The 113,333-nt window shown below is 68.2% G+C and carries 107 protein-coding genes (2 of these 107 running past the window's edge); 56 read left to right on the plus strand and 51 right to left on the minus strand.

Features of this window, described 5'->3' with window-relative positions:
- The 3 genes in view from EV649_RS13475 to EV649_RS13485 are tightly spaced (each overlapping or abutting the next) and all read left to right on the plus strand, a layout consistent with a single transcriptional unit that may run on beyond the window.
- Positions 1-745 carry the 3' portion of an L-fuconate dehydratase gene (locus EV649_RS13475; protein WP_130383786.1) on the plus strand. Its footprint begins 572 nt before the window's first position, so the window shows 745 of its 1,317 coding nt (coding positions 573-1,317); its start codon lies beyond the left edge, outside the window; it ends in the stop codon at positions 743-745.
- A complete protein-coding gene (locus EV649_RS13480; RefSeq protein WP_130383787.1) occupies positions 742-1,491 on the plus strand; it encodes an SDR family oxidoreductase in 750 nt (249 codons plus the stop codon). The genes EV649_RS13475 and EV649_RS13480 overlap by 4 nt, the downstream gene beginning before the upstream one ends.
- Entirely contained in the window at positions 1,491-2,453 is a 963-nt protein-coding gene (locus EV649_RS13485) for an aldo/keto reductase (RefSeq protein WP_130383788.1), read from the plus strand. Before EV649_RS13480 ends, EV649_RS13485 begins: the two co-directional genes overlap by 1 nt.
- Positions 2,454-2,475: 22 nt before the next feature.
- Here the strand turns inward: EV649_RS13485 and EV649_RS13490 are convergent, their stop codons facing one another.
- From EV649_RS13490 to EV649_RS13515, 6 genes are all read right to left on the minus strand, one after another.
- Positions 2,476-4,014 (minus strand): PucR family transcriptional regulator, encoded by a 1,539-nt coding sequence (locus EV649_RS13490; protein WP_130383789.1) that lies wholly within the window; start codon positions 4,012-4,014, stop codon positions 2,476-2,478.
- Positions 4,011-5,081 carry a DUF917 domain-containing protein gene (locus EV649_RS13495; RefSeq protein ID WP_130383790.1) on the minus strand — a complete coding sequence of 357 codons (1,071 nt, stop codon included), beginning with the start codon at positions 5,079-5,081 and terminating at the stop codon, positions 4,011-4,013. The genes EV649_RS13490 and EV649_RS13495 overlap by 4 nt, the downstream gene beginning before the upstream one ends.
- Positions 5,082-5,227: 146 nt before the next feature.
- Positions 5,228-6,337, minus strand: coding sequence for a DUF917 domain-containing protein (locus EV649_RS13500; protein ID WP_130383791.1), 1,110 nt, complete (start codon positions 6,335-6,337; stop codon positions 5,228-5,230).
- Positions 6,334-7,401, minus strand: a complete 1,068-nt coding sequence (locus EV649_RS13505) for a DUF917 domain-containing protein (RefSeq protein ID WP_130383792.1) — start codon at positions 7,399-7,401, stop codon at positions 6,334-6,336. Before EV649_RS13505 ends, EV649_RS13500 begins: the two co-directional genes overlap by 4 nt.
- A 109-nt stretch (positions 7,402-7,510) precedes the next feature.
- The gene (locus EV649_RS13510) at positions 7,511-9,070 is read right to left on the minus strand and encodes a hydantoinase/oxoprolinase family protein (protein WP_130383793.1); all 1,560 of its coding nucleotides are present in this window, start codon (positions 9,068-9,070) and stop codon (positions 7,511-7,513) included.
- Between the two features lie 31 nt (positions 9,071-9,101).
- A complete protein-coding gene (locus tag EV649_RS13515) occupies positions 9,102-10,448 on the minus strand; it encodes a cytosine permease (protein ID WP_130383794.1) in 1,347 nt (448 codons plus the stop codon).
- 122 nt (positions 10,449-10,570) lie between these two features.
- Here EV649_RS13515 and EV649_RS13520 point away from each other — a divergent pair, with 122 nt between their 5' ends.
- Positions 10,571-10,921: a DUF6153 family protein gene (locus EV649_RS13520; protein ID WP_130383795.1), complete on the plus strand. Its 351-nt coding sequence runs from the start codon at positions 10,571-10,573 to the stop codon at positions 10,919-10,921.
- Between the two features lie 53 nt (positions 10,922-10,974).
- Complete coding sequence (locus tag EV649_RS13525) at positions 10,975-11,586, plus strand: DUF305 domain-containing protein (protein WP_130383796.1); 612 nt, start codon at positions 10,975-10,977, stop codon at positions 11,584-11,586.
- 60 nt (positions 11,587-11,646) lie between these two features.
- On the opposite strand, the gene EV649_RS13530 is transcribed toward EV649_RS13525, so the two are convergent.
- Positions 11,647-11,943: a DUF2218 domain-containing protein gene (locus EV649_RS13530; RefSeq protein WP_130383797.1), complete on the minus strand. Its 297-nt coding sequence runs from the start codon at positions 11,941-11,943 to the stop codon at positions 11,647-11,649.
- A 65-nt stretch (positions 11,944-12,008) separates the two neighbouring features.
- Between EV649_RS13530 and EV649_RS13535 the strand changes: the two genes are divergently transcribed.
- Positions 12,009-12,554, plus strand: coding sequence for a TetR/AcrR family transcriptional regulator (locus EV649_RS13535; RefSeq protein ID WP_130383798.1), 546 nt, complete (start codon positions 12,009-12,011; stop codon positions 12,552-12,554).
- Here EV649_RS13535 and EV649_RS13540 read toward each other — a convergent pair.
- From EV649_RS13540 to EV649_RS13560, 5 genes are all read right to left on the minus strand, one after another.
- On the minus strand, positions 12,531-14,561 hold the full coding sequence (locus EV649_RS13540) for a copper-translocating P-type ATPase (RefSeq protein WP_347233137.1): 2,031 nt from the start codon (positions 14,559-14,561) through the stop codon (positions 12,531-12,533). The genes EV649_RS13535 and EV649_RS13540 overlap by 24 nt on opposite strands.
- A 134-nt stretch (positions 14,562-14,695) precedes the next feature.
- Positions 14,696-16,276: an ATP-binding cassette domain-containing protein gene (locus EV649_RS13545; protein WP_130383800.1), complete on the minus strand. Its 1,581-nt coding sequence runs from the start codon at positions 16,274-16,276 to the stop codon at positions 14,696-14,698.
- A 149-nt stretch (positions 16,277-16,425) separates the two neighbouring features.
- The gene (locus EV649_RS13550) at positions 16,426-16,635 is read right to left on the minus strand and encodes a DUF6343 family protein (RefSeq protein WP_130383801.1); all 210 of its coding nucleotides are present in this window, start codon (positions 16,633-16,635) and stop codon (positions 16,426-16,428) included.
- Between the two features lie 134 nt (positions 16,636-16,769).
- A complete protein-coding gene (locus EV649_RS13555) occupies positions 16,770-17,441 on the minus strand; it encodes a FadR/GntR family transcriptional regulator (RefSeq protein WP_130383802.1) in 672 nt (223 codons plus the stop codon).
- Between the two features lie 123 nt (positions 17,442-17,564).
- Positions 17,565-18,533 carry a helix-turn-helix transcriptional regulator gene (locus tag EV649_RS13560; RefSeq protein WP_198682494.1) on the minus strand — a complete coding sequence of 323 codons (969 nt, stop codon included), beginning with the start codon at positions 18,531-18,533 and terminating at the stop codon, positions 17,565-17,567.
- 71 nt (positions 18,534-18,604) lie between these two features.
- Here EV649_RS13560 and EV649_RS13565 point away from each other — a divergent pair, with 71 nt between their 5' ends.
- From EV649_RS13565 to EV649_RS13580, 5 genes are all read left to right on the plus strand, one after another.
- Positions 18,605-18,892 (plus strand): hypothetical protein, encoded by a 288-nt coding sequence (locus tag EV649_RS13565; RefSeq protein ID WP_130383803.1) that lies wholly within the window; start codon positions 18,605-18,607, stop codon positions 18,890-18,892.
- 9 nt (positions 18,893-18,901) lie between these two features.
- Positions 18,902-19,309 carry a DUF3052 domain-containing protein gene (locus EV649_RS13570; protein ID WP_130383804.1) on the plus strand — a complete coding sequence of 136 codons (408 nt, stop codon included), beginning with the start codon at positions 18,902-18,904 and terminating at the stop codon, positions 19,307-19,309.
- Positions 19,310-19,738: 429 nt separating this feature from the next.
- Positions 19,739-23,566 (plus strand): multifunctional oxoglutarate decarboxylase/oxoglutarate dehydrogenase thiamine pyrophosphate-binding subunit/dihydrolipoyllysine-residue succinyltransferase subunit, encoded by a 3,828-nt coding sequence (locus tag EV649_RS13575; RefSeq protein ID WP_130383805.1) that lies wholly within the window; start codon positions 19,739-19,741, stop codon positions 23,564-23,566.
- A gap of 1 nt (position 23,567) precedes the next feature.
- Positions 23,568-23,744 carry a DUF6104 family protein gene (locus EV649_RS41125; RefSeq protein WP_165546322.1) on the plus strand — a complete coding sequence of 59 codons (177 nt, stop codon included), beginning with the start codon at positions 23,568-23,570 and terminating at the stop codon, positions 23,742-23,744.
- 17 nt (positions 23,745-23,761) lie between these two features.
- Positions 23,762-24,481, plus strand: coding sequence for an AAA family ATPase (locus EV649_RS13580; RefSeq protein WP_130383806.1), 720 nt, complete (start codon positions 23,762-23,764; stop codon positions 24,479-24,481).
- On the opposite strand, the gene EV649_RS13585 is transcribed toward EV649_RS13580, so the two are convergent.
- Complete coding sequence (locus EV649_RS13585; RefSeq protein WP_130383807.1) at positions 24,478-24,828, minus strand: metalloregulator ArsR/SmtB family transcription factor; 351 nt, start codon at positions 24,826-24,828, stop codon at positions 24,478-24,480. The two genes, EV649_RS13580 and EV649_RS13585, sit on opposite strands and share 4 nt — an antisense overlap.
- A gap of 115 nt (positions 24,829-24,943) precedes the next feature.
- Here EV649_RS13585 and EV649_RS13590 point away from each other — a divergent pair, with 115 nt between their 5' ends.
- A complete protein-coding gene (locus EV649_RS13590) occupies positions 24,944-26,182 on the plus strand; it encodes a sodium:proton exchanger (protein ID WP_130383808.1) in 1,239 nt (412 codons plus the stop codon).
- On the opposite strand, the gene EV649_RS13595 is transcribed toward EV649_RS13590, so the two are convergent.
- The 4 genes from EV649_RS13595 to EV649_RS13610 form a co-directional block, all read right to left on the minus strand.
- Positions 26,179-26,475, minus strand: coding sequence for a WhiB family transcriptional regulator (locus EV649_RS13595; RefSeq protein ID WP_130383809.1), 297 nt, complete (start codon positions 26,473-26,475; stop codon positions 26,179-26,181). The genes EV649_RS13590 and EV649_RS13595 overlap by 4 nt on opposite strands.
- A gap of 132 nt (positions 26,476-26,607) precedes the next feature.
- Complete coding sequence (locus EV649_RS13600; RefSeq protein WP_130383810.1) at positions 26,608-27,111, minus strand: GNAT family N-acetyltransferase; 504 nt, start codon at positions 27,109-27,111, stop codon at positions 26,608-26,610.
- Positions 27,112-28,080 carry a zinc-binding dehydrogenase gene (locus EV649_RS13605; RefSeq protein ID WP_130383811.1) on the minus strand — a complete coding sequence of 323 codons (969 nt, stop codon included), beginning with the start codon at positions 28,078-28,080 and terminating at the stop codon, positions 27,112-27,114.
- 219 nt (positions 28,081-28,299) lie between these two features.
- The gene (locus EV649_RS13610; RefSeq protein ID WP_130383812.1) at positions 28,300-29,499 is read right to left on the minus strand and encodes an NADP-dependent malic enzyme; all 1,200 of its coding nucleotides are present in this window, start codon (positions 29,497-29,499) and stop codon (positions 28,300-28,302) included.
- A gap of 284 nt (positions 29,500-29,783) precedes the next feature.
- On the opposite strand from EV649_RS13610, the gene EV649_RS13615 reads away from it, so the two are divergent.
- The 8 genes from EV649_RS13615 to EV649_RS13650 all read left to right on the plus strand — a co-directional run bounded on the left by EV649_RS13615 (position 29,784) and on the right by EV649_RS13650 (position 36,437).
- The gene (locus EV649_RS13615) at positions 29,784-30,632 is read left to right on the plus strand and encodes an ABC transporter substrate-binding protein (protein WP_130383813.1); all 849 of its coding nucleotides are present in this window, start codon (positions 29,784-29,786) and stop codon (positions 30,630-30,632) included.
- Positions 30,629-31,453, plus strand: a complete 825-nt coding sequence (locus EV649_RS13620) for an amino acid ABC transporter permease (protein WP_130383814.1) — start codon at positions 30,629-30,631, stop codon at positions 31,451-31,453. Before EV649_RS13615 ends, EV649_RS13620 begins: the two co-directional genes overlap by 4 nt.
- Entirely contained in the window at positions 31,453-32,208 is a 756-nt protein-coding gene (locus EV649_RS13625; RefSeq protein WP_130383815.1) for an amino acid ABC transporter ATP-binding protein, read from the plus strand. Before EV649_RS13620 ends, EV649_RS13625 begins: the two co-directional genes overlap by 1 nt.
- A 258-nt stretch (positions 32,209-32,466) precedes the next feature.
- Positions 32,467-33,369, plus strand: coding sequence for an ABC transporter substrate-binding protein (locus tag EV649_RS13630; RefSeq protein WP_130383816.1), 903 nt, complete (start codon positions 32,467-32,469; stop codon positions 33,367-33,369).
- Positions 33,370-33,375: 6 nt separating this feature from the next.
- On the plus strand, positions 33,376-34,344 hold the full coding sequence (locus tag EV649_RS13635; protein ID WP_130383817.1) for an amino acid ABC transporter permease: 969 nt from the start codon (positions 33,376-33,378) through the stop codon (positions 34,342-34,344).
- On the plus strand, positions 34,344-35,162 hold the full coding sequence (locus EV649_RS13640) for an amino acid ABC transporter ATP-binding protein (RefSeq protein WP_198682495.1): 819 nt from the start codon (positions 34,344-34,346) through the stop codon (positions 35,160-35,162). The genes EV649_RS13635 and EV649_RS13640 overlap by 1 nt, the downstream gene beginning before the upstream one ends.
- A gap of 97 nt (positions 35,163-35,259) precedes the next feature.
- Positions 35,260-35,652, plus strand: a complete 393-nt coding sequence (locus tag EV649_RS13645) for an anti-sigma regulatory factor (protein WP_130383819.1) — start codon at positions 35,260-35,262, stop codon at positions 35,650-35,652.
- Positions 35,649-36,437 (plus strand): RNA polymerase sigma factor SigF, encoded by a 789-nt coding sequence (locus tag EV649_RS13650; protein WP_130383820.1) that lies wholly within the window; start codon positions 35,649-35,651, stop codon positions 36,435-36,437. The genes EV649_RS13645 and EV649_RS13650 overlap by 4 nt, the downstream gene beginning before the upstream one ends.
- Before the next feature lie 5 nt (positions 36,438-36,442).
- Here EV649_RS13650 and EV649_RS13655 read toward each other — a convergent pair whose 3' ends face one another.
- A complete protein-coding gene (locus EV649_RS13655; protein ID WP_130383821.1) occupies positions 36,443-36,778 on the minus strand; it encodes a hypothetical protein in 336 nt (111 codons plus the stop codon).
- A gap of 475 nt (positions 36,779-37,253) precedes the next feature.
- Here EV649_RS13655 and EV649_RS13660 point away from each other — a divergent pair, with 475 nt between their 5' ends.
- Positions 37,254-37,505: a WhiB family transcriptional regulator gene (locus EV649_RS13660; RefSeq protein ID WP_130383822.1), complete on the plus strand. Its 252-nt coding sequence runs from the start codon at positions 37,254-37,256 to the stop codon at positions 37,503-37,505.
- A gap of 144 nt (positions 37,506-37,649) precedes the next feature.
- Here the strand turns inward: EV649_RS13660 and EV649_RS13665 are convergent, their stop codons facing one another.
- Positions 37,650-38,477, minus strand: coding sequence for an SAM-dependent methyltransferase (locus EV649_RS13665; protein ID WP_130383823.1), 828 nt, complete (start codon positions 38,475-38,477; stop codon positions 37,650-37,652).
- A 131-nt stretch (positions 38,478-38,608) separates the two neighbouring features.
- Positions 38,609-40,087 carry a PAS domain-containing sensor histidine kinase gene (locus EV649_RS13670; RefSeq protein ID WP_130383824.1) on the minus strand — a complete coding sequence of 493 codons (1,479 nt, stop codon included), beginning with the start codon at positions 40,085-40,087 and terminating at the stop codon, positions 38,609-38,611.
- A 104-nt stretch (positions 40,088-40,191) separates the two neighbouring features.
- Here EV649_RS13670 and EV649_RS13675 point away from each other — a divergent pair, with 104 nt between their 5' ends.
- Positions 40,192-41,097, plus strand: coding sequence for a DUF2785 domain-containing protein (locus EV649_RS13675; RefSeq protein WP_130383825.1), 906 nt, complete (start codon positions 40,192-40,194; stop codon positions 41,095-41,097).
- Here EV649_RS13675 and EV649_RS13680 read toward each other — a convergent pair.
- Positions 41,094-42,062, minus strand: coding sequence for an endonuclease/exonuclease/phosphatase family protein (locus tag EV649_RS13680; protein WP_130383826.1), 969 nt, complete (start codon positions 42,060-42,062; stop codon positions 41,094-41,096). The genes EV649_RS13675 and EV649_RS13680 overlap by 4 nt on opposite strands.
- A gap of 80 nt (positions 42,063-42,142) precedes the next feature.
- On the opposite strand from EV649_RS13680, the gene EV649_RS13685 reads away from it, so the two are divergent.
- The 3 genes from EV649_RS13685 (at position 42,143) to EV649_RS13695 (ending at position 44,871) form a co-directional block, all read left to right on the plus strand.
- The gene (locus EV649_RS13685; protein ID WP_130383827.1) at positions 42,143-42,436 is read left to right on the plus strand and encodes a DUF3311 domain-containing protein; all 294 of its coding nucleotides are present in this window, start codon (positions 42,143-42,145) and stop codon (positions 42,434-42,436) included.
- A gap of 62 nt (positions 42,437-42,498) precedes the next feature.
- Complete coding sequence (locus EV649_RS13690; RefSeq protein ID WP_130385009.1) at positions 42,499-44,088, plus strand: sodium:solute symporter; 1,590 nt, start codon at positions 42,499-42,501, stop codon at positions 44,086-44,088.
- Positions 44,089-44,205: 117 nt separating this feature from the next.
- Positions 44,206-44,871 (plus strand): DUF5317 domain-containing protein, encoded by a 666-nt coding sequence (locus EV649_RS13695; protein WP_241998174.1) that lies wholly within the window; start codon positions 44,206-44,208, stop codon positions 44,869-44,871.
- On the opposite strand, the gene EV649_RS13700 is transcribed toward EV649_RS13695, so the two are convergent.
- Positions 44,833-46,116 carry an HD domain-containing phosphohydrolase gene (locus EV649_RS13700; protein ID WP_130383828.1) on the minus strand — a complete coding sequence of 428 codons (1,284 nt, stop codon included), beginning with the start codon at positions 46,114-46,116 and terminating at the stop codon, positions 44,833-44,835. The genes EV649_RS13695 and EV649_RS13700 overlap by 39 nt on opposite strands.
- Entirely contained in the window at positions 46,113-47,507 is a 1,395-nt protein-coding gene (locus EV649_RS13705; protein ID WP_130383829.1) for an HD-GYP domain-containing protein, read from the minus strand. Before EV649_RS13705 ends, EV649_RS13700 begins: the two co-directional genes overlap by 4 nt.
- Before the next feature lie 572 nt (positions 47,508-48,079).
- On the opposite strand from EV649_RS13705, the gene EV649_RS13710 reads away from it, so the two are divergent.
- A complete protein-coding gene (locus EV649_RS13710) occupies positions 48,080-50,560 on the plus strand; it encodes an XRE family transcriptional regulator (protein WP_206751582.1) in 2,481 nt (826 codons plus the stop codon).
- 14 nt (positions 50,561-50,574) lie between these two features.
- On the opposite strand, the gene rsrA is transcribed toward EV649_RS13710, so the two are convergent.
- The 5 genes from rsrA to EV649_RS13735 all read right to left on the minus strand — a co-directional run bounded on the left by rsrA (position 50,575) and on the right by EV649_RS13735 (position 54,023).
- A complete protein-coding gene (gene rsrA / locus EV649_RS13715; RefSeq protein ID WP_130383831.1) occupies positions 50,575-50,853 on the minus strand; it encodes a mycothiol system anti-sigma-R factor in 279 nt (92 codons plus the stop codon).
- A complete protein-coding gene (locus EV649_RS13720) occupies positions 50,850-51,497 on the minus strand; it encodes a sigma-70 family RNA polymerase sigma factor (RefSeq protein WP_130383832.1) in 648 nt (215 codons plus the stop codon). The genes rsrA and EV649_RS13720 overlap by 4 nt, the downstream gene beginning before the upstream one ends.
- A 112-nt stretch (positions 51,498-51,609) precedes the next feature.
- Entirely contained in the window at positions 51,610-52,251 is a 642-nt protein-coding gene (locus EV649_RS13725; RefSeq protein WP_130383833.1) for an alpha/beta family hydrolase, read from the minus strand.
- Positions 52,252-52,287: 36 nt separating this feature from the next.
- Positions 52,288-53,073: an SOS response-associated peptidase gene (locus tag EV649_RS13730; RefSeq protein WP_130383834.1), complete on the minus strand. Its 786-nt coding sequence runs from the start codon at positions 53,071-53,073 to the stop codon at positions 52,288-52,290.
- 122 nt (positions 53,074-53,195) lie between these two features.
- Positions 53,196-54,023: a hypothetical protein gene (locus EV649_RS13735; RefSeq protein ID WP_130383835.1), complete on the minus strand. Its 828-nt coding sequence runs from the start codon at positions 54,021-54,023 to the stop codon at positions 53,196-53,198.
- A 272-nt stretch (positions 54,024-54,295) separates the two neighbouring features.
- On the opposite strand from EV649_RS13735, the gene EV649_RS13740 reads away from it, so the two are divergent.
- The 6 genes from EV649_RS13740 to EV649_RS13765 all read left to right on the plus strand — a co-directional run bounded on the left by EV649_RS13740 (position 54,296) and on the right by EV649_RS13765 (position 63,671).
- Positions 54,296-56,617, plus strand: a complete 2,322-nt coding sequence (locus tag EV649_RS13740) for a sigma-70 family RNA polymerase sigma factor (protein ID WP_130383836.1) — start codon at positions 54,296-54,298, stop codon at positions 56,615-56,617.
- Between the two features lie 248 nt (positions 56,618-56,865).
- The gene (gene aspS / locus EV649_RS13745; RefSeq protein ID WP_130383837.1) at positions 56,866-58,155 is read left to right on the plus strand and encodes an aspartate--tRNA(Asn) ligase; all 1,290 of its coding nucleotides are present in this window, start codon (positions 56,866-56,868) and stop codon (positions 58,153-58,155) included.
- Entirely contained in the window at positions 58,155-59,015 is an 861-nt protein-coding gene (locus tag EV649_RS13750) for an aminoglycoside phosphotransferase family protein (protein WP_130383838.1), read from the plus strand. Before aspS ends, EV649_RS13750 begins: the two co-directional genes overlap by 1 nt.
- A 7-nt stretch (positions 59,016-59,022) precedes the next feature.
- Positions 59,023-60,246 (plus strand): ArgE/DapE family deacylase, encoded by a 1,224-nt coding sequence (locus EV649_RS13755; protein ID WP_130383839.1) that lies wholly within the window; start codon positions 59,023-59,025, stop codon positions 60,244-60,246.
- Positions 60,247-60,258: 12 nt separating this feature from the next.
- A complete protein-coding gene (locus EV649_RS13760) occupies positions 60,259-62,826 on the plus strand; it encodes a BREX system ATP-binding domain-containing protein (protein WP_130383840.1) in 2,568 nt (855 codons plus the stop codon).
- Positions 62,827-62,951: 125 nt separating this feature from the next.
- On the plus strand, positions 62,952-63,671 hold the full coding sequence (locus tag EV649_RS13765) for an alpha/beta hydrolase (RefSeq protein ID WP_130383841.1): 720 nt from the start codon (positions 62,952-62,954) through the stop codon (positions 63,669-63,671).
- Positions 63,672-63,723: 52 nt separating this feature from the next.
- On the opposite strand, the gene EV649_RS13770 is transcribed toward EV649_RS13765, so the two are convergent.
- The 3 genes from EV649_RS13770 to EV649_RS13780 all read right to left on the minus strand — a co-directional run bounded on the left by EV649_RS13770 (position 63,724) and on the right by EV649_RS13780 (position 66,604).
- Positions 63,724-64,956 carry a serine hydrolase domain-containing protein gene (locus EV649_RS13770; protein ID WP_130383842.1) on the minus strand — a complete coding sequence of 411 codons (1,233 nt, stop codon included), beginning with the start codon at positions 64,954-64,956 and terminating at the stop codon, positions 63,724-63,726.
- A 32-nt stretch (positions 64,957-64,988) separates the two neighbouring features.
- On the minus strand, positions 64,989-65,657 hold the full coding sequence (locus EV649_RS13775) for a DUF4097 family beta strand repeat-containing protein (protein ID WP_130383843.1): 669 nt from the start codon (positions 65,655-65,657) through the stop codon (positions 64,989-64,991).
- Between the two features lie 110 nt (positions 65,658-65,767).
- Complete coding sequence (locus tag EV649_RS13780; RefSeq protein ID WP_130383844.1) at positions 65,768-66,604, minus strand: aminoglycoside phosphotransferase family protein; 837 nt, start codon at positions 66,602-66,604, stop codon at positions 65,768-65,770.
- A gap of 70 nt (positions 66,605-66,674) precedes the next feature.
- Here EV649_RS13780 and EV649_RS13785 point away from each other — a divergent pair, with 70 nt between their 5' ends.
- From EV649_RS13785 to rsgA, 4 genes are read left to right on the plus strand one after another with little or no spacing between them, the layout of a single operon-like run.
- A complete protein-coding gene (locus EV649_RS13785; RefSeq protein ID WP_130383845.1) occupies positions 66,675-67,406 on the plus strand; it encodes a DsbA family oxidoreductase in 732 nt (243 codons plus the stop codon).
- A gap of 58 nt (positions 67,407-67,464) precedes the next feature.
- Positions 67,465-68,037, plus strand: a complete 573-nt coding sequence (locus EV649_RS13790; protein ID WP_130383846.1) for a DoxX family membrane protein — start codon at positions 67,465-67,467, stop codon at positions 68,035-68,037.
- Positions 68,038-68,086: 49 nt separating this feature from the next.
- Positions 68,087-69,370 carry a 3-phosphoshikimate 1-carboxyvinyltransferase gene (gene aroA, locus EV649_RS13795; RefSeq protein WP_130383847.1) on the plus strand — a complete coding sequence of 428 codons (1,284 nt, stop codon included), beginning with the start codon at positions 68,087-68,089 and terminating at the stop codon, positions 69,368-69,370.
- Complete coding sequence (gene rsgA, locus EV649_RS13800) at positions 69,370-70,356, plus strand: ribosome small subunit-dependent GTPase A (RefSeq protein WP_130383848.1); 987 nt, start codon at positions 69,370-69,372, stop codon at positions 70,354-70,356. Before aroA ends, rsgA begins: the two co-directional genes overlap by 1 nt.
- Here the strand turns inward: rsgA and EV649_RS13805 are convergent, their stop codons facing one another.
- The gene (locus EV649_RS13805) at positions 70,357-70,830 is read right to left on the minus strand and encodes a DUF2231 domain-containing protein (protein ID WP_130383849.1); all 474 of its coding nucleotides are present in this window, start codon (positions 70,828-70,830) and stop codon (positions 70,357-70,359) included. It abuts the gene before it with no gap.
- 145 nt (positions 70,831-70,975) lie between these two features.
- Between EV649_RS13805 and hisN the strand changes: the two genes are divergently transcribed.
- Positions 70,976-71,755, plus strand: coding sequence for a histidinol-phosphatase (gene hisN / locus EV649_RS13810; protein ID WP_130383850.1), 780 nt, complete (start codon positions 70,976-70,978; stop codon positions 71,753-71,755).
- Between the two features lie 146 nt (positions 71,756-71,901).
- Here the strand turns inward: hisN and EV649_RS13815 are convergent, their stop codons facing one another.
- Positions 71,902-73,047 carry a sigma-70 family RNA polymerase sigma factor gene (locus EV649_RS13815; RefSeq protein ID WP_198682496.1) on the minus strand — a complete coding sequence of 382 codons (1,146 nt, stop codon included), beginning with the start codon at positions 73,045-73,047 and terminating at the stop codon, positions 71,902-71,904.
- Positions 73,040-73,387 (minus strand): YciI family protein, encoded by a 348-nt coding sequence (locus EV649_RS13820; RefSeq protein WP_241998175.1) that lies wholly within the window; start codon positions 73,385-73,387, stop codon positions 73,040-73,042. Before EV649_RS13820 ends, EV649_RS13815 begins: the two co-directional genes overlap by 8 nt.
- A gap of 116 nt (positions 73,388-73,503) precedes the next feature.
- Between EV649_RS13820 and EV649_RS13825 the strand changes: the two genes are divergently transcribed.
- Both EV649_RS13825 and EV649_RS13830 read left to right on the plus strand, forming a co-directional pair.
- Positions 73,504-74,787, plus strand: coding sequence for a pitrilysin family protein (locus EV649_RS13825; protein WP_130383851.1), 1,284 nt, complete (start codon positions 73,504-73,506; stop codon positions 74,785-74,787).
- Complete coding sequence (locus EV649_RS13830) at positions 74,784-76,133, plus strand: pitrilysin family protein (RefSeq protein ID WP_130383852.1); 1,350 nt, start codon at positions 74,784-74,786, stop codon at positions 76,131-76,133. The genes EV649_RS13825 and EV649_RS13830 overlap by 4 nt, the downstream gene beginning before the upstream one ends.
- 60 nt (positions 76,134-76,193) lie before the next feature.
- On the opposite strand, the gene EV649_RS13835 is transcribed toward EV649_RS13830, so the two are convergent.
- From EV649_RS13835 to EV649_RS13845, 3 genes are all read right to left on the minus strand, one after another.
- A complete protein-coding gene (locus EV649_RS13835) occupies positions 76,194-76,619 on the minus strand; it encodes a CBS domain-containing protein (RefSeq protein ID WP_130383853.1) in 426 nt (141 codons plus the stop codon).
- A gap of 282 nt (positions 76,620-76,901) precedes the next feature.
- The gene (locus EV649_RS13840) at positions 76,902-77,549 is read right to left on the minus strand and encodes a response regulator transcription factor (RefSeq protein WP_130383854.1); all 648 of its coding nucleotides are present in this window, start codon (positions 77,547-77,549) and stop codon (positions 76,902-76,904) included.
- Positions 77,543-78,856 carry a sensor histidine kinase gene (locus tag EV649_RS13845; protein WP_130383855.1) on the minus strand — a complete coding sequence of 438 codons (1,314 nt, stop codon included), beginning with the start codon at positions 78,854-78,856 and terminating at the stop codon, positions 77,543-77,545. The genes EV649_RS13840 and EV649_RS13845 overlap by 7 nt, the downstream gene beginning before the upstream one ends.
- 182 nt (positions 78,857-79,038) lie before the next feature.
- On the opposite strand from EV649_RS13845, the gene EV649_RS13850 reads away from it, so the two are divergent.
- Both EV649_RS13850 and EV649_RS13855 read left to right on the plus strand, forming a co-directional pair.
- Entirely contained in the window at positions 79,039-80,250 is a 1,212-nt protein-coding gene (locus EV649_RS13850) for an MFS transporter (RefSeq protein ID WP_130383856.1), read from the plus strand.
- Between the two features lie 102 nt (positions 80,251-80,352).
- A complete protein-coding gene (locus tag EV649_RS13855; RefSeq protein WP_130383857.1) occupies positions 80,353-81,024 on the plus strand; it encodes a hypothetical protein in 672 nt (223 codons plus the stop codon).
- On the opposite strand, the gene EV649_RS13860 is transcribed toward EV649_RS13855, so the two are convergent.
- The 4 genes from EV649_RS13860 to EV649_RS13875 all read right to left on the minus strand — a co-directional run bounded on the left by EV649_RS13860 (position 81,014) and on the right by EV649_RS13875 (position 85,505).
- Positions 81,014-81,841, minus strand: coding sequence for a carbohydrate ABC transporter permease (locus EV649_RS13860; protein ID WP_130383858.1), 828 nt, complete (start codon positions 81,839-81,841; stop codon positions 81,014-81,016). The two genes, EV649_RS13855 and EV649_RS13860, sit on opposite strands and share 11 nt — an antisense overlap.
- Before the next feature lie 115 nt (positions 81,842-81,956).
- The gene (locus EV649_RS13865; RefSeq protein WP_198682497.1) at positions 81,957-82,898 is read right to left on the minus strand and encodes a sugar ABC transporter permease; all 942 of its coding nucleotides are present in this window, start codon (positions 82,896-82,898) and stop codon (positions 81,957-81,959) included.
- 25 nt (positions 82,899-82,923) lie between these two features.
- Positions 82,924-84,309 (minus strand): extracellular solute-binding protein, encoded by a 1,386-nt coding sequence (locus EV649_RS13870; RefSeq protein ID WP_130383859.1) that lies wholly within the window; start codon positions 84,307-84,309, stop codon positions 82,924-82,926.
- A 194-nt stretch (positions 84,310-84,503) separates the two neighbouring features.
- The gene (locus EV649_RS13875; RefSeq protein ID WP_130383860.1) at positions 84,504-85,505 is read right to left on the minus strand and encodes an ABC transporter permease; all 1,002 of its coding nucleotides are present in this window, start codon (positions 85,503-85,505) and stop codon (positions 84,504-84,506) included.
- Between the two features lie 109 nt (positions 85,506-85,614).
- Here EV649_RS13875 and EV649_RS13880 point away from each other — a divergent pair, with 109 nt between their 5' ends.
- The 4 genes from EV649_RS13880 to EV649_RS13895 all read left to right on the plus strand — a co-directional run bounded on the left by EV649_RS13880 (position 85,615) and on the right by EV649_RS13895 (position 90,478).
- Positions 85,615-86,211: a TetR/AcrR family transcriptional regulator gene (locus tag EV649_RS13880; RefSeq protein ID WP_130383861.1), complete on the plus strand. Its 597-nt coding sequence runs from the start codon at positions 85,615-85,617 to the stop codon at positions 86,209-86,211.
- A gap of 74 nt (positions 86,212-86,285) precedes the next feature.
- Positions 86,286-87,071 carry an ABC transporter ATP-binding protein gene (locus tag EV649_RS13885; protein ID WP_130383862.1) on the plus strand — a complete coding sequence of 262 codons (786 nt, stop codon included), beginning with the start codon at positions 86,286-86,288 and terminating at the stop codon, positions 87,069-87,071.
- Positions 87,068-89,533, plus strand: coding sequence for an ABC transporter permease (locus EV649_RS13890; protein WP_241998176.1), 2,466 nt, complete (start codon positions 87,068-87,070; stop codon positions 89,531-89,533). Before EV649_RS13885 ends, EV649_RS13890 begins: the two co-directional genes overlap by 4 nt.
- Before the next feature lie 21 nt (positions 89,534-89,554).
- A complete protein-coding gene (locus tag EV649_RS13895; RefSeq protein WP_130383863.1) occupies positions 89,555-90,478 on the plus strand; it encodes an aminoglycoside phosphotransferase family protein in 924 nt (307 codons plus the stop codon).
- Positions 90,479-90,492: 14 nt separating this feature from the next.
- Here the strand turns inward: EV649_RS13895 and EV649_RS13900 are convergent, their stop codons facing one another.
- Both EV649_RS13900 and EV649_RS13905 read right to left on the minus strand, forming a co-directional pair.
- The gene (locus tag EV649_RS13900) at positions 90,493-91,119 is read right to left on the minus strand and encodes an NAD(P)H-dependent oxidoreductase (RefSeq protein WP_130383864.1); all 627 of its coding nucleotides are present in this window, start codon (positions 91,117-91,119) and stop codon (positions 90,493-90,495) included.
- A 61-nt stretch (positions 91,120-91,180) separates the two neighbouring features.
- Positions 91,181-91,843, minus strand: a complete 663-nt coding sequence (locus tag EV649_RS13905) for a DedA family protein (protein ID WP_130383865.1) — start codon at positions 91,841-91,843, stop codon at positions 91,181-91,183.
- Between the two features lie 145 nt (positions 91,844-91,988).
- On the opposite strand from EV649_RS13905, the gene EV649_RS13910 reads away from it, so the two are divergent.
- Positions 91,989-92,717, plus strand: a complete 729-nt coding sequence (locus tag EV649_RS13910) for a 6-phosphogluconolactonase (RefSeq protein ID WP_130383866.1) — start codon at positions 91,989-91,991, stop codon at positions 92,715-92,717.
- Here EV649_RS13910 and EV649_RS13915 read toward each other — a convergent pair.
- Entirely contained in the window at positions 92,714-93,457 is a 744-nt protein-coding gene (locus EV649_RS13915; protein WP_130383867.1) for an SDR family oxidoreductase, read from the minus strand. The genes EV649_RS13910 and EV649_RS13915 overlap by 4 nt on opposite strands.
- Before the next feature lie 33 nt (positions 93,458-93,490).
- Here EV649_RS13915 and EV649_RS13920 point away from each other — a divergent pair, with 33 nt between their 5' ends.
- Positions 93,491-94,051 (plus strand): TetR/AcrR family transcriptional regulator, encoded by a 561-nt coding sequence (locus EV649_RS13920; protein WP_130383868.1) that lies wholly within the window; start codon positions 93,491-93,493, stop codon positions 94,049-94,051.
- Between the two features lie 9 nt (positions 94,052-94,060).
- On the opposite strand, the gene EV649_RS13925 is transcribed toward EV649_RS13920, so the two are convergent.
- The 5 genes from EV649_RS13925 to EV649_RS13945 form a co-directional block, all read right to left on the minus strand.
- On the minus strand, positions 94,061-94,681 hold the full coding sequence (locus tag EV649_RS13925) for a hypothetical protein (protein WP_130383869.1): 621 nt from the start codon (positions 94,679-94,681) through the stop codon (positions 94,061-94,063).
- 93 nt (positions 94,682-94,774) lie between these two features.
- Complete coding sequence (locus tag EV649_RS13930) at positions 94,775-95,125, minus strand: VOC family protein (protein ID WP_130383870.1); 351 nt, start codon at positions 95,123-95,125, stop codon at positions 94,775-94,777.
- 3 nt (positions 95,126-95,128) lie between these two features.
- Positions 95,129-95,944 carry a MerR family transcriptional regulator gene (locus tag EV649_RS13935; RefSeq protein ID WP_130383871.1) on the minus strand — a complete coding sequence of 272 codons (816 nt, stop codon included), beginning with the start codon at positions 95,942-95,944 and terminating at the stop codon, positions 95,129-95,131.
- A 124-nt stretch (positions 95,945-96,068) separates the two neighbouring features.
- Positions 96,069-97,439 (minus strand): chitinase, encoded by a 1,371-nt coding sequence (locus tag EV649_RS41615; protein WP_130383872.1) that lies wholly within the window; start codon positions 97,437-97,439, stop codon positions 96,069-96,071.
- The gene (locus tag EV649_RS13945; RefSeq protein ID WP_130383873.1) at positions 97,436-99,307 is read right to left on the minus strand and encodes a ricin-type beta-trefoil lectin domain protein; all 1,872 of its coding nucleotides are present in this window, start codon (positions 99,305-99,307) and stop codon (positions 97,436-97,438) included. Before EV649_RS13945 ends, EV649_RS41615 begins: the two co-directional genes overlap by 4 nt.
- Positions 99,308-99,542: 235 nt before the next feature.
- On the opposite strand from EV649_RS13945, the gene EV649_RS13950 reads away from it, so the two are divergent.
- Entirely contained in the window at positions 99,543-100,769 is a 1,227-nt protein-coding gene (locus tag EV649_RS13950) for a glycoside hydrolase family 16 protein (protein ID WP_130383874.1), read from the plus strand.
- Between the two features lie 351 nt (positions 100,770-101,120).
- Here EV649_RS13950 and EV649_RS13955 read toward each other — a convergent pair whose 3' ends face one another.
- Positions 101,121-102,305: an ROK family transcriptional regulator gene (locus EV649_RS13955; RefSeq protein WP_130383875.1), complete on the minus strand. Its 1,185-nt coding sequence runs from the start codon at positions 102,303-102,305 to the stop codon at positions 101,121-101,123.
- Positions 102,306-102,550: 245 nt separating this feature from the next.
- On the opposite strand from EV649_RS13955, the gene EV649_RS13960 reads away from it, so the two are divergent.
- The 7 genes from EV649_RS13960 (at position 102,551) to EV649_RS13990 (ending at position 110,907) form a co-directional block, all read left to right on the plus strand.
- Positions 102,551-103,567, plus strand: coding sequence for a LacI family DNA-binding transcriptional regulator (locus EV649_RS13960; RefSeq protein WP_130383876.1), 1,017 nt, complete (start codon positions 102,551-102,553; stop codon positions 103,565-103,567).
- A 162-nt stretch (positions 103,568-103,729) separates the two neighbouring features.
- Positions 103,730-105,421, plus strand: a complete 1,692-nt coding sequence (locus EV649_RS13965) for an ABC transporter substrate-binding protein (RefSeq protein ID WP_130383877.1) — start codon at positions 103,730-103,732, stop codon at positions 105,419-105,421.
- Positions 105,422-105,480: 59 nt separating this feature from the next.
- Entirely contained in the window at positions 105,481-106,494 is a 1,014-nt protein-coding gene (locus EV649_RS13970; protein ID WP_130383878.1) for an ABC transporter ATP-binding protein, read from the plus strand.
- Entirely contained in the window at positions 106,491-107,471 is a 981-nt protein-coding gene (locus tag EV649_RS13975) for an ABC transporter permease (protein ID WP_130383879.1), read from the plus strand. Before EV649_RS13970 ends, EV649_RS13975 begins: the two co-directional genes overlap by 4 nt.
- A gap of 1 nt (position 107,472) precedes the next feature.
- Complete coding sequence (locus EV649_RS13980; RefSeq protein ID WP_130383880.1) at positions 107,473-108,504, plus strand: ABC transporter permease; 1,032 nt, start codon at positions 107,473-107,475, stop codon at positions 108,502-108,504.
- On the plus strand, positions 108,501-109,499 hold the full coding sequence (locus tag EV649_RS13985) for an ABC transporter ATP-binding protein (RefSeq protein ID WP_130383881.1): 999 nt from the start codon (positions 108,501-108,503) through the stop codon (positions 109,497-109,499). The genes EV649_RS13980 and EV649_RS13985 overlap by 4 nt, the downstream gene beginning before the upstream one ends.
- 10 nt (positions 109,500-109,509) lie before the next feature.
- Complete coding sequence (locus tag EV649_RS13990; RefSeq protein WP_130383882.1) at positions 109,510-110,907, plus strand: GH1 family beta-glucosidase; 1,398 nt, start codon at positions 109,510-109,512, stop codon at positions 110,905-110,907.
- Here the strand turns inward: EV649_RS13990 and EV649_RS13995 are convergent.
- A complete protein-coding gene (locus EV649_RS13995) occupies positions 110,873-111,832 on the minus strand; it encodes a DUF1353 domain-containing protein (protein ID WP_157996237.1) in 960 nt (319 codons plus the stop codon). The genes EV649_RS13990 and EV649_RS13995 overlap by 35 nt on opposite strands.
- Positions 111,833-111,986: 154 nt before the next feature.
- On the opposite strand from EV649_RS13995, the gene EV649_RS14000 reads away from it, so the two are divergent.
- Positions 111,987-113,333 carry the 5' portion of a cellulase family glycosylhydrolase gene (locus tag EV649_RS14000; RefSeq protein ID WP_198682499.1) on the plus strand. It continues 531 nt past the right edge of the window, so the window shows 1,347 of its 1,878 coding nt (coding positions 1-1,347); the start codon lies at positions 111,987-111,989; its stop codon lies off the right edge, out of view.

Raw genomic sequence — 113,333 nt, forward strand, 5'->3', positions numbered from 1 at the left:
CCCCGGCTGGCTCGGGTACGACGACGCGAAGCTGGTCCGGCTCTGCCACGAGGCGATCGCCGAGGGGTTCACGCAGATCAAGCTCAAGGTCGGCGCGAACCTGGACGACGACATCCGCCGGATGCAACTGGCCCGCGAGGCCGTCGGCCCGGACATCCGGATCGCGGTCGACGCGAACCAGCGCTGGGACGTCGGCGAGGCGATCACCTGGATCGAGGCCCTGAAGCCGTACGACGTCTGGTGGGTGGAGGAACCGACCAGCCCGGACGACATCCTCGGGCACGCGGCGATCGCGCGGGCGATCGCGCCGATCAAGGTCGCGACCGGTGAGCACGTGCAGAACCGGATCGTGTTCAAGCAGATGCTCCAGGCCGAAGCTCTGTCGGTCCTGCAGCTCGACTCGGCCCGGGTCGCGGGCGTCAACGAGAACATCGCGAACCTGCTGCTGGCGGCGAAGTTCGGCGTACCGGTGTGCCCGCACGCTGGTGGGGTAGGACTGTGTGAGCTGGTCCAGCACCTGTCGATGTTCGACTACGTCGCGGTGAGCGGTTCGCTGGACGACCGGGTGATCGAGTTCGTGGATCACCTGCACGAGCACTTCCTGGATCCGGTGGTGATCCGGGACGGGCACTACGTGGCACCGGTGCGGCCCGGGTTCGGCGCCGAGATGGACGCGGAGACGCTGACCGACTTCCGGTTCCCGGGTGGCAAGATCTGGACCGACCTGAACAAGGAGAAGAAGTGACTGATTTCGCCGGCCTCCGCGCGGTTGTCACCGGAGGCGCCTCGGGGATCGGGCTCGCCGCTGCCTCGTTGCTCGCCTCCCGGGGCGCCCAGGTGGTCGTGTTCGACCTGAAGCCGGACGTCCCCGAGCCACTGTCCGGGATCGCGGCCGATGTCAGCGACGACAACTCGGTGCGGGACGCGGTCGCCGCGGCCGCGCTGCAGCTCGGCGGGATCGACATCGTGGTGAACAACGCCGGCATCGGCGCACAGGGCAACGTGACTGCGAATGACGACGACGAATGGCACCGCGTGCTGGACGTCAACGTGGTCGGGATCGCGCGCGTGACCCGGGCCGCGCTGCCGCACCTGCGGAAGTCGGACGCGGCCGCGATCGTCAACACCTGCTCGATCGCCGCCACCGCGGGCCTGCCGAACCGGGCGCTGTACTCGGCCAGCAAGGGCGCCGTCCTGGCGCTGACGATGGCGATGGCCGCGGACCACGTGCGGGAAGGGATCCGGGTGAACTGCGTGAACCCGGGTACGGCGGACACACCGTGGGTCGGACGTCTGCTCGACGTCGCGGCGGACCCGGCCGCGGAGCGTGCGGCCCTCGAGGCGCGCCAGCCGATGGGCCGCCTGGTGTCGGCCGACGAGGTCGCCCAGGCGATCGCGTACCTGGCCAGCCCGCTCTCCGGATCCACCACGGGTACGGCGGTGGCGGTCGACGGCGGGATGCAGAACCTGCGGATTCCGGCGGCCCGCTGATGAGGCTCTTTCCGGAAGGTCAGCGCGTCGGCCTCGGCGGTGCCCCGTTGGGCAGTCTGCTCGGTGAGGTGACCGACGCCGAGGCGATCGCGACCGTGAACGCGGCCTGGGACGAGGGCTGGCGATACTTCGACACCGCGCCGCACTACGGGCTCGGGCTGGCCGAGGAACGGCTGGGTCTGGGGCTGGCCGGGAAGCCGCGCTCTGAGTACGTCCTGTCGTCCAAGGTCGGGCGGATCATCTACGAGGCGGACGCCGACGCACCCGACGACGAGGGGTTCGCGGTCAACACGCGGCGCCGACGGCGGTGGGACTTCTCGCGGGACGGCGTACTGCGAAGCATCGAGGACTCGTTGCGGCGGATCGGGACCGATCGGCTGGACGTGGTGTTCGTGCACGACCCGGACGATCACTTCGAGGAGGCGGTCGCGACCGCGTTCCCGACGCTGATCGAGCTGCGGGAGCAGGGTGTGATCGGCGCGATCGGGTCCGGGATGAACCAGTCGGCGATGCTGACCCGGTTCGTGCGGGAGGTCGACATCGACGTGATCATGCTGGCCGGCCGGTACACGTTGATCGATCCGGACGGTCTGGACGACGTACTGCCGGCCTGCCTGGAGAACGACGTCCAGGTCGTTGCTGTGGGCATCTTCAACTCGGGGCTGATGTCGCAGCCGCGGCCCGCGGCCGGGACCACGTTCAACTACGAGCCGGCGGCGCAAGCGCTGATCGACAAGGCCAACAAGCTCGCGGATGTGTGCGAGTCTCACGGCACCACGCTGCCGGCCGCGGCGATCGCGTTTCCGTTGGCACACCCGGCGGTCGCGGGCATCGCCGTCGGCTGCCGTACCGCGGAAGAGGTCCAAACCAACGCGACCCTCGCTCGCACCGAGGTCCCCACGGCCCTCTGGTCGGACCTGAAGTCAGCCGGCCTACTACGCGAGGACGCACCTACTCCGTAGGCCCATCGCCTAGCGCAGTCCTCTATTCCGTAGGTGATGTGCGCGAGGCGAGGTGGAGGGCGAGGCGTTCGTCCGGGTTCGTGAGGTCGACGCCCAACAGGTGCTGGATCTTGGTGATGCGGGCGGCGGCCGTATTGCGGTGGATGCCTAGTACTGCGGCTGTTTCGGCCAGGGACGACTCGGTATCCAGGTAGACGGCCAGCGTGGTGACCAGGTCACCAGGCTGGTCCTTGATCGGAGCCAGCAGCGCCTGCGCAGCGGGCTGGAACGTATCGGTCCGGGTCCAGGCCAGCAGAAGCTGCGCCAGGCCCAGACGGTCCACATGGAGGAAGCGACCCGTTTCAGCTCGCCCACGAGCCAGACCGGCCGCGTCGCCCGCCTCAGCGAGTGTCGTGGCGATTCCACTCGGACCCGGCTGCACTCGCCCGACGCCGACGTACGCGTCCACTGTCTGCACCAGTCGGCGTTGAACGCGGCGGATCACGGCGGCCTGCTGCTGCACCTCGGTCGAGGTCGGTTCGCGTACGGCGGTGATCCACGCGGACCAGCCGTCGCCCTGCTCCACCACCACCGCCCGCAGCCCCTCGGCGTCGAACGCCTCCACCACATCGGTGCGTCGACCAGCAACATCCACTTGCCCCTCGGCGCCGATCCGGATGCCCGTGTGCCAGCCGTCGAGTTGCCATCCGAGATCCACCGCGCGCCGCCGCGTCGCCTCAGACGGTTCGCCGTGCAGGAGTTCACCAAGCAACGACGTACGTTGACGGGCGTCCCGCTCCAACTCCAGCCGCCGCAACGCCAGCCGCTCCCCCACCGCCGGTGCCACGACGCTGAGCACATCAGGTACGGCGGCAACCTCAGCCGGCACCACACCGGGCAGCCGTGCGACCAACCAGCACACCGGACCGACACCGACCACAGCAACCGCGATCAGCACCGCACCACTCGGCAGATCAACCCGGTACGGCGCTGCCCACGCCACTGGTACACGCGGCAACGCAGCCACCAACGCCGTACGCTCACCAGCCTCCAACGGCCCACCGGCCAGCGTGCCGCCGTCAGCTCCGGCCAACGTGACGGGGCGTTCCAGTACGTCGGACGTTGTCCGCAGTACCGAGGTGAGGTCGCCGCCCGCGCGCCGCAACGCTGCGACCGCCCGCAGTACCAGGTCCGACCGCACTACCTCTGGCTCGGCGGTCACGCGTCGCAGATACTCATGTGCTGCGAGCGGGTCCGAGCAACCCAGCACCGGCAGTTGCACCCGCTCCGCCAGCAACTGAGCGCCGCGCCCCAACGGCTCCACACCAGCGAGCAGCAATGCACCTGCTCCAGCAGCGGACGCCCTACTGATCAGAGCGTCGATCCGCCAGTCGGTGTGGTCATCTGCCAGCAGTACGACGAGCAACTGCCCGTCAAGCGACTCCGGATGCGCAGACACCTCCAGCAACACGTGCGAGCCCGTCAGCCGGGGACCATCGTCGGCCGCGGCGCTGAGCACCACCACGTTCGTCCAGCCGGGTGAGCTGAGCATGGCCGCCAACGATGGCGCCAGGTCCCTCATGACGCTTCCATCAGTTGCGGAGCGCAGGCCAGACCGAACGCTTGTGGGCCGACGTGGGTGATTCGGTCGGGGCGACGCCACCAGGTGGGACCAGGGAGGGCCAAGACGAGGACCTCGTCACCGCTGCGGATGGCGTCCACGGCAATGGGCTGGAGCGTACGGCGGTCCAGGACACAGAGCAGGTCCGGTGTGGTGACCACGGGAGTGCCGTCGACCAGTGCGAGCAGGTACTCGTTCTCGGTCTCGATCCGGATGACTGCGCGACTGCCGGTGTCGACGACGCAGACACTGCCGCGTCCGAACGCTGCGCCTCCGTCGCCGATGAGGTGGCGGGCGACCTCCTCGACGCGACCGGTGCCCAGCAACCGCCCGCCCAGGCCCTCAGCAACATCAGCCGGGGTGGCGCCAGGCTCGAGGGCGGCGTGGGCTCGGCCGAGTGCCAGCGCCCGGGTCAGGCTGCCCTGCACCGCGTCCGCCGCCGCAGCCTCGACTGGCGTAGGAGCCAGTGCGAGCACCGCCCACCCGCCGGTGTGCGCGACGAAGCTGCGCACCGCTCGTTCGAGACCCGCGGCGTCGACGTTGTCCACGACGATCACCTGACCGCTCGGCTCACTCAGCGCACAAGGTGTCAGCGAGCGGCCGGCCACCGCCCATGAGAACTGGTCGAGCCGCGGCAAGGCCCGCCCCATCAGGTCCGCGTCGACTACCGGGAGGCCCAGATCCAGCGCGGCGATCAACGGTGTCAGCCCGTTGAGTCCACCAGCCTCCAGCGACATCAGCCCGGTGACCTCGGTACCCGTCCAGCGGCTGACCGCCTGCACCGCCGCGTCGAACTCACCACCACCCGGAAGCTTCTCCATCAGCACACTGGTCGCTCCGACCACGCCGATCGGACTCACCGACACACCAGTCACGTCGGCAGCGTCCCGCAGTACCAACTCGCCCGCACCGAGCCGACGGCGCAGCATCCGGCCGAACGCACCCGTGTCCCCGCCACCACCGGAGCCGAGCAGCGTAACCCCGACAACCAGCGCCCCCAGGTCCTGCTCCCGGATGACCGTGCCCATGAGGGGATCCTGCCATTGGCGGACCTGTGGCACTCAGTAAACGCGCCAAATGAGCCGGGCTGAGCGTGGCGGTCCCACGATCAGGGCGGTTGGTGAGTGGTGGAACCTCGGCCCGCCGTGGAGGGGTCAGCGCGGCGGGCCGAGGGCTATGGGACGAGCACCTCAGTACGGCGCTCGACGGGGTCGAACTCGACGTCCAGCCCGAAGCAGGACGGGCCGAACACCGCCAACGCCTCAGGTGTTCGCATCAGGTCCGGCGTCGAGATGCCCACCACGGTCACGCGCTGGCCGTAGCGCAGGCCCTCGGTGGTGATCGGCTCCGCGGTGTCCGCCTCCAGTACGCAGATCAGGTCCGGCACGGTGCACACCACCTCACCGTCGACCTCCGCGACCAGGTTCTCGTTCTGGAACCGCAGCTCCAGCTGCGACGTACCGTCGAACCCGGTGAAGCGGGCCCGCCCGCGCGCGAAGCCCTCAAGGGTACGGCGTTCCACGTCGACGACCTTCCCACGGAACAGCACCCGCAGGTGGTTGTAGAGCGTCGGAGCCAGCGCCGCCCGCACAGCCTCGATCGGATCCTCGTGCGCCGCCCGCGCCTCCCGGACCGCGCGCCCGATCGACAACCCGATCGACAGCGTCCGCGGTACGGCGGTCCGCTTCACCTCGGCGCCCGTCATCGAGTACTCCGCGATGTGCGCGACCCCGCCGAGCCGGATCGTGATCCCGCGCGCCAGCCACTCCATCTGCTTGTTGTCCGCGCCGGTGTCGATCACCACGGTCTCGTCGTGTTCTCCGGCGATCGCCATCGGCGACCCCGGTACGCCGTACACCGAGAACGTCTCCATCTGCAGTTCGGGGAACGCCCGCCCCATCCCGTCCGCGTCGACGACCGGCAGCCCGGTGCGCGCGGCGACGAGCAGGGGGATCATCGAGTTGATGCCGCCGCACTCGATCGGCATCGTCGCGTCGGCGCGCCGGCCGAGGTGCTTCTCGAGCGCGCGCAGGGCGCCGACCGGTTCGCTGCCGCGCGGGATCTTCTCCACGATCACGGTCGGCGCGCCCATCTGCGCGGTCGGGATGACGAACGCGTCGTCGTCCAGCTCGTCCGGATCGAGCACCGTGATCGGGCCGTGCTCACGGATCGCCTGCTCGACGAGCAGCCGCCCGATCAGCGGGTCACCGCCGCCACCTGTCCCGAGGATCGCCGCCCCGCGGGCGAGATCCTTCAAGTGCTCAAGTCCGAGCTGCCAGCTCATGACAGTGCCCGGATCGGGTCGAGGTCGTAGCCGAAGTACCGCGGGCCGACCAGCTCGATACCTTCCGGGGAGTGCCAGCGTTCGTCGGCCGGTGCGGCCAACACGCTCACCCGGTGGCCGTAGCGCAGGGCCTCGGTGGTGATCGGCTCGCCGGACTCGGTGTCGAGCACGATGATCAGATCCGGCGTGGTCGCCACCGCCGTACCGTCGAGCTCCGCGACCAGGTGCTCGTTCTGGAACCGCAGCACCAGCAGCCGGCCGTGTGAGGCATCCAGTCCGTCGACCGCCGCGTCACCGCGCGCGAAGCCGGTCGTCGTACGGCGTTGCACGTCGACGACCTTGCCGACGTGCAGCAGTCGACCGCCCAACTCGTGCACGACTGCCGCGACCGGATCGGTGTGCGAACGCTGCGCCTGCTCGATGGCGCGGCCGATCGTGACGCACTTGCTGAGGGTGCCGGCGACGAACGAGCCACGGGCCTCCGCGCCGGTCATCGCGTACAGCGAGACGATCGCCGAGCACCCCATGTCGATGGTCGCCGAGCGCGCCAGCCGTTCGGCCCATTCGTTGGTGATCGTGTCGAAGACGCCGCGGTTGCCCTTCTCGTCGACGATCGACATCGGCGTCGCCTCGATGCCCGCGAGCGTCGGCAGCACCATCTGGAGTTCGGGGAACGCGCGTCCCATGCCGTCGCCGTCCACCAGCGGCAGCCCGAGTTGTGCGGCGGCGATCACCGGGACGGTCGAGTTGACCCCGCCGGCCTCGATACAGGCCAGGTGGGTCGGCGTCTTCCCGACGTACTTGGCCAGCGTCTCGACCGCGACCGAGATCTGGTCGGCCGACGGCAGCTTCTCCACCATCACGGTCGGCGCGCCCATCATCGCCACCGGGAGTACGCACGCGTCGTCCGGAAGGTCGCCGACGGCAACGATCTCGACCGGCCCGTGCTCGCGCAACGCCTGCTCGGCCAGCAGTCGCCCGATGTGTGGGTCCCCGCCACCCCCGGTGCCCAGCACGGCGGCACCGCGGGCGAGGGGCCCCAGATCTTCGGCACGCAGCTTCATCGCAACCACTCCACCCCGGACGTCAGGCCCATCACAATTGCGGTCTTGGCCGCCCGTCCCGCGTGGCCGGCCGCTCGCGGCGCATTTGTGATGGCCTGGAGGTCCGCGCTCATCGGGTCTCCCCCAGCCGCAGGTCGCCGACCGCCTTGCAGCGGATGCGGGTTGCGTTGCCGGGGAGGTACGGGATCGGGACCTCGTCGAAGTCCACGATCCGCACGGCTGCGGGGTCGGCGCCGGCCGCGATCGCGCGGTCGACGGCCTCCTGCCGAGCCTCGTCGACCACCGCGTCCCGGCGGCCCGGATCAATCGCGTACACCCGGTCGACCTCGCCGCCGACCTGCGCGATCGCGGCACCGATCGCGTTCGCGACCGCGAAGTGATCCGGCCGATGTACGGCGAGACTCCCGGGAAGATCGTCCGGCAGCAGGATCGACCCACCTCCGACCGCCACCACCGGCAGCGGATCCGGTGACGTACGCATCCGTTCCACCGCATCCGCGATGTCCGCAGCCACTCGCGCGAGAGCCGACTTCACCAGCGTCGGATCCAGATCGGCAACCGCAGCGGAATCACCGACGTCAGCCCGGCCGGCCGCCACCGCGATGTCCGTCGCGGTCAGCGTCTTGCCGCCGAAGACGAGCGCTTCCTCGGTCAACCGATAGCCGACGGACCGCGGCCCGACAGTCACCTGGTCGTTGCCTTCGGCCACCAGACTGCCACCGCCGATTCCGATGCTCAGTACGTCGGGCATCCGGAAGTTGGTCCGCACACCTGCGACGTCGACCTCGGTCGTGGCCTCCCGCGGGAAGCCGTGCGTGAGTACGCCGACATCGCTCGTCGTACCGCCGACGTCGACGACCGCGCACGTGTCGAGGCCGGACAGCAGCGCCGCGCCACGCATCGAGTTGGTCGGGCCGGACGCGAACGTGGCGACCGGGTACCGGCGGGCGAAGTCGACGTCCATCAGCGTGCCGTCGTTCTGGCTCAGGTACAGCGGTGCGGAGATGCCGTGACCGGCGACCGCACCGGACAGTCCGTCGACGATGCTGGCCGCCAGCTCACGGAGCGCGGCGTTGATGATGGTCGCGTTCTCCCGCTCCAGCAGGCCGATCCGGCCGATCTCGTGCGACATCGAGATCGCCACGTCGTCGCCGAGCTCGGACCGCAGGATCTCGGCCGCACGCAGCTCGAACTCGTTGCTCACGGGCGAGAACACCGACGAGATCGCCACCGACCGAACGCCGTGCGCGACCATGTCCGCCGCGTGCCGGCGCAGCTCCTCCGGGTCCAGTTCGGCGATGTGCCGGCCGTCGAACTCGTGACCGCCGTGCGCCAGGTAGCTGCGGCCGCTGATCGCCTCGACCAGCCGCTCGGGCCAGTCGACCAGCGGCGGCAGCGACGCGGTCGCGGGCAGTCCGAGCCGCAGCGCCGCGGTCGGTGCCAGCCGCCGCGCCTCGACGAGCGCGTTGATGAAGTGTGTGGTGCCGATCATCACGGCCTGCACCTGCGCCGGGTCGAAGGATCGCTCCGCCTGCAGCCGGTCCAGGGTGTCGATGATGCCGGCCGTCACGTCCGCGCTGGTCGCCGACTTGTTCGCCGCCAGCACGGTCGTGCCGTCCAGCAGCACGGCGTCGGTGTTCGTGCCACCGACATCGATGCCGATACGCATTGCAGATCCTCCCGTTGGGTGACTCAGTTGCTCAGCTGGTGGCGGGTACGGCGTTCGGCGCGGCCGTCTCGCTGTCCATCGTGCGGCTCGTCCCGAGGCCGCGGATCAGTCCGAGCTTGCCCGCCACGACGTACGCCAGGAAGCCGACGAGGAGCGAGTTGATGCTCGGCAGGCCCCACGCGACGTACTTGCCGATCAGCGCGGCGCCGATCCAGATCACGATCGTGGCCGGCACCCAGGTCGGGGCGGTCGCGGGCAGTGTGCCGGTCGCGCGGGAGGCCTCGAGGTCGGGGCGCCAGCGCTTCACGACGAAGTACTCCGCGACCATGATCCCGGCGATCGGCGGGAACGCGACGCCGAGCACGATCAGGAAGTCGGTGAACTTATCCAGGATCCCGCCCGCCGCGAGCACGCTGCCGAGGACACCGACCACGAGCGTGACGGCCGCCCGGTTGACGTGCCGGCCGAAGACGGTGCCGATGAAGTTCACCACGCCGAGGCCGGAGCTGTAGAGGTTCCAGTCGTTGATCTTGATCGTGCCGAGGATGATCACCAGCGTGCCGACCCAGCCGACCGACGAGGTGACGATGGTGACCACGTTCGCCGAGCCGATCGCGTGCGCCAGCAGTACGCCGACCAGACCGATCACGTACTCGCCGAGGGTGATGCCGAGCACGGTCTGCTTGACCACGTCGCCGACCGTCCGGTTGTAGCGGGTCATGTCCGGCGTGATCACCGCGCCGACGATGAATCCGCCGGCGACCAGCGTCGTACCCTCCAGCAGACTCAGGTGCGGACCGGCCGGTGCGGCGTTGACCAGCGAGCCGAAGCTGTGGTCGGACAGTTCGCTGATGATCGACCAGCCGACCAGGAGCAGGAAGGCCGGGACGGTCACGTACGCGACCCAGGCCATCGAGTGGAAGCCGCGCAGGACGACGAGCGTGACGGCGAGGCCGAAGACGAGCGACCAGCCCCAGGTCGGCAGGACGCCGATCAGCTGGCTCAGGCCGGCCGCGGACACCGCCGACTGGATCCCGAACCAGCCGATCAGGCTGATCCCGATCGCCAGACCGATCAGCGACGAGCCGGCCTGGCCGAACCCGGTCCAGCGAGCGATCACCGAGGTCTGCAGGCCCTCGCGGGTGCCGATGACACCGATCAGGATCGCCACCAGTTCGAGGATCACCGCGCCGAGCGTGAGCGCCCAGAACGCGGTCCAGAAACTCATGCCGAACCCGAGCGTCGCGCCGAGCAGGAACTGACTGAGCGCCGAGATCTGCCCGAAGCGCTGGGTCGCGACCGACCACCACGAGTACCGCGCGTGGTCAGGGACCCTGGCGAGCGCGTAGTCGTCCGCACCAACAGATGTACCGGCCATGGAAACCTCCAGCCCTGGGATTTCATCGAACGTACGACGGTTGTCCTGGGGCCTCACCGTGGAATCTGCACAGCCGGTGGGTGCTGACTGTGCAACCGGCCCAGCTCGCTACTCTTGTCGCGATGGCCGGTCGCATGCTGCGGTTGCTCGGCGTACTCACAGTAGTCGCCGGTGTATTCGCCATGCACGGACTCACGTCTCACCACGACGCCGCGATGGCCGCGCCAGGCATGGTGATGACGCATACCGAGCCGGTCGGGGTGCATGTCGATCCGTTGGACGACATGCACGACATGGGTGGGGCATGCATGGCGGTGCTGACCGGGCTCGTGCTGCTGCTCGCGTTGGCGCTGGGATTGCGGAGTCAGCTGGTCTGGCGGGCGGTGTCGTTGCCCGCCACGAGTGCACGGTTCGTGCTGGGGGAACGGTCGCCGCCTCGATTGGTGTCGTCGTTGGGTGTACTGCGGATATAGGCCGACGTGCGCCTGTTCCGCCGTACCCGATTTCGACGACCCCTAGGAATGTGATGACGCACGTCTACCGTACGACCGCGGCTTCGGCCGCCCTTCTCGCCGCCGTGTTCGGCGCCGCCGGCTGCGGCGACTCGGACGCCGGCTCGATGCCGGGGATGAGCCACGGCAGCCCGAGTACGCCGGCGTCGGCCGCGGCTGCCTTCAACGACGCGGATGTGGCGTTCGCGACGCAGATGATCCCGCACCACCAGCAGGCCGTGACGATGGCGGACCTGGCGTTGCGGAAGGCAACCACCGCCGAGGTGAAGAGCCTCGCGACCGCGATCAAGGCCGCGCAGGCACCGGAGATCGAGCAACTCTCCGGGTGGCTGACCGGCTGGGGCAAGCCGGTGCCGACGCCCAACGAACACAGCGGTCACACCATGGCCGGGATGATGAGCCCGCAGGAGATGGACGACCTGAACCGGGCGACCGGGAGCATGTTCGACCGGATGTGGGTCGAGATGATGATCAAGCACCACCAGGGCGCGGTTGCCATGGCCAAGACCGAACAGACCACCGGCAAGGACGCCGCCTCGGTCGCCCTGGCGAAGAAGATCCAGACCGCTCAAACCACCGAGATCGCCACCATGCAAAGGCTCCTCGGCAGGCTGCCCACCGCCTGACCGGCCCTGTTCTCCGGAAAGAAATCGTCGCCCAGCGGCAACTTCTTTCCGGAGAACGGGCTAGGCGGACTTCCAGGTGACCTGCAACCCGTCGCGTCGCGCAATCTGCTCGACCCGGTGCGCAACTCGGGCGCTCTGCTGCTCGAGCTCGGCCACGTCGTCCGACTCGATCCGCAGCACCAACTCCTCGGGCGCAGCACGCACCGACCAGGTCGCCGTACCGAGGTCGACGACCAGCTCCTCGGCGGACGTGGACAGCACCGTCAACCCACCCGGGCCGTGCGAGAGATGACTCGTCAGCTGGGCGAGATACCGATCCGCACGCGCCGTACCGAGCCGCGCTTCGAGAGCAGCCACGGCGTCCTCCTTTTTCGAGACACTGTGTCTCGATCATAGGCAGACTGTCCCGCTAGAATCCAGCCATGCCGAAGTTGTGGAACGAGAGCATCGCCACCCACCGCCAGGCGGTCCGGGAAGCGATCCTCGACGCCACCGCGGCCCTCGTCGCCGAACGCGGCCTGACCGGCATCACCATGGCCGAGGTCGCGCACCGCGCCGGTGTCGGGCGGGCGACGCTCTACAAGTACTTCGCCGACGTCGACTCGACCCTCGCTGCCTGGCACCAGCGTCAGGTCGCCGGGCACCTGCAACAGCTCTCCGAGATCTGGGAGCGGACCCACCGCATCGACGACGTGCTGGAGACGTACGCGTTCATCTGCCACGAGCACCCGCCGACCGAGGCCGCCCATTCGCTGCATCGGTCGGAGCAGGTCGGTCACGCCCGCGAGCATCTGGTGGAGTTCATCGCGGAGCGGTTGGGTGACGTGCGCGTCGACGTACCGCCGAAGGAGTTGGCGACGTACTGCGTGCACGCTCTCCAAGCAGCAGGCGCCGTACCGTCGAAAGCGGCGGTACGGCGCCTGGTGCAGGTCACGTTGGACGGGCTACGCGGCCAGCCGGGTGGGTGAGAGGTTGAGGCGGCGGAGCAGCTGGGCGTTGAGGGCCACGACGATCGTGGAGATCGACATCAGGAGGGCGCCGACGGCGGGTGAGACGACCACTCCGGCGAACGCGAGCACTCCGGCGGCGAGCGGGACCGTGATCACGTTGTAGCCGGTGGCCCAGACGAGGTTTTGCCACATCTTGCGGTAGCTCGCCTTGGACAGGTCGATGACCGAGAGGACGGCGCGCGGATCGTCGGCGGCGAGAACGACGCCGGCGGACTCGATCGCGACGTCGGTGCCGGCGCCGATCGCGATCCCGACCTCGGCCCGGGCCAGCGCCGGGGCGTCGTTCACCCCGTCACCGACCATCGCGACCTTCAGCCCACGGGACTGCAGCTCCGCGACCTTGGCGTCCTTGTCCTGCGGCAGCACCTCGGCGAATACCTCATCGATGCCCAGTTCCTTCGCCACCGCCTCGGCGACCTGGTGCGCGTCGCCGGTGATCATTGCGACCTTCACCCCACGCTTGTGCAGCGCGGCGACCGCCTGCCGGGACTCTTCGCGGACCGCGTCCTCGAGCGCGATCGCACCCAGCACCTGTCCATCCCGAACCACATGCAGCACCGCAGCCCCGCGAGCCTTCCAGTCCGCGACCTCCGCGTCGAGCGCGTCCGGCTCGGTCAGGCCGTTCTCCCGCAGGTACGCCGGTCCGCCGACCGCAACCTCCGCACCGCCGACGGTCGCCTGCACACCCCGGCCGGTGAGCGACCGGAAGTCCGTCGCCACCACACGCCCAGCGCCCACTGGCACCCGGTCGGAATGTGCGCGAACGATCGCCTTCGCCAACGGGTGTTCACTGTCGGACTCGACCGCCGCCGCCAGCTCCAGCAACTCGTCGTGCGACACCGCCTCGACAGTCGCGACCCCGGTGACGGCCGGCTCGCCCTTTGTCAACGTGCCGGTCTTGTCGAACAGGACCGCGTCGATCGTCCGCATCCGCTCCAGCGCCAACCGGTTCTTCACGAGTACGCCGGCCTTGGCCGCACGCTCCGTGGAGATCGCGATCACCAGCGGGATGGCCAGCCCGAGGGCATGCGGGCAGGCGATCACCAGGACGGTCACGGTTCGCGTCACGGCCTCGTCGAACTTGCCGAGCAGCGCCCAGACCACGAACGTGATCAGGCCGGCGATGGACGCGAAGTAGAAGAGGAACGCGGCGGCGCGATCCGCGAGTGCCTGCGCACGGGACGACGAGGCCTGCGCCTCGGCCACCAACCGCTGGATGCCGGCCAGAGCCGTGTCGTCGCCGACCGCGGTGATCTCGACGCGCAGAGCGTTGTCAGTGGCAACAGTTCCGGCGACCACGGCGTCACCGACGGCCCGCGACACCGGCCGCGATTCGCCGGTGATCATCGACTCGTCGACCTCGGCCTGCCCCTCGACCACGGCGCCGTCCGCCGGCACACGTCCGCCGGAACGCACCAGTACGACGTCGCCGGCCTGCAACTCGTGCAGCGACACCTGGACGACCCCGTCGTCGGTGACCTTCTCGGCCGAGTCCGGAAGCAGCGCGGCCAGGGCGTCGAGCGCACCGGATGCGGCACCGAGCGCCCGCATCTCCAGCCAGTGCCCGAGCAGCATGATCACGATCAGCAGCGCGAGCTCCCACCAGAAGTCCAGGTCGAACCCGCCGAGCTGCAACGTGGTCACCCACGAGGCGACGAACGCGACGGTGATCGCCATCGAGATCAGCAGCATCATCCCGGGGCGCCGCGACTTCAGTTCGCTCCATCCCCCGGTCAGGAACGGCTGCCCGCCGTACACGAAGATCACCGTGCCGAGCACCGGCGCGATCAGCCCCGACCCGGGGAACTCCGGCCGCTTGTACCCCAGCAGGTCCGCGAACATCTCACTGAAGAACACCACCGGCACTGCCAGCCCCAGGCTGATCCAGAACCGGTCCTTGAACTGCGCCGCATGATCCCCGTGCCCACCGTGACCACCGTGCGCATCATGCCCGCCGTGGTTCATGTGGTCCTCGTGACCACCGTGTTCGTGCTGCTCATGCTCGTTCATGCCTCAGAAGATACCCCTAGGGGGTATCAGAAATCAAGGCATGGAAAAGCCCCGCCACCCGAAGGTGACGGGGCTTACTCCCGAGCCGGCTAGAGCGGATCGATGTCGGTCAGTGTCTCCGGTGTCAGTTCCACCCACCGCGTGATGCCGATGTCGCGCAGGAACGGCACGTCGTGACTGGCGATCACGAGCGCTCCGTTGTACGACGCCAACGCGTCCTTCAGCTGCGCCACGCTGGCGAGGTCGAGGTTGTTCGTCGGCTCGTCCAGCATCAGCAACTGCGGCGGCGGTTCCGCGAGCAGCAGTGCCGCCAACGTCGCCCGGAAGCGTTCGCCGCCGGACAGCGTGCTGACCAACTGATCCGCCGCCCGCCCACGGAACAGGAACCGCGCCAGCCGCGCCCGCCGCTCCTGGTTCTCCGTACTCGGAGCCAGCAACGCCAGGTTGTCCACAATCGACAGGTCGTCCCGCAGTAGGTCGAGCCGCTGCGGCAGGTAGCGGAAGGGCACGGCCGGCAACTCCCCCGCCACGATCGACTGCAGCAGCGTGGTCTTCCCGGCACCGTTCGATCCGGTCAGCGCGATCCGCTCCGGACCACGGATCTCCAGGTCGACGTGCGCCCCGGTCCGCAGTACGTGATCTTCCAGCCGCAGCACGACGCGCCCGGCGGGTACGGCGGTCTTCGGCAGGTCGACCCGGATCGCGTCGTCGTCGTGGACCTTCTCCTCCGCGTCCGCGAGCGCCTCCTGCGCCGAGTCGAGCCGCTCGGACTGCATCCCGAGATGCTTGCCCGCCGACACCTGCGCACCGCGTTTCAGGTTGCCGGCCATGATCTTCGGGATCCCGCCCTGCTCGAAGGCACGCTGCCCGCGGGCCCGGCGTTGATCCATCTTCATCCGCGCCTCGACCAGATCCTTCTTCTGCTTCCGTACGTCGGCCTCGGCCGCCCGCAGCATCCGCTCCGCGGCCTCCTGCTCGACGGCGACCGCCTCCTCGTAGGCCGTCAGGTTCCCGCCGTACCAGGTGACCTCGCCCTTGCGCAGGTCCCCGATCTGGTCGACGCGATCCAGCAGCTCCCGGTCGTGGCTGACGATCACCAAAGCACCACGGAACTGGTCCACAGCGTCGTACAGATGTCGCCGCGCCCGCAGGTCGAGGTTGTTGGTCGGCTCGTCGAGCAGCAGTACGTCGGGACGCCGTAGCAACTCGGCCGCGAGCCCGAGCAGGATCGTCTCGCCGCCGGACAGCTCGCCGACGCTGCGGTCGAGGCCGATCGAGCCCAGCCCGAGCTTGCCGAGCAGCGCCTCGGCACGTTCGTCGACGTCCCACTCGTCGCCGACGATCGCGAAGTTCTCCTCCGAGGCGTCACCCGACTCGATCGCGGTGATCGCCCGCCGGACGGCCTCGATGCCGAGCGCCTGGTCGACCCGCAACGAGGTGTCGAGGGTCAGGTCCTGCGGCAGGTACCCGAGCTCGCCGCTGACCCGGATCGCCCCGCGCTGCGGGGTGAGCCGGCCGGCGATCAGCCGGAGCAGCGTCGACTTGCCGGCGCCGTTGCGGCCGACCAGGCCGGAACGAACCGGGCCGGCGACGAACGTCAGGCCGTCGAACAGCACCTCGCCGTCGGGCCAGGCGAAGAAGAGGTCGGTACAGGACAGAGAAATGCTCATGAGAGTTGACTCCAGCTGAGGTCTCGAACGAGACCGCACACCAGAACGGTGGCGATCAATCGGTTGCGGAGAAAGACCTCAGTTCGACAACTCGAACCCCTGCCCTCGGGAATGTGACACCCCAAGCTTACGGATCCTGGTTGGGTTGATCAACCATTTTCCGAACGCTTGCGCCGGGCAACGATCACCAGGTCGACCAGCGCGACCACGGCGAACACCCCGAAGACAATCACCCATCCAGTCGGAAGGTCATAGACGACGGCCAACACCGCGGCCGCCACGAACAGCGCCACGCCGAACGCCGCCAGCACAATCCGCAGCGTCAACGCACTACGAGGTGGAGGTGGTTCGCCGGTCATGGGGCCTCCCGGCCTGGACTGAGGAGCGGAGGGAGCGAAGCGACCGGAGCGACGAGGGAAGGCCGGGAGTTACAGCCCCATGACCCGCCGCGACGGAGTCGCGGCATTCAGAACCGCATACCTCCGATGTACTCCTAGGAGGCCTTGCGGAGCCAGGTTTCGACGCCGGCGATGTGGGCGGTCATCCAGGCGCGGGCCGCTTCCGCGTCGCGGATCTCGATGGCGTCCAGGATCGCGGCGTGCTCGGCGAGCGTGCGTTCGACCGCGCCAGCCTGGGTGACACCGCGCCAGATCCGGGCCCGCTGGGTCGCGCCGGAGATCCCGTCGAGCAGCGAGCAGACCACCTGGTTCCCGGTCGCCTCGGCGATCCCGCGATGGAAGCGCAGGTCGTTCGCGACCAGCTCCTCGACCGAGGCATCCGGCGCCAGATCGCTCGTCAACAGTCGCAGTTCGGTCACCTGTTCCGGGCTGATCCGCGTCGCGGCCAGCGCCGCCACACCGGGCTCGAGCAAGCGCCGTACCTCGAAGAACTGCAGCACCGAGTCGTCGCGGTGCAGGTCGACCATGAAGTTCAGCGCGTCCAGCAGATGCGCCGAGTCGAGGCTGGTCACGTACGTCCCGTCGCCGTGCCGCACGTCCAGCACGTTGACGAGCGTGAGCGCCTTGACCGCCTCCCGCAGCGAGTTCCGCGACAACCCCAGCCGGGCGGCGAGATCCGCCTCCTTCGGCAACCGGTCCCCGGGCCCGAGCTCCCCCGAGGTGATCATCCCCTTGATCTTGACGATCGCCTCATCCGTCAACGCCATCCCGTAAGTATGCCGCCAGCCGAGCCTAAGAACAGGTAGTAGTGCTCGGCCGGCGAACCCCTCCCGCCTGCAGCAGCCCACCGCCGGGCCGATTTCACCCACCACCTCCTGTTCTTAGGTACATCAACCCGTGCCGGCAACCCGGGCGAGAAGGGTCGGGCGGGTGGAGGCGCCGGTCTTGGCGAGGATCGCCTTGACGTGGTCGTTGACTGTGTGTTCGGACAGGACAAAGCGCTCGGCGAGGTGGCGTGAGTCGGCCCCCGTGGTCAGTTCGGCGAGGATCTCGCGTTCGCGGGGTGTCAGAGCGTGCGCGAGGGCGAAGACTTCCAGGCGTTCAGCGGGCGTCGACTCCTCGATGGTGACCGCGATGTCGGAGTCGGGCGCCGTGCGGGCGGCCCGGAGAGTGACCCAACGGCCGGCACCGAGGTGGACGCGTGACCAGGGCGGCCCGATCGGTACGCCGTTCTCAGCAGCAACGAGAGCTGCCGCCAGGTTGTACGCGGCCGCCGGGATCGCCTGCTCGACCACGGCGGGATCGTCCGGCGGGTTCAACCGCTGCAGGGCTTCGCGAGCCGCGGGCGTGCCGACCTGGACCTGCAGATCGGCGCTGAGGACAAGAACGGCCGGCCCGCCAGACGGAGGCGGGAGCGGGGTCGTGAAGGTCCTTGCCTGGGCGCTTCGGAGAGCAGTGGTCAGGAACGGTATGACGGACGCGACCAGATCGCGTTCGTTCGACGTGAAGGGCGAGGTGCTTGTGCGCCAGAGGTCCAGCCACGCCCAACAGCCGAAGCGGTCTGCGAAGACCGCGGTCAACACGTCGACGTCATCCGTACGACGCCATACGACTGGGCCGGCACCCACCAGGAGGTTGGTCCAGCGCATGTACCGCGCCAGGATGAGGGCGGGAAGATCCGGCCAGGACAGGCCTGGGATGTCGGCCAGAGGCGAGGTGCCGATCCGAGTGACCGGGTCGGTGAGGGTCCAGACGTGGGCGTCGAACGGCACCGCACGCCGCAGCTCGGCCAGCGCCCGCTCGCGCAGCACCTTGGCGTCGAGCGTGCCGGAACACAGTCGCTCCACCCGATCCCGCACAGTGTGAGCGTACGAAAGATCCCCAGGATCGGGGATGGGCCGGCACCACCCGGCAGGCTCACGCTGATCGCATGATCACACTCCACATCGAGAACACCATCGCCGACTACGACGCGTGGAAGGCGGCCTTCGACCGCTACGACCGCGCCCGCCGCGACCACCACGTGCTCGCGTACCGCATCAGCCGCCCCGTCGATGACCCCGCCACGGTCCACATCGACCTCGACTTCGACACCCGCGAGGACGCCACAACCTTCGCCCAGGTCCTCGAGAAGATCTGGCAGACCCCGCTCTCCGCCGCCGTCTCCAGCACCCACGCCGCCCCCGAACTGCGAACCCTCGAGGAGGCGACCGCCTAGCATCCGTTCATGGGCACTCCGGGGTACTCGGGCAAGCCGCTCGCCGCCAAGCTCGGAATCAAGGCAGACCACCACGTCCTGCTCGACAACGCCCCGGCCGGTTTCGTGATCGAAGGACTCCCGCCCGGTACGCCGGTAGCGCGCCGAGCCGGACGTACGCCGTACGACGTCGTGCTGATGTTCTGCCCCGACCGGGCCCGGCTGACGAAGCGGCTGCCGACCCTGCTCGCCAGGACCACCACCGCCGGCATGATCTGGACCGCCTGGCCGAAGCGATCCTCCGGGGTACCGACCGATCTCGACGAGAACTGGATCCGCGAACTGGCCTTGCCGCTCGGTGTCGTCGACGTCAAGGTGTGCGCGATCGACGCGACCTGGTCGGGTCTGAAGCTGGTCCGGAGACTGTCGAGCCGATGAAGGCCAATCATGCCCAGGTGGACTGATTTAGAGCGTGACGTTGACCACACTTTTGCGCAGTGCTGATCGTCACGGGTGGCGAGTGGACAACTGCATACAGTGGGCAGCCACGCTCAGGACGCCGTACTCACCGGCCGTGACGGACCGCCGGAAAGCCAGTTCTGCAAGGCGTCCCGGAGCTATGACCGTTGCTCTCCGCACCGGCGGGCGGTGAGAGGACGGCATGTGGCCTGAAACACCTTTGTGGGCAGTGTTTCAGGTGCCGATGGATCCGGTCGCCAGAGCCCGACCACTCGACACACTGGTCCGGTGGTCCCGAGCTGTGGAAGTGGTCCCCCTGCTATTAGCCTTTGCTTGGGACACCACCCATAACATCAGCATTAACGAACCGCGGTACCGGACCCGAAATCGGAAGAGGCGAACTGCCAAGTGGCCACCGAGCCATCAGACACCAATCCCCTAGCAGCCTTCGGTGCGAACGAATGGCTGGTCGACGAGCTGTACGAGAAGTACCAGCAGGACCCGAACTCGGTGGATCCGGCGTGGTTGGACTTCTTCAAGACGTACAAGCCAGGTGAAGCGACGCCGGTGAAGACCGCCCCGGCCGACGCTCCCCGACCGGACGCGGTGTCCGACAACAAGACCCCCGAGGCGCCGAGCCGCGGTACGGCGACGTCCGCGCCCGCCCAGAGCGCCCCCGCTGCCGCAGCCGCGGCGGCGACCCCGGCGACGGCGGCGACCCCGGCCGCCCAGGCCCCCACCAGCACCCCGGCCCCTGCGCACGCCGCTCCCGAAGCACAGCGTCCTCCTGCCAAGACGGCGGGCCCGACCGGAGGCACGGTGAACCAGCCGCCCAGCGCTCAGACCAAGCCCGCCCCCGCGACCAGCGCGGACTCCGAGCGGCTGATCCTGCGCGGCGCCCCGGCGCGGACTGCGCAGAACATGGAGACCAGCCTCACGGTCCCCACCGCGACCAGCGTTCGCCAGGTGCCGGTCAAGCTGCTGATCGACAACCGGATCGTCATCAACAACCACCTCAAGCGCGCCCGCGGCGGCAAGGTGTCCTTCACCCACCTGATCGGCTGGGCGCTGGTCAAGGCGCTGAAGACGCTGCCGGACATGAACGCGTCGTACGACGAGACCGACGGCAAGCCGACCCTGGTCCACCCGGCGCACATCAACCTCGGCCTGGCCATCGACATGCAGAAGCCGGACGGCACCCGGCAGCTGCTGGTGCCGTCGATCAAGGCGACCGAGACGATGACGTTCGCCGACTTCTGGATGGCCTACGAGGACATCGTCCGCCGGGCCCGCGACAACAAGCTGGCGCTGCCGGACTTCCAGGGCACCACGATCAGCCTGACCAACCCCGGCACGATCGGCACGCAGCACTCGGTGCCGCGGCTGATGACCGGCCAGGGCTGCATCATCGGCGTCGGCGCGATGGAGTACCCGTCGGAGTACCAGGGCGCGGCTGAGGAGACGATGGCCAAGCTCGCGGTCAGCAAGGTGATGACGCTGACCTCGACGTACGACCACCGGATCATCCAGGGCGCCCAGTCGGGTGAGTTCCTGCGCCGGATCCACCAGCTGCTGCTCGGCGGCGAAGGCTTCTACGACGAGATCTTCCAGTCGCTGCGGATCCCCTACGAGCCGATCCGCTGGGCCGCCGACCTCCCGCACAGCCACGAGGAGGACATCAGCAAGCAGGCCCGGATCCTGGAGCTGATCCACGCGTTCCGGGTGCGCGGCCACATCATGGCCGACACCGACCCGCTGGAGTACAAGCAGCGCAGCCACCCGGACCTCGACGTCGCCACCCACGGCCTGACGCTGTGGGACCTGGACCGCGAGTTCGCCACCGGCTCGTTCGGCGGCAACGACCGGCGGTTCATGAAGCTCCGCGAGATCCTCGGCATCCTGCGCGACTCGTACTGCCGGACCACCGGTATCGAGTACATGCACATCCAGGACCCCGAGCAGCGCAAGTGGATCCAGGAGCGGGTCGAGCGGCCGCACACCAAGCCGCCGCGCGAGGAGCAGCTGCGGATCCTGGCCAAGCTGAACGAGGCCGAGGCGTTCGAGACCTTCCTGCAGACCAAGTACGTCGGTCAGCGCCGCTTCTCGCTCGAGGGCGCGGAGACCACCATCCCGCTGCTCGACGAGATCTGCGAGGAGGCGGCCGGCGCCGGGCTGGACGAGGTCGCGATCGGCATGGCGCACCGCGGCCGGCTGAACGTGCTGGCGAACATCGTCGGCAAGTCGTACGGCCAGATCTTCCGGGAGTTCGAGGGCAACATCGACCCCCGGACCGTGCAGGGCTCCGGTGACGTCAAGTACCACCTGGGCGCCGAGGGCGAGTTCGTCTCCGAGTTCGGCGACAAGATCAAGGTCTCGGTGGCGGCGAACCCGTCGCACCTGGAGACCGTCGACCCGGTGCTCGAGGGCATCGTCCGGGCCAAGCAGGACCTCCTGGACCGCGGCGCCGCGTTCCCGGTGCTGCCGCTGCTGGTGCACGGTGACGCGGCCTTCGCTGGCCAGGGCGTCGTGGCGGAGACGCTGAACCTGTCCCAGCTGCGCGGCTACCGGACCGGCGGCACGATCCACGTGATCGTGAACAACCAGGTCGGCTTCACCACCTCGCCGGCGTCGTCCCGCTCGTCGATGTACTCCACCGACGTGGCCCGGATGGTGCAGGCGCCGATCTTCCACGTGAACGGCGACGACCCCGAGGCCTGCATCCGGGTCGCGGACCTCGCCTTCGAGTACCGGCAGGCGTTCAACAAGGACGTCGTCATCGACCTGGTCTGCTACCGCCGCCGCGGTCACAACGAGGGCGACGACCCGAGCTTCACCCAGCCGCTGATGTACGACCTGATCGAGCAGAAGCGCTCGGTCCGCAAGCTGTACACCGAGGCCCTGATCGGTCGTGGCGACATCACGATCGAAGAGGCCGAGCAGGCGATGCAGGACTTCCAGCAGCGGCTGGAGCGGGTGTTCGCCGAGGTCCGCGACGCGAAGAACGAGCCGGACACCCCGCCGCCGTACGTGACCGCTCCGGAGTACCCGGACAAGCCGGACGGCCCCGACGCGACCGCGATCAGCCGTGAGGTGCTGAAGAAGATCGCCGACGCGTACACCACGCTGCCCGACGGCTTCACCGTGCACCCGAAGGTGCAGCCGCAGCTGCAGCGCCGGGCGCATGCGATCACCGAGGGCCCGCTCGACTGGGCCAGCGCGGAGATGACCGCCTTCGGCTCGCTGCTGCTCGACGGCCGCCCGGTCCGGCTCGCCGGTCAGGACAGCCGCCGCGGCACATTCGTGCAGCGGTTCGCCGCCGTCATCGACCGGGTCAACGGGCAGGACCACGTCCCGCTGCAGCACCTGGACGAGGGCGGCCAGGGGAACTTCTACGTCTACGACTCGCTGCTCAGCGAGTACGCCGCACTCGGCTTCGAGTACGGGTACTCCGTGGCGCGGCCGGAGGCGCTGGTGCTGTGGGAGGCGCAGTTCGGCGACTTCGTGAACGGCGCCCAGTCGGTCATCGACGAGTACATCTCGTCCGGTGAGGCGAAGTGGGGCCAGAAGTCCGGCGTCGTACTGCTGCTGCCTCACGGCTACGAGGGCCAGGGCCCGGACCACACCTCGGCCCGGATCGAGCGGTTCCTGCAGCTGTGCGCCGAGGACGCGATGACCGTGGCGCAGCCGTCGACCCCGGCGTCGTACTTCCACCTGCTCCGCCGGCACACGCTCGGCGAGGAGCACGTCCCGATGATCGTCTTCACGCCGAAGCAGCTGCTGCGGCGCAAGGAGGCGGTGTCGCAGCCGGAGGAGCTGACCCATGGCACCTTCAAGCCGGTGCTCGGCGACGCCGAGGCCGAGGCGAGCGCGGCAGGAGTCGAGCGGGTGATCCTGGCCTCCGGCCGGATCGTGTACGACCTGCTCGCGGAGCGGAAGAAGGTCGAGGCGGACAAGATCAGCACCGCGATCCTCCGGGTCGAGCAGCTCTACCCGCTGCCCGCCGACGAGATCGTCGCCGAGCTGGCGAAGTACCCGAATGCGACCGAGATCCGCTGGGTGCAGGACGAGCCGGCGAACCAGGGCCCGTGGCCGTTCATGGCGCTGAACCTGACCGAGCACCTGGGCGGCAAGCCGTTCTACCGGGTGTCCCGGCCGGCCATGTCCGCCCCGGCGGTCGGCTCGCACGGTGTGCACGGCACCGAGCAGGCGACGCTCCTGAAGCAGGCGTTCAGCTGACGTGTACTTCACCGACCGCGGGATCGAGGAGCTCGAGAAGCGGCGTGGCGAGGAAGATGTCACGCTCGCTTTCGTGGCCGAGCGGCTGCGCGAGTTCGTCGACCTGAACCCGGAGTTCGAGACGCCGATCGAGCGGTTCGCCACCTGGCTCGCCCGCTTGGACGACGAGGACGACTGATCCTCTAGCCTGAGTGAATGCCCTTCGCCTCCCAGCCCGTACGACGGGTTGCCGCGGCGGAGGGCATTCGCGCGTCCGGACACTGGCCGCACACGATCCCCGCCGTCCGCCAACTGCTGACGGACGGCCTGGACCTCGACCCCGGCGTCACGTTCCTGGTCGGCGAGAACGGCGCCGGCAAGTCCACCCTGGTCGAGGCGATCGCCATCGCGTTCGGGATGTCCCCGGAGGGCGGTTCCACCGGAGCCCGCCTCACCACCCGCGAGTCCGAGTCGCCACTGTCCCGCGACCTCACCCTCACGCGAGGTGCCGGGTCAGCCCGCTGGGGTTTCTTCCTGCGGGCCGAGACGATGCACGGCTACTACACCTACTTGGAGCAGAACCCGGGCATGCGTCCCGATCCACAGTTCCATGAGCTGAGCCACGGCGAAGGCTTCCTCGAACTCCTGCGCAGCCGCTTCGACAGCCCCGGGCTGTACTGCCTGGATGAGCCCGAATCCGCGCTGTCGTTCAGCTCCAGCTTGGCATTGGTGGGAGTGCTGAACGAGCTGACGGCAGGTGGGGCGCAGGTGCTGTGCGCGACCCACTCACCAGTCGTCTGCTCGTTGCCCGGCGCGGCGATCCTCGAGGTCGGCGAGTGGGGCATCCGGCGTACGACCTGGGAAGACCTAGAACTCGTCCAGAACTGGAAGGCCTACCTCCAGACACCCGAGCGCTACCTGCGCCACGTGCTCTAGTTCGTGTGTGGCGGTCTCGTACGGCGGGGTGGGTCGGGGGCCAGGGTGCCGTCGGGGGCGATGTGTTCGAAGATCTGGTCGACGAGGTTCAGGACGTGGGGGTCGTCGACGGTGTAGATGTGGCGGCGGCCCTCGCGGCGTGCGGTGATGATCCCGGCCAGCCGGAGCTTGCCGAGGTGCTGGCTGGCGGTGGCGATACTGACGCCGACCCGCTCCGCCAGGGTGCCGACGTCGTACTCCCCCTGAGCGGCCAGCGACACCAGGTGCAGCCGGACCGGAGCGGAGAGCATGGCGAAGGTGCCCGCGGCGGAATCGAGCTGCGCCTTCGTCGGTTCAGGGTTGATCATCGCGCAGTCATTGTGACCGCTCAGGCGGTCTCCGGGCAGCCCGGCGTGCCGTGGTGAGGACGGTCTCACACTTTCGCAATTGCGAAAGTATCGAAACGGTGGCAGGCTGGAAGGCGTGTTCCGAGCTCTCCGCCCTGTTCTGTTGCTGCTCCTGGTGGCGATCCCCGCGGTCGTCCTCCGGGTCACCGGCACCCATCCCCCGGCGCTCGCCTCGATCCTGATCTTCGGTCTCGCCGTGGTCGCCGCATCGTTCGTGCTGGCCTGGGCGGCGGAAGCGGCGGAGATGGACATCTCGGGCGGTCTGGCGATCGCGCTACTCGCGGTCATCGCCGTACTGCCGGAGTACGCCGTAGACCTGTACTTCGCGCACACCGCCGGCTCGAACCCGGAGTACGTGCAGTACGCCGCCGCCAACATGACCGGATCGAACCGGTTGCTGCTCGGCCTCGGCTGGTCCAGCGTCGTGCTGATCAGCCTGTACGTCGCTTCGCGGCGCAGCGGGCGCTCGGTCAAGGCGCTCGTACTGGAGACCGGGTACCGGCGTGAGCTGGGCTTCCTCGCTGTCGCCGGTGTGGTCGCGTTCGTGATCCCGGTGACCGGCGAGATCCACCTGTTCCTGGGAATCCTGCTGCTCGCGTTCTTCGCGTTCTACCTGTACCGGGCGGCGACGTCGGAGCACGACGACGAGCCGGACCTGATCGGACCGGCGGCGACGATCGGTGCGCTGCCTAAGCTTCACCGGCGGATCACCGTGACCGCGATGTTCCTGGTCTCGGCCGGGGTCATTCTGGCGGCGGCCGAGCCGTTCGCGGACTCGCTCGTCGCGGGCGGTCGCACGCTGGGGATCGACCAGTTCCTGCTGGTCCAGTGGCTGGCTCCGCTGGCGTCCGAGGCACCGGAGTTCATCGTGGCGCTGCTGTTCGCGTGGCGGGGCAAGGGCGCCGCGGCGCTGGGTCTGCTGATCTCGGCCAAGGTGAACCAGTGGACGCTGCTGATCGGGAGCCTGCCGATCGCCTACGGGGTCGGTGGCGGGGGTGCCGCGCTGCACCTGGACGGCCGGCAGGTCGAGGAGTTCCTGCTGACCGCCACGCAGACGCTGCTCGGCCTCGCGATCCTGCTGAACCTGCGCTTCCCGCGGTGGGCGGCGTGGACGTTGCTGGGTCTCTTCGCGATCCAGTTCGCCGTACCGGGTCAGACCGGGCGCTACGTGATCAGCGTGATCTACCTGGCGCTCGCGGTCGGCGCGGCGATCCACAACCGCAAGCAGCTGGTGCCGACGATCCTGGCCCCGTTCCGGCGTACCTCTGCAGAGCCCGTCGACGCGGAACGCGCCGACGAGCTCGTCAACGTCTAGCTGGCCTGCTGCTCTTCGATGATCGGGCGGGTACGGCGTTCCTGCGGGCCGGGGCGACCGCGGCGGCGGCCGGCGAGGAACTTCTCGCCCGCGGCGGTGCCGGTGAACTTGGTCCGGCGGGCCCACTCCCGGCATTCCTCGATCACCGGGCACGACGTCAGGCAGATGGCCTGGGCCTTGCGCTGCTCCCACGTGCTGGCCGTCTCGTCGTACGACGGCGCCTGACCGACACACGCGGCCTTCACCATCCAGTTGTCGGCCGGGTCGACAATCACCGTCAAAGTGGGCCTCATGGGCTTCATCGCTCCTCATCGATCAGGCGGATCGTAGGAACAGAGTGACCCCGTCGCGTTGCCCCGGTGCGACGCGAATGTTTCAGCCGTGAAACGTCACACCGGTTCGGTGTCACAGATGTGCCGCTGGCACTATCTCCGGACCAGCCGGATCTCCCACAGGTCGAAGTACGGGTCGTGCTTGCCGACGCCGTCCGGCTCGAATCCGTGCCGGCGGTAGAACCGCTGCGCCCGCTCGTTCCCCTCGAAGACCCAGAGGAACGCCGGCTCCTTGCCGACGGCAACGTCGAACAGCCGGGCGCCCAGGCCGGTCTTCCAGAACGCCTGGCGGATGTAGATCGCCTCCAGCTCGAACGGCACCGGCGCGTCCTCGTCACGGCCGGGCCCGGTGCCGACGAAGCCGACCACCCGGTCCTGGATCGGCGCGGCAGGATCCGGGTTCAGGGCGATCCAGCGCGTGTCCCCCTCGCCCAGCCGGGTCGCCCAGCGCTCGGTACGGCGGTCGATGTCGGACGTCCGCTCGAGCAGGACGTCGGCCGCCACCAGATCGGCGTACGCCTCCCGCCAGCACAACAGATGACACCACGCGCCGGCCTCGGCGTCCTCGACCGTGGCCGGCCTGATCTCGGGTTGCATTCAGACAGTAAAAACGATCTTGCCGAAGACGTCGCCCGCATTCATCTTCTCGAAGCCGGTGCGGGCCTCGGCGAGCGGCAGGACCGTGTCGATGTGTGGCGAGATCCCGGCGTTCGCCATGAACTGCACCAACTCGGCGAGCTCGGTCCGGGTGCCCATCGTCGAGCCCTGCACCCGGAGCTGCAGGAAGAAGATCCGGTTCAGCTCGGCCGACTTCGGCGCCTGGCCGCTGGTCGCGCCGGAGATCACCAGGGTGCCGCCCTGCTTCAGCGACTTGAGCGAGTGCGACCACGTCGCCTGCCCGACCGTCTCCATCACCGCGTCGACCCGCTCCGGAAGCCGCGCGCCGGACTCGAACGCGTCGTGCGCCCCGATCTCGACCGCCTTGGCCCGCTTGCCCTCGTCCCGGCTGGTCGCCCACACCCGGATCCCGGCGGCCCGCGCCAGCGTGATCAGCGCCGTCGCGACACCACCACCCGCGCCCTGCACGAGGACCGTGTCACCCGGCTTCAGCCCCGACTGCGTGAACAGCATCCGGTACGCCGTCAGCCACGCCGTCGGCAGGCACGCAGCCTGCTCGAAACTCATCCCGGCCGGCTTCGGTACGACGTTCCGCGCCGGTACGGCGACCTTCTGTGCCAGCGTGCCCTGGTACCGCTCGCTCAGCAGCGACCGCTTCGGGTCGAGCGTCTCGTCGCCCTTCCACGCCGGGTCCGAGACCACCGCGTGCACGACGACCTCGTTCCCGTCCGGGTCCACACCCGCCGCGTCACACCCGAGGATCATCGGCAGACTCTGCTCGGCCAGCCCGACCCCCTTCAACGACCACAGATCGTGATGGTTGAGCGCAGTCGCCCGTACGTCGATCGTCACCCACCCCTCAGGCACCGTCGGATCGGGCCGCTCCCCCACCTCCAACGCGGCGATCGGGTTCTCGGCATCGAACTTGGCGGCATAAGCAGCAAGCATGCGAACCACCCTAGGCGGTGGTCCTTCTCCCATCAGTAACCGACCTCACCCCCACCTCACCCCCACCTCGCACCGCCGTGGGGGGCGCTGACGCCCCAAACCAGTTCGGGGAGGCTGCCTGCCCGGATCGGGCGGGCGATTCCCCCCAAACCAGTTCGGGGAGGCTGCCTGCCCGGATCGGGCGGGCGATGCTCCCCGAACTGGTTTGGGGCGGGTCAGTCAGTCGCGGGCTACGCCGTCGGCTTGGGCGGCGCTGGCTACCGCGGCGGAGACCGCTGGGGCGACGCGCTCGTCGAAGGGGGACGGGATGATGTAGTCGGGGCGGAGGTCCAACTCCGAGATCAGGCTTGCCAGGGCGTCGGCGGCGGCGAGTTTCATGCCTTCGGTGATGCGGGAGGCGTTCGCGTCGAAGGCGCCGCGGAAGATGCCGGGGAAGGCCAGGACGTTGTTGATCTGGTTCGGGAAGTCGGAGCGGCCGGTGGCGACCACGGCAGCGTGCCGGTGGGCGATGTCCGGGTGAACCTCGGGGTTCGGGTTGGCCAGCGCGAAGATCATCGCGTTGTCGGCCATCTGCGCGACGGCCTCCTCCGGGACGGTCCCGCCGGAGACGCCGAGGAACAGGTCCGCGCCCGCGAGCGCGTCGACCAGCCGGCCGGAGATCCCGCCGGTGTTGGTGTCCCGGGCGAGCGACAGCTTCACCGGGTTCAGGTCGGCACGGTCCTCGTGCAGCACACCCTTGCTGTCGACGACCGCGAGGTCGCCGACCCCTGCCTGCAGAAGGATCCGGGCACACGCGACCCCGGCCGCACCCGCACCGGAGATCACCACGCGGATGTCCTCGATCGACTTGCCCGTGACTCGCAACGCGTTGCGGAGCGCGGCGAGTACGACGACCGCCGTACCGTGCTGGTCGTCGTGGAAGACCGGGATGTCCAGCCGCTCCTTCAGCCGGCGCTCGATCTCGAAGCAGCGCGGCGCGGAGATGTCCTCCAGGTTGATCCCGCCGAACGACGGCGCCATCCGCGCGACCGTGTCGACGAACTCGTCCACGTCGGTGCAGTCCAGCGCGATCGGCACCGAGTCGACGCCGCCGAACTCCTTGAACAGCAGCGCCTTGCCCTCCATCACCGGCAGCGACGCGGCCGGGCCGATGTCGCCGAGGCCGAGGACCGCGGTGCCGTCGGTGACGACCGCGACCACGTTCGACTTCCAGGTGTAGCGCCGGACCAGCGACGGGTCTTCGGCGATCGCGGTGCAGACCCGGGCGACGCCGGGGGTGTACGCCTTCGACAGGTCGTCGGCATCCTTGACGTGGATCGAGGACGTGACCTCGATCTTGCCGCCGCGATGCAGTTCGAAAACGGCGTCACCGGCGTACTGATCGGAGGGAATAGTGGGCTCAACAGCCTGGGCGACCATGCGGGGACCCTTCGGGGTAAATCGAGCGGAACGTGAGGTAGTGGGCGTCCGATGAGGGTGCGTCGAACGTCGCCGTTGCCAGGGGGTCACCCGTCTGTCGAGTAAACCACAGGCCCACTGGTCTGCTCTGTGAGGGCCACCACAGGAGCCCGCGACGGTGACGATCGAGTCTCGTCGGGAGTCGACAGCCGACACGCGGTTGTTTGCTGTGTCAGGATGCGGGAATCCAGCCTTGGGTACCGTCCGGGCGGGCGTTCCACAACCAGTGTCGAGGAGTACCAGCGATGAACATCGTCTCCACCCTCCGCAAGAGTCGCCTGACTGTCGCCGCTGCATCGGTGGCGGTGTTCGCGCTCGCGCTATCGGCCTGCGGCAACGACTCGGACAGCGGCGGAGGAGGCGAGGACAAAGTGAAAGCCGCCGGCATCACCTTGGTGAAGCCCGGCAAGCTCACGGTCTGCACGCACCTGTCGTACAAGCCCTTCGAGTACAAGGAGGGCACCAAGGTGGTCGGCTTCGACGTCGACCTGCTCGACCTGCTCGCCAAGGACCTCGGCATCGAGCAGGAAGTGATCAGCATCGAGTGGGCCCAGGTCACATCCGGTGCCGCCTACCAGGCCAAGAAGTGCGACATGGGCATGGGCGCGATGACGATCAACGCGTCGCGCAAGGCCGCGATCGGGATCAGCGACCCGTACATGGACGCGACCCAGGTGCTGCTGGTGAAGAAGGGTGCGCCGTACAAGTCGCTCGAGGACCTGAAGGGCAAGAAGGTCGGCGTCCAGGCCGACACCACGGGCAAGGACTACGCCGACGCGGCGTCGAAGAAGATCGGCTTCGAGGTCGTGGTGTTCAACGATCTCGCCCTGCAGACCAACAACGTCAAGTCGGGCCGCGTCGACGCCGCCATCAACGACAACGGCGCGCTGTACAACTTCGTCCAGGGGAACCCGGACACCGAGGTGACGGCCGAGTTCAACACCGGCGAGCAGTACGGCTTCGCGGCCAAGAAGGACGACCCCAGCGGCACCAAGCTGCTGACCAAGTTCAACGAACTGCTGGCCAAGGCCAAGGCCGACGGCACCTACAACCAGATCTTCAAGAAGTGGTTCGGGGTGGAGCCGAAGAAGTGACGGTCTCCGACGCGGTAGTCGAGAAGCGCCGCGGGCTCAGCCCGCGGCAACGGGCCCAGCGCTCTCGCGGCATCCAGTACGCCGTCCTGGTCGTCATCGTCGTGGTGGCGGCCTTCACGGCCAACTGGAGCCAGATCGCGAACGTCTTCTTCAAACCGGAGTTCGTGAAGTCCGCGTTCACCAGCGGACTGCCCGGAGCGTTCCTGAAGACCATCGAGTACACGGCCGGGGCCTTCGTCATCGGCTTGGTCGGCGGCACCCTGCTGGCGTTGATGCGGCTCAGCCCGGTCGCGCCGTACCGCTGGATCGCGACGGCTTATATCGAGTTCTTCCGGGGGCTGCCGGCGATCGTCGTGTTCGTGGCGTTCAGCCTGCTGCCGCTGGCGTTCGCCGACCTGGTCATCCCGCTCGACCCCTACGGCACCGTCTGGCTGGCGCTCGGCATCGTCGCCGCCGCCTACATGGCCGAGGTGATCCGGGCCGGCATCCAGGCGGTTCCGAAGGGGCAGATCGAGGCCGCCCGGTCGCTCGGCATGCCGGTCGGTGTCGCGACCCGCAAGATCGTGCTGCCACAGGCGTTCCGGATCGTGCTGCCGCCCCTGGCCAACGACCTGATCCTGCTGGTGAAGGACTCGTCGCTGGTCTTCATCATCGGCACCTCCGCGGCGGCGTACGAGCTGACCGGTTTCGGCCGCGACCTGGCCAACACCGAGTCGAACCTGACCCCGCTCGTCACCGCCGGCTTCTGCTATCTGGTCATCACCCTGCCGCTCGGCCTGCTGGTCCGCTGGCTGGAGGCCAAGGCTGCGAGGGCACACTGATGGCACTGGTGGAGATCCAGAACCTGCACAAGTCGTTCGGCAGCAACCACGTCCTGCGCGGTATCGACTTCACCGTCGAGCAGGGCGAGGTGGTCTGCGTGATCGGGCCGTCCGGCTCGGGCAAGTCGACCCTGCTGCGTTGCGTCAACCTGCTCGAGGTACCGCAGGAGGGCCAGGTCTTCGTCCGTGGTGAGGACATCACCGACCGGGACTGCCACCTGGACTCCGCCCGGCAGCAGATCGGGATGGTGTTCCAGCAGTTCAACCTGTTCCCGCATCTGTCGGTGCTGGACAACTGCACGGTGGCGCAGACGACCGTACTGAAGCGCAGCAAGGCCGAGGCGGAGCAGATCGCCCGGGACACCCTGGATCGAGTCGGCCTGAGCGACAAGGTGACCGCCTATCCCATGCAGCTGTCCGGCGGCCAGCAGCAGCGGGTGGCGATCGCCCGCGCGCTGTCGATGGACCCGGCGCTGATGCTGTTCGACGAGCCGACGTCCGCGCTCGACCCGGAACTCGTCGGCGACGTGCTGACGGTGATGCGCAAGCTCGCGCTCGACGGTATGACGATGCTCGTCGTCACCCACGAGATGGCGTTCGCGCGCGAGGTCGCGGACCGGGTGGTGTTCATGGACGGCGGCGTCATCGTCGAGCAGGGCCCGCCCGCCGAGGTCATCGGCAACCCCAAGGAGGACCGCACCCGCACCTTCCTCCGCCGAGTCCTCGACCCCACCCACGTCGAACCCACCCCCTAACCCTCCCCGCCCCTCCCGAGGGCAACTTTGAGAAGCCACCGACCATTTTCGCGGCGCGATTTTGGTTGGTGGCTTCTCAAAGTTGGGGTGAGGGGGTCACGCTGCGTGTGCGGGTGATCGCCGGACACGCAGCGTCACGCCGGGGAAGCTACGAATCGGTCTCTGTTCGGGGATGGTCCGTGCGCTGTCCGTAGGTCGCTGTGTCAAGATGCGGACACATGGCACCGGGCCGACCGGTGCCCGGTTTTGGAGGACTAGATGTCTGTCCTGCGGAGGACCCTGGCGCTGTCCGGTGTCCTGGTTCTGGCGGCCGCCGGTTGCGGCTCGAACTCTCTCGAAGGTGGCTCGTCCACCTCACCGTCGAGCGCCCCCTCCAGCGCACCGTCGAGCAGTGGGCCGGACCTGAGCGGATCCCTTCCGGCGAAGATCAAGTCGGCCGGGAAGATCGTCGTCGGCGTGGACGCCAGCTACCCGCCGAACGAGTTCCTGCAGGGCGGCAAGACCGTCGTCGGCATGGACGTCGACCTGTTCAACGCGGTCGCGCAGAAGTTCGGCGTCACGGTCGACTGGCAGCCGGCCGGCTTCGACACCATCATCACCGGTGTCCAGGGCGGCAAGTACGACATGGGCATCTCGTCGTTCACGATCAACGACAAGCGCAAGGCGCAGGTCAACATGGTCAGCTACTTCAACGCCGGCACGCTGTGGGCGACCGCCAAGGGCAACCCGAAGGGCGTGAACCCCGAGGACGCGTGCGGCAAGACCATCGCGGTGCAGAAGGGTACGACGCAACTCGAGGACGACATGCCGAAGCGGCAGGCCAAGTGCAAGGCCGCCGGCAAGCCCGAGATCAAGCTGGTGGTCCGGGAGAAGCAGGACCAGGCCACCTCGGACCTGGTCGGTGGCAAGGCCGACGCGATGCTGGCCGACTCTCCTGTGGTGCTGTACGCGATCAAGCAGACCAACGGCCAACTCGAGCAGCTCGGTGAGATCTACGACGCCGCGCCGTACGGCTATGTCGTCCCGAAGGCGGAGACCGCGTTCGCGCAGGCGATCACCGAGGCGCTGAAGTCGCTGAACACCGAAGGCACGTACAAGTCCACGCTGGCCAAGTGGAACAACGAGTCGGGTGCGATCACCGACTTCGCCGTCAACCCGTGATCTGACATGAGCAGCGACAACGAAACCCGCCCGGCCGCATCGGCTGACGATCGGCCGGGCGCGATCAAGGCCGTGCCGGTCCGGCATCCCGGCCGGTGGGTCGCGATCGCGATCATCGCCGTGCTGGTCGCCATGCTGGTGCACCTGCTGCTGACCAACAAGGCGTTCGACTGGGACTTCGTCTTCCAGGCGATGAACCAGCAGCCGGTGATCAACGGCTTCCTGAAGGGCACCCTGCTGGTCACCGTGCTGTCGATGGTGGTCGGCGTGGTCGGCGGCGTGATCCTCGCCGTGATGCGGCTGTCCGACAATCCGATCCTGTCCGGCGTGGCCTGGGTCTTCACCTGGTTCTTCCGCGCCATCCCGCGCTACATCCTGTTGTTCACCATGGGCACGCTCGGGATCCTGTTCAAGGACATCGGCGGGCTGAACATCGGTGTCCCGTTCGACTGGAAGATCATCGAATGGCTCGGGCTGTCCGGCGACTGGCGGTTCCTCAATCTGGACCCGAACCAGATCTTCACCGGCATGATCGCGGGTGTGATCGGGCTCGGGCTGTCGGAGGCGGCGTACATGGCCGAGATCGCCCGGGCCGGCATTCTCAGCGTCGACAAGGGCCAGGCCGAGGCCGCCCAGGCGCTCGGGATGAGCAGCGGCAAGGTGATGCGCCGCGTCGTCCTGCCGCAGGCGATGCGGGTCATCGTCCCGCCGACCGGAAACGAGACCATCGCGATGCTGAAGGACACCTCGCTGCTGCTGGCGGTCCCGGTCCTGGGCGAGCTGTTCTACCAGCTGCAGTCGATCGGGAGCACGTACTACAAGACGTTCCCGATCGCGGTCGCGGCGACGCTGTACTACCTGGCCGCGACGAGTGTGCTGATGGTCGGGCAGTACTTCCTCGAACGGCACTTCGGGCGGGGCTTCGGAACACAGGCGCCGCGGGCCGCTCGCCCGGCCGGCGCGGGAGGTGCATGATGACTGCCGCAGCAGCCGCTGAGCCGGCCGAGCCGTTGGCGCAACCGTTGGTGCACGCCGTGAACGTGACCAAGTCCTTCCACCACAACGAGGTGCTCAAGGGCATCGACCTGGACGTGGACCGCGGTCAGGTGGTCTGTCTGCTCGGCCCGTCGGGATCGGGCAAAACCACGTTCCTGCGGTGCATCAACCAGCTCGAGACGATCGACGGCGGCCGGATCTGGGTGGATGGCGACCTGATGGGGTACGTCGACCGCGACGGGAAGCTGTACCGCCTGAAGAACAAGGAGATCGCGGCGCAGCGGCGCGAGATCGGGATGGTCTTCCAGCGGTTCAACCTGTTCCCGCACAAGACCGCCATCGAGAACGTCGCCGAGGCGCCGATCCAGGTCCGGGGTGAGTCGAGGAAGCCCGCTCGGGCCCGGGCCCAGGAGCTGCTCGACCGGGTCGGGCTGGGCGACCGCTGTACGTCGTACCCGGCGCAGCTGTCCGGTGGTCAGCAGCAGCGGGTCGCGATCGCCCGTGCGCTGGCGATGCAGCCGAAGCTGATGCTGTTCGACGAGCCGACGTCGGCCCTCGACCCCGAACTGGTCGGCGAGGTGCTCGCCGTCATGCGCGAGCTGGCCGAGGACGGGATGACGATGATCGTGGTGACGCACGAGATGGAGTTCGCCCGGGAAGTCGCCGACACGGTCGTCTTCATGGACGGCGGTGTGGTGGTCGAGTCCGGGCCGCCGCGCGACGTGCTCGGCAACCCGCAGCACCAGCGCACGAAAACCTTCCTGACACGGCTCCGTTCGGCCCACGAACACCCCTGATTCCAGGGATTTCCGCGGGTCGGGGCCGTTGGCCGTGCATCAAGCTCGTTGAGGTTGGATGATGTACGGCGTGGTGGGTCGATACGAGGGAGACGATGTGAGCAGCACGGGACGAGCCGCCGAGGTCCGCCTGAGTATCCCGGCGGACAGTGCCTACATCGCCGTACCGCGGTCGGTGGTGGGGAACCTCGCGGCTCGGAACGACTTCACGCTGGACGCGATCGACGACCTGCGGATCGCGGTCGACGAGGCGTGCGCGCTGTTGCTGCCACAGTCGGCCGATGGCGTGCTGGAGTGCGTCTTCGAGATCGCTCCGCCGCAGTTGACGGTGCGGACGAGTGCCGTCGTACCCAACGGCTGGCAGCCCGACACCACCTCCTTCGGCTGGACGGTGCTGACGGCGCTGGTGGAGACGGCCGCCGCAGAGACCGTCGACGGCCGTCTGACCATCACCGTGACGGCCACCGCGACCGCCACGGAGAGCGCGTGACTGACGAGCGCGGCCCGGAAACTCAGGAGTCCCCGGATCTGCGGACCCGGACGGCCGCGTTCTTCCGGCAGATGGCGGCCGGTCAGGGAGATCCGGGGTACGCCGGGGCTCGCGAGGGCCTGGTCGCGCTGCACATGCCGCTGGTGGAGCACCTGGCGCGCCGGTTCCGCAACCGGGGCGAGCCATACGACGACCTCGTACAGGTCGCCACGATCGGGCTGATCAAGGCGATCGACCGGTTCGACTCGGACCGGGGCGTCGAGTTCTCGACGTACGCGACCCCGACGATCCTCGGCGAGATCAAGCGGTACTTCCGGGACAAGGGCTGGGCGATCCGGGTGCCGCGACGGCTGCAGGAGCTGCGGTTGTCGCTGACCGCGGCGACCGCGGAGCTGACGCAAGAGCTCGGCCGGGCGCCGACGGTGGCCGAACTGTCGGAGCGGCTCGGGCTCTCACCGGACCTGGTGATCGAGGGCCTGGAGTCCGCGAACGCTTACAACACCTTGTCTCTGGACGCTCCCGATCAGAACGAGACGGATGCGACCACGGTCCTGGACGGCCTCGGGGGCGAGGACGAGGCGCTGGAGAGTGTGGAGTACCGGGAGTCGCTGAAACCGCTGCTGGCACAGCTCGACACCCGGGAGAAGCGGATCCTGACGCTGCGGTTCTTCCGCGGGATGACGCAGTCCCAGATCGCCGAGGAGATCGGGATCTCGCAGATGCACGTCTCCCGGCTGCTCGCCCGGACGCTGACCGAACTCCGGGCCGGCCTGCTCAAGGAGTAAAGGGCCTAAAGCACCGGGTGATCGTTGGAGCCACCACCGATCAGCGCCTCGGTGGAGGCCTTCTGGAACATGCAGACCAGGATCACCAAGGCGAGTACGGCGAGCACGACAGCGATCGTCCGCGCGCCGCCGTTCCAGACGCTGTACGCGACCAGGAGCTGGATCAACTGCGTGAACACCGTCGGCCCGCGGCTCCAGCGCCTGGCCTTCCAGAGGCCCCGTACGGCGACGAAACCGAGCCCGGCGCCGTACAGGATGAAGAAGGCGGTCGTGGTCAGGCCGAGCACCAGCCGGGAGCTGTGAATCGTCAAGGCTTCGGCAATTCCGAGAACGATGAGCACAAGCCCTTCCACAGCGACCACTGCCGCGGCTAATTTGAGCGGTCTCGGGACGGCGGCAACTGGGGAGTCGGTCGGCACTTCGCCAGCTTAGTGCCCGGTTCGGTACGCGGTCCTCGAGAGGTTCGCCAACCCCAGCCCCACAGGGATTTGAGGTTGTGCGTAACCAAAAGAAGGTTGCAACGGTTACTTGCAGTGAACGGGTGCTTGCGGAAGGGCTGCTTCGTCCGATAACCGGATGGAGAGAACCGCCGCGTTCCAGTTCGAAGTGTTAAGGAAGCGTTGTGATCGGATCGACAACTGCATAACCCTTGTTTCGGTCCCTCAAGATTGGGAACATGGTCTCGTTCGTGAATGCGTTCACAACAGACGCGGCACCAACCTCCCGTGCCACACGAACCGACGAGTACAGCACCGCTGTTCGGGTACAGACCTAACCGGCAGCATACGTCAACTACTGAGAGAGATGGGATCCGCCATGGATTGGCGCCACCGGGCCGTATGCCTCGACGAGGACCCGGAACTGTTCTTCCCCATCGGTAACACCGGGCCGGCGATCATGCAGATCGAAGAGGCCAAGCAGGTGTGCCGACGCTGCGACGTGCGTGAGCAGTGCCTGGCGTGGGCTCTCGAAGCCGGCCAGGACCACGGTGTCTGGGGCGGTCTGAGCGAGGACGAGCGTCGCGCTCTCAAGCGCCGCAACGCCCGCCAGCGCATCCGTACCGCTTGAGCAAGTCCTCCTTCGAGGCCCCGCGGAATGTACCGCGGGGCCTTTGTGTTTCCCGGGCCGTCACGGGACAGCGAACGCACCGGGTCCGGACCGGTCAGGATGGCCTGCCGGCCGACTCTCAGCGCAGCACGGCTCGAAAGATGGTCAGCCTTTCTTCGCGATGCCTGCCATCAGGATCCGCTGCCACGGCTGCAGCTCCGCCGCGTCCGGAACGTCGGCGTCCGGTTCCTCCGGGAACCAGCGGGCGAGGAAATCCAGACCCGGAGGTACCAGCGGCAGTCCGAGGAAGTGCTGCTCGATCCGCTCAGGGGTCCGGATCCAGCCGTTGCCGAGGCTTTCCAGACCGGCGCGCTCCATGTTCTTCTGCAGCGGCTCGCCGGTGTCGACGAAGTCGGTGATGAACAGGTAGCTACCAGGTGCGAGCGCGTCCACCAGGGTGCGGACCCACTCGTCCGGCTTCTCGTCGTCGTGGAAGTGCATGTGGATGCCGACGATCATCAGCGCGATCGGGCGGCCGAAGTCCAGGTGCTGCCTGATCTGCTCGTTGTCGAGGATCGTCTGCGGCTCGCGAAGGTCGGCGGTGACCACGATGGTGCTGTCGTTGGTGGCCAGCAGGGCCTGGCCGTGCGCGAGCACGATCGGGTCGACGTCGACATACACCACCCTGGCGGCCGCATTGATCTCCTGCGCCGCCTCGTGGGTGTTCTTCTGCGTCGGCAGACCGCTGCCGATGTCGAGGAACTGGTCGATCCCCGCCGCGCGGGCGAGGTAGTGCACGCCCTTCACCAGCGCCTCGCGGTTCTCGGTCGCGCATCGGCCGGCGTCCGGCACGTACTGCAGGTACAGCGCCGCCCCTTCGCGGTCAGCGGCGAAATTGTCCTTGCCGCCGAGCAGAGCGTCATAGACGCGAGCGATGGTCGGTTGGGAAGTGTCGAAGCTCGGAGTGGCATCCGGAGCGTCTGAGGTCGCCATCGGCAAAGCCTTCTTGGTCGGGGAGTCTTGAGGTCATCGTAGGGGCAGGTGTCGACGTCTGGACACACTGCGTAGCAAGTCGCTGACAATCAATCGATCGCTCTCCGAGGTGACCGATCTCGTCAGCTGCATCAGTCCTTGACCGGGATGTCCAGCGTGACTTGGGCGCCGGGGCGGCCGTCGTGGCGGTTGCCGAAGACGAGGGTTCCGTCCAGCTCGCCGATGACCAGGGTGCGGACGATGGACAGGCCCAGATTTCCGGAGAGTTCGGAGTCGAAGTTCGCCGGCAGGCCGGAACCGTCGTCGATCACGTCGATGTGCAGCCGGCCGACCGAGCGTTCGGCGGTGAGCTCGATCGTCCCGCTCGCCGCTCCCCCGTCGCGGGCCCCGAACGCGTGCTCCACCGAGTTCTGCATGAGTTCGGTCAGCACCATCGCCAGCGGGGTCGCGATCTCCGAGTCCAGTACGCCGAACGATCCGCTCCGCCGCGTCTCCACCGCGGTCGCCACCGTCGACACGTCCGCGACCATGGCGCCGACCCGGTCGGCCACGTCGTCGAAGTCCACGTGCTCGTCGAACGACTCCGACAGCGTCTCGTGGACGATCGCGATCGACCCGACCCGCCGTACCGCCTCGGCCAGCGCGACCTGTCCTTCCGGGACGGTGATCCGTCGGGCCTGCATCCGGAGTAACGCGGCGACCGTCTGCAAGTTGTTCTTGACGCGATGATGAATCTCCCGGATGGTCGCCTCCTTGGTGACCAACTCCCGTTCCCGGCTCCGCAGCTCCGTCACGTCCCGGAGCAGGATCAGTGCCCCCACGTGCTGTCCGTCGGCCCGCAGCGGGATCGCGCGCAGGAACAGCGTGGCGTCGGAGTTCTCGATCTCGATCTCCTTGGCCGCGCGCCCGGTGACCACGGACGCCAGCACGTCGTCGACCTTGTGCCCGGACTGCAGCAGGTCCGCGGTCACGTCCTTCAGGCGCGAACCGACCAGATCGGTGACGAGGCCCATCCGGCGGTAGGCCGACAACGCGTTCGGACTCGCGAACGTCACCATCCCGTGCCGATCGACCCGGATGCAGCCGTCACCGACCCTTGGCGTCGTGGACAGCAGCCGTTCCCCGCCGTACGGGAAGATGCCGTCGGTGATCATCCGGGCCAGGTCCGTCGCGCTCTGCAAGTACGCGATCTCCAGGCGGGACGGGGTGCGGACACCGAGCAGGTTGGTGTTCCGGGCGATCACCGCGATCACCCGGGAGCCCCGGCGTACCGGGATCGTCTCGACGCGGACGGGTACGTCGTCGCGCCATTCCGGGTCGCCCTCGCGGCAGATCCGGCCGCCGTCGTACGCCTGGTCGAGCAGGTGCCGGCGGCCGCGCGGGATGAAGCTGCCGACGATGTCGTCGAGGTACGCCGTGGGCCCGGTCGTCGGCCGCATCTGCGCCCCGGCCCAGAATCCCAGTCCTTCGGTGTCCGGCAGCCAGAGCACCAGGTCGGCGAACGAGAGGTCGGCCAGCATCTGCCAGTCCGAGACGAGCAGTTGCAGGCGATCCAGGTCGGCCTGGTCGAGCGTGGTGTGGTTGCGCGCCACATCGGTCAAAGACGGCACGACCCGATGCTACCGACGCCTTATACCAGCCCGTCGGGTGGTCCGCTCGACAAGAAGGCGGGTGTAGGTGTTGATTGATCAGGCACAGATGAAAGGATGCTCGGGTGGAGTCGACGTACTGGCAGGACGTGATGACCGCGGACTACGCGGTACCGCACGACCGTCCGCTGACCGAACTCACCGAGGAGCTCGTGCGCGGCCTGGCGAGCACCAACCCGCAGGTCCGTGATGCCCTGGCCTACCCGACGCTCGCCACCTGGCTGGAGCGCGGGGTGTACGACGACCTGCTTCCGGGGTTCGGGGACGGCCTCTGCGCCGGGCTGAACTACGGCCTCGGTGAGGACGGCACCGACACGGTCTTCCGGCGCTCGTTCACGGCGCTGACGCTCGCGGAGGTGATCCACCGCGACAACGCCGAGTTCCTGGTGCACGACGAGGTGGTGATGCGCTGGGGTGACCGGCTGGCGACCTGGCTGCTGCGTGAGCGCGACCTGCGCGGATACGTCACGGACTGCGGCTGGGCACATGCCGTTGCCCACGGCGCCGACGCCATCGGGGCGCTGGCAAGGTCCAGGCACTGCGACGCCGGCGTCCTGCGGGCGCTGCTCGACGTCCTCGCGGACCGGATCGTCAAGGACACGCCGTACCGCTGGGTGCACGAAGAGCACGACCGGGTCGCACACGCGGTGATGACGGTCCTGCACCGGAACATGCTGACCAGCGACGAGCTCGAGCGGTGGCTGAAGCCGATCGCGGCGACCGCGGCCGAGCAGCCGTTGATGCACGAGACGCTGCCGGAATGGCCGACACCGAACGTGTTCAACGCTCGCGGCGTCCTGCACGTCCTGCTCAGCCAGCTGGCGATCGGCGTGAAGGGCTTTCCGATCCCGGGCGACGACGACCTCTTCGGCCGCCCGATCGAGGCGCGCGCCGACCTGCTGCTGATGCTGACCGAAGCGGTCCAGTCCTCACAGCCGTACATCTACCGGCCTGCAACAAGTTCCTCTTAAGGCACCACGGCGGCAGTTGCCACGACAGCCCGGTGGTCGGTCCCCTCGATCGGGTACGTCGTGAACCGGCCGGGCTCGAACTGCCGCGACACCACCACATGGTCGATCTGCGTCCGCAGCACGGCCGGCTGATCCGCGGGCCAGGTGCCGCGCAGGCCACCACCCACAGCCGGGCCGACGCTGCGGCAGTAACCGCCCAGCGCCTGCCGGCAGTCCGCGTGGTCGAGGGTCGCGTTGAAGTCGCCTGCGACGACCGTCGGCGGGTCCTGCGCGCACCACCGGCGTACCGCCTGCAGATCGGTCTTCCAGGTGGTGACGGAGTCCGGCAGCGGCGGGAAGCCGTGGTACGCGACCAGCCGGACCGCGCCGAGGTTCCCACCCGTCACCACGATGTTGCCGAACGCCGTGCCGGCCTCGGACGCGAACGCGACGTCACCGAGTGACGAGGAGACCAGCACACTCGTGGCGCTCTCGACCGCCCGGCTCGGCTGGGCCGTGAACCCCTTGTACTGCTGGTCCTGCAACTGCGCCCGGATCTCCTCACGGACGTCGACTTGTGCCTCCGGCAACGAAACCAGGTCGGGCCTGCGGTCCCGGATCACCTGCGCGACGTCCGCGGCGCGGGCGCCACCACCCAGCACATTGGCGACCATGATCGTCAGCACCCGGGCCCCGGCCGGCGCCGGGCGCGCGTCGGAGAACTGCCGCGGGGCAGTCACCGCGGCACCGATCAGCGCGAGTACGGCGATCAGCGCAGCGGCGATCCGCCAACCCCGGCGTACCAGCATCAGCAGGGCCAGCGCCAGGACGACGACCAGGCCCTGTGGACGGAACGCGGCGAGCTGCGCGAACGGCGTCACCTCGTCCAGGCCGAACAGCTCCGGATACAGCGGCACGGCAACGACGACGAGGAACAGTACGGACAGCACGACGCGCCGTACGAACCATGCCTTTTCGTTATCCATGCACCAACCTGTTGGTCTAGTGGCCGCTCCGGTCGAACGGTAGCGTTCTGCGTTGCGCCTGTGTCCCGAGGAGGTTTGCAGTGTCCCGATTGTCCGCGGTCAAACCCGCGTACTGGATCTCCGGTCTGCTTCTGGCGGTAGCTGTCGTCGTACCCCTGCTGGTGTCGACGTACGCCAAGAAGGACCCGCACCTGTGGGGTTTCCCGTTCTTCTACTGGTACCAGCTGATGTGGGTCTTCCTCTCCGCGATCCTGGTCAGCATCAGTTACAAGCTGCTCCGCACCGAGGAGCGCAGGCGGCGGGCGGCGCAGGGCCTTGGTGACCCTGAGGCCGCGGACGGCGCGGACGGCGCGGCGAAGGAGGGTGACCAGTGAACACCACGGTCGACTGGGTGCAGCTGACGATCGTCGTCGTGATCTTCGCCGGGGTCACGGCGATGGGCTTCATGGCGTCCCGCTGGCGGAGCACCGGCCAACTGGACAACCTCGACGAGTGGGGTCTGGGCGGCCGCGGGTTCGGCACGTTCATCACCTGGTTCCTGCTGGGCGGCGACCTGTACACGGCGTACACGTTCATCGCCGTCCCCGCGGCCATGTACGCGACCGGTGCGATCAGCGGCTTCTTCGCGGTGCCCTACACGATCGTTGCCTACCCGATCGTGTTCATCTTCATGGCGCGGCTGTGGTCGGTCTCGCACCGGCACGGGTACGTGACGCCGGCTGACTTCGTCGGTGGCCGCTACGGCAGCAAGGCGCTGTCACTGGCCGTGGCCGTGACGGGCATCCTTGCCACGATGCCGTACATCGCGCTGCAGCTCGTGGGTATGCAGGCGGTGTTCGAGACGATGGGTCTGGGCGGCAACAACACGCTCGCCAAGGACCTGCCGTTGCTGATCGCGTTCGCGGTGCTGGCGGCGTACACGTACTCCTCCGGTCTGCGCGCGCCGGCGATGATCGCGTTCGTCAAGGACATCCTGATCTACCTGGTGATCCTGGTCGCGATCTTCTACCTGCCGCACGTGCTCGGCGGCTGGGACTCGATCTTCGGTGCGGCGCAGGAGAAGCTGGCCAAGCCGAACCCGGCGACCGGCAAGCCGACCGGGGCGTTCATCCCCGGCGAGGCCGGCTACGTGTCGTACTGGACGCTGGCGCTGGGATCCGCGATGGCGCTGTTCATGTACCCGCACTCGGTGACGGCGGTGCTGTCGACCAAGACGCGGAACGTCGTACGGCGGAACGCGACGCTGCTCCCGGCGTACTCACTGCTGCTGGGTCTGCTCGCCCTGCTCGGCTTCATGGCGATCAAGGCGAACGTCAACGTGAAGGGCCTCGACGGCCTCGCGAACCCGCAGCTGGCGATCCCGCGGCTGTTCGACCAGGAGTTCCCGTCCTGGTTCGCGGGGATCGCGTTCGCGGCGATCGCGGTCGGCGCGCTGGTGCCGGCGGCCATCATGTCGATCGCGGCGGCCAACCTGTTCACCCGCAATATCTACCGCGACTTCATCAAGAAGGACGCCACGCCGGCCCAGGAGGCCAAGGTCTCGAAACTGGCGTCGCTGGTGGTGAAGTTCGGCGCGCTGATCTTCGTGCTCGCGATGGACAAGACGGTCGCGCTGAACCTGCAGCTGCTCGGCGGGATCTGGATCCTGCAGACCTTCCCGGCGATCGTGGTCGGCCTGTACACGCGCTGGTTCCACCGGTACGCACTGCTGGCCGGCTGGGCGGTGGCGATGCTGTTCGGCACCATCTCGGCGTACAACGTGGTGAACCCGGTCACCAAGAAGCACTTCGGTGGTTCGATCGCGAACATCCCGGGCACCACCACGCCGGCCTACATCGCGCTGACCGCGTTCGTGCTGAACCTGGTCGTCGTGATCGCGCTGACGTTCCTGTTCCGGGCGCTGAACGTGCCCGACGGCAAGGACAGCACGCACCCGACCGACTTCGTCGCGGACCGCGGCGACCCGGGCGTGAAAGACCTGCCGGAGATCATCGACGACGGCGGGGCGGCAACCGCCAAGTCCTGAGGCACTAGCGACGGCGGCCCGGAGGTTCCGGGCCGCCGTTACGTTTTGCGGTTAAATCGACACGCTGCGGGGTCAGCTTGCCCGGTTTCGGGCCGTTGATTCGGCAGAATCGCACACGTGCTGCTGGTCCTCCTCGTCATGGTGCTCGCTGCCGGGGCGGCGGTCGCGACCGGCGGACGGTTCGGCCGGTTGGCCGGCAACACATTGACCGGCGTGCACTGGCTGGCCGCAGCGGCGATCGGGCAGCTCCTCGGGTCCCTCTTCGGCGGTACGGCGTACCCGGTCGGACTGATCGGGTCGGCGGTCTGCATCGCGGTCTTCCTGCGGATGAACCTGCGGCATCCGGGCGTCGGCCTGCTGGCGCTGGGATTCTTCAGCAACGCCGTCGTCGTCGCGTTGAACGGCGCCATGCCGGTGTCGCTGAACGCCTTGGCGCGGGCCGGGGTGAGCGGCGCGGTCGTGACCGATCCGCGGCACGAGATCTCCGGCTCCGGGACGCGGCTGCCCTGGCTCGGTGACGTCGTACCGGTCGCGCTTCCCGGTCTGGGACAGGCGATCAGTCCAGGCGACGTACTGATTGCCGCCGGCGCCGGTCTGCTGCTGTACGCCTTGATGGGCGGCTCGGGGCACGTGCCGGCCACGACCGCACCGGTGTGGGGCGAACTGGAGCCGTGCGCCGGTACTCCGGCCCTGCTCCACCTGTCCCCGAAAGCGAGTAAGGAACTCTCAGAACCGACTGTGCTTTCAGAACCGGAAGCCGCGGCCGACGATCCGGCGGAGTGACTCGACCACGACCGGGTCGTACTCCGCGCCGATGCCCAGCCCGATCGACTCCATCGCCTTGTCCGGCGACTGTCCCGACCCCTCGCCGACGAGCTGTTCGTAGGCCAGGGCAACGTTCACGATCCCGCTCTCCACCGGGATGGCCGAGTTGTTCGCCCGCCCGTGCCGGTACGGATCGTTGGAGTGCCGGACGATCTCCGCGACGTGGTCCAGTACGCCGGACCGCTCGATCACCGCCGCCCCGATCTCCGCCGCCCGCTGCCGCTCCTCCCGCGTCCGGAGCAGCGACGCCCCACCAGGACTGGGATCCGCCAACGCCAACTGGCCGACGCCCGACAACAGAGCGGCGTACTCCAACGCCTCCATCCGCGCCGGCGTCAACCCCAGATCGTTGCCGATAGCCACCGCCAACGCCGCCGTCCGCGCATTCTGCCCCGGACTACTGAACCCGGCAATCTCCGTACTCCGAGCCATCGACCGCACCGTCGCCCGATAGGTCCGCTGCGCCGACGAATACCGCCGAAACGCAAACTGCGTCAGCAACAACGGCACGAGGACCAGCGGCGGGGCCCAGAGGCCGGCGATCGAGGTCCCGGCCGCGAGCAGCATGCCGCTGATCGCCATCGCCATCCCGATCCGAGCGGTCACCCCCAGTTCGTCCCGCAACGCTGCCGGGAACGGTTTGTTGTAGTGCTCGGTCGTCTGGCCGGCCCCGACGATCGCGTCCAGCGCTGCGGCGGAGGAAACCGCGAGCAGCATCGCACCGCCCAACGGCACCGCATGCGATGCGGAGCCGTTCCAGGACAGGTGGTCCGGCGCGATCGCAGCGAAGACCACGGCGGCTGCGCCCACCGACAACAACCGCCGGCACGAGACCACTGCGTCCCACCACAGTCCCGCCAGAATCCGCGGCAGTACGCCGATCGCAGTTGCGACAGCAGCAACGGCAACCGCCTGCGCGATATCCGGGGGTACTGCGACCTGAGGTCCGCACAGAAGGCAGTAGCCCAAGGCGGCACTCGTGGCGATCGGAGCTCGGTTACGCGTCCGATCGACCCGGAACTGAACCATCTCGCCGACTGCGATCAATACTCCGAAGGTGAGCGCGAACGGCCATCCCGTAACGCCACGCCTGGCTGTCAGGACGACTGCCGCGACGCCGAGGACGACACCGGCGATCAGGATCACCACGCCGCTGCCCGAGCTGCGCAGCTGGGCTCCTTCCGTCTCGCGGGAAATGCTCATGCCGGTCCAGCAGCAGAACCGGTGGCACCGCCACCGCTGCCGAGGCTCAGGTCGTCGTGGTCGATCGGCGTCCGAAGGTCAGCATTGGGCGCCGGTTGCTCGGCGGCGGCAGGCTTCCAGCCTTCCCGTCCGATCACCTCGACGAAGGCGTCGACCAGCTCCGGGTCGAAGTGGGTATAGCGATCCTGCAGCAGGATCGCCACGGTCTCCTCGGTTGTGCGGGCCGGTCGATAGGACCGCGTCGAGGTCAGTGAGTCGAACGCGTCGACGATCCCGATGATGCGGGCGAAGTACGGGATGTTGGTCCCGCTGAGGCCCGCCGGGTACCCGGTTCCGTCGTACTTCTCGTGATGATGCAGGACCGCGGACTTGACCTCTTCCAGAAACGGGATGTTCCCGATCAGCTCGACCCCGCGGGCCGGGTGCAACCGGATCGCGTCCATCTCGGAGTCGTCCAGGCGGCCGGGTTTGCGGATAATGCTGGTCGGTACGCCGACCTTGCCGACGTCGTGAAGCAACCCGGCGTGCTCCAGAGCCTGCTGCCGATCGGCCGGCAGATGCAGCTGTCGTCCCAGCATCCCGACGCCTTCACTCACCCGCTCGGAGTGACCCCGGGTGTAGAGATCCTTCGTCTCGATCACCTGGATGAACGCCCGCATCGTCGCCGCCTGCGCGGCGCGCTCCGCCGCATCCTGCGACAGCGCCCATCGAGCGACAACCAGGGGTACCAGGGTGAGGATGCCGGCAATCAGCCCCAAGCCACCCAACCACATGAACGCCATGACCAAGCCCAGGTAGTCATAGCCCAGCATCGGCAGAGCTGTGGCCACGACGACTTCCCGGAGAAACGCGCGCACCACCGTGCTGCCACGCTCGAGCCAGAGGACGCCCGACAGCAGAACGGCATTCACGAGCTGGTACGCGATCCCGGTCAATGTCACCGCGAGGATCGCTCTCGGTACGTCGTGCAGGGCCGACTCACCGACCGGGCCGTCGACGGCAACGAACGCAAGTGCGCCGCCGGCCGCGGAGAGAATGCGTTGCCCGCTGTTGAAGGCACGTTTCATCAGCGGAACTCGTCTGGCTTGCACGAGCGAACCCACACCCGCCACCACGACGGCGGCCGCGGGTCCGGCGATGACGTAGACCGCCATCAGCACGATCGATCCCAGGGAGGCGCCTTGTGCCGGGCCGTGCGACGAGCGCAACGCACTACCGAACAGAACCAAGAAACAGAGGCCGAACACCGTGAGGTAATCCGACAGAGTGAAAGCGACCACGACGCAGACGCCCAGCGCGGCGGTGGCAACGACCGAGACGAACAGACGTAGCCCCGCGCGGCGGAAGGCCGGCGTCAGGTGCCTTCGTGGTCGGTCACCAGTTCCAGTCATCGCCGAACATGCTATGTCACCTCCGATCAGCGGTCGCAGTCTTACGCCTGGCGATCGCCAGACGTAGGGGGGCAGACAGCTCTTCGCTGACTCCTCTGAATTTTGCTCATCAGGCCTGCGCCGAAACACTGTAAGCCCAACCGTGACCCGCCAGAGGAAGTGAGGAACCTGGCGCGGTATGAGAGACTGTGACTCTTTGCAGTTGTTTCAAGGAGGCTTTGGAATGGGAAAGACCGGCCGGAAGCGCCGCGCACGCAAGAAGAAGGGCGCAAACCACGGCAAGCGCCCGAACGCCTGAACGTCGGCGGCTACAGACAGCGAGGACCTCGGAGAAATCCGGGGTCCTTGCAATTTGGTCACAGCTTTACGGCAGACCACCTTTAGCAGAGGTTCTGTATTCGGAGAGTCTCCAATCGCATACTGAATGCTATCTTTCAAACAGACGTTTGACATTCGGTGACCTTCTCCGGACCGATGCTGTGGACAACGGCCGACGGCCGTCGGCGGATCCCCCTAGAGTTGGGCCCGGAAGTTTCCGGTACTGACCGATATCGGGCCTGGATCCGAGGAAGGTGAGCGAGTTGAGCGAGTCGGCGATGCCAACGCTGAGCGAGCTCCTCCGCACCTTCCGCATCCGCACCGGCCTCACCCAGGCCGCTCTCGCCGAGAAGGCCGGCCTCAGCGAACAAGCCATCAGCGTCCTGGAACGCGGCACCCGCAGCCGCCCACGCATCGACACCGTCCGCTCGCTCACCGCGGCCCTCGCCCTCACACCCACCGAGGCCGACCAGTTCCTCTCCGTTGCCCGCGGCAAGGGCAAGCAGTCCGGTGCACCGAGGAGGCCCGAGCCGTCTGCGACCGCCGACGCATCTCTGGTGCCATGGCAACTACCTCCGGCGGCACGGGACTTCACCGGCCGGGCCGCCCAGCTCGACGCCATCCTGTCCGTGCTGCGGAACTCCCACGGGACCGGACCTGTCGGCCTGGTCGCAGTCACCGGGATGGGCGGCATCGGTAAGACGACCCTTGCCGTGCACGCCGCGCACAAGCTGACCGATAGCTACCCGGACGGCCACCTCTACCTCAATCTGCGTGGCTACGGACCAGGCGATCCGATGTCCGTCGCGGACGCTCAGCGACAACTCCTGCGTTCCCTGGGAGCGGACCCGCAACGCGTTCCCGCCGACGTGGAGGAGGCCGCCGGCCTGCTACGGTCCCGGCTCGCGGGCCGCCGGATGCTCGTGCTGCTGGACAACGCCGCCGACGCCTCGCATGTGCTGCCGCTGCTGCCTGGGAGTTCCGGGTCGGCCGTGATCATCACCAGCCGCGGATCGTTGACGACCTTGCCGGGCGCCCGGCAGATCCATCTCGACGCCCTCTCGGAGTCGGAGTCCGTCGAGCTCCTGTCCGGAGTCGTCGGCGAGGCACGGGTTGCGGCCGAGCCGCAGGCGGCGAAGAGCCTGGCGAGCATCTCAGGTCGCCTGCCGCTCGCCGTCCGCCTGATCGGTGGCCGGCTGACGGCCAGGCCGAACTGGCCCATCCAGCACCTCGTCACGCTCCTCGAGGACGAGGAGCGCCGACTGGACAGTTTCGGCTCGGACGCGACCGGGGTCCGCGCCAGCATCGCCAGCTCAGTGGACTTTCTCGAGCACAGCGACCGTCCGCTCGATCGCGAAGCGGCTCGATCCCTTCCCTTGCTCAGCATCCCGGACGGCTCCGACCTGGTCGTAGCCGTCGCCGCAAGCATCCTGGAGCTCCCCGCCCACCGGACCGAGGCGATCCTCGACCGCCTCGTCGACCTGAACCTGATGGAGGCAGTAGCGCCGGAACGCTACCGCTTCCACGATCTCATCCGCGCGTTCGCCCGCGAACGCAGCGACGACACTCTCGATCAGGACCAACGCGACGCCGTCCTCGAACGCGTCCTGCGTTTCTACGCCGATTTCGGCTGGGCAGTCCAGAGCAGGAGCCATCCGTCCAGCCCCCGGATCGCCATCGCTGCCACGACCTTCTCGCCGTTGCCCGCAACAACGAACCCCGAGGCGGCCACCGACTGGCTCGACGCGGAGCAACGAAATTTGATGGATCGCTACCACCAGGCGATGGCCTCCGCACTGGCCACCGCACCGATCATTCCCGAGCTCGCCCTGGCGTTCTTCGGCTATCACGAGTCGCGGGCCCGCTGGGTGGAAATGGCCGAGATGGGCCGAGCCGCGCTCCCGATCGCGAAGAATTCCGGGCTGCACTCGATGGCTGCATGGCTCGAGCACGACAACGCGATTCCCGAGGTCGAGAACGGCAGCCTCGAAGTGGCCGCGGAGCATCTGCTCCGGGCCCTGGACATGTTCCGTGCGCTGTCGGATCGCCACGGTCAGGCTCGTTGCTGTACGTCGGCTGCTCACGTCCTCGGCAGACTCGACCGGGTCACGGAAGCGATCGAGTTGGCCAGCGAAGGCCTGACGCTCAGCCGGCAGCTCGGAGACACCACCGTAGAAGGTGTTGCGCACCTCGCGCTCGGCGGTCTCTACGACCGCAACGGAGACTATGCGCTTGCCGACGACGCGTTCCGTCAGGGCATCGCCTTGGCCGAGGCGTCCGGCGACCTGCGGTCGATCGCCAAGCGGTACCTCAACGCCGGCATCTCGCACGGCCTGGTGGGACGGGTGGACGATGCCGTCGAAGCGTGGTTGCGGAGCCTCGACGCGGCACGGCGCGCACAGAACAAGGAGATCCAGGCACAGGCATTTCAGCGCCTGGCCGCGGTTTTCGCGGGACGCGGCGAGTACTCGAAGGCTCGTGACACCGTCGAAGAAGCGATTGGTCTTATCCGCCCCTTCGGTAACCGCCTGCGCGTCGGGTATTTCACCCTCGAGCTCGGCAAGATCAGCGCCGCGGCCGGCGACTTTGCGATGGCCACGCAGCATCTCGAGACAGCGATCGACATCCTGCGCGACATCTCGCCGCATTTCGAGACCGCAGCGAAGGAATTACTCGAACTCGCCCGGCGCCGTCAGCCGTTCACCTACAGTTCCGACTACTCGCACATCATGTAGCCGGCTGGAGTCGGTCAATCCGTGGTGGTGATGGTGGAATCGATTTGGATTTGGGTCAGGCGGAGGAGGATTTTCTGGCGGAGGGCGTCGGGGGCGTGGTCGGAGCCGCAGGAGCGGTGGACCAGTTTCTTGACGCAGCGTTCCAGGTCGTACTCGTCGAGGCAGGGCGCGCACTCTTCGAGGTGCTGGCGGATCTCGTCGGAACTGGCGTCCGCGAGCTCGTTGTCGATGAAGACGTAAACCCGCTGGAGGATCTCTCCGCAGTCGACGTCGTGGTGCTCGCCGCAGCTCACGACTCCTCCTTCTCCGCAGCTTCGTCGGTGCTCGACGCGGCCGCGTCCGTGCTGTCGTCCGCCGGGATCAGGCCGCGATCCCGGGCATAATCGCCGAGCAGCTCACGCAGCTGGCGCCGGCCGCGGTGCAGCCGTGACATCACGGTGCCGACCGGTGTGCCCATGATCTCGGCGATTTCCTTGTAGGCAAAGCCCTCGACATCGGCCAGGTACACGGCCAGCCGGAAGTCCTCCGGGATGGCCTGCAGCGCCGACTTGATGTCGGAGTCGGGCAGGTGCTCGAGGGCGACCGCCTCGGCCGACTTCAGCCCACCGGGAGTGTGCGACTCGGCGGCGGTGAGCTGCCAGTCCTCGATCTCCTCGGTCGGCGACTGCGTCGGCTGACGCTGCCGTTTCCGGTATCCGTTGATGAACGTGTTCGTCAGGATCCGGTACAGCCAGGCCTTCAGGTTGGTGCCCGGCGTGAACTGGTGGAACGAGCTGTACGCCTTCGCAAAGGTGTCCTGCACCAGGTCCTCGGCGTCCGACGGATTACGGGTCATCCGCATCGCCGCGGCGTACATCTGGTCCAGGAAGGGCAGCGCTTCGCGCTCGAACCGCGCGGTGCGCTGCTCGGGTGTCTCAGTCGTGGTGGGAGTCGGCATCGGGATCGAGAATACCGGGGTCTTCCCAGCAGTTCGCTCCGGAGCCACTCTCGTCGCCATCATGTTCGTCACAACACGCACGGCCGCGGGGGCATTCCCCCAGTCCGTACCGCTATCCGGACACCTCGCGGCTCACCCATTCGAACACGGCTTCGACCAGCAGGTCGTACGTCTCCTGCTGATCCAGCTCGGCCCGCTTCGGCACCTTGAAGGAATGGTCGGCGTCCGGCACCACGGCCATCTCGGTGAGCGGCGGGAACTCCTCCGGCGTACCGAACGGATCCCGCTCCCCCTGGACGACCAGCGTCGGCAGGCCGGCCGCCTGCAGCTCGCCGACGCGCGATTTCTCCGGTTTCCCGGGCGCATGCAGCGGAAAAGCCATCGCCAGTACGCCGGAAGCACCCAGACTGCTCGCAGTGCGGCAGGCCACCCGCGCGCCCGCGCTACGGCCGCCGATCACCAGCGGCGTACGGACCCGGAGCTGCCCGACGATCGCGATCCACGCCTCGTCCAGCACCTTCGGCGCGGGCGCCAGCTTGCGGCCGGCGCGCCGCCAGGGCTGCTCGATCAGGAACACGTTGATGTCCTGCTTCGGCAGCCGGGCGGCCAGTGCGGCCAGGTCACCCGACTCGATCCCGGCCCCGGCGCCATGCCCCAGGGCCAGCGTCGCCACCGGGCGTCGGGCGCGGTGCGCCACGATCCGGGCCTCTCCGTGCGGCGTCCCCACAATCCGTTCGTCGGTCACCCGGCCCATCCTGTCATCACGACCGGTGAAGAGCGGGCACGAAACTCAGAAGAGAGTGGTCGGGCTGTCCTGCGGGTCCTCGCCGTCGGCCGGCAGCGGATCGAGCAGATGCGGGCCGTTGTTCTTCACGGAGCTGACCGCCTTCGACACGGCGTACGCCTCGAGGCGGCCCGGTGCGGCGGGGACGAGGAGCTCGAGCAGGTCGTCGGTGTTCGAGGACAGTGGGTCGAGCCAGGCGTCGTACCGCTCGCGCTCGACCAGGAGCGGCATCCGGTCGTGGATGCGGCCGAGGTCGTCGGTGGCCGACGTGGTCAGCACGGTGCAGGTCCAGAGCCAGGCCTCGTCCTTGTCCGGGTCCTCGACCGACTTGTCCCGCCAGATCTCGTACAGCCCGGCCATCGACAGGATGCTGCCGTCCGGCGGGTGGATGAAGTACGGCTGCTTGACCGGCTTGCCGTTGACCTTCTCCTCGGCGGTGTACCACTCGTAGTACCCGTCGGCGGGCAAGATGCAGCGGCGGGTGGCGAACGCCTTCTTGAAGGCAGGCTTCTCCGCCACCGTCTCCATCCGGGCGTTGATCAGCCGCGAGCCGATCGACGTGTCCTTGGCCCAGGACGGCACCAGGCCCCACTTGACCGTGGTCAGCTTGCGAATCTTCTCGTCGGGCTGCTCGCGGTTCTTCCGCTCGACCACCGCGACCACCTGGTTGGTCGGCGCGACGTTGTAGTTCTCGCCGAGCTCCTCGACCGACTCACGAACATTGCCGACCTCGATCTCGAACTCCTCGACAAGATCCGACGGAGCCCGGCTGGACGCATATCTACCGCACATGACAACAGCCTAGACACGAGCAGGGACAAACCAGCGACGGCGGATCGCCCACCCCGTGTTAGGCGATCCACCGTCGGCCTGGTGCGCCCGGGCGCCCCCCTGTTGGCGTCCGGACGCAGGTCTCAGGTTCTGGCCAGCTCGTCGAGCAACCTCCCGGCCATCTCGTCGCTACCGGGCAGTCCCTCGATCCAGATCCGGGCCAGCTGGGGTACGTCGGTGTCCAGCCGCCACTGGGTGATCAGGGCTCGTACCGTCGCGACCTGCTCCGGCAGGTTCGGCTCGCGGCCGACGAGCGCCGCCGCGCGGCGTGAGCCGACGCGGCCCAGTACGTCACCGCCGCAGAAGACGATCCGCAGGCACTCCGCGACGTCGACGAGGGTGAGCTCGCGGTCGAACGGCGACGTACCCGGGGGATGGAGCGGCTCGACAACCACCAGTGCGTGGGTTTGCGGTACGGAAGTTCCACGGAGTTCCGCCTCTCGGTAGAGCTCGCCGAGCCGGGACCGCAGGTGCGCCAGGCTGGACAGCCCGGTCAGCGGGTCCTCGCAGGACAGCGAGTGCAGGTAGACCAGGGACGCCTCGGCCCAGCTGGAACTGAGTGCGCGTACCGCGGCGAAAGCCGGCTCGCCCCCGGCGATCGAGCGGTACAGCGCACTCAGCCCATCAAGTGCCTCCACCAGCGAGATTCCGTCGGCCGCCAGGCGGCGTCCGGTCTCGTCCGATGCAGGCACGACATCGGCACCGTCGCGTAGCGCCTCGGCAATCGCGAGATAGGCGCTGTGGTCGGTACCAGCTGTGCCGTGCGGCTCCCTCCGGCCGCGCGGTTGCTCTGTTGGATCCTGGGGAGGGGACGACACTTCCGGCCGGGTCCGGGCGGGCGACCCCGCCAGGTTCAGGGACTTGGCCGGACGCAGGTCGAACCGTCTGCGGATGTCCGCGAACAGCGACATGGCCCTCCTCGAATAGCCCCGTCAGTCTCCCGACCGGTCGGCCGGAAGCGTCGTACGCCGAAGAGACAGGCGGATCGTGAGTTCATGACGCGGATTCGCAGAACTTTTTTCGGCCGTAACTTCGGGGCTGGCGTTCTCGTAAGGAAAGGAGCACAGTTCCGCGTCAGGAAAGGTGCGCTCGACCGTCCTATCTGGGAGCCTTGTTCCCGGCAGCACGTGACGGTTAGTCACAAAGCTGCACACAGAGTTGCCAGAGCCCACGGGGGAGATGGATGGAGACGCCGGACGGCCAGCCCGATCCGCTGAGCGACGCCGAGTTGATCGCGCGCGTTCGCAACGGCGACCTGGAGGCGTACGGCGAGCTGTACGCGCGCCACCACCACGCCGCCGAGCGGATGGCCCGCCAACTGGTCCCGGCCAACGACGCCGACGACCTCGCCAGCGACGCGTTCGCGAAGGTCCTGGATGCACTCCGGGCGGGCGGCGGTCCCGACGTCTCTTTCCGCGCCTATCTGCTGACGACCGTACGGCGGGTGCACGTCGACCGGATCCGCTCCGGGAAGAAGGTGCAGACCACCGACGACATCGCGTCGTACGAGCGGGAACCGGAGACCTTCGACGACCCGACCGTCACCGGCTTCGAGAGCGGCGCGGCGGCGAAGGCGTTCGCCAGCCTGCCGGAACGCTGGCAGGCGGTGCTCTGGCACACCGAGGTCGAGGGTGAGAAGCCGGCCGCGATCGCTCCCCTTCTCGGTCTGACCGCGAACGGCGTGTCCGCGCTCGCCTACCGGGCCCGCGAGGGCCTGCGCCAGGCGTACTTGCAGCAGCACCTGGCCGACGTCGCCGGGGACCGTTGCCGCTGGACGACCGAGCGCCTCGGCGCCTACGTCCGCGGCGGCCTGACCAAGCGCGAGAACCGGAACGTCCGCGAGCACATGGACGACTGCGCGAAGTGCACCGCGGTCTACCTCGAGCTCGTCGAGGTCAACAGCGCGCTGCCGGCGCTGCTCGCCCCGGCCCTGCTGGGCACCGCGGGCATCGGCTACCTGGCCGCCGCTTCGGGCGCCAAGGTCGGCCTGGTCGGCTTCTTCGTCACCGGCTGGAAGAAGGTCACCGAGAACAGCACGCGGTCCGCGGTCGGCGCCGGCACGGTCGTCGTGGTCGCGGTCGCCGCCGTACTCGCCGCGCTGGCGCTGACCGGCAACGACACTCCCCCGGCCGCGATCAACCAGCCGCAGCCGACGCAACAGCCGACCCAGCCGCCCGCGCAGAAGCCGACCGTGCCGCCGGTCAAGCCTCCGGTGAAACCGCCGTCGGCCAAGCCTCCGGCATCCAACCCGACGCAGGCTCCGACGAGCGCACCGACGACGGCCCCGACCACGACCGAGCCGACCACCGCGCCGACGCAGCCCAGTGTCACGCCGACGCCGACGGTCCCGACGCCGCCTCCGACTACGCCGACGCCGCCGAAGCCGACCCCGACCACTCCGGTGCTCGACGAGGGCCTGGTGACGATCAGCATCCCGCAGGGCGGCGGCAGCGCGGTCCTCGACGAGACCCCGGCGCCGCAGCCCCGGTCGGCGCAGGCCTCGGCCGGCACCGCCGGCGTGCGGTTCGTGATCACGATCAAGACGCCGGCCGGGAACGCGAATCCGGTGGTGATCGGGCTCAAGTACGGCGCCGAGCTCGACTGGCCGCTGAAGTCCAACCCGGCGGGCTGGACCTGCACCCAGGCGTCCGGCTCGTGTACGGCGAGCGACCCCGCGAACCCGAAACCGCTGGCGGTCACGTTCGACTCCCCGACCGGCGGCTCGACCGCCGATCGCACCTTCACCGTCTCGGCGAAGACCGGCCGGCTGTACGACGACGACTCGGCGACCGTGAACGCGAAGCCGACCACCGACGAGAACCTGCTGAAGATCCTCGACGGTAAGGCCGACCCGGACGTCCACCACCGGATCCTGACCGTTGCCCCGCGCACCAACCGCAAGAGCGTCACGCTGAAGCTCATGTACGGCGAGGCGCTCGAGTGGCCGATCGCAGCGAGCCCGGCCGGCTGGAAGTGCACCCGATCGACCAAGACGTGTACGGCGACCAACCCGGACAAGCCCGCTCCGCTGGCGGCGGACTTCGACGTACCGGACAAGTCGTCGGATGCGGCGCGGACGTTCACCGTGGCGGCGACCGCGGACCTGGTCAGCGACACCGACTCCGATGTGCTGCCTGCGCTCCAGCAGGACGAGTCGTTGCTGCAGATCCTCACGCCGACGCCGCACACCGACCCGAACCCGTTCGTCTACAACCGGTTCCTGAAGGTCAACGGCGCACAGGGCCGGACGGTGACTCTCGACATCTCGTGGGGACGCAACCTGATCTTCCTGCCGTCGTTCGACGTGGGCTGGACCTGCGAGCGGGCCAGCGACATCCGCCGCGCGACCTGTACGACGAAGAACTACAAGAAGCCGCTGAACTCCGAGTGGAACGCCTGGCTGCCCGGCAACAGCTCCAGCAACGCCATCACCGTCCACGCGCGGGTAGGCGGCCGCGAAGACACCGACACCGCCCAGATCCCGCCGTCGACGTACCGGCGGTGAAATCGAGTTGCCGGGTCGCCTATCCTGGTGGTGTTCGCGTTGAGGGAACCGAGTAACGCCGTACGCCACGTCAGAGAGAGTCGCCGGTAGCTGGGAAGGCGATGCGTGGAGCGGTCGTGAAGACACTCCTGAGCGACTGTTGTGCAAGAGGCCGGGCCGTTGTGGCTCGGTGAAGGTGTGGTGGCACCGCGAGATTCCCCTTCGCCCACACCTCCGGGGTTCGAGAACAACCTGGAGGTGAAAACAGCATGCGAATTCTCAGCCATGAGATCCCCTCAGCAGTAGGCCAGACCGTCACGGTGGCCGGCTGGGTGCACCGAAGACGACGGCTCGCCGCCGTCAGTTTCCTGATCCTGCGCGACCGGTCCGGCCTCAGCCAGATCGTCGTGAAGGCGCCGGAAACGCAAGCACAGCTGGACGAACTCGGTGAGGAGACCGTGGTCCAGGTGACCGGTACGGTCGCCGCCAACCCGCAGGCTCCCGGTGGCGCCGAGATCGTCGACCCGGTGATCGAGCCGCTGACCGAGCCGGCCGCGACGCCGCCGATCGAGCTGTGGCGTCCCACGGTCGGCGCCGGGCTGCCCGTCGTACTCGACAACGCACCGGTCGCGCTGCGGCATCCGGCGGTGCGGGCCGGGTGGGAGATCGCCGCGGCCGCGCTGCACGGGTTCCGGTCCGCGTTGGACGGTCAGGGCTTCACGGAGATCCAGACACCGAAGATCGTCGGTACGGCGACCGAGTCCGGAGCGAACGTGTTCGCGCTGGACTACTTCGGCGGCCCGGCGTACCTGGCGCAGTCGCCGCAGTTCTACAAGCAGACGATGGTCGGCGTGTTCGAGCGGGTCTTCGAGGTCGGTCCGGTGTTCCGGGCCGAGCCGCACGACACGGTCCGGCATCTGGCCGAGTACGTGTCGCTGGACGCGGAGTTCGGGTTCATCACCGACCACCGCGACGTTCTCGCCGTACTGCGTTCCGTGATCGCGGAGATGTTGTCGGCGGTGGGGACGCGAGCGGGCGGCGCGTTGGAGCGGCTCGGGGTGACGGCGCCGGAGATCCCGGTCGACGTACCCGTGCTGCACTTCAGCGAGGCGCTGAAGATCGCCGGGGCGGACCCGGAGGAGCCGGACCTCGCGCCCGCGGACGAGCGCGCGATCGGCGAGTGGGCGCTGCGTGAGCACGGCAGCGACTTCGTCGCGGTCGAGGGCTACCCGATGGTGAAGCGGCCGTTCTACACCCATCCGCAGCCGTCGGACCCGCGATGGTCGAACTCGTTCGACCTGCTGTTCCGCGGGGTCGAACTCGTCACCGGCGGTCAGCGGCTGCACCGGTACTCCGACTACGTCGCGGCCCTCGCGGCGCGCGGCGAGTCGGCGGACGCTCCGGCGTACAGCTCGTACCTGCAGGCGTTCAAGCACGGGATGCCGCCGCACGGCGGGTTCGCGATCGGGCTGGAGCGGTTCGTGGCGCGGCTGACCGGGGCGGAGAACGTCCGTGAGGTCACGCTCTTTCCCCGCGACCTGCACCGACTCACACCCTGATGGACACCACCGAGTCAGTTGTCGCCGAGCTCAACGTTGCCCTCGGCACCGATTTCCGCGTCGTGCGGCAACTGACCGGTGGTCTGCAGTCCACCGCATATGTCCTGACCGACGGCACCAGCGACGGAGTCCTCAAATGGACCGACAACCCGGCGTGGGCCCCGCGGGTCCGGCAGGCGGCCGAGCTCGTTCGCCGGGCCCGGGCCGTCGGCTATCCCACACCGGCCTGGCTCGCCGTCGGCACGACCGCCGCCGGCTCGCCGTACCAACTGCAGGAGCTCGTCCCCGGCAGCCCGCCGACGCTGGATGAGGCACTGGCCCGGCAGCTGATCGAGATCTGTGAGCTCCAGCGGGACCTGCTCCCGGAGGAGCGCGACGCGAGCTGGTCCGCGTGGTCGAGCGGCGTCGTCTTCGACGGCTGGGACGGCGTGTGGGAACGAGTGCAGGCGTACGACGGTGAGGTCGTCGAGCTCCTCGAACGGTACGGCGAGCTGTGCGCACCGTATCGAGGTGAGGACCTGCCGCAGCACGACTTCGTGCACGGTGATCTGAACATGGGCAACCTGCTCGTGGCCGACGGGCAGATCACCGGGATCGTGGACATCGAGGCCGCCGGCGGCGGTTCGCGTGCGTACGACCTGGTCTCGCTGACGGCGTCCGCCGCACGCGACGGGGCGGCGGACGGCGTCGACGAGCTGTTCCTCGAGGCAGCACTGCGAGCGAGCGGCCGAGCCGCGGTCGCCGTGTGTGCGGCCGCCGCCTTCGCGAGCGTGGCGGAGTTCGTCCACGAGCGTTCGACGTACGGCCAAGAGCTGGTCAACCACGGCGGCCGCCGGGTGCTCGAGCTGCTGCATGCATGATGTGCTCATGCTGAGTGAGGCCGAGCGCGCTGTTCTGGCGGCGATCGACGACGAGCGGATTGTTGCGGAGCTGCGGGAGCTAGTGCAGATCCCGAGCGTGGACGGGACCGCGGCCGAGGTCGACGTACAGGCGTGGTGTGCTGCCCGGCTGGAGGCGCTTGGGCTGGCCGTGGATCACTGGCGGCTCGATCTGGCGCCTGACGACCCGGAGTTTCCAGGGATGGAGGTCGAGCGGGACGAGGCCTGGGGCTGTGTCGGGGTGCTCGGTGGTGATGCGACGCCGGGGCTGATTCTCAACGGGCATGTCGATGTGGTGCCGGGTGGCACGTTCGATGCCCGGATCGAGGACGGGGTGATGTGGGGCCGCGGGACGTGTGACATGAAGGGCGGTGTCGCGGCGATCCTCGGCGCGGTGGCGGCGATCGTTGCCGCGGGCATTCGGCTGCGGAAGCCACTGGCGGTGCACACCGTGATCGGTGAGGAGGACGGCGGCGTCGGCGCGTTCGCGACGTTGCGCCGCGGTCATCGCGGCGAGGCGTGCCTGATCGCGGAACCGACCGCAGGCACGGTTATCCCGGCTAACGCAGGCTCGCTGACCTTCCGCCTGGAGGTGCCGGGCCTTGCCACTCACGGTTCGACCCGCAGCCGCGGGGTGAGCGCGATCGAGAAGTTCACCGTGATCCAGACCGCGCTGCAAGAGCTCGAACGCGAGCGCAACCGGGACCCGCATCCACTGCTTGCCCACCTCGACCTCGCCAACCCGCTGTCGGTCGGCACCATCACGGCCGGCGACTGGGCGAGCACCGTGCCCGACCAACTGGTCGCAGAGGGCAGGTACGGCGTACGTCTCGGTGAATCAATCGCCGACGCGCGGACCGCCTTCGAGGCCGCCATAAGCGAGGCCAGCCTGAAGGACGACTGGCTCCGCGAACACCCGGTCAAGGTCAGCTGGCCGGGCGGCGAGTTCGCCTCAGGCCTCCTGCCTGAGGGCGACCCGCTCCTCGCCGACACCGTTCAGGCGGCGACCGACGCAGGCGGAGCGGTGCCGGCAGTCAAGGGAGCGCCGTACGGATCCGATCTCCGGCAGTACGCCGCCGCGGGCATCCCCACGCTGCAGTACGGGCCGGGGGACGTCCGCTACGCACACGCTGCGGACGAGCACGTCGTACTGGCCGACGTACTGCATGCCGCGCGTACGTATGCCCTGCTGGCTGTACGTCGCTGCGGTTGATACAAATCCACCATGATGCCGCTGCGGGGACGCTCCGAGGAGCTCGGCAAGCTCCTGGAGGCGCTGCGAGCGGCAAGCAACGGACAGGCTTCGCTGGCCGTGGTCAGCGGTGAGCCCGGAATCGGTAAATCGGCACTGCTGGCGGCTGCTGTCGAGCAGGCCGAGCGGCAGGGCTTCCTGGTCGCGAGTGCGGCCGCTCACCAGACCGACAACATCAGTCCGCTCGCGTCACTCGCACCTGCGCTCCGGGCCGGCGCAGAACCGCTGATCGGCACCGACCAGTTCCTGGAGCTGGCCAGCCTCAACACTCAGCCGCTGTGGCTCGCTGAACGCCTGGCCGACCTCATCGGCCGCCGTCTCGCCGGTGTCCGCGCCCTGATCGTGCTGGACGATGCCCAGTGGTCCGACCCGCTCACTGCGTTCGTGCTGCGGGTTGTGATCGCCCGTCTCCCCGCAGCGAACCTCCTCTGGCTGCTCGCCACCCGCCCGAGCCCTGGCGGCACGACCGATCAGCTCATCGAGGCCGTCGACGTTCCGGTCCGCACCATCCCGCTCGCACCGCTGACTGCGGACGCGATCCAGGACCTCGCTGCGGACCGTCTGAACCACGCGGTCGACCCTTCGCTCGCAGTGCAGCTCGCCAGTGTCCAGGGCATCCCGTTCCTGGCCGAGCAGCTCATTGCCGGCCTGTACCTGAGCGACAGTGACCTGTCCGCCGGTCTGATCGAGGGTGTACGTCGTCGTACCGGTGAGCTGTCCGAGGCCAGCCGGGACCTGGTCCGCACAGCGGCTGTCTTCGGCAGCGACTTCCGCCTCGAAGATGTGGCCGCCCTGATGGCCGCACCGGTTGCCAGACTGGCCGCACCGTTGGAGGAGGCGATCCAGGCCGGTCTGTTCACGGACGCCGGGTCCGTACTGCGCTTCCGTCACGAGCTCCTGCGGTCCGCGGCGTTGGCCGACGTACCGCCGTCGGCTCAGCGAGCACTGCATGGCGCGATCGCGAACCAGCTCATGTCCGCGGGGCGTGGTGCGGCCGCTGCTGCACCTCATGTCCTCGCAGTCGCACAGCCTGGTGACGCGACGGCTGTCGCAACGCTGCGGGAGGCTGCACGGGACCTACTAGCGACCATGTCGACCACGGCCGCAGAGCTGATCCAGGAGGCGTTCGACCTGACCCGTGTGGACGATCCGCTCCGCGCTGAGGTCGGTGTGGACGTGGTGAGAGTCCTGCTGGCCGCGTGGCAGTACGACCGCGCCAGAGCCTTCGCCGACGACCTGCTCAGCGGTACGGCGCTCTACCACGGACCGATCACCCCAGACCTCCAGGCGACGATCCGGCTACACCTCGCGCCGTACCAGTGGGCCAGTCAACGTCTGGACGCGGAGGAGCTCACCGCCCCAGCCGCGTCGCCGCATCTGGCGGAACGGCTCGCTGGCTACCGCGCACTGACCGGTCAAGAGACTCCGTCCTCCGTACATGACCCGGTGGCGCAGGCACTCCTGCAGGTGGCCGCTGCCGAGCGTGCACAAGTCGACGGCAGGTATGTCGAGGCCCGCGACCTGTACGCCGGAGCGCGGCGGGCGGAGAACGGTCTGGGGAGTCTGCCGACCACGCTGGTCGAGGTCGGCGAGCTGTACTGCCGCGCCGAGGCCGACGAGCTGTCGAATGCGCTCGAGCGCGTCCGAGAGCTGATGACCGTCGGTGATTCCTGGGCAGGGCCGCAGCTGGCGGTTCTGCGCGCGCGACTCGAGTACGCGGCCGGCAATCTGCAGAAGGCGGAGGAGGCAGCCAACTCTGGTCTCCGGTGGATGGACCAGCTGCAAGTGAGTGGCCTGGCCACGGCCGCGGACCAGGTGCTCGCACTGGTCGCCCTGCTCCGCGGCCATCTGACCCATGCGCGCAAACTGGCCGGCAGCGATGCGACGATCGGTGCGCTGCTGGCTATCGCGGACGGCGACACCAAAGCGATCAGCCGGTTGGCTGCGACACCACAGGACTTCCCGGAGCGCATCGCCGTACTGCTGCAAGCCGACGCCCTGGAGGAGCTGTCACGTCTCAGTCCATCTGCAGCCGGCCGTGGCGCGCTCGCTGTGGTGGCTGCGGGCAACGACGTCGAGCAGCTGGCTGCCGCGGTCGAGACCGTCCGTACGGCGCAGCGGCCGCTGCTGCTCGCACAGGCCGAGGAGCGCTACGGGCGGGCTGCTCTGGAGGCAGGTGATCGCAACACCGGCGTACCGGCTCTGGAGCGAGTACTGGACAGTCTGACGGCTCTTGGCGCGACTGCTCCGGCCGGGCGGATCCAAGCGGTGCTGCAGGCGGCTGGGATACGACGACGTCGCTGGGCCGCCGTACCGCCGCGAGCGCAGGCGGGGTGGGAGTCGCTCACGCCGATGGAGCGGCGGGTCGCACTGCTCGTCGCCGAGGGGCACACGAACCGGTCGGCAGCCGAGGAGCTGGTGGTGTCGGCCAGTACTGTCGGGACCCACCTGCGGGCCGTGTTCGGCAAGCTCGGGGTGAATTCGCGGGTCCAACTCACCCGGCTCGTGCTGGAACGGTTCGCCGCTCCCCCGAACACATGAGATTCGGGTGCAGCGGGCGGCCGGAGCGGGTCCGACGGCGCTGACAGGTTCACGTGTTCGCTCGATCCGCCGGAGCGGGCCTGAGCGGTTTCCTTCTAGCAAGCAACCACGAAGGGAACAGCAAGATGACTGACAAGACCCCCACCGTCGTCCTGGTGCACGGCGCGTTCGCTGAGAACGCCAGTTGGTCCGGTGTGATCGCCGAGCTCACCAGCCGCGGGATTCCGGCGATCGCGGTCGCCAACGAGCTGCGCGGCCCCGCGCTCGACGGCAGCCGAGTCGCCGCCCAGGTCCGGGAGATCGACGGCCCGGTCGTCCTGGTCGGACACTCGTACGGCGGTGCGGTCATCACCGCGGCCGCCAATCAGGCGGACAACGTCTCCGCACTCGTCTACGTCGCCGCGTTCCTGCCGGAGGAGGGCGAGAGCCTGCAGGACCTGCTCGGCAGCTTCCCGGCCAACGACTTCGCGTCCGGCCTGGTCCCGCACGCGCTGCCCACCGGCGACGGCGGTGAGGAGACCTGGCTTAGCATCGACCGGTCCAAGTTCCGCGCGCTGTTCGCGGCGGACGTCGAGGACGCGGAGCAGCTCGGCCGGACACAGCGGCCGATCGCCGCGGCCGCGTTCGACGAGAAGTCCGGTGCGGCGAGCTGGAAGCGTCTCCCGGTCTACGACCTGGTCGCCACCGGCGACGAGGCGATCCACCCGGACGGCCAGCGCACGATGGCCGCCCGCGCGAACGCCACCACGATCGAGGTCGACGGCTCGCACGCCGTCGCCGTCTCGCAGCCGAAGGCCGTCGCCGACTTCATCGCGACCGCCGTCGAGGCAGGTGCCGCCCGCTGAAACGGAGCGTCGGGCCGGACCGCAGCGCGCGGTCCGGCCCGACGTGTTGTTGTCAGTCCTCGAGGGCCTGGTAGAGCGTGGTCCAGAAGTCGTTCATGAGGTGGACCGAGGACGGCACGGTCGTGCCGACCTGGGTGAGCAGGATGCCGGTGACCTGGTTGACCGGGTCCGCGTACGTCGACGTACCGGCGCCGCCGTCCCAGCCGAACTGACCGATCGGCGCGTAGTCGCCCCGGTAGGTGCGCACGGCCATCCCGTAGCCCCAGCCGCCCTGCTGACCCTGGCCGAACGAGATGTGCACGTTGTCCCTGGCCAGCGTCTCCCGGGCCGCCAGCTGCTCGGCCGTGAGGCTGTTACTGGTCATCAGCTGCACCGCCGGCTTGGAGAGGATCCGCTGGCCCTGGTGTACGCCGTGGTTCAGCAGCATCCGGAAGTAGGCGTGGTAGTCGTCGGCGGTGGAGTTCAGCCCGCCGCCACCGCCCTGGAACGCCGGCGGAGCGCTGTGCCGGCCGCCCTCGGCCTCGTCCCACACCTGGAACTCGCCCGTCGCGGGGTCCGGCGCGTACAGCGGTGGGAGCCGGTGCAGCTGGTCGGCGGGGACGCAGAACCCGGTGTCCTTCATACCCAGCGGCCCGAAGATCCGCTCCTGCAGGAACTCGTCGTACGACTGACCGGTGACCCGGGAGACGAGGACGCCGATCAGGTCGCTGCTGATCTGGTACTGCCAGCGCTCGCCCGGCTGGTACATCAGCGGAAGCGTGCCGAGGCGCCGCATCCACTCGTCCTGCTCCGGCATCGGCACCGGCCCGTTGGGCGTGATGCCCTGCTCGAACAGGGCGGCCATGATCGGCGTACCGATCATCGTCATGTCCATGCCGAGCCCGAACGTGGAGGTCAGCACGTCCCGGACGGTGATCGGGCGCTTGGCCGGCACGGTGTCGTCCACCTGGCTGTCGATCCGCTTCAGCACCTGACGGCCGGCCAGCTCGGGCAGCCACGGCTCGACTGGGTCGTCCAGCCGCAGCCGGCAGTCGTCGAGCAACACCATCGCCGCCGACACCGAGACCGGCTTGGACGTCGAGGCCATCCGGAAGATCGTGTCGCGTTGCATCGGCGCGCCGCCCTCGTGGCGCATCGTCCCGAGCGCCTCGGCGTACGGCTCACCGTCGCCGCGGCTGACCAGGGCGACGACGCCGGGGATCTTCCCGGAGTCGACGTGCCGGGCCAGTACGTCGTGCAGTCGGCGCAACCCGGCCTCGGTGAAGCCGGAGGGAGTCGTTGACATGGTGGTGCTCCTTCGATTCGTACGGATCGCGGTCAGAGACTACGGGCGACGATGTCGCCGACAGCGGTGGTCGCGCGGATCGTGAGTTCGGCGCCCGCGCCCTCGCTGTTCTTGAGCGCGTTGCTGATGCGGCCGGTGGAGGTGCCGGCGTCGAGCGTGGCCGAGACCCCGGCGGCGGCGACGATCTCCACCTCGCCGACCTCGGTGCGCAGTACGACGGTGCCGCGCACGGCCTCGGCGATCCGGATGTCGCCCTTGCTGGTGCGGATCTCCGCAGGACCGTTGAGGCGGCCGACGGACACGTCACTGGCGGAGGTCGTGATCCGAGCGCTCGCGACGTCCTCGAGGTCGATCGGACCCTGGGCGCTCTCGATGACGACATCGCCGAAGCGTCCGGTCGCCCGCAGATCGGCGCTGGCCGCCTTCACCTCGGCCTTTGAACCGGCCGGCAGCTGCACCGTCACCGCGACGGCTCCGGAGGGTCCGAAGTACTGGTTCTTCGCGACGACCGCGATCCGGAGGACGCCGTCGGCGTACTCGACCGTGGTCTGCTCGGCGGCCTTCACGTCGCGGCTCTTCGAGGCGTCGACCGGGAGCACCTCGACGGCGGTGTCGGCCCGGTCGGTGGCGACGAGCTGAATGCGTCCGGCGGGGATGTCGAGGACTGCGGAGATCGGCTCGGGGGTGTTGTACGTCGGCATGGTGGTGCCTTCCTGGAGTGCTTGGTGTGTTGCTGACAAACACCAAGATCCAGGGCCGCGCTGACACCGAACCGCCGCAGCCCTGACACGGCTACTGACACCGCGGCCGATCAGAGCAGTCTGTCGAGCGCCGCGTGGCCGATCGGGCCCCAATGGGTCTTGCCGCCCGGGATGCCCTTTTCTCCGTTGATGCCCATGGCGATCAGGAACAGTGCGCGCGTCAAGGCCCAGCCGCGGGCTCGTCGTACCGACGCCTCGTCCGCCCCGTAGGCGTCGAGGAAGCGCTCCGCCTCCGGGAGCAGGATCCAGGCGGCCGCGAGGTCGTTCGCCGGGTCGCCGGAGCCGATCTCCTCGAAGTCCACGACGCCGGCGAGCGTGCCGTCGGCAACGACCACGTTCGCCGGGTGCAGGTCGCCGTGCAACCACACCGGCGCCCCGTCCCACTTGGGCGCCGCGAGCGCGTCCTCCCACACCGCACGGATCTCGGCGGCGCGGCCGACGTACTCCTGCACCTGGTCGAAGCCGGGGCTCGGCGCGAGAGTGCTGCGTTCGCTCACCGGCGCGTCGGCCGGTGCCTCGGTGTGCAGCGCCTTCAGGAAGTCCGCGAGTACGTCGGCAGCGGCCGGATCCGTGATCGGTGCGTGGTCCGCGGGCTCTCCGTGCACCCAGGTGGTGATCATCCACATCCGTGGGAAGGCGTCGGACGGGTCACAGAGGTGGAGTGGGGTCGGGACGGGCAGCGGGAGCTGGGCGGCGAGGCTGGGCAGCCATCGGTGTTCTCGGCGGAGGGGTTCGGGGCCCTGGTTCCCGCGGGGCATTCTGACGGCCAGGTCGTCGCCCAGGCGCCACATCTGGTTGCCCCAGCCGCCGATGATCTCCTTCAGCTCAAGATCGGCCAGATCGGGATGCTGCGCTTTCAGCAGGGTCCGCACGAGTTCGTCGTCCATGGACCGTCAGACGCGTCACACCGGTGACTGGTTGGGAATAGGTCCAGAGAACGGACAGTTGCCGACAGTTATGCGCATTGATGTGTGGTCCGACGTCGTCTGCCCGTGGTGCTACATCGGGAAGCGGCGGCTCGAAGAGGCTCTCGCGGACAGCGGTGAGAAGGCCGAGATCGTCTGGCACAGCTTCCAGCTCGACCCGTCGTCGACGAACGACGACCCGCGGGACCTGGCGACCCGGCTGGGCGAGAAGTACGGTCGCGGCCGCGAGTGGGGCCTGCAGGCGAACGCCCAGGTCACCGAGGTGGCGGCCGAGGTCGGGCTCGAGTACCACCTCGACCAGGCGAAGCCGGTGAACACGGTCGACGCGCACCGCATCCTCCACCTGGCCCGCGACCTCGCGGAGGCCGGAGAGGTGCCCGCTGACACGCAGGGCCGCCTCAAGGAGCGTCTGCTCAAGGCCTACTTCACCGACGGCCTCCCGGTCGGTGACCACGCCACACTGACCGAGCTGGCCACCGAGGTCGGCCTCCCCGCGGAGCGAGTGCGTGAGGTTCTCGCGGGTACGACGTACACCGACGACGTCGCCGCGGATCAGGCGCAGGCCCTGGCGTACGGCGCCAACGGCGTACCGTTCTTCGTCATCGACGAGAAGTACGGCGTGAGCGGCGCCCAGCCCGTCGACGTCTTCAAGGAGGCGCTGCGCCGCGCGAACGCGGACCGCAAGCCGGTGACCCTCATCACCGCACCGGGCGCGACGACCGACGGTGACGCGGAGTGCGGGCCGGACGGCTGCCCCATCTGAGCACCAGGTTCAGCGGTGGGTACCGGGAGTCATACGAAACGTGGTGTATGAAGGAGGCATGACTGTCGTGCGCGCACTGGCCAGGCCGTTGCTGTCCGTCATTTTCGTCGTGCAAGGCGCCAACGCGATCCGCAACCCCGAGCCGCTGGTTCCCAAGGCGCAGCCGGTGACCGACCGGATGATGCCGATGGTGAAGCGGGTCGCTCCGCCGCAGGTGAGCGACCGGATCCCCGACACGACCGCCAACCTGGTCCGGCTGAACGGCGCGGTTCACGTGCTCGGCGGCATCGCGCTGGCGAGCGGGAAGGGCCGTCGGCTCGCTGCATCGCTGCTGGCTGCTTCGCTGGTACCGACGACGCTCGCCGGCCACGCGTTCTGGCTGGAGAAGGACAAGGCAGTCCGGAACCAGCAACGCATCAACTTCATGAAGAACCTGGGCCTCCTCGGTGGTCTGCTGCTCGCTGCGGTCGACACCGAAGGCAAGCCGGGTGTCGCCTGGCGGGCCACGCACGGAGCGCGGGCGGCGAAGCGCGAGACCAAGCGCGGCGCGAAGGCCGCCAAGCGCGAGGCGAAGCAGCTGGCCCACGAGGCGAAGCAGGCCGCCCGTCTCGCGAAGGCGGAGCTCAGCTGATCCCGATGCCCTAGGCTCAGGGCGTACAAACCTGAGCTGAGGGAGTGGAATGAGCGAGCAGGGCTGGCCGGCGCCGCGGGTCGACGGAGCGGTGACCGGTACCGTCACGGTGCCCGGATCGAAGTCGATCAGCAACCGCGCGCTCATCCTCGCCGCGATCGCGGACGGTCCGTCGCACCTGACCGGCCTGCTCGCGGCCCGCGACACCGAACTGATGCGGTCCGCCCTGGTCTCGCTCGGGGTCGCCATCGCTGAAAGGCACAGTTCTGAGAGCGGTACGACGGTGACCGTCACCCCCGGCTCGCTCAAGGGCCCGGCGAACGTCGACTGCGGTCTGGCCGGCACCGTCATGCGGTTCGTACCGCCGGTGGCCGCGCTCGCCGACGGCGTGGTCGCCTTCGACGGCGACGAGTACGCGCGAGAGCGGCCGATGGGCGTCATCCTGGGCGCCCTGCGGACCCTCGGCGTACAGATCGACGACGGCGGGACCGGCCGGATGCCGTACACCGTGTCCGGTACGGGTTCGGTGCGCGGCGGCAAGGTGACGCTCGACGCGTCCGGGTCGAGCCAGTTCGTGTCCGCGCTGCTGCTGGCCGGCGCCCGGTACGACGAGGGCGTCGATATCCGGCACGACGGGAAGCCGGTGCCCTCGCAGCCGCACCTGGACATGTCGGTGGCGATGCTGCGGGAACGCGGCGTCGTGGTCGACGACGCGGAGCCGAACCGCTGGGTCGTTGCCCCTGGCCCCATTCGGGCGCTGGACACCGCGATCGAGCCGGACCTGTCGAACGCGGCGCCGTTCCTGGCCGCGGCCGTCATCACCGGCGGCGAGGTGACCGTGACAGGGTGGCCGGCGGAGACCACGCAACCGGGCGGTCAACTGCCCGAGATCTTCACGCGGTTCGGCGCCGAGGTGACGCGCACCGAGGACGGCCTGACCGTGCGCGGGACCGGACGGGTGCAGGGCTGCGACCTCGACCTGAGCGAGGTCGGTGAGCTGTCCCCCGTGATCGCCGCGGTGGCCGCGTTCGCCGACGGACCGTCGTACCTGCGGGGAATCGCGCACCTGCGCAACCATGAGACCGACCGGCTGGCGGCGCTCGAGACCGAGTTCAACGCGCTCGGCGGGGACGTCACGCAGCTCGAGGACGGACTGGCGATCCGGCCCAAGCCCTTGCGCGGCGGGCTTTTCCACACGTACGACGACCACCGGATGGCACACGCCGCCGCAGTCGTGGGCCTGCTCGTCGACGACCTGCAGATCGAGAACATCGGCACCACGGCGAAGACCCTGCCCGAGTTCCCTGCCATGTGGTCGGAGCTCGCCGGCTGATGTCGCGGTACGACGAGGACGCCAAGTACGACCGTCCGAGGCGCCACACCCGGCCCCGGACCAAGGACCGTCCCTCGTACGACGACGCCGCCGAAGGCTTCGTCTTCACCCGCGACCGTGGACGCTACGCCTGCTGGGTGGAGGGTCCGGACGGCGGGCGGGAGGTGACCGCGATGAAGGCCCGTCAGCTCGGCCGCACCGGCGTGATCGTGGGCGACCGGGTGAAGCTCGACGGCAACGCCACCGGCGACGAGGGCTCGCTGGCCCGGATCGTCGAGGTTCTCCCCCGTACGACGCTGCTGCGCCGCTCCGCTGATGACGACGACCCGGTCGAGCGGCCCCTGGTCGCGAACGCGGACCAGCTCGTCATCGTTGTCGCCGTCGCTAACCCGGAGCCCCGCACCGGGTTGATCGACCGCTTCCTGGTCGCGGCGTACGACGCAGGCATGCGGCCGTTGCTGTGCCTCACGAAGACCGACCTGGCCGATCCGGACCCGCTGCTCTCGATCTACCGCCCGCTCGGCGTCGAGTCGGTCGCCACGCAGCAAGGCGGCGACCTGACCGAGCTCCAGGAGCAGCTCGACGACCGGACGAGCGTGCTGGTCGGCCACTCAGGCGTCGGCAAGTCCACTCTGGTCAACGGCATCATCCCCGGCGCCGCCCGTGCCGTCGGCATCGTCAACGAGGTCACCGGCCGCGGGCGCCATACGTCGACGAACACCGTCGTACTGCGACTGCCGGACGGTGGCTGGCTGATCGACACCCCGGGCATCCGCTCGTTTGGCCTCGCACACGTGGACCCCGACAAGTTGATCGGCGCCTTCCCGGACCTCGCGGAGATCGCCGCCGACTGCCCGCGCGGTTGCACGCACGCCGCGGACGCGCCCGACTGCGCGCTGGACGAGGCCGTCGCCGCGGGTCGCGCCGACGCCGAACGGGTCGCGTCCTTCCGCCGGCTGGTCGCCAGCCGCGGGACGGCCAGTTAGCTACTTGGGGAGCTGTCCCTCCCACACCGCCTTCGCGCCGGCGTCCCCGGTGCGGATGGTCTGCCAGATGACCAGTACGCCGATCACGACGACAGCGGCCTGTGTCAGCAGCTCGAGCGGTCGGCTCTTCGTTGCCTTGTCACCCTTGATGCCGGCCAGCAGCAGGAAGGCGGCGACGGCAACGACCGCGAAGATCAGGCAGTACCAGAACAACAGGTCGCCGCGCTTCGCGTGCACTTCGACGGCCTTCCCCAGCGTCGGCACCGCCTCGACGAACGCCTCGCCGCTCTCCTTCGCCACGAACGCGCACACCACTGTCCCGACGCCGAGGATCAGCGCCGGCCAGCGCAGCAGCCGGCGCCACCGCGGCACCAGCGCGAACACGATGCCGGTGAGCGCGGCCACCGGCAGCAGCACCACGGTCAGATGGATGACCAGCACGTGCAGCGGTAGATCCCCGAAACGCTCGAACATTGACGCCTCCCGGCGGTCGCACGACGTGATCAGACACTAATGGCACGTTCAACGACTGCCTTTGGTTCAATCCAGACCGCAATCGATCCGCAACTGATCCCGGACACCCGCTCCGCTCCGGAGCGGTTCAGGCTAGCCTTCCGGCATGCCTTCGCATACGGATGACCTGCGGCTCGCCCACATCCTGGCCGACGACGCGGACTCGACCACGATGGACCGCTACAAGGCGCTCGACCTGCACGTCGCGACGAAGCCGGACCTGACCCCGGTGAGCGAGTCGGACAAGAAGGTCGAGGACGTGATGCGCAAGACGCTCTCCCGGGCCCGTCCGCGGGACGCGTTCGTGGGCGAGGAGGACGGCACCAGCGGCTGGGGCGTACGGCGCTGGGTGGTCGACCCGATCGACGGCACCAAGAACTACATCCGCGGCGTCCCCGTCTGGGCCACGCTGATCAGCCTGATGATCGAGGACCAGGTCGTCGTCGGCGTGGTCTCCGCTCCCGCACTCGGGAAGCGCTGGTGGGCGTCGTACGGCGACGGCGCCTGGACCGGCCGCGCGCTGCACTCGTCGCAGCCGTGCCGGGTCAGCGACGTGAGCAAGATCGAGGACGCGTCGCTGTCGTACGCCTCGCTCAAGGGCTGGGAGAAGCTCGGCAAGAAGAACCAGTGGGCAGACCTGATGGATTCGGTCTGGCGGACCCGCGCGTACGGCGACTTCTGGTCGTACATGCTGGTCGCGGAAGGCGCGGTCGACATCGCCGCCGAGCCCGAGCTCAACCTCTACGACATGGCCGCGCTGGCGATCATCGTCGACGAAGCCGGCGGCAAGTTCACCTCCGTCGACGGCGCCCCCGGCCCCAACGGCCCAAACGCCGTAGCAACCAACGGCCGCCTGCACGACGAAGTCCTCAAACGCCTCGACTGACGCCACACCCCCACATCCCCACCGCCCCGTGGAAAACCCTCTTTGGGCACGGGCCAACCAAATCTCACGGCGGATTTTGGTTGGTGAGGGCTCAAGGTCGGCGCGGCGTGGTTGGTGGGGGCTCGAAGTGGTGTGCAGGGACGGTGCTATTGGATTCGCTTCTCCAAGAAGGCGGCCTCGACAGGGTTGCTGGTGAAGGCGAGCGCTTCCTCGTACGCCGCCCGCGCCTCGTCCACCCGCCCGCAACGCCACAGCAACTCACCCCGCGTGGACGCCAGATACGGGTACGTCGCCAGCGCGGGATCGTCGGGTACCTGCTGAAGCGCAACCTCGGGGCCTGCCACATAGCTGAGCGCAACCACCCGGTTCAACGCCACCACTGGCGAAGGCCACCGCTCCAGCAGCACGTCGTACAGCCCGAGGATCTCGGCCCAGTCGGTGTCCTCCCAGCGCGCCGCCTCCGCGTGCACCGCGGCAATCGCGGCCATCAACCCGAACCGCCCAGCCGGCCGTACCGCTCCCGGCACCAACTCCAGCGCCTCGGCGATCAACGCCTGGTCCCAGAGCGAGCGGTTCTGGTCCTCCATCAACACCAACTGCCCACCGACCTGTGCGGGCCGCCGAGCTTCGGTCAGCAACAACAACGCCAGCAGGCCCGCTGCCTCTGAACTGCCTGGCAACAGCAGGCGAATCATCCGCGCAAGTTCAATCCCCCGCTGGTAGCCCGCTGTGTAGACCAGGTGTACGACGTCCAGCACTGCATCGATGCGCTCCGGTAGGTCCGTCAGGCGTGGGATGCGGTAGGGGATGCCGGTGCGGGAGATCTTTTGTTTGGCGCGGGTGATGCGGGCCTGCATCGTGGCTTCCTTGACCAGGAACGCCTTGGCGATCTCCGCCGACGACAGACCGCACACCAGGCGCAGTGTCAATGCGATCTGCGCCTCCTGCGACAGCGCCGGATGGCAGCAGGTGAAGACCAGCCGCAAACGGTCGTCCGGGAAGGTTTCGTCGACGACATCCTCATCCGGGATCAGCAACGGGAGCTTCCGCCGTACGACGTCTGCACGCCGCCGGTGCTCCAACGCGCGCCTCGTCGCGACGGTCGTCAACCACGCACCCGGCCGCCGTGGCACACCTTGTTCCCGCCAGTGCACCAGCGCCTTCGCGTACGCGTCCTGAACACAGTCCTCCGCCAGGTCGAGGTCCGCCGCCACACGGGCGGTCGCAGCGAGGACGGCGGCCCACTCGGTCACATGGGCCGCCGCCACCGCTTCCGCTATCGGATCAGCCACCGTTGACCAGTGGACGGACCTCGACACCGCCCATCGGCGACGGGACCTGCTTGGCGATCGCGAGCGCCTCGTCCAGGTCGGCGGCCTCGATGATGTAGTACCCGCCCATCACTTCCTTGGTCTCCGCGAAGACGCCGTCCGTGACGACGTACCCGCCGTTGCCGTCCGCGCGGATCGACGTCGCGGTGGTGCTCCCGTCGAGCTGCCCGCCGCCGCGCACCGCCGAAGGATTGGCCTCCACGAAGGCCTGGTGGTTCTTGTGGTTCTGCTCCATCACCGACCCGTCGTCCGCGGCCCACTTCGCCTCGTCGTCGTAGATCATGACCAGGTACTTGCCCACTACGGGTCACCTCTCTCGTCGTTCACCAGTTCCAGCATTCACCATCCCGATGCGCGACCAGGCCAGGAATCGACAACCCCCGCGAGGAAGTTTCGCGACCACGTATGGTGGCCGGTATGCCCTTGACGTACCCCATCGCGGAGCAGACGCTCGACAACGGCCTCCGGGTCGTCGTGAGCTCGGATCGCGCCGTCCCGATCGTCGCCGTCAACCTCTGGTACGACGTCGGGTCGCGCCACGAACCACCGGGGCTGACCGGGTTCGCGCACCTCTTCGAGCACCTGATGTTCCAGGGGTCGCGCAACGTCGCCTCCGGTCAGCACTTCAGCCTGCTGGAGACCGCCGGCGCCAGCCTGAACGCGAGCACGTTCTTCGACCGCACCAACTACTTCGAGTCGCTGCCCAGCGGCGGTCTCGACCTCGCGCTCTGGCTCGAGGCGGACCGGATGGGCTACCTGCTCGACGCGGTCAACCAGGAGAACCTGGACAACCAGCGTGACGTGGTCAAGGAAGAGAAGCGGCAGAGCTACGACAACCGTCCGTACGGCGACTCGTACGAGCGGCTCGTCCGGCTCGCGTTCCCCGAAGGCCACCCGTACGCGCACATGACGATCGGCTCGATGGCCGACCTGGACGCCGCCTCGGTGGAGGACGTCCACGCCTTCTTCCGGAAGTACTACGGGCCGAACAACGCGGTCCTGACGATCGTCGGCGACGTGTCTACCGACGACGCGTTCGACGCCGCCAAGCGGTACTTCGGCCACCTGCCCGCGATCCCCACGCCGCCGCCGGCGCCGGACGGGACGATCGGCCCGATGACCGGCGTAGAGCGTGACGACGTGGAGTCCGACGTACCGTCCGACCTGATCACGATGATGTTCCGGCTGCCGGTCGACGGCACGCCCGAGCTGGACGCGGCCGGGCTCGCGCTCGACATCCTCGCCGCGGGGCAGAGCGGCCGGCTGAACCGGCGGCTGGTCCGCGACGAGCAGATCGCGCAGTCGGTGTCCGGTGGCGCGCTGCCGCTGATCGGCGGGGTGTCGTTCGGGACGCTGACCGGGATCGCGTCGGACGGCATCGACCTGCAGAAGGTCGAGGACGCGCTGCTCGAGGAGATCGAGAAGCTGGCCGCGGACGGTGTCACCTCGGAAGAGCTCGCCACGGTGCAGGCCCAGGCCGAGCGGGACTGGCTCGAGCAGCTGGCGACGTGCGCAGGCCGTGCCGACGAGATCTCTCATTACGCGTTGCTGTTCGGCGATGCGAACCGGATCAACACGCGCATCGACCAGGTGCAGGCCGTGACCGTCGAGCAGGTGCAGGCCGCCGCGCAGAAGTGGATCCGCGCCGAGGGGCGTGTGCAGGTCACGTACCGCCGCAGCGAGTCGGGAGACCAAGAATGAGCCAGGTTCTGACCACCCCGCCGGCCGTCGGCGCGCCGCGTCCGTGGAAGTTCCCGGAGGCGGTCACCACGCGGACCAGCGTCGGCGCACCGGTGCACGTCTTCGACCGTCCGGGGCAGTACGTCGCCACCGTCCGGGTCACGATCGCGATGCCGCTGATCGCCGAACCGCGGGAGCTCGAAGGTGTCGCGACGATCATGTCGCGGACGCTCGACGAGGGCACCGAGCTGCATTCGGCCAACGAGTTCGCCGCCGCGCTCGAACGGCACGGAGCGGCGTACGGCGTCGATGTCAGCTCGGACGCGCTGCACGTGGAGATCTCTGTGCCGGTGTCGCACCTCGCGCCGGCGGTCGAGCTGCTCGCCGAGGCGATCACGCGGCCCGCGTTCAACCAGGCCGATGTCGGGCGGCACGTGACGATCCGGCTCGGCGAGATCAACCAGGAGCGGGCCAACGCCGGATACCGGGCGCGTGAGGCGTTCGCGGCGCATCTGTTCGACGCGTCGACGCGGCGATCCCGGCCGACCGCGGGCCGGCCGGACACGATCCGTCCGCTGACGAACGTCGAGGTTGCCGACTTCTACCGGAACAACATCGGCCCGGAGCGGGCGGAGATCCTGTTCGCCGGCGACGCGACCGGTGTGGATGTCGCCGGCATCATCGACGCGGCCTTCAGCAACTGGACGTCGTCCGCCGGTACTGCGCTGGAGACGCCGGAGCCGATCTACCTTCCGGGCAACCGGGTCGTGCTGGTCGATCGGCCGGGCTCAGTGCAGAGCCAGCTGCTGATCGGTTGCGCCGGTCCGGACCGGCGGGACCCGGCGTGGGGTGCGGCCGCGGTCGCGAACCACGTCGTCGGCGGGACGATCACCTCCCGGGTCGACACCGTGCTGCGCGAGGAGAAGGGGTACACGTACGGGACGCGGACCAGCTTCGCGGCTCCCCGCAAGGGCGGGACCTTCAGCCTCGGAGGCGCCGTACGGACCGAGGTGACCGGCGCCGCGATCGGTGACGCGCTGCGGATCCTGCGGGAGGCCCGCGACGGTCTCACCGAGCAGGAGGTGCAGGAGGCGAAGGACAGCCTGATCCGCACCGCGCCGCTGCGCTACGAGCAGGCCGATTCCGTGGCCCAACAGGTCGGCAGCAACATCGCGAACGGCGTACCGGTCGACTTCGCCGACACGTACCTGACGAAGATCGCCGCCACCACGGCAGCCGAGGCGACCGACGCCTACCGCCGGTACGTCGACACCGACGGCCTGCTCGTGGTCGTGGTCGGAGAAGCCAAGGACGTACGTCCCCAGCTCGAATCCCTCGACCTGGGCGACCTGATCGAGCTCAGCTGATCTCTTCGGGCTGATCGGGCCCCGCTGCCCCGGCACGGTGGGGCAGCGGGGACCGCCCGGTCAGCGGCTGATGTAGTTGGAGAGTTGTTCGGTCTCGAACTCGAGTTCGCCGATCCGGGACTTGACCACGTCACCGATGCTGACCAGACCGGCAAGGTTGCCGTCGACAACGACCGGGACGTGCCGGATCCGGCGGTCGGTCATCAGCCGCATCAGGTTGTCGATCAGGTCGTCCGGCGTGCAGGTGTGTACCTCCGACGTCATGATCGCGCTGACCCGGACCTCGCCCGCGTCCGGCGTACCGTTCCAGAGCCGGACGACGTCGCGCTCGGAGACGATGCCGTCCACCGACGCTCCGTCCGCGCTGACCACGACCGCACCGATGTTGCGTTCGGCCAGCAGCGAGAGCAGCTCGGTGACAGTGGCTTCTGGGGAGATGGTGACGACCTGGTTGCCCTTACCGCGCAGTACGTCATTGATCTTCACGGAGCCTCCTGCAAGTTCGAAGGACCAATACCCCAAGGTACCGGCATTCCCCCGGTCACCCCCAGTGACAACGACGGACAACCGCCCACCCCGGGACCGCACGCTTGCCGCGTTTAGCTGTTTGAACGCTCAAGTGGGGCTTCGGGGGTGGTTCTCCGGCCGTTCGCTACTTAGGGTGATCGCAGAGCGTGTGCGCGGAGGGGTGCACATGGTCGGTCGGGAGGGTACCGATCGTGGGGGCGGTGAAGAGGGGGGATCGCCCGCACGGTCGGCACCTCCTAGCTAGCGTTCGTCGCGGAGCAGGTCGATGGCAGCTTGGCGGTCCTTGACCCGGAGTTTGCGCAGTACGGACGAGATGTGGACGCGGACCGTCGTCGGTGAGAGGAACAGCCGCTTGGCGACCTCCTCGGTCGTGAGGCCTTCGCCGAGCAGGCCCATCACCTCCCACTCGCGAGACGTCAGCAGCGCCGCCTTCGTCCGCCGTACCGTCCGCCGGCGCCCCGGTTCCCGGAACTCGTCGAGGATGCGCGCGACCAGCGATCGCGGGATCGCCGCCTCACCCGACAGCACGCCACGCAACGCTGCCGGCAATCGGACGGGATCGGTGTCCTTCAGCAGATAGCCGGAGGCGCCCGCGCGGAGCGAGTCGAACAGGTCGTTGTCGTCGCGGGACACGGTGAGCATCACGATCGCGATCTCCGGCAGCAGCCGGGAGAGCTCCGCGGCCGCCCGGATTCCGCCGCCGGGCATGTGGATGTCGAGCAGTACGACGTCCGGCCGGTGCTCCTCGGCGAACCGGACGGCCTGCGGCCCGTTGCCCGCCTCGGCGCAGACCTCGAAACCGCCCGCCTCCAGGGCCTGCCGGATGTGCGCCCGGAGCTGCGGGTGGTCGTCCGCGATCACAACCCGGCGCGGTTCCGCGTTCACCACCTGACCACCACTGTCGTCCCCTCGTCCGGCCGCGACGTCAGTTCGAAGATCCCGGGCAACGCCTCCGCCCGTTCGCGCATGCTGATCAATCCGAACCCGGTCCGCGATCCCCCCGGGTCGAACCCGGCCCCGTTGTCGGAGATCCGCAGCCTGCTCCCCTCGTAGTCACGGCCCAGCTCGACCCTGACCCGATCCACCTTGCCATGCCGGACCGCGTTGAGGACGGCTTCCCGGGCGATTCGGACCAGGGAGTGCCGCTGCGCCCGGTCGACCACGATCGACTCGTCGAGTTCGAGATCCAGCGTCACGCCGTACCGCTGGGCCAACTGGTCGATCGCCCGGTGCAGCACGAGACCGAGCGGCTCGTCGTCCGACCGTCCGAGTGCCTCCAGCATCTGCCGCGCCTCGTCCAGCGCGCGGTCGCTGGCGCCGAGGATCCGCTCGACCCGTTGGCGATCCGCGACCGTGAAGGCCGAGATCTCGGAGCGGATGTAGCCGAGCTCCTGCAGTACGCCGTCGTGCATCTCGCGAGCGAGCCGTCGCCGGTCCTCGACCACCGCAGCCTCCGCCTGCAGCGCCCAGTGCCGGCTGATCTCGCGGCCCGCGGCGATGAGCAGCAGGAGGTACGACGCGGTGCGCAACACGCTGCCGGAGTACAGCCAGTTCTCACGGGACGGCGGGAAGATCAGGTAGTTCAAACGCGCGAACGCGCCCACCGCGCAGGCCGGACCGAGCCAACGCAGCAGTACGTCGTCCCGGCTGCGAGCCTGCATGGTGAACCCGACTGCCGCCACCGCGAAGCAGGTGAACGTCACGAGCTGCGGGACCAGGGGCGCGTTCGTGGTGGAGAACTCCGGCAGCGAATCCTTCCGCCAGTACAGGATCACGCTGATCACGAGCATCACCGCGATGACCGGCGCCAACGCCCAGTGCCGCCAGCCGCGCCGACGTGCCTGACGGTCCGGGACGAGGGCCGATGCGGCGATCAGCAGCGTCCCGACGATCCGCAGACCCGGCGGCAGCCAGTTGCCGAACGCGCCGATCGGCTCGTTCTTGGCGAGCGTGACACTCAGGAGCGCGTTCGCCGTACCGAGAACAACCAGCCCCTGCAGCAGCAGAAGATCCTGCCAGGTGTTGGTACGCCGGAATCGTCCGTAGACCAGGTACGCGAGCAGCAGCGAGACGCACGCGTCGACGGTCTCGAGCACGAGGTACGCCGCCGCGCTCTGGTACCCGAACTCGCGCTCCCACCGCCCCACCGCGACAGCCGCCGCAGCCAACACAACCACGAGCAGCGCGAGCGCCACACTTCCCCGCGCCGCCCAAAAACCACCCAGACGACCCCTCACAGCTACAGACCGTACTCCCGGACCATCCACCGGACCGTGGCGTTCCGGAAACAAATCGTCACTACGCGGCAGGAAAGTTCCGCAGATCGCTGCTCCCCGCCTTGGATAGGATCGCGAAGTTTGGGAGAGGGGTGGCGGGGGTGGGGTTTCGGCAGGATCTGGCCGTGCTGCGGCACCGGGACGTCCGGGTCTTCGTGTCGGCGCGGTTCATCTCGATCCTCGGATCGGCGATCGCTCCGGTCGCGCTGGTGTTCGCCGTACTGGACGTGTCGCATTCGGCCGGTGCGGTCGGGACCGTGCTGGCGGCGCGGAGCATCCCGAACATCGTGTTCCTGCTGATCGGCGGCGTGATCGCCGATCGCCTGCCCCGGCATCTGGTCCTCGTCGCGGCCAACACGATCAGCGGACTCACCCAGGGGCTGGCCGCGACGCTCGTCCTCACCGGGCACGCGACGATCTGGCAGCTCGCGGCGATCGAGGCGGTGAACGGGGTGGCGGCCGCGTTCGTGATGCCCGCGATGACCGGGATCCTGCCGTCGATCGTGGACCGGGCCGAGCTCCCCCAGGCCAACGCGATCTCCGGATTCGCACGCTCGGCGGCGATGATTGGCGGCGGTGCGGTCGCCGGTGTGATCGTCGGGCTGACCGGTCCGGGAGTCGGGCTCGCGGTGGACGGCCTGACGTTCCTGATCGCTGCGCTGTTGCTGTTCCGCCTGACGATCCCGCGGATCGAGCGGGCGGCGAGCTCGGTCCTGACCGATCTCCGGGAAGGCTGGAAGGAGTTCGCGTCCCGGCAGTGGGTCTGGGTGATCGTGCTCGCGTTCGCCCTGCTCAACCTGATCTATACGGCCTGCTACCAGGTCCTCGGCCCGGTGATCGCGGACCGCACCTTCGGCCGGGCCGGCTGGGGTCTGGTCAGTGCCTGCTTCGGCGCCGGACTCATCACCAGCGGCCTCATCATGCTCCGCCTCAAACCACGCCGCCCGCTCCGCACCGGGATGCTCGGCATGCTCCTCACTGTCCCCGTGATGCTGTGCCTGGCGCTGCTCCCCCAGCTCTGGGCGATGGCGATCGCGGCGTTCGTCCTCGGGGTCGGCTTCGACATCTTCGGGATCAGCTGGGAGACCGCACTCGGCCAGCACATCCCGATCGACAAGCTGTCGCGCGTGTCGTCGTACGACATGCTCGGCTCCTTCATCGCCGGCCCCGTCGGCCAACTCACCGTCGGGTACGTCGCCGTATCGATCAGCGCAAAAGCCGTCGAACTGTACGGCGCCGCACTGTTCGTCCTGATCACCCTCATCACGCTTGTGGTCCCGTCGGTGTGGAACCTGCGCCGCCTGGAAGCCTGACCTTTGGTGGGTAGGCGTCCGCGATGCTGGGTTTGCGCATCTGATCTCGGTCGCGAACCCTGAACCTCGGACGCCCACCCACCAGATGCGTAGGGTGGGCGTGTGAGCTCAATCGTTCCGGGACCTCAGAAGAAGATCGGCGAGGAGATCGACGCGGCGCGCTCCGGCGCCAAGCCGCTCGACCCCAGCGCGCTCAACGCGTCGGCGCCCCGTCAGGAACAGCTGACCGGTCTCGACGACTGGCCGGAGTCGCTGCGCGCGGCCGTCGAGGCGGAGCACGCACGCGTCGCCGCGCTCGACTCGAACCGCCGCCGGACGGCCGACAAGGCCGTACCCGAGCTTGTCCACTGCCTCGACACGCTCCTGGACGAGATCGCCGACCGCCTCCAGTCCGACAAGCCCCGCCTGTTCGGCAAGTCAACTCCATCGACTGAGCCGTCGGAGGACGTCGCGGAGCTCCTGGGCATCCCGGCCGACGAACTCGACCAGCCGTCAGGCCGCGGCGAACACCGTACGGCGCTCCGCACCATCAAACAGCTCCGTGGGCAGTTGAAGGACCTGGAGACGACCCCCGACCACTCCCGCCTGACCCGCCTGGCGACCTTCATCATCCGCCTGGCCGTGGTAGTCGACGCCGCCCCGGAATCCGCCGGCACCTTGGCCCCGATCGCCCTCTCCCGCTTCACCCAAGGCATCTCCGACTTCCAATGGGAAACCCCCTTCGCCGACAAACTAACCTCCTGGCAGCAAACCCGAACCACCCTCAGCCCTTGATTGCTCCGCCTAGCGCGAAGGCGCCGCCGAGTTTGCGGCTGAGGAGGAGGTAGAGGAGGAGTACGGGCGTGGTGTAGATGAGGGAGTACGCCGCCAGCTGCCCGTAGTTCGGTTCGCCGTACTGGCCGAAGAACGTGAAGATGCTGACCGACGCCGGCAACCGCTCAGGCGACAGCAGCAGCATGAACGGGACGAAGAAGTTCCCCCACATGCCGATGAAGGTGAAGATCAGCACGACCGCGATCCCCGGCCACATCAACGGCAGCACGATCGCCCGCAGCGCGCGCATGTTCCCGGCGCCGTCGACCCACGCCGCTTCCTCGAGCGAGATCGGTACGCCGTCCATGAACGTCTTCGTCAGCCAGATCGCGAACGGCAACGCACTCGTCGCCATGAACATGATCGTGCCGCCGAGCGTGTCGACCAGGTTCAGCTGCACGAACAACCCGTAGACCGGCACCATCACCGCGGTGATCGGCAGCCCGGTGCAGAACAGCACGGTGAGCAAGAACGGCCGGTTGAACCGCGTCCGGAACCGCGACAACGGGTACGCCGCCAGCACCGCGCAGATCATCGTCAGCAACGCGGCCCCGCCGCACAGAATGATGCCGTTCAGCACCGGCCGGTACGTCGTGTCGGTGTTCAGCACCGCCTTGAAGTTCCCGAGCGTCGGATGCGTCGGGAACTCGACCCGCAGCCCCGCGGTCCGGTTGATCGACGCGAACAACACCCACAGCAGCGGAAGCACGAACAGTACGCCGATGGCCAGCAGGACCAGGTTCGATGCCAGCTTGCTCATCTTGTCGCGGGCGATCATGGGGCCTCCCGGTCTGGACTGAGGAGCGCAGGGAGCGAAGCGACCGGAGCGACGAGGGAAGACCGGGAGCAACAGCCCCATGATCTGTCGCGACGGAGTCGCGCCATGTGCACTGTCATGCGGCCTCCGAGTTCAGTCCACGCAGGTAGATCAGCGAGAAGACCGCGCCGATCGCCAGCATCACCAACGCGATCGCCGTACCGTAGCCGATCTGGGAGAAGCTGAACGCCTGCTCGTACATGTACAGCGGCAACGTCTGGCTCTTGGTTCCCGGGCCGCCGCGGGTCATCGCGAAGATCAGGCCGAACACGCTCAGCGTCTGCAGCGTGATCAGCATCAGGTTGGTCATGATCGCGCGGGTGATCATCGGCAGCGTCACGAACAACAGCCGCCGCCAGCCGCCCGCGCCGTCCATCTCGGCGGATTCCTCGATCTCCTTGGGAATCTCGCTCAGGGCGGCCGAGTACACCAGCATCGAGAACGCCGTACCGCGCCAGATGTTGGCCAGCGAGACCGCGATGATCGGTGCCGCGTACAACCAGTCCTGACCGGGCAGGCCGACCGCGTGCAGCATCACGTTCAGCGTGCCGTCGTCGTTGAAGAACGCGCTCAGCAGGTACGCCGCGACCACCTCGGGCAGCACCCACGCGCCGATCACCGCCGTACCGACGAAGTTCCGGACGACCTTCGTGGACTTCCGCATCAGCAGCGCGAGGCCGAGGCCGAGCGTGTTCTGCCCGATGATCGCGGAGATCAGCGTGAACACCAGCGTCAGCCAGATCGCGTTCGTGAACGCGCCGCTGCCGAACGCCTTGCGGAAGTTGTCCAGGCCGACGAACTTCACGTTCGCGGCGCCGGTTCCGGTCAACGCCATGTTGGTGAACGCGGCGTACACGCAGTAGAGGATCGGGCCGGCCAGGAAGACCAGCATCAGTCCGATGGCCGGCGAGAGCGGCAGCATCCGGATCAGGTTGGCGGCCCGCGGTTTCCCGCTCCCTCCGGACTTCTTGCCGGAGGGGGCGGGAGTGGAGGCCGTGGGGGCGACAGTCGTCGTCACAGGCAAGGTTCCTTCGTCGGTTCGGCTACTGGCCCGAAGTCGTCTTGTCCTTGCCGACAATGCCTTCGACCGCTTCGTCGTAGTTCTTGGCGGCCTTGTCCGGCGAGGACTGCCCGGTCATCACCGCCTCCATCGCGGTGATGATCTCGTTGGAGACCTTCGGGTACTCCGCGTACGCCGGCCGGTACACGGTCACCGACACCAGATCGGTGAAGAACTTCGTGCTCTTCGACGAGTTCTTGTACCCGGGGTCGTCGGCGACGTCTTTGCGGACCGCGATCTGGGCGCCGTCGGTCGCGTACTTGGTCGCGTTCTTCTGCGTCTGCAGGGTCTTGATCAGGTTCCAGGCCGCATCCGGGTTCTTGGACTTGGCCGGGATCGCCCAGGTCCAGCCGCCGGAGAGGCTGACCTTGCCCTTGCCGCCGCCGTCCTGGGTCGGCATCGCGGTCTGGCCCATCACCTCGCTCCACTGCGGCCACGGCTTCGCACCGGTCTTCTGCCAGTCCCCGTATTTCCACGAGCCGTCCAGCGCGATCGCCAGCTTGCCGCCGGGCAGCATTTCGGTGCTGACCTTGCTGCCCATATTCGGGTCGAGCGCCTGCTTCGGCGTCGGCGCAAGGCCTTCGCCGTAGATGGTCTTGATGAAGTTCAGCGAGTCCTTGAAGCCCTGGCTGCCGACGACCCACTTCTGCTGGTCGTTGTTGTACAGCGTGTCCTTGGTGCCGTAGAGCAGCATCTCGAAGCCCTGCATCGCGGACGCTTCACCCATCGGCTTGCCCGAGTAGACGTTCAGCGGGATGACACCGGGCAGCTTCTGCTTGATCGTCCGGGCGGCGCTGAGCACGTCGTCCCAGGTCTTCGGCTGCCAGTCCTCCGGCAGGCCGGCCTTCGCGAACAGCTGACGGTTGTACCAGAGTGCGCGCGTGTCGGTGCCGTCCGGGACGCCGTACGTCTTACCGTCGAGCGCCTTCGCCGCGCCCTTGGCGGTGTCCTGGAACTGGCTCCACTGGTCCCACTTGTTGATGTAGTCGTCCAGCGGCTTCAGGTACCCCGCGGTGATGTCGGAGTTGATCAGGAAGGTGTCCTCGTAGACCACGTCCGGTGCGGTGTTCGGCGACCGCATCATCAGCTGCAGCTTGGTGTAGTAGTCGTTCTCCGAGGCAACGATCGGCAGGATCTCGACCGTCGAGCCGGGGTTCGCCGCCTCGTACTCCGTCTTCACACCGGCGAGGAAGTTCTTCATCACCGTGCCCGGGCCCCACTGCTGGTACGCGATCTTGATGTGCGCCGGACCCGAGCTCTGCGAACTGCCGGCGTCCGGCTGCTTGGTCGTCGAGCCCTGGCTGCAGGCCGTGACCGCCAGCAGCAGCGCGCCGGCCACCGCGGCCAGTTTGAAACGTTTCCTAGACATCATTCAGGTCCACCTTCTGGCAATCGTTGTCATGCCGGTACCACGACCCAAACCCTGCGGGCTTTCTCGCGACCGTAGGAGGCCAGAACGGCCGAAGTCAATGCTTGACAGACAACGTTGTCGCCCCAGTCACGCGGTAACGCGGCGACCGGAACGTAACGATCCGGTCACCGCGTTGTCATACCCCTACTTTGTCAGGCGGCGACGGCGGACGCCTCATGACGAGCATGTACGGCGCGTCCCCGCGAGCGCAGTGCGCCGAGCCCGCAGAGCACCACTCCGGCGAGTAACCAGCACGTCAGTACGACGAGTGGCCGGGCAGCGCCGGCGCCGTCGAAGAAGCTCACCGAGCGCAACGCCGTACCGGCTGCTCCGGGCGGCAGGAGCTGACCCAGCGTGCCCCATCCGCTCGGCAGCATCTCGGGCGCGCTCGTCATCCCGGAGAGCGGGTTGCCGAGCAGCATCATCACGGCGCCGCCGAGTGCGAGTCCCGCCGTACCGAGCAGCCACTCGAGGCCGAGCAGCGTGAGACTGATGGCCGCGATCGACATCGCGATGACACCCGCGTTGCCGAGGTAGCTGCCCTCGAACGAGCCGAGCCAGTACTGCAGTACGGCGGCCAGCGCGAGCCCACCGGTGACCCCGAAAGTGATCGCGCCGATCATCCGCTTCGCACCGGATCGCACCAACTGGGTGAGCGCGGCGGCGGCGATGATCCCGCCGAGCACGAGCGGCAATGCGGCGGCAGCGAGTCCGGCACCGCGCGGATCGTCCTTCGGCAGCGGCACGATGTCAGTCACCTTCGCCGGATTCTCCGGCGACATCCGGGCGGACAACTGCGTCAGGACCTGCGCGATGGCGGGACCGCCCGCGGACGCGGTCAGTACTTCGGGCTGCGCCGCGTCCAGCACAATCGCGCCGTACGCGTCCCGGTCCTCGATCCGCTGCACCGCCGCCTGCCGATCCGGTACGGCGGTGATCTCGAAGCCACCGGGCATCGCCTGCTCGAGCCCGGCCTTGATCTGCGCGACCGCCGGCGTCGGGCCGGACACCGCGAGCGGGACGTTCCGCGGTTCGGAGCGCGCGGACGGCCACGCGAAGGCGATCAGGAACACCGTGAGGACCGCGGTCAGCAGCGTGATGACGGCGATCAGGGGCGGCCGGCGACGTTCGGCCGCGTGCGCCTCAGTGGTCATGGCTGGTACTCCCTCGGGCATTAAAACCGAATGATCGTTCTTTATATGTCCGAGCCTGGCAACGGCCCGGCGACTTGTCAAGAACGGACATTCGTTTTATGTTTCGAACGTGCCCAAGGTCACCGAGGAACACCGCCTGGCCCGCCGTGCGCAGATCGTCGCGGCGGCCCGTACCTGCGTGAGCGGGGAGGGCTTCCACAAGACGACGATGGCGGACGTGATCCGCGAGTCCGGACTGTCCGCGGGCGCCGTCTACGGGTACTTCAAGAGCAAGGAAGAGATCGTCGCGGCGATCGCCGAGGACGCGCTCAGCACCGTGGACGAGGTCTTCCAGAAGATCCTCGCCACCGAAGCGCCACTGACACCCCTGATGGCTCTGGAGACAGCGCTCGATCACGTGGTCGAGGTGGCCGAACGACCCGGCGGCGACGTCACCCGGGTCGGTGTCCAGGCCTGGGCCGAGGCGTTGCACAACCCGGCGATCATGACCACCGCCTGCGGCAAGTACACCCAACTGCGGGACCGGTTCGAGGAAGTCGCCCGCCGCGCCCAGGCCGACGGCACGATCGACGCCGACGTCGATCCCCGGCACGTCGCCCAGGTCCTTTTCGGCCTGATCCCGGGCTTCATCCTGCAGCGGCTCATCATGGGTGACGTCACCCCCTCGACCTTCACTGCCGGCCTCCGCGCCCTCCTCCGCCCCTAGGTGGGGTTTCGTCCACCATCAGGGGTGGCTCAGCACCATGGGTTGGTACGTCGCTGATCCGTAGCGTCAGCGGCATGAAGAAACGGACGCAGGAAGCAGTCGACGGGACCGGGTACTCGGTCGTCCTGCAGGAGGTACGACGGGTCTACGGCCGTGGCGGGAACGCCGTCACCGCCCTCGACGGGATCTCGATGAAGTTCGCCCCCGGCACGTTCACCGCGGTGATGGGTCCGTCTGGATCGGGCAAGAGCACTTTCCTGCACTGTGCCGCGGGACTCGACCGGCCGACCTCCGGCAGTGTCTCCATCGACGGCCAGCCGCTCGCCGGACTCAGCGAGCGCAGGCTGACCGAGCTCCGGCGGGAGCGGATCGGCTTCGTGTTCCAGTCCTTCAACCTGCTGCCCGCACTGACCGTCTGGCAGAACGTCTGCCTGCCGCAGGAGCTCGACGGGCGCCGCGTGAACAAGGCCGCCGTACGCCAGGTGCTGGAGCGCGTCGGTCTCGCCGACCGGTCCAAGAACCGCCCGGGCGAGCTGTCCGGCGGCCAGCAGCAGCGGGTCGCGATCGCCCGCGCGCTCGTCGCCCGGCCGGCCGTGATCTTCGCCGACGAGCCGACCGGCGCCCTCGACACCCAGACCGCTGCCGACGTCCTCGAACTCCTGCGCGAGCCGGTGCGCACCCAGGGCCAGACGGTCGTCATGGTCACCCACGACCCGGTCGCCGCGTCGTACGCCGACCAGGTGGTCTTCCTCGCCGACGGCGCACTCGCCGGCAGCCTGACCGCCCCGACCGCCGAATCTGTCGCCGACCGGATGACCCACCTCGGCGCACGCTCGACCCTGCAGGCGGTGGCGGGATGATGCGCCTCGCCGTCCGCACCTTGCGCCATCGCAAGAGCGGATTCATCGCCACGTTCATCGCGGTCGTCTTCGGTACGGCGATCGTGATGGCCTGTGGCGGCCTGATGGAGACCGGCATCCGCTCCAACGTGGAGCCGCAACGTCTCGCGGGCGCGTCGCTCGTTGTCACCGGCAATCAGTCCCACCACCGCCCCGGCGTTGAAGATGCCACTCCCCTGACGGAACGCGTCGGCGTACCTGTCGACCTGCTCGCCAAGATCCGTTCTGTACAAGGCGTTTCGTCTGCTGTGGGCGACTACACCTTCACTGCCGTCGGATCTTCGATTGCTGAGGGCCACAACTGGTCAGGCGCTTCCCTCGCTCCCTATCACCTGAGTGCTGGACGCGCGCCGCGGTCCGGCGAGGTCGTCGTTTCATCCGGGAAGCCGGGCGAGCAGCTGACCCTCCTGATCAACGGCGAGCCGAAGACCTTCACCATCAGCGGCATCGCCCCACAAGCGGCCAGCCACGCCTTCTTCTCCGACCACGACGCCGCGCAACTCGTCCGCAACCCGGCCCGTTTCGCCGATGTCGGCGTACTGGTTGCTCCTGGCACCGATATCTCCGCGGTCAAGGAACGACTGGAGGAGGTCGACGGGAACCTGGCCGTCCGTGCGGGTGTCGACCGCGGCCTGGCGGAACACCCCGACGCCGAATCACACCGTACGGCGTTGATCGCGATCGCCGGCTCGTTCGGCGGGATCGCGACGATGACGATGATGTTCGTGGTCGCGTCCACGCTGGCGCTCGCGGCGCAGCACCGGGAGCGGGAGTTCGCGCTGCTTCGCGGGATCGGTACGACGCCCGGCCAGGTACGGCGGATGATCCTCGGCGAGGCGCTCATGGTCGCGCTGCCGGCCGTCGTGCTCGGATGCCTTCCCGGGATCTTCCTCGGCCAGTTCCTCTTCGATCAGCTCAGTGCGCACGGCGTCGCGTCGCCGGTGATCGAGTTCTCGCAGGGGTGGATCCCGTTCGGGGCGGGCGCCGGTGCGGCGGTCCTCGCGGCGATCGGCGCGGGGCTGATCGCGGCGCGGAAGTCGGCGAAGATCAAGCCGGTCGAGGCTCTCGTCGAGGCGTCGTTGCAGCGGAAGTGGTTCAGCTGGATCCGGTTGCTGTTCGGCGTCCTGTTCCTCGGTGGCGGAATGGCGTTGCTGATCGTCACCGCGACGGTGATGTCCGGGCCGCTCGCCGCCTCGACGGCGGGTCCGTCCATCCTCTGCTGGGCGATCGGCGTCGCGGTGCTCGGGCCGTTCTGGACCAAGGCGGTGCTGGGGATCTGGCGCTGGCCGGTCCAAGCTCTGACCCGAGTGAACGGCCGGCTCGCGATCCGCAACCTGTCGGCGCGTTCGGTGGCACTGTCGGCCGCGGCGATGCCGGTGATGCTTGCCGTCGGCATCTCGACCGCCAACTTGTACATGCAGACCACGCAGGTGCACGCATCCTCGGAGGCGTTCACGCGCGATCTGCGTGCGGACGCCGTACTGGTGTCGGATGCTGGTCTCTCGTCGACCGTGCTCTCGGAGGTTCGGGCCGTGCCGGGCGTGACGAGTGCTTCGGCGTTCGTACGCAGCATGGCTGCGGTCGATGATCCTCGTAATGCTCCGTTCGACGAGGAGGGTGCGCCGGTGATGGGCGTGGATGCGCAGGACGCGAACGGTACGGCGCCGGTTCGGTTGACGAGCGGATCGCTGGCCGGCTTGACCGGGTCGACCGCGGCGGTGCCGGAGTACATGGCGAACAAGACCGGCCGTGGCGTGGGCTCCGAGATCACGATGACGTTGGGCGACGGGACCACGGTGAAGTTGCGGGTGGTCGCGACATTTGCGGCCGAGCGCGGGTACGAGACGATCATCCTGCCCGCGTCGCTGGTCGCGGCGCACACGACGGACGGGTTGACGAAACAGATCCTGGTACGGGCCGATGCAGGTGCCGACGTACGACCGGGTCTGACCAAGCTCGCTGCCGCCCATCCGGGTGTCAAGGTCGCCGATCGCAGCACGCTGGTCGCCTCGAACGTCGAGGACCTGCAGACACAGGCGTGGATCAACTACATGCTCGTCGGCATGCTGATCGCCTACACCGCGGTCTCGGTCGTCAACACGCTCGTGTCCACCACCCTGCGCCGCCGCCGCGAGTTCGCTCTCCAACGGCTGACCGGCTCGACCCGCTTCCAGGTGCTCCGCATGCTGACCACCGAAAGCACCCTGGTCACCCTCACCGGCGTCACCTTGGGCACGGGAGTCGCCCTGGCCTGCCTCCTCCCGTTCTCCGCCAAGGTCTCCAACGACGCCCTCCCCACCGGCCCGATCTGGATCTACCTCGTAGTAGTAGGCGCAGCCGCACTCCTGACCTTCGCCTCAACCCTCATCCCAGCAACCACAACCCTCCGCCACTCCCCCACCCAACCCAGCTACACCGACTAGCTCTTGTGATGGGATGGGTGAATGAGGTGGTTGGCCGAGGGTTCTTCGGAGGCAGTTGCCGATGCACTGCGAGTGGTTGCTCCGAAGCTGAGCGGGCACGAGGTTGTCGTTCGGGAGACGCTGGGCGAGGAGGATCCACAGTGGTGGGCCGCCAGCGCGATGGTCGGGGACCAGTACGTCGCGAAGTTCGCGTGGTCGCAGCCCGCAGCACTCCGGGTTGCGCACGAGATCGACGTACTGGCAGCACTGGCGAACGAACCTGGTGTTCCGTTCCTCCCGGAGGTCATTGCCAGCAGCACCGATCCGGTGCTGCTGGTGACCAGGCGCGTTCCCGGTACGGCGTTGTTCGACATCGCTGACTCGATCGACCGTGATCATGCCGGCCGGCAGCTCGCGATCTTTCTGGCCGGCCTGCACCAAGCCTTCGAGCGGGTCGAGCACCTCGTCGGCGGCCTTCAGCCCGTACTGCTACCACCCGCGACCACTCAGACGATCCGTGCCGGCATCGGGCCGTGGATCCGGCCGGATCAGGTCGATTCGGTGACGCGCTGGTGCGATTGGGCCGACAACGTCCTCGCGTCGCCGGGATCGACCGTCCTGGCGCACGGCGACTTCCATGGTGGGAACCAGGTCTGGCAGGGCGATGAGCTCCGCGTGGTGATCGACTTCGAAACGGTCGGGACGGCCGAGCCGGAGTACGACCTCCGCACCTTCCCGGGGACCGGGCCCGGCGTCGAACTCTTGCAGGCGACCTTGCACCACTACCAACAGATCACCGGCCACGACCTGTCTCCTGAACGCGCCATGGCCTGGCATCTGCGCACCGCGCTCGGCGACGCTCTGTGGCGGAGCGAAGCCGGCGTACCGCTCCCGGATCACCGAACGCCAATTGCCTGGGTCGACGACCTAGCCGCCCGCTTCAGCGCTCTCCGCATCGACATGTGAGGAGCCAGAGTGCGCTAGCGGGCAGGGGTTGGTTCGGCGACTGGCTGGAGGGCGATTGTGGTGGCCTGGACGATGCCCGCGTTGTCGCGGATCCAGCCCGACAGCACGACCTGGAGGTCTTCGAGGTCGCGCTCCTCCAGAATCACCCCGGGCACAGGGACGCTCGCGCCCAGCTCGGCCAGCACCGGACGAATGTGCTGATCGGCCAGCAGCTTGTGACTCGGCGCCGCCGACACCGTCACCGGAACGACCACGGAGCCCGCCAAGGCGGAAGGCCGCAGTACGTCGAGGAAGCTCTTCAGCAGCCCGGTGTAGCTGCCTTTGTAGACCGGCGTCGCGACGACGATCACCGACGCCGACGACACCAGATCGACCGCGCTCTCCAGCGCCGCCTGCGCCTCGGCACCGGCTTGCTCGCCCTGGAAGATGGCCGGGGCGATCGTCACCAGATCGATCAGCTCGTCGATCCGGTACGGCGTACCGAGCTCGGAAGCGAGCAGCTCCGCGACGGACGCCGCGGCGGCCGCTGTCCGCGACCCGGCCCGCGGATTGCCCACCAGCGTGACCACCGACTGCGGCCAGACCGGCGGCTCTTGCGCACCTTGGGGCACGACCTGCGACTCGAACGCGACTGACGGCATCTGACCCATCTCCTGAAAACCTCGACGGCAACTCCCTCGAGCGTAGTGAAAGTCGAGCCGCTTACTGGACTTTCTCAGCATCCGAACGCCGGGCCCGGAGCTTCGCCACGACGAACCACGCGGCCGCGCCCACCACAGCGGCGATCACGACCTTCTGGAACACCCCCACTGACGACTCCACCAGATGCCACCGCTCGCCGAGCTGGTAGCCGGCCAGGATCAGCAACGAGTTCCACACCAGGCTCCCGACGGCCGTCAGCGCGAGGAACAACACGACCGGCATCCGCTCGACCCCGGCCGGCACCGAGATCAGGCTGCGTACCACCGGAACCAGCCGCCCGATCAGCACCGCCTTCGCGCCGTGCCGGGCGAACCAGTCCTCGGCCTTGTCGACGTCCCGCAGCTTCACCAGCGGCAGCTTCCCGGCGAGCGCCCGCGTCCGGTCCCGCCCGAGCGCCGCGCCCACGCCGTACAGCGCGAGCGCGCCCACGACCGACCCGAGCGTGGTGAACAGAATCGCGGCGACCAGGCCGAGATCACCCCGCGCCGCCGCGAACCCGGCCAGCGGCAGGATCACCTCACTCGGCAACGGCGGAAACAGGTTTTCCAACGCCACCGCAAGCCCCGCCCCCGCCGGCCCCAATCGCTCCATGAGGTCGATCGCCCACCCGGCCACCCCGCCAGTCGGCTCCTGCACCGCACCCGTCAGCACCTGATTCGTCATACCCACGAAGCTATTTCCGCGGACAAGTCCGCACACTCCAGCCACCCACCGACCCGACCTCCGGCAAACCACCGCCGCACCCTGGGGCTAACCCCCGGACGGGCATGGCGCGGCGGTGGTCCGGCGGGTGTGCGAGCCTTTCTCCATGACTGTTGAGCATGCTCCTCGGGTCGTCACCTGCTCGGATCGCACGGAGCTCGGGCGCGCTGCGAGCGCCGCTGCCGCCGAGCGGCTGAGGAAGGCGATCGCCACGACCGGGAGGGCGCGCGTCATGCTGGCCGCCGCGCCGAGCCAGACGGCCACCCTGGCCGCGCTCGCAGGCGAACCGGACCTCGACTGGAGCCGGGTCGAGTGCTTCCACATGGACGAGTACGTCGACCTGAAGCCCGATGCCCCGCAGTCGTTCCGCAACTGGCTGCGCCGGAACTTCCTGGACAAGGTGCCGCAGGCAACGTTCTACCCGCTCGCCCCCGAGGACGGGCCGGAGGCTTACGCGGAGTTGATGGGCGACGACCCGTTCGACCTCGTCCTGTTCGGCCTCGGCGTCAACGGCCACCTGGCGTTCAACGATCCGCCCGCCGATTTCAACGACCCGGAAGCCACGAAACGAGTCGCGCTCGACGAGACCAGCCGCCAACAGCAGGTCGACGAGGGCAATTTCCCGGCGCTCACCGACGTACCGACCCACGCGGTCACCGTGACCATCCCCCGCCTGCTGAACGCGCACGCGCTGATCGGTTCGGTCCCCGGATCGGTCAAACGCCAGGCCGTCCAGGACACCCTCACGCAACCGATCGGCCCCGATCACCCCGGTACGGCGCTGCGCACGCATCCCGACGTACAACTCTTCCTCGACACCGACTCAACCCCCTAGCCGACCCCCAGGTGCAGACCACCGGACGCGTCCACGACCTGTCCGGTGATCCACCGCGCCGCAGGTGACGCAAGAAACGCGACCACCTCGGCGACATCGTCGGCGCTACCCAACCGGCCGAGCGCCGTCTGCGCGACGATCAGCTCCGACAACCCGGGCGTCTCGAAGATCGCCCCGTTCGCCTCGGTCCGGGTTGCACCCGGCGCGACGGCGTTCACGGTGATGCCCCGCGCACCCAGCTCCTGCGCCAGGGTAAAAGTCATCGTCTCCAGCGCACCCTTCGTCATCGCGAACGAAGTCTGCGACGGGTTCGCCATCCGGGTCGCGACCGACGAGATCGACACGATCCGGCCGTCGTCGGACAGGATCGGCAGCAACCGCTGGATCAGGAAGTACGGCGCTCGCACGTTGACCGCCATCAACCGGTCGAACGCTGCCTCCGTGTCCGCACCGATCGGACCCGCGGGCGACGCCGCCGCGTTGTTCACGAGCACATCCAGCCGCCGGCCAGACAGCTCCGCAACCAACTGGTCGACGACGAGCTCCGCATCCCCAGGCACACCAAGCTCAGCCCCGATCACGAAACCACGACCGCCGATCCGCGAGAGCGTCTCCTCCGCACCGGCCTTGTCCTGGTGGTAGTGCACGGCCACCTCGGCCCCCGCCGCGGCCAGCCGCTCCGCGATCGCCCGCCCAATGCCCCGGGAGGCGCCTGTCACCAACGCAACCTTGCCGTTCATGTTAGAAACTATCATGTTGTTAGTATCTACCACATGAACTTGAGAGACCGCCAGCGCGCCGATACCCGGCAACGCATCCAGCGGCAGGCGCTCCGCCTGTTCACCGACCGCGGGTACGACGCGACCACGGTGAACGACGTCGCCGACGCGGCCGGCGTCTCGGCGATGACGGTCTACCGGAACTTCCCCACCAAGGAAGACCTGGTCCTGTACGACGACTTCGACCAGCTGACCGCGACCACGCTCACCGAACTGCCCGCGACGAGATCACTCACCGACCGCATCGGCCGTACCGTGCTGACCATCCTCGACCTGGCCGCCACGAACGAGCACGACCTGCTCCTCGCGCGGCTCCGGCTGATGATCTCGACCCCGGCGCTCCAGGCGCGCCACCTGGACAGCCAGTACCGGTTGCAAGAGGCGTTCGTCAGCGCGATCGACCCCTCACTGGAGTACGGCGCCCGCGCCGCCGCAAGCGCCGTACTGGGTGTGACTCACACCGCCTTACTCCGTTGGGCCGCCGGCGACGGCGAGCCCGACCTGGCCGACCTGTTCCGCGAGGCGTTCACGGCAGCATTCGGTCATGCGCCGTGACCGCAGCGATCAGGTCAGCTCGGGGACCCGTAAATGGGCGATGGCGAGCTCGAACTCACCGACGTCCAGCATCTCGGCGCCGGCGTCCTTGGCGGTCGAGGCACGCATCGAGGCCGCCGCTTCACGGCTGCCGTCCAGCGTCTCCTTGCTGTCGTAGGTGACCGACGAGACCGCCCGGCCGGACGCCCGGTCGACCAGCAGGCTCGCGCTGCAGAACCCGGCCAGATCCTCCAGCCTCGGCAGTGAGGCGAGCTTGTAGACGTCGATCGCCCGGTCCAGGTTCGCGGGGTCGACCTTCACCCAGGTCGCCCGGACGCACGCACCCGCCACCGAACGGTGGTCACGGTGCAGAACGGCGATCTCCCACTCCTGCACCATCGGACTGCCGCCGAGCTCCGCTGCGATCCGCTCCCGGACCGGCTGCAGTTCTTCGTCCGTGGCCCGCATCGCCTCCTCGGACTGCCAGGCGCTGGTCGTGATGCAGCGGCCGGACTCGCGGTCGACAAGCATGGACAGGCCGGTACAGCCGTCCATCCCCATCAGCATGGGCATCACCTCGTCGCGCACCTGCGCGACGCCGGCGTCGATCGACGCCGGGGCGGCATTGATCGTGGTGGAACGCGCGTACACGATCCACCCCCCTTACGCTCAGGGCAGCGCCGGGGCGGCGCCGCCGGACACTTCTCACCCTCCTCCCGGAACAGATGGCTGGCAAGCCCCGTCTCAGTGGTGCTCGGCCACGTCGAAGACGTTGCCTTCGGGGTCGGCCAGAGTGATCCAGTGGGTGTCGTACTCGTTGTGCTCGTCGAGCCGCTTCGCGCCCAGTCCGACCAGCCGGTCGACCTCGGCGGACCAGTCGGTGGCGGCCAGGTCGACGTGCAGGCGGTTCTTGCCGTTGCGCGGCTCCGGGACCTGGAGGAACATCAGCGTCGGCCCGGTCGCGGCCCGGTTCACGGTCGCGAAGAACTGGTTGGCCTCGGCATCGACCTCGGTCGACAGCACGCCGGCCCAGAAGGTGGCGAGCGCCTGTGCGTCGGCGCAGTCGAAGGCGATGTTCTCGAGCGTTACAGACATGGTTCAGCCTTTCAGCACAGGGATCCGCTGGATCGGCCAGCAGACCTCGGTTCGGAAGTCGGCCGGATCGGGGACGTCCCCCGGGCCGATGGGGTACAACTCACGGATCGGTCCCGGCGCCACCTCGCAGTACTCCGCGACGTGGCTGCCGAGCGCGCCGTACGTTCGGTCGAAATCTGTCATCGGGCCGGCGTGAACGGCGATCGCGAAGTACCCGCCGGGCAGGTCGACGAGTTCGACCCCGTCGGCCGGCGGCTGGTCGAGTGCCACCGGGAGGAAGGTCACCACCTCACCCGCGTCGTCGGTGAAGAACTCGTCGCTGTACGTCGCTCCCGAGGTCGCCCGGATGTCACCGGCGACCGCGCCGAGCTTCCCGAAGGCGTACTCGCACCACGGCCCGATCTCGTCCCGCACGACGTGCCCGGTCACGCCGTACGCACGGAACGGCGGGATGAACCGGTACTGCACGTCGAGGACGGGCCGGCCGGGTGTCAGCAGTTCACGCAGTGACGTGACGACGTCTCGCGTGTGGGCGAGCTCCTGCTCCATCCGCTCGAGATGAGCCCGCAACGTCTCTTCCCGGGCCGGACCGTCGGACGCCTCGACCACGGCGCGGACGTCCGGCAGCGGCATCCGCAGTTCCCGCAGCCGCCGGATCAGCAGCGCCATGTCGACCTGATCGGTGCCGTAGCGCCGATAGCCCGACGAGGCGTCGATCGCGACCGGCGCGAGCAGGCCGATGTCGTGGTAGTGGTGCAGCGTTTTCACACTCAGATGCGTCAGGCGGGAGAACTCCCCCACCGTCACCGTCGCCGTCATGCGACAAGCTTCCACCCTCCGGTAGCCGGAGGGTCAAACGCCCAGGCCATCACAATCGTCGGCCCGCGACGCGCGCCCGTGGTGGGGCGTCGTCGCGGGCCGATTGTGATGGCCTGGCGATCCGCTATCCCCGGTAGCGGCCGATCACCTTCGAGAAGTCCCACGGGTTCTGGGAGACGCCGGAGCAGGTGTCGGCGCCGCCGCCCGTGCACGGACGGTCGCGGTTCACCGACCAGAACGTGAACCGGGCCAGGTGGTGCTCGGACGCGTAGGACAGCATCGACTCGAAGTCCGACAGGTTGACGCGCTCACCGGCGACGTCGGTGATGCCGTTCATCGAGGAGATGCCGATCTTCCGGTACGCCGCGTCGTCGGTCAGCCCGTACGCCGCCTTGACCCGGTTCTTCAGTCCGTCGGCCGCCTGCCGGGTCAGCGTGCCCATGTTGGTCGACCCGCCGCCGAAGTCGAACGGCATGATCACCCAGCCGTCGAGGTTCAGCCCCGAGTTCGCGCCCCGCTGGATCAGGTCCTGCCCGTTCCCGTCCGGACCGGACGTCGTCGTGCCGAACGTCAGGTACGTCGCGATCCCCGGGTTGTTCTGCTCGACGATCTTCAGCGCGTCGACGACCTTCTGCCGGACGGCCGGCTGCGAGAACTCCTGGTCCTCGATGTCGACGTCGATCGCCTTCAGCGACAGCGCGTTGATCACCTTCTGGTACGCCGCCGCAAGCTCACTCGCCGTACCGCAGCTCTGCCCGAGCTTGTTGCCGGACCAGCCGCCGACCGAGACCACGACGTCGCCGCCGTTGGACCGGATCGTGTTGATCGCCTGCTGATCGACGCCACCGGTCAGCGGCCGGTTCCCGTCCCACTGCGGGTTGCAGTACCCGTTCGACAAGATGAACGCCATCGTGAACCACTTCACCCCGGCCGCGTTCATCACGGTCGCCGGGTTCGGCGGTTCACCCCAGCCCTGATAGAGGTACGGCGCTGCCGCCATCGGCGCACCGCCTGCCGGAGGAGGCCCGTCATCCGCGGCCGGCACGTTCCACTTCTGGTTCGCGCCACCGCTGCACGTCCACAACTGCAACGGCGTACTGTTCGCCGAGTTGTTGCCGGTGACATCAAGACACTTGTTCGCCTGCGGATTCACCAGGTCGCGCCCGGAGGTGTAGGTCCATTGCTGGGCCCCGCTCCCGTTGCACGTCCACAGCTGGACCCGTGCGCCGTCGGCGACCGAGCCGGCACTCACGTCGAGACATTTGCCCAGGGCCCGGATCGTGCCGTCACTCCCACGACTCCAGCTCTGCGCCGCGGTCCCGTTGCAGTCGTACAGCTGAACCGCCGTACCGTCCGCACTGTTCGCGCCGGCTACGTCCGCACACTTCCCCGCGAGACCGGTGATCGTCCCGGTCGCCGCCTGCGCGGGACTGGCCGTCATCAACAGACCACCGCCTAGCACCAGAGCCGCGGCGGCTGCCGCCACCCGCCTCATGACATGGTCCACTTCTGGTTGGCCGCGCCGGTGCAGGTCCACAGTTGCAGCGGAGTGCCGTTGGCGGAGGTGTTGTTCGTGACGTCGAGACACTTGTTCGCCTGTGGATTCACCAGGTCTCTCCCACTCGTGTAGGTCCATTGCTGGGCGGCACTGCCGTTGCACGAATAGATCTGCACCTTCGCGCCGTCGGCGATGGAGCCGGCGTTGACGTCGAGGCACTTGCCGAGAGCACGGACCGTCCCGTCACCAGGACGCGACCACTGCTGGGCCGTCGTACCGTTGCAGTCGTACAACTGGACCGCCGTACCGTCCGCGGAGTTGGCTCCGGCGACATCCATGCACTTGCCGGCCAACCCCGTGATCTGTCCGCCACCACCACCGCCGTCGCCGCTCTGCGAGCCGGACCAGGTGAAGGTCGCCGACGTCTTGGTCGGCAGCGTGTAGACGAAGGACTGCGAGCCCCAGTTCACCCGCACGGACTGCGAGCTCCCCGTGGTGTTGAAGGCGATCAGGGCCTTGGAACCGTCCGGGTTCTTCCAGGCCACGTTCTTCACCGAACTGTTCGCGGTCGAGTCGATCCGCAGCGCACCCGGCTTCACGAACTTCGTCAGGTGGCCCATCGTGTAGTACTCGACGGTCTTGGTGACCTGACCGCGCTGGCTGTCGTTGCGGTGCACGGTGACGAGACCGGTGCAGACGTTGCAGCCGGCGCCGACGTACGGCAGGTGGTTCTCGTCCAGGGCGATGCCCCACTTGACCCACGACTTGTCCCAGTTGCGGGTGTAGTCGACCAGGTTGTTCATGTCCTCGGCCTGCTGGTTCGCGATCCACGTACCGCCGGAGTGCTCGGTCATGTAGGCGTTCACGCCCGGGTACTGGTTGTGTACCTGGGTCTGCAGGTTCACGTCGCCGCCGTACCCGTGCCAGGCGATACCGCCGAAGTTCGGGTGGTTGCGCAGCGCGGCGTCCGCGATCGGGACCGACCCGAGGTCGTTGTAGTTGCCCCAGTTGTAGTCGAGGATCAGCACCTTCGTGGTCAGCCCGGCGGCCTGCAGCGCGGGCATCAGGTTGTTCTTGGTGAACTCGAGCAGCCCGGAGCCGTTCCAGTTCATCGACGCGTACCCGGTCGAGTCCGAGCCGCAGCAGGTCGGCTCGTTCTGCACCGAGATGTAGTCGATGTGGTTGCCCTGGGCCTCGTTCTGCTGCAGGTACTTGACGAAGTACTGCGCGTACGTCGGCGCGTACTCCCACTTCAGCCAGCCGCGGTGGACGAAGTCGTTGTTGTCCTTCATCCAGGCCGGCGCGCTCCACGGCGAACCTATGACCTTCAAGTTGGGGTTGAGCTGCCGGGCCTGCTTGGTGAGCGGTACGACGTCCGCGAGGTCGTGCTGGATGCTGAAGTCGTTCAGGTCGCAGCACGTGTCGTCGTACGAGTAGTTGAAGCGAGCGAGGTCGGACGCGCCCATCGGGTTCCGGACGAAGGCGAGGCCGATCCCGTTGACCGGGTCGAACAGGTCCTTCATCACCTGGTCGCGGGTCGCGGCCGAGATCACGTTGCTGCTGTTCAGCAGCCACGCCGAACTGTCGGCGAACGATGCACCGCCGCCCTCGAAGGACTGGTACGTCGTGTTCTCGTTGACGGTGACGGTCTGGTTCGCCGAGCCGCCGGCCGGGCCGAAGTTCACCGGCGTCTGCTGCTGCAGACCACGGGTCACGTTCTGGCCGGCCGAGTCGTTGGTGGTGGTCAGCCAGATGTTGACCTGTTCACCGGCGGCCTGGGCGGGTGCGGCGGTTCCGAAGCCGAGCCCGGCGGCGGCCACGCAGAGCGCAGCGACCGCGAGCGGCAGGAGACGTTTCGCGGGCATGGGGCGGTTCTCCCTTTTATTAAAGGAGTTCGGGGCGGTTCGAGTTGTCGGCGTCTGCCCGCGCCGCAACACTTGGTCAGCACGAGGTAACCATCCGTGCCGATCGGTGTCAACGCCGGAACCGAGACTTTTTTCAGATCTTTTAATTAGTCCCGGACTTGACGTGGGAGCGTTCTCACGGCACGCTGCGGGCCATTCGTTGTCCTCATTCAGACGCCCCCGAAATGAGGTACTCATGAAGCGTCCCCGCTTGCTCGCGCTCGTCGGGATCGGTGCCGCACTGATCGGCACCGCCCTCCTCCAGCCCGCGGCCTCCACGCACCAGCAGGCCGCCGCGGCAACGACCGCAACGGTCTGGGAGGACAACTTCGACGGCCCGTCCGGCCAGGCCCCCGATCCCGCCAAGTGGCGGTACGACATCGGCGGCAGCGGCTGGGGCAACAACGAGATGGAGTACTACACCAACAGCACCCGCAACTCCGCGCTGGACGGCAACGGCAACCTGGTCATCACCGCCCGGCAGGAGAACGGCGGCTTCCAGTGCCACTACGGCCCGTGCCAGTACACGTCGGCCCGGTTGCTCACCGCGCAGACCTTCACCCAGACGTACGGCCGGTTCGAGGCCCGCATCAAGATCCCCCGCGGGCAAGGGATCTGGCCCGCGTTCTGGATGCTCGGCGGCGGCAACTGGCCGAACGACGGCGAGATCGACATCATGGAGAACATCGGCAAGGAGCCGGCCACCGTGCACGGCACGATCCACGGACCCGGGTACTCCGGCGCCGGCGGGATCGGTGCCGCGTACAACCATCCGAACGGCTGGTCGTTCGCCGACGACTTCCACACGTTCGCGGTGGACTGGGCCCCGGACTCGATCACCTGGTACGTCGACGGCGTGCAGTACCAGCGCCGTACGCCGGCTGACCTCGGCGGCAACACCTGGGTCTTCAACCACCCGTTCTTCATGATCCTGAACCTCGCGGTCGGCGGCTACTGGCCGGGCTACCCCGACGGTACGACGGTGTTCCCGCAGACCATGACCGTCGACTACGTCCGCGTCTCCACACTCGGCAGCTCCGGCGGCACCGGCTCGCAGATCACCGGCCTGGCCGGCAAGTGCCTGGACGTGGCCGGCGCGAACGCCGCTGACGGTACGACGGTGCAGCTGTACGACTGCAACGGCACCAACGCGCAGAAGTGGACGCGCCCCGGCGACGGCACGATCCGTGCCCTGGGCAAGTGTCTCGACGTGGCGAACGCCGCGACCGCCGACGGCACCAGAGTCCAGATCGCCACCTGCAACGGCAACGCGGCCCAACAGTGGACCTACACCAGTGGACACGACCTAGTGAATCCACTGGCGAACAAGTGCCTAGATGTCACCGGCAACAACTCCGCCAACGCAACCCCGACTCAGATCTGGACCTGCACGGGCGCCGCCAACCAGAAGTGGACCGTCTAACGGACCCTCCCCACCCGACCACCTCCCGCCCCCAGCACCACCACAGCGCTTCCCCCGCCTCCCCGAACCACTTTGGGGAGGCGCCCAACCGCGACCGGGGAGCGCCACCGCCCGATTCGGGTGGGTAAGCGTCCCCAAACCAGTTTGGGGAGGCACCCGCAACCGCGACCGGGGAGCGCTACCGCCCCACACGGGTGAGTGAAGCTCCCCAAACCGGTTTGGGAGGCGCGCCCAACCGGGACCGGGGAGTGCTACTGCTCGATTCAGGTGGGTAATACGCCCCAAGCCCCGACCACCGTCGGCGGGCGTCTCGCCGACGACTCTTGATACGTGAGCTTCGACGCAGGAGGACTATCGCGGTGGCGGTACTGCGCCTCCATCACGAAGGAGTCGTACTACGGGGAGGGTCGCGGCGCCGAGTGCTACGGCGTCGCGGCCCAGTTCGCACAGGACGATGGATACCTGGGCGTACGGGCGACGCAGCGCATGCTTGCCCACCTCGGTGCGGAGTTCTTCCAGGTGCTTCTCGCCCAGTAGCAGGCCAGCCCAGCCGCCGAGGACGATGCGCTCGGGATTGACCAGGTTGACCAGGTTCGCGAAGCCCGCGGCCAGGTAGCCGATCGTGTCGTTGACGATCGTTGTCGCCAGCTCCGACTCGGACTCCAGCAGTTCGACGAAGGCTGTCTCCTCGTCGCTGTCGACAGTCCCGCCGGCAAGGCGGTACCGATCCAGGACGCCCTCCGCGCCGACATACGCCTCGAGGCAGCCCAATGCGCCGCAGCGGCATTGGCGGCCGCCGTACATGATCGTCATGTGGCCCCACTCGCCCGCGCTGCTGCGGGCACCGCGGTAGCTGGATCCACCGGCCACAAGGGCCGATCCGACACCGGAGCCGACCAGTGCGACGACGGCGTCGGTTGCGCCGCGGCCCGCGCCGAACCACATCTCCGCCTGGCCGAGCATGTTGGCGCCGTTGTCCACGTGCACCGGAATATCGGTGCCCTCGGCAAGCAGCGCCGCGAGTGGGACGGCTTCCCAGCCGAGTGTCTGCGCGTCGACGATCGCGTTGTCCTCGACCACACCGGCGACCGCGACACCGAGCCCGAGCACCTGCTCGGACTGGGTGCCGGAGGCAGCGATCACGGTCGAAAGCCCTTCCAGTACGTGCTTCACGACCTCTTCAGGTGTCGGCGTGGCGATCGGATGGTCGGCCCGCGCCAGCACGTTCATGGCCAGGTCGAACAGCTCCACCCGGACCCGGGTCTCCCCGACCTCGGCGCCGACGACGTACCGGAATGTTGGTGCGACCCGCAACAGGACCCGCGGCCGGCCACCCTCGGACTCGACCGAGCCGGCCTCCTCGACCACGCCCTCGGCGATCAGTTCGGCGACCAGGTTGCTGACGCTGGCGGCGCTGAGCGAGGTCCGGACGGTCAGCTCCTGGCGACTAAGCGGACCCTCGCGATAGATGCCGGTGAGGATCACCGAGCGGTTGGACCGGCGCATGTCACGCACCGTGGTCCGGCGTACTTCCATCCCACTACCTCACACCTGGCATCGCGCGCGGCCCCGGGCAGGCTGCTCGACCCCGAGTCCATCATGCCGCCTCGCGCGGCGGAAGAGCTCCCTTCTTCCAACTCGTGAACTAAGCCGCGATTCGTTACCACTCCGTGATTGACGGCTCGTTGCGGTCTCGGCTTTGATCTACGGAACCGCTTCCGAAACCGGTTCCGGCTCCAGAAGACGATCCAGCACCCCGACCGCCCGAGGGGAGAGTCAGCGTGTCCATCACGATCGCCGATGTCGCGGCCCGTGCCGGAGTCAGCAAGACGACCGTGTCACGCGTCCTCAACGGCAAGGGCGAGCTGGATCTGCGCACCGCCGAGCGGGTCCGGCAGGTGATCGCCGAGCTCGGCTACGTGCCGAGCGCCCGCGCGGTCGGCCTGGCCCGCGGCCGGACCCGGATCGTCGGGATGCTGGTCCCCTCGCTCACCTGGCCCTGGATGGGCGAGGTGCTGCAGGGAGCGGTCGACGTGGTCGAGAGCGAGGGCTACGGGCTGCTGCTGTTCACCTTCAACCGGGGTGAGGAATCCATGCACCAGTTCGCGTCCCAGGTCTCGGCGCAGTCGTTCGACGGCCTGCTGGTGATCGAGCCCGAGGGCACGCTCACCTACATCGAGCAACTCCACGCGCGTGGTCTGCCGGTGGTCCTGATCGACGACCGCGACAAGCGCCCGCAGTTCCCGTCCGTCGCCACCACGAACTACGCCGGCGGCGAGTCCGCCGCCCGGCACCTGCTGGAGCTCGGCCGCCGCCGGCCACTGGTGATCACCGGCGTCGAGCGCTTCGGCTGCACCCACGAACGCCTGGACGGCTTCCGCGACACCTACGCGGAGGCCGGCGTCGAGCTCGACCCGAGACTCGTGTTCGAGGGCGACTTCACCCACGAGAGCGGGCGCCGCGGCGTCCAGTACGCGCTCGACGAGCGACTCGACTTCGACGCGGTCTTCGCCCACAACGACCTCTCCGCCGGCGGTGCCATTCAGGCCGTCCGGGAGACCGGGCGGAACGTGCCGAACGACGTGTCGGTGGTCGGGTTCGACGACATCCCGTACGCCGAGCACACCGAGCCGCCGCTGACCACGGTGCATCAGCCGATGCGCCAGATGGGTCAGGCCGCGGCCCGGATGCTGATGGGGTACTTCGGCGGCACACCGCTGCCGGAGACCCCGCAGGTGCTGCCGACGACCCTGATCGTCCGCAGCTCAACCGCCCCGAAAACCCGGTCTCACCAGTAGCTCCGGCGGCGGGGCAGCTGCCCCTGTCCCGCCGCCGGCGTACCCCTCGATATCGATCCGTTAAGGCGTCTGCTCTTCCCATGAGAGCGTTCTCACGCCACGATGCAGTCGCCCTCCCGGCTCAGGGGAGGGCATCCGCCAACAGATTCACAGGAGGAACCGATGCGAGCACGACGTACAGTCGCGCTGGCCCTCACGGGCTTGCTCGCGGCAGCCGCTCTGGCTGCTTGTAGCAGCGGGGACGGTCAGTCAGGCAGCTCCGGGAACAACGGCTCGGGCACCGGCGCGACCGTTCTGAACATCGGCATGCCGAACGGTCCGCAGACCGAGAACCACAACCCGTTCCTCGGCTCCTCCTCGGGCGCCTCGCTGGGGTACCGCTGGATGATCTTCGAGCCGCTGGTGATGATCAACGGGATCAAGCCGACCGAGCCCGGCAAGCCCTGGCTGGCGACCGAGTGGAAGTGGGACGCCAACTACACCAAGCTCTCGCTGACGATCCGCGAGGGCGTGAAGTTCTCCGACGGCAAGCCGATGACCGCCGAGGACGTGGCGTACTCGTTCCAGATCCGCAAGGACAACGAGGGCCTCAACCAGGACGCGATCCCGTACGGCACGATCACCGCGTCCGGTAACAAGGTCGACCTGACCTTCACCCGGTCGCAGTTCACGAACCAGAACAAGATCCTGACCGTGTTCGTGATCCCGAAGCACCAGTGGTCGGCGATCAAGGACCCGAGCCAGGACACCCTGAAGGGCCCGATCGGCACCGGTCCGTACGTCGTGAAGTCGTTCACCCCGCAGACCACGACGCTGACCTTGCGCGACTCGTACTGGCAGGACCTCCCGAAGGTCAAGGAGCTGCGGTACACGTCGTACAACGACAACAACGCGCAGACCACCGCGCTGGCCAACGGCGCGTCGGAGTGGAGCTTCGTCTTCGTCCCGAACGTGAAGGCCGTCTTCCAGGACAAGGACCCGAAGAACCACAAGCTGTGGTTCCCGGCGAACCTCGGCATCCACGGTCTGTGGATCAACACGACGCGCAAGCCCTTCGACAACCCGGCGTTGCGACGTGCGATGAACCTGGTGATCAACCGCGACGACATCTTCCAGCAGGGCGAGGCCGGGTACTTCTACCCGAAGGTCGAGTCGATGACCGGCATCCCGACGCCGGCCGGTGAGTCCTTCATCGCCCCGGAGTACAAGGACCTGAAGCACAAGGTTGACGTCGACGCGGCCAAGAAGGAGCTCACCGACGCCGGGTTCAAGCTCGAGGGCGACGCGCTCAAGGACCCGACCGGCAAGCCGGTGACGATCACGCTGACCGACCCGGCCGGCTGGTCCGACTACATCACCGACCTGGAGATCATCAAGGACAACCTGTCCACGATCGGGATCAAGGCGACCGTCGACAAGGCCAACCAGGACGCCTGGTTCAAGAACATCGACGAGGGCCGCTTCGACGCCGCGATGCACTGGACGAACGGCGGCGCGACGCCGTACGACATCTACCAGAACATCATGGACGGCAAGATCCTGAAGCCGGTCGGCAAGGGCGGCGTGAGCGGCAACTACGGGCGGTTCAACAGCCCGGACGCGACCAAGGCGCTCGACCAGTACGCGAACGCCGCGGACGACGCGACCCGCACCACGGCGCTGAACACGCTGCAGAAGATCATGGTCGAGCAGATGCCGGTCATCCCCACCTCGGCGTCCAACGTCGGCGGTCTCTACAGCACCAAGAACTGGGTCGGCTGGCCCGACGAGCAGAACCAGTACGGGCCGGCGCAGCCGACCCAGCAGAACGCTCTGCAGATCATCCTGAACCTCAAGCCGGCCGGCAGCCAGTAATTCGGACCGCGGCGCCGGAGGGCTCTCCTCCGGCGCCGCGGACCCACGATTGGAGACCTATGACGGTCACCGAGACCGAGGTTGTTCTGGAGGCCGAGGGCCTCACCAAGCATTTCCCGGTACGGCGCGGACTCCGCGACCTGCTCACCCGCGAGCACAAGGCCGTGCACGCGGTGGACGACGTGAAACTCACGCTGCGCCGGGGCCGGGTGACCGCGCTGGTCGGCGAGTCCGGTTCGGGGAAGTCGACTGTGGCCCGGCTGCTCGCGCAGCTGTACGCGCGGACGTCGGGTGACATCCGGCTGCACGGCGAACCGGTGACGGTGCGCGGCGGCCGCAAGTTCCGCGCGTACTGCCGCCAGGTGCAGATGATCTTCCAGGACCCGTTCGCCTCGCTGAACCCGACGCACACCGTGCGGTACCACCTGACCCGATCGCTTCGCATTCACGGTCGCGCGGGCGACCTCGAGGACAACCTGCGCGACCTCCTGGTGCAGGTGCAACTCACTCCCCCGGAGCGCTACCTGGACAAGTTCCCGCACGAGCTGTCCGGCGGTCAGCGGCAGCGCGTGTCGATCGCCCGCGCGCTCGGCGCGGACCCGGAGGCGCTGCTCGCCGACGAGCCGGTCTCGATGCTGGACGTGTCGATCCGCCTCGGCGTACTGAACCTGCTGCGGGACCTGAAGGAACGGCTCAACCTCGCCATCCTCTACATCACCCACGACATCGCGTCGGCCCGGTACTTCGCCGACGAGACGCTGGTGATGTACGCCGGCCGCATGGTCGAGGGCGGCGATTCCGAGACCGTCACGCAGAACCCCGCGCACCCGTACACCCGGCTGCTGATCGAGAGCGCGCCGGATCCCGATCGGCTCGGTGAGCTGAGCACGCCCGAGGACCAGGCCGGCGGCGAACCGCCGAGCCTGATCGCCCCGCCGACCGGCTGCCGGTTCAATCCGCGCTGCGTGCACGCGATGCCGAAGTGCACGACCGATCTTCCGCCCCGCTTCGAGCTGCCTATTGCGGGCCATTGGGCCGCCTGCTGGCTCTACGAAGAAGGGGCGGCGCAATGAAGTTTCTCCTGCAGCGGCTGACCTTCTACGTCTTCACCGCATGGGCCGCGCTGACCATCAACTTCTTCATCCCGCGGCTGATCCCGGGTGACCCGGTGACGTCGCTGATCAACAAGTTCCAGGGCCAGATGAGCACCGACGCGATCAACTCGCTGTACGTGCTGTTCGGCCTGGACAAGAACGCCTCGCTGTGGAGCCAGTACGTCGACTACTGGGGCCAGGTGTTCCGCGGCGACCTCGGGCTGTCGTTCACGTTCTTCCCGACCCCGGTCGCGGAGATCCTCCGGCAGAGCCTGCCGTGGACGATCGCGCTGGTCGGCATCACCACGTTCGCCAGCTTCATGATCGGTACGTCGCTCGGCGTGCTGGCCGGCTGGCGGCGCGGTTCGATCATGGACGGTCTGTTGCCGGTGACAACGTTCCTGTCGTCGATCCCGTACTTCTGGCTCGGTCTGCTGGCGATCACGCTGCTCGCCGGGCCGGACAGCTTCTTCCCGTCGTCCGGTGGTTACGAACCGGGGCTGGTTCCGTCGTGGAACGCCGAGTTCATCGGCAGCGCCGTACAGCACAGCCTGCTGCCGGCGGTCACGATCCTGATCTCGTCGGTGAGCGGCTGGATCCTCACCATGCGGAACATGATGGTCACGGTGGCCTCCGAGGACTACATCACCGTCGCGCACGCCAAGGGCCTGCCCGAGCGCCGGGTGATGGTCAGCTACGCGGCCCGGAACGCGCTGCTGCCGAACGTCTCCGGATTCGCGTTGTCGCTCGGCTTCATCGTCGGTGGCACGCTGCTGGTGGAGATCGTGTTCTCCTATCCAGGCATCGGTTACAACCTGTTCCAGGCCGTCGGCTCGAAGGACTACCCGCTGATGCAGGGCGTCTTCCTGGTGATCACGCTGTCGGTCCTGGTGGCCAACCTGCTCGCCGACGTCGCGTACCTGCTCCTCGACCCGCGTACCCGGAAGGAGGGCTGACGTGTCCGCACCCACCAGCACCATCACCGCGGTCACGCCGGAGGGCCCGGAAGTCGCGGCCGTCCCGGCCAAGCGCCGCCGGTTGCGGTTCGTCGCGAACCCGAAGGCCGCGACCGGTCTGGTCGTGCTCGCGTTCTTCTGCCTGATCGCGATCATCGGCCCGTGGGTCGCGCCGTTCGACCCGTCCGCCCGGAGCAGCGACCTGATCCAGGCGCCGTCCGGCAAGCACTGGTTCGGTACGACGCACCTCGGTCAGGACATCTTCAGCCAGGTGCTCGTCGGCACCCGCGGCGTGATGTTCGTCGGCCTGCTGGCCGGCCTGGTCGCGACCACGTTGTCGATCCTGATCGGCGTCAGCGCGGGCTTCCTCGGCGGCGCCGCGGACGACAGCCTGTCCGCGTTGTCCAACGTTTTCCTGGTGATTCCGGCACTCCCGCTGATCATCATCGTCGCGTCGACGATCCCGTCGGCCGGTGACCTGATGGTTGCCCTGGTCATCGGATTGACGTCGTGGGCGTGGGGCGCGCGGGTGCTACGGGCGCAAACGTTGTCCTTGCGCCGGCGGGACTACGTCGAGGCCGCGCGGGCGACCGGCGAGAGCACCTGGCGGATCATCACGTTCGAGATCATGCCGAACCTGACCGCGATCATCGCGTCCGGTTTCGTCGGCACGGTGATCTTCGCGGTGATGTCCGAGATCACGCTGGCGTTCATCGGGATCTCGACGATCTCCGAGTGGAACTGGGGCACGATCCTGTTCTGGGCGCAGAGCCAGCAGGCACTCGCGCAGGGCGCGTGGTGGTGGTTCGTCCCGGCCGGTCTCGCGATCGCGGTCCTCGGTACGGCGCTGTCGCTGATCAACTTCGGCATCGACGAGTTCGTCAGCCCGCGGTTGCGCAGCAGCGGTCACATGCGAGTGAAGACAAAGGACGGGCACTCAGTACGGATGCGCGTCGGCTTCACCCCGGTCCTGTCGTCCAAGCAGGCCCCGGTGACGCCCGTCGTACGCCGCCGTGAGGAGGAGGTCGCATGAAGACGCCGGTGCTGGAGATCAAGAACTTTCATGTCGACTACGGGCTCGGGGAGGAAGCGGTGCAGGCGGTGCGGGACGTCACGCTGACGTTGCACCGCGGCGAGGTCCTCGGGCTGGCCGGCGAGAGCGGCAGCGGGAAGTCGACGCTGGCGTACGGCGTGACGCGGCTGCTGCCGCCACCCGGCGTGATCAGCGGCGGGTCGGTCGTCTACCACCCTCCTTCGGGCGATGCGTACGACGTCATGACCTTGACCGACGCGGAACTGCGGAAGTTTCGGTGGGCCGAGACGTCGATCGTCTTCCAGGGCGCGATGAACTCGCTGAACCCGGTGCACAAGGTCTCGACCCAGATGCTCGACGTGATCAAGGCGCACGAGCCGCAACTGTCGCCGCAGGCCCGGATCGCCCGGGCTCAGGAAATGCTGAAACTCGTCGGGATTTCCGCGGACCGGATGGACGCCTACCCGCACCAGCTGTCCGGCGGGATGCGGCAGCGGGTGATGATCGGGATGGCCCTCGTCCTCGAGCCGCAGGTCGTGATCATGGACGAGCCGACGACCGCGCTGGACGTGGTGATGCAGCGGCAGATCCTCGCGCAACTGGTCGAGCTCCGCGAGCGGCTCGGGTTCTCGGTGCTGTTCATCACCCACGACCTATCATTGCTGGTCGAGTTCTCGGACCGGATCGCCATCATGTACGGCGGCCGCATCGTCGAGGAAGCCCGTTCCGCGGACCTGTACAAGGACTCCCTGCATCCGTACAGCGAAGGCCTGCTCAAGTCCTTCCCCGCACTCCGCGGCGAACGGCGCGAGCTGTCCGGAATCCCAGGCTCCCCACCGGACCTGCGCGGGATGCCGTCCGGCTGCTCGTTCCATCCACGGTGCCCGCAAGCCTTCGACCGTTGTTCCTCCGAGATCCCTCTGCTCGAGATCCCGTCGGCCCGCAACGATCCCAACCGTTCCGTCGCGTGCTGGCTTCCCGGCCGCACCGCCTAGAAGGGCAACTATGAGCACAACATCTGTCTCGGGGGCGGCCGAACTGGTCGCGGGTCTTCCGTCCGGATTCCGCTGGGGTGTCGCGACGTCGGCGTACCAGATCGAGGGTGCGATCGCGGAGGACGGCCGGACGCCGTCGATCTGGGACACGTACTGCCGGGTGCCGGGAGCGATCGACAACGGTGACGTGGGTGACATCGCCTGCGACCACTACCACCGGATGCCGGAAGACGTTGCCCTGATCAAGGACCTCGGTCTGGACACCTACCGGTTCTCGGTGGCGTGGCCGCGGGTGCAGCCGCGCGGCAAGGGTCCGGTGAACCCGGCCGGGCTCGGGTTCTACGACCGACTCGTCGACGAACTGCTGGCCCAGGGCATCGACCCGTGGGTGACGCTGTACCACTGGGACCTGCCGCAGGAACTCGAGGACGCCGGCGGCTGGCCCGTGCGCGATACGGCGTACCGGTTCGCGGAGTACGCGATGCTGGTGTTCGACGCGTTGAAGGACCGGGTCAACACCTGGACGACGCTCAACGAGCCGTGGTGCTCGGCGATGCTCGGCTACGCGTACGGCGCGCATGCACCGGGACGGCGCGAGTACCCGGCAGCGCTGGCCGCCGTACATCATCTGCTGCTCGGGCACGGGCTCGCGACTTCTCAGATGCGTGAAGCGTCACCGCGCAAGCTCGACATCGGCATCACGCTGAACGTCGCGACGTCGTACCCCGCTTCGGATGCGGAGCCGGACGTCGACGCGGCACGGCGCGCGGACGGGATGGGGCGACGGATCTATCTCGACCCGCTGGTGCACGGGCACTACCCGGCGGACGTGATCGCGGACCTCGCGCGGGAAGGCGTCGAGTTGCCGATCGAGGACGGCGACCTGGAGATCATCGCGGCGCCGATCGACGTACTCGGGGTGAACTACTACTTCAGCCAGAAGTTCACCGGGTACGCCGAGGACGGCAGCACCGTCGACGCTGCAGGACTGCCGATCAGCCGCGACGTACCGCTGGGCAAGCCGCGCACAGCGATGGACTGGGAGATCGTCCCCGAAGGCTTCACTGATCTGTTGGTGAGCATCGCCCGCGACTACCCCGGCCTCCCGATGGTCATCACCGAGAACGGCTCCGCCTTCGAGGACGTGCCCGACGAGAACGGGTACGTCGACGACGCCGACCGTACGGCGTACTTCACCTCCCACCTCGCCGCGGTAGCCGACGCCATCGCACAAGGCGCCGACATCCGCGGCTACCTGGCCTGGTCCCTGATGGACAACTTCGAATGGGCCTACGGCTACGTCAAACGCTTCGGCATCATCCGAGTCGACTACGAAACCCAGGCCCGCATTCCCAAACGAAGCGCCCTTTACCTCAAGGACCTAGCGGAACAGCACCGCTCTCGCTGACCGGTCCTTCGGCCGCGGCGGTCCGGCCGCCGAAGAGATACTCGACGCACTGAAAGAGAAGGGTCAGCAACAGAACGGCAAGCGTCACGTGCAGCAGGAACGCAAGAGCGATTCCGACGATGATGCCTGCTTTCCACAAACGGAACCAGAGCACCGACAAGATCAAAGGAACGACGATGGCGCCGGCCGCGCCGTACAGCGACTCCAGGTACCAGGGCCGGTCGCCCATCCAGAAAAGATGGTCCCATTTGTCGAACCAGTCCAAGGTTGCGAGGATCCCCACCACAGAGATGATCGCCAGCGATCCGAAAGCGCCTATGCGGTAACGCATGTTCGTCACGCGACGCGGCACGATCTGTGGCTCGGCATCCGGGTCGTCCGCCGGGGCCGGCAGCGCCTTTGTCCACGCGCCGGACCAGATCGTCGCCAGTGTCACCGCGGCCCAGATCAGCCACCTGCGGGCGACGCTCGTCCCGAGATCGGCCATCGCATCCCGGAGCACGACGTCGGCCTGCATCCGGGTGACCGCACGGTCGCCCTCACTCAGGTACGACTGCTTCTCGTGCTCGTCGTAGACCAGGCCGTCGTGCACCAGCGCAGCCGGCAGATGGATCCCGGTCCGCGGGATCAGCCAGGTGAAGATCGCGGGCACCGAGACCAGATCGGTGCGGAACGTGCCGGCGTCCGCGGGAACGACCACCCAGAGCTCTTCCTGACCGTCGAAGGCCCGCATGTGATAGGCAATGCGGCGCTCGAGCTTGAACTGCTCCTTCTTCCGCGTCCAGTGGAACCACAGGAATTTCCGCTCGACCGTTTCGACTGTGCGTTCCAGTTGCACCGACATGGGATTCGTCGGCGGATACTGCGGCTCTGCATCGACGTCCCCACCGTCTCTGAACCGCTTGAATTCGGCAATGATCGGCATTGCACCCACCCCCTGACAGCAGTGAAGGCACCTGTCCGCGTAACTGTCAACGGGCGAGCCACATTCGGGGCCGATTCGCCACCTCAGCCTTTTGAATCGAATGTGTGACATAGGACCACTGGCGCGGACAGTCCCCAGCCGCGACGATCGGTGTATGCGCGGATTCGCCCCGGCTGCGGTCATCGTCGTACTGCTGGCGTTGATCTGCCCCGTTGTTCCCGCGACCGCCTCGACTCCTGAGCAGGCGCCGCGGTTGGATGCCGCTTGGGTACCGCCGTTGAGTACCAGCGGTCGCTACATTGTCGATGCGAACGGCAACCGGTTCCGGTTGAAGTCCGGGAACTGGCATGGTGCGAGTGGGACCTGGAACGGGTCCGGCGACGAGAGCGACAACGCCAACCATCACGCCGGTGAGAACAGCAACCGGATGCCGCTCGGGCTGGACCGGGCGCCGATCGGCGACATCATTTCGGGGTTCGCCGAGCTCGGGCTGAACAGCATCCGCCTGCAGTTCTCGAACGAGATGATCCACGACAGCACGCCGATCCCGGCCGCCGCCGTCGCGGCCAACCCGAGCCTGGCCGGCAAGACACCGCTCCAGGTGTACGACGTCGTCGTACAGCAACTGACCGCCGCCGGGTTCGCGGTGATCCTGAACAACCACACCAACACCACTCGCTGGTGCTGCGGTCTGGACGGCAACGAACGCTGGAACGCGAGCCAGTCGACCGAGACCTGGGAGAACGACTGGCTGTTCATGGTCAACCGCTACAAGACCAACCCGCGCGTCGTCGGTGCCGACCTCTACAACGAGGTACGGCGGGATCTCCTGGACGACCCGAACTGGGGCCTCGGCGACCAGCACGACTGGTTCGCCGCCTCGCAGCACCTCGGCGACCGGATCCTCACCGAGGCGAACCCGAACCTGCTGATCGTTGTCGAGGGCATCAACTGGACCGGCATCCCGGCCGACGGCCTCCCGCACGACCGCCCGACGCTCACCCCGGCACGCAACCTGTCGCACACGCTGGTCGCGTCCGACAAACTCGTCTACTCGGCGCACTTCTACGACTACACCGGCCCGCGGCACAGTGGCGCGACCGGGACCGGTGAGACGCACGACCCGCGGTACCGCGACCTGTCGCCGGAGGAGCTGATCAGCGAGCTGAACCGGCAGGCGTTCTTCGTCACCGGCGAGGAAGGGCATTTCACCGCCCCGCTGTGGATCAGCGAGTTCGGGATCGGCGGCCGGGAAGAGATCGGCGAATTGCCGCGGGCGTGGTTCGAGCACTTCGTCGACCAACTGATCCGCACGGACGCCGACTTCGCGTACTGGCCGCTGGTCGGCTGGCACAACCCGACCGGCACCGACAACGGCTGGGCGCTGCTCGCCTGGGACTCTGCCGGTCAACGCATCGGTCTGTACGACGGGGACGACTGGCGAGCGTCTGCGTGGACGCGACTGATCAACGCACCGACCAAGACCGGGCCGGTGGAGCCG

Origin of the sequence: Kribbella sp. VKM Ac-2569 (genome assembly GCF_004216905.1) — a bacterium.
Lineage (GTDB): Bacteria > Actinomycetota > Actinomycetes > Propionibacteriales > Kribbellaceae > Kribbella.

What these genes read in the sequence shown, in the direction of transcription:
- EV649_RS13600 (WP_130383810.1), bottom strand. Translation starts at nt 27,111, where the DNA reads ATGCAACCCGAGATCAGGCCGGCCACGGTCGAGGACGCCGAGGCCGGC.
- EV649_RS13515 (WP_130383794.1), bottom strand. Translation starts at nt 10,448, where the DNA reads ATGGCCGGTACATCTGTTGGTGCGGACGACTACGCGCTCGCCAGGGTC.
- EV649_RS13605 (WP_130383811.1), bottom strand. Translation starts at nt 28,080, where the DNA reads ATGCTTGCTGCTTATGCCGCCAAGTTCGATGCCGAGAACCCGATCGCC.
- EV649_RS13965 (WP_130383877.1), top strand. Translation starts at nt 103,730, where the DNA reads ATGCGAGCACGACGTACAGTCGCGCTGGCCCTCACGGGCTTGCTCGCG.
- EV649_RS13505 (WP_130383792.1), bottom strand. Translation starts at nt 7,401, where the DNA reads ATGAAGCTGCGTGCCGAAGATCTGGGGCCCCTCGCCCGCGGTGCCGCC.
- EV649_RS13890 (WP_241998176.1), top strand. Translation starts at nt 87,068, where the DNA reads ATGATGCGCCTCGCCGTCCGCACCTTGCGCCATCGCAAGAGCGGATTC.
- EV649_RS13705 (WP_130383829.1), bottom strand. Translation starts at nt 47,507, where the DNA reads ATGACTGGAACTGGTGACCGACCACGAAGGCACCTGACGCCGGCCTTC.
- EV649_RS13720 (WP_130383832.1), bottom strand. Translation starts at nt 51,497, where the DNA reads ATGCCGACTCCCACCACGACTGAGACACCCGAGCAGCGCACCGCGCGG.
- hisN (WP_130383850.1), top strand. Translation starts at nt 70,976, where the DNA reads ATGCCTTCGCATACGGATGACCTGCGGCTCGCCCACATCCTGGCCGAC.
- EV649_RS13935 (WP_130383871.1), bottom strand. Translation starts at nt 95,944, where the DNA reads ATGACGGCGACGGTGACGGTGGGGGAGTTCTCCCGCCTGACGCATCTG.
- aroA (WP_130383847.1), top strand. Translation starts at nt 68,087, where the DNA reads ATGAGCGAGCAGGGCTGGCCGGCGCCGCGGGTCGACGGAGCGGTGACC.
- EV649_RS13785 (WP_130383845.1), top strand. Translation starts at nt 66,675, where the DNA reads ATGCGCATTGATGTGTGGTCCGACGTCGTCTGCCCGTGGTGCTACATC.
- EV649_RS13540 (WP_347233137.1), bottom strand. Translation starts at nt 14,561, where the DNA reads ATGAACCACGGCGGGCATGATGCGCACGGTGGTCACGGTGGGCACGGG.
- EV649_RS13625 (WP_130383815.1), top strand. Translation starts at nt 31,453, where the DNA reads ATGGCACTGGTGGAGATCCAGAACCTGCACAAGTCGTTCGGCAGCAAC.
- EV649_RS13640 (WP_198682495.1), top strand. Translation starts at nt 34,344, where the DNA reads ATGACTGCCGCAGCAGCCGCTGAGCCGGCCGAGCCGTTGGCGCAACCG.
- EV649_RS13995 (WP_157996237.1), bottom strand. Translation starts at nt 111,832, where the DNA reads ATGCCGATCATTGCCGAATTCAAGCGGTTCAGAGACGGTGGGGACGTC.
- EV649_RS13830 (WP_130383852.1), top strand. Translation starts at nt 74,784, where the DNA reads ATGAGCCAGGTTCTGACCACCCCGCCGGCCGTCGGCGCGCCGCGTCCG.
- EV649_RS13580 (WP_130383806.1), top strand. Translation starts at nt 23,762, where the DNA reads ATGCCCTTCGCCTCCCAGCCCGTACGACGGGTTGCCGCGGCGGAGGGC.
- EV649_RS13990 (WP_130383882.1), top strand. Translation starts at nt 109,510, where the DNA reads ATGAGCACAACATCTGTCTCGGGGGCGGCCGAACTGGTCGCGGGTCTT.
- EV649_RS13660 (WP_130383822.1), top strand. Translation starts at nt 37,254, where the DNA reads ATGGATTGGCGCCACCGGGCCGTATGCCTCGACGAGGACCCGGAACTG.
- EV649_RS13735 (WP_130383835.1), bottom strand. Translation starts at nt 54,023, where the DNA reads ATGTCGCTGTTCGCGGACATCCGCAGACGGTTCGACCTGCGTCCGGCC.
- EV649_RS13545 (WP_130383800.1), bottom strand. Translation starts at nt 16,276, where the DNA reads ATGAGCATTTCTCTGTCCTGTACCGACCTCTTCTTCGCCTGGCCCGAC.
- EV649_RS13565 (WP_130383803.1), top strand. Translation starts at nt 18,605, where the DNA reads ATGATCACACTCCACATCGAGAACACCATCGCCGACTACGACGCGTGG.
- EV649_RS13775 (WP_130383843.1), bottom strand. Translation starts at nt 65,657, where the DNA reads ATGCCGACGTACAACACCCCCGAGCCGATCTCCGCAGTCCTCGACATC.
- EV649_RS13885 (WP_130383862.1), top strand. Translation starts at nt 86,286, where the DNA reads ATGAAGAAACGGACGCAGGAAGCAGTCGACGGGACCGGGTACTCGGTC.
- EV649_RS13790 (WP_130383846.1), top strand. Translation starts at nt 67,465, where the DNA reads ATGACTGTCGTGCGCGCACTGGCCAGGCCGTTGCTGTCCGTCATTTTC.
- EV649_RS13765 (WP_130383841.1), top strand. Translation starts at nt 62,952, where the DNA reads ATGACTGACAAGACCCCCACCGTCGTCCTGGTGCACGGCGCGTTCGCT.
- EV649_RS13595 (WP_130383809.1), bottom strand. Translation starts at nt 26,475, where the DNA reads ATGAGGCCCACTTTGACGGTGATTGTCGACCCGGCCGACAACTGGATG.
- EV649_RS13490 (WP_130383789.1), bottom strand. Translation starts at nt 4,014, where the DNA reads ATGAGGGACCTGGCGCCATCGTTGGCGGCCATGCTCAGCTCACCCGGC.
- EV649_RS13615 (WP_130383813.1), top strand. Translation starts at nt 29,784, where the DNA reads ATGAACATCGTCTCCACCCTCCGCAAGAGTCGCCTGACTGTCGCCGCT.
- EV649_RS41615 (WP_130383872.1), bottom strand. Translation starts at nt 97,439, where the DNA reads ATGAGGCGGGTGGCGGCAGCCGCCGCGGCTCTGGTGCTAGGCGGTGGT.
- EV649_RS13680 (WP_130383826.1), bottom strand. Translation starts at nt 42,062, where the DNA reads ATGGATAACGAAAAGGCATGGTTCGTACGGCGCGTCGTGCTGTCCGTA.
- EV649_RS13930 (WP_130383870.1), bottom strand. Translation starts at nt 95,125, where the DNA reads ATGTCTGTAACGCTCGAGAACATCGCCTTCGACTGCGCCGACGCACAG.
- EV649_RS13520 (WP_130383795.1), top strand. Translation starts at nt 10,571, where the DNA reads ATGGCCGGTCGCATGCTGCGGTTGCTCGGCGTACTCACAGTAGTCGCC.
- rsgA (WP_130383848.1), top strand. Translation starts at nt 69,370, where the DNA reads ATGTCGCGGTACGACGAGGACGCCAAGTACGACCGTCCGAGGCGCCAC.
- EV649_RS13500 (WP_130383791.1), bottom strand. Translation starts at nt 6,337, where the DNA reads ATGAGCTGGCAGCTCGGACTTGAGCACTTGAAGGATCTCGCCCGCGGG.
- EV649_RS13495 (WP_130383790.1), bottom strand. Translation starts at nt 5,081, where the DNA reads ATGGGCACGGTCATCCGGGAGCAGGACCTGGGGGCGCTGGTTGTCGGG.
- EV649_RS13665 (WP_130383823.1), bottom strand. Translation starts at nt 38,477, where the DNA reads ATGGCGACCTCAGACGCTCCGGATGCCACTCCGAGCTTCGACACTTCC.
- EV649_RS13700 (WP_130383828.1), bottom strand. Translation starts at nt 46,116, where the DNA reads ATGAGCATTTCCCGCGAGACGGAAGGAGCCCAGCTGCGCAGCTCGGGC.
- EV649_RS13730 (WP_130383834.1), bottom strand. Translation starts at nt 53,073, where the DNA reads ATGTGCGGTAGATATGCGTCCAGCCGGGCTCCGTCGGATCTTGTCGAG.
- EV649_RS13585 (WP_130383807.1), bottom strand. Translation starts at nt 24,828, where the DNA reads ATGATCAACCCTGAACCGACGAAGGCGCAGCTCGATTCCGCCGCGGGC.
- EV649_RS13900 (WP_130383864.1), bottom strand. Translation starts at nt 91,119, where the DNA reads ATGCCGTCAGTCGCGTTCGAGTCGCAGGTCGTGCCCCAAGGTGCGCAA.
- EV649_RS13690 (WP_130385009.1), top strand. Translation starts at nt 42,499, where the DNA reads ATGGGCTTCATGGCGTCCCGCTGGCGGAGCACCGGCCAACTGGACAAC.
- EV649_RS13535 (WP_130383798.1), top strand. Translation starts at nt 12,009, where the DNA reads ATGCCGAAGTTGTGGAACGAGAGCATCGCCACCCACCGCCAGGCGGTC.
- EV649_RS13945 (WP_130383873.1), bottom strand. Translation starts at nt 99,307, where the DNA reads ATGCCCGCGAAACGTCTCCTGCCGCTCGCGGTCGCTGCGCTCTGCGTG.
- EV649_RS13570 (WP_130383804.1), top strand. Translation starts at nt 18,902, where the DNA reads ATGGGCACTCCGGGGTACTCGGGCAAGCCGCTCGCCGCCAAGCTCGGA.
- EV649_RS13985 (WP_130383881.1), top strand. Translation starts at nt 108,501, where the DNA reads ATGAAGACGCCGGTGCTGGAGATCAAGAACTTTCATGTCGACTACGGG.
- EV649_RS13920 (WP_130383868.1), top strand. Translation starts at nt 93,491, where the DNA reads ATGAACTTGAGAGACCGCCAGCGCGCCGATACCCGGCAACGCATCCAG.
- EV649_RS13870 (WP_130383859.1), bottom strand. Translation starts at nt 84,309, where the DNA reads ATGTCTAGGAAACGTTTCAAACTGGCCGCGGTGGCCGGCGCGCTGCTG.
- EV649_RS13780 (WP_130383844.1), bottom strand. Translation starts at nt 66,604, where the DNA reads ATGGACGACGAACTCGTGCGGACCCTGCTGAAAGCGCAGCATCCCGAT.
- EV649_RS13755 (WP_130383839.1), top strand. Translation starts at nt 59,023, where the DNA reads ATGCTGAGTGAGGCCGAGCGCGCTGTTCTGGCGGCGATCGACGACGAG.
- EV649_RS13630 (WP_130383816.1), top strand. Translation starts at nt 32,467, where the DNA reads ATGTCTGTCCTGCGGAGGACCCTGGCGCTGTCCGGTGTCCTGGTTCTG.
- aspS (WP_130383837.1), top strand. Translation starts at nt 56,866, where the DNA reads ATGCGAATTCTCAGCCATGAGATCCCCTCAGCAGTAGGCCAGACCGTC.
- EV649_RS13760 (WP_130383840.1), top strand. Translation starts at nt 60,259, where the DNA reads ATGATGCCGCTGCGGGGACGCTCCGAGGAGCTCGGCAAGCTCCTGGAG.
- EV649_RS13805 (WP_130383849.1), bottom strand. Translation starts at nt 70,830, where the DNA reads ATGTTCGAGCGTTTCGGGGATCTACCGCTGCACGTGCTGGTCATCCAT.
- EV649_RS13975 (WP_130383879.1), top strand. Translation starts at nt 106,491, where the DNA reads ATGAAGTTTCTCCTGCAGCGGCTGACCTTCTACGTCTTCACCGCATGG.
- EV649_RS13740 (WP_130383836.1), top strand. Translation starts at nt 54,296, where the DNA reads ATGGAGACGCCGGACGGCCAGCCCGATCCGCTGAGCGACGCCGAGTTG.
- EV649_RS13525 (WP_130383796.1), top strand. Translation starts at nt 10,975, where the DNA reads ATGACGCACGTCTACCGTACGACCGCGGCTTCGGCCGCCCTTCTCGCC.
- EV649_RS13550 (WP_130383801.1), bottom strand. Translation starts at nt 16,635, where the DNA reads ATGACCGGCGAACCACCTCCACCTCGTAGTGCGTTGACGCTGCGGATT.
- EV649_RS13510 (WP_130383793.1), bottom strand. Translation starts at nt 9,070, where the DNA reads ATGCGTATCGGCATCGATGTCGGTGGCACGAACACCGACGCCGTGCTG.
- EV649_RS13635 (WP_130383817.1), top strand. Translation starts at nt 33,376, where the DNA reads ATGAGCAGCGACAACGAAACCCGCCCGGCCGCATCGGCTGACGATCGG.
- EV649_RS13915 (WP_130383867.1), bottom strand. Translation starts at nt 93,457, where the DNA reads ATGAACGGCAAGGTTGCGTTGGTGACAGGCGCCTCCCGGGGCATTGGG.
- EV649_RS13750 (WP_130383838.1), top strand. Translation starts at nt 58,155, where the DNA reads ATGGACACCACCGAGTCAGTTGTCGCCGAGCTCAACGTTGCCCTCGGC.
- EV649_RS13875 (WP_130383860.1), bottom strand. Translation starts at nt 85,505, where the DNA reads ATGACCACTGAGGCGCACGCGGCCGAACGTCGCCGGCCGCCCCTGATC.
- EV649_RS13970 (WP_130383878.1), top strand. Translation starts at nt 105,481, where the DNA reads ATGACGGTCACCGAGACCGAGGTTGTTCTGGAGGCCGAGGGCCTCACC.
- EV649_RS13725 (WP_130383833.1), bottom strand. Translation starts at nt 52,251, where the DNA reads ATGGGCCGGGTGACCGACGAACGGATTGTGGGGACGCCGCACGGAGAG.
- EV649_RS13910 (WP_130383866.1), top strand. Translation starts at nt 91,989, where the DNA reads ATGACTGTTGAGCATGCTCCTCGGGTCGTCACCTGCTCGGATCGCACG.
- EV649_RS13950 (WP_130383874.1), top strand. Translation starts at nt 99,543, where the DNA reads ATGAAGCGTCCCCGCTTGCTCGCGCTCGTCGGGATCGGTGCCGCACTG.
- EV649_RS13610 (WP_130383812.1), bottom strand. Translation starts at nt 29,499, where the DNA reads ATGGTCGCCCAGGCTGTTGAGCCCACTATTCCCTCCGATCAGTACGCC.
- EV649_RS13825 (WP_130383851.1), top strand. Translation starts at nt 73,504, where the DNA reads ATGCCCTTGACGTACCCCATCGCGGAGCAGACGCTCGACAACGGCCTC.
- EV649_RS13770 (WP_130383842.1), bottom strand. Translation starts at nt 64,956, where the DNA reads ATGTCAACGACTCCCTCCGGCTTCACCGAGGCCGGGTTGCGCCGACTG.
- EV649_RS13955 (WP_130383875.1), bottom strand. Translation starts at nt 102,305, where the DNA reads ATGGAAGTACGCCGGACCACGGTGCGTGACATGCGCCGGTCCAACCGC.
- EV649_RS13895 (WP_130383863.1), top strand. Translation starts at nt 89,555, where the DNA reads ATGAGGTGGTTGGCCGAGGGTTCTTCGGAGGCAGTTGCCGATGCACTG.
- EV649_RS13860 (WP_130383858.1), bottom strand. Translation starts at nt 81,841, where the DNA reads ATGATCGCCCGCGACAAGATGAGCAAGCTGGCATCGAACCTGGTCCTG.
- EV649_RS13485 (WP_130383788.1), top strand. Translation starts at nt 1,491, where the DNA reads ATGAGGCTCTTTCCGGAAGGTCAGCGCGTCGGCCTCGGCGGTGCCCCG.
- EV649_RS13905 (WP_130383865.1), bottom strand. Translation starts at nt 91,843, where the DNA reads ATGACGAATCAGGTGCTGACGGGTGCGGTGCAGGAGCCGACTGGCGGG.
- EV649_RS13555 (WP_130383802.1), bottom strand. Translation starts at nt 17,441, where the DNA reads ATGGCGTTGACGGATGAGGCGATCGTCAAGATCAAGGGGATGATCACC.